Raw genomic sequence first — 83,709 nt, 5'->3', positions numbered from 1 at the left:
CATCTGGTTTTAGCCGCAGTGATTTTGTGTGTACTCATATCCCGAAAGTAATCTGTCGTCCTGAGCAAAGCGAAGGAGCTTATCACGCCTGATGTTCTTGCGTGATAAGGTCCTTCGCTTTGCTCAGGACGACAGAAATGAAGGGCACGGCTGATTGATGAAATAGTCTACTTCTTCACGGGTAGCTTGCGGGCTGGCGCTGGTTTGCTGGCGGGAGCAGCCGCACCTTCCGGTACTACCTGGCCGTTGCGGAAGGTCTTTTTGTCCTGCACCGTTTTGCCATCGGGCCCGAAGTAGCTCCACACTCCCGACTCCTTGCCGTTGCGGTAGAAGCCGGTGACTTCCGGAGTGCCGTCTTCGCGGAGCAGGCGGTAATTGCCGGTTTTGAGGCCCTTCACATAGGTGGTTTCTGCTTTTAGCTTGCCCGAAGGAAAAAACTCCTGCCCGAGGCCGGTGGGCTTGCCATTCTCATAGAGCAGCTTGCTGAGCACGGTGCCGGTGGGGGAGTAAGTGAGCATTTCGCCGGCCTGGCGGCCGTTCAGGTAGGTTTTCTGACTGGCTACCTGCTTGCCGCCGGCATGAAACGTGCGCCATACCCCCGTAGGCTGGCCGTTCTTGAACTGTTGCTCCTCGCGCACCGCACCATCTTCGAAGTAGCTCGTCACTTTCCGGTCGCGGGCCTGGTTGGCGTACTCGGTTTTCTGCTGCGGCTTGCCTGATTCGTAGAAATCATCCTGGGTGCCCGTGAGCACGCCCTGGCGGTAGGTCATCTTGCTTTTGAGCGCGCCGCTTTCGTAGTACGATTTGGCGGGGCCTTCGAGGTTGGAAGTGCCGCCCGCCATGCTGCGGGCCTGCTTGGTGAGGTCGTCGCCGAGCGGATTTTTCACGGCGCGTCCTGTGAAGGTCGAAGCCACGTAGTTGCCTTCGGTCTGGAGCTTGCCGGAGCGGTAGTAGCTGCGGTAGCTGCCCTTGCCCGACTTGTCGGCCAGTACTTCGGTTTCTACCTGGCCATTGTCATAGTAGGTTTTGTAGGGGCCGGCTAGCAAACCACGGCTGTAGGTAGCTTCGCTCTGGAGCTGGCCGTTTTCGTAGTACGTCTTCACCGGGCCGTTGGCCTGCCCGTTCTGGTAGGTGATTTCGACTTTGGTTTTGCCCGACGGGTACAGCTCTTTCACGGCGCCGGCCGGCTGACCGGCCGCGAGGGTGGTTTCCAGCTTCACCTCACCGTTGGGGTGGTAGTAGCGCAGGTTGCCGCTGGGCTGGTCGTTTTCGTAGGTGCCTTCCTGGGCCAGCTTACCGGAGTCGTAGTAGGTTTTGAAGGGGCCCTGGCGCACACCCTGCTGGTAGGTCACTTCCAGCCGGCGCTGCCCGTTCGGGTGAAACTCCACGTACGCTGAGTCGCGCTTGCCGCCCGCAAAACGGGTTTGGGCCTCCAACCGGCCGGAGCGGTAGAACCGTTTGTACGGGCCTTCCATCACCGTGTCGCCGGCCACCACGGCCGAGTAAACTTCACGCTTGCGGGTGTTGGTGGAGTCGTAGTAAGTAGTAAAGCGCCGCAGTTTCTGGGCCTGAGCCGAGGTGGCAGTCAGAAGCAGCAGGGCAAAAGCAATTCGTTTCATAGGCGCAAGAACGAGGGAAATGCCAAAGTAATTTCACGCAGGTCGGAAGGTCAATTAGGTGACCACCTGAAGCCGCCTGCAGAAGCAGCCCGGCGCGAAAAACAAAAGTCCTGCCGCAAAACTGCAGCAGGACTTTCAAAACTTCATTGGAAGCTACAGATTAGAGCTTTTCCAGCACAATGCTGCTGGCCCCGCCGCCACCGTTGCAGATGCCGGTTACACCGATTTTGCCGCCTTCATTTTCCAGCACGTTCAGCAGCGTCGTCACGATGCGCGCGCCGGAGGCTCCCAGCGGGTGGCCCAGGCTCACGGCCCCACCGTACACGTTCACCTTGGTGCCTTCCAGGTTCAGCAGCTTGTTGTTGGCCAGCGAAACCACTGAGAAAGCCTCATTGATTTCGTAGAAATCAACCTCTGAGGCTTCTACACCAGCGTTTTTCAACGCCTTCGGAATAGCCAACGAAGGTGTCGTGGTGAACCACTCAGGCGCCTGCTCGGCATCGGCGAAGCCACGGATACGGGCCAATGGCTTGATGCCCAACTCGTCGGCTTTTTCGCGGCTCATCAGCAGTACGGCGGCCGCGCCATCGTTCAGGGTGGAGGCGTTGGCGGCCGTTACGGAGCCCTCCTTGGTGAAGGCCGGCTTCAGTCCCGCAAACTTGCTGAAGTCTACTTTGGTGTACTCCTCGTCGTCGCTGACAACGGTTTCTTTGCCGCGCACGGTGATAGTAACCGGAATGATTTCGTCTTTCTTCTTGCCGGCTTTGGCAGCAGCGGCGCTCCGCTCGTAGCTCTGCTGGGCAAAGGCGTCCTGGTCCTGGCGGGTGATGCCGTAATGAGCAGCCGTGGCGTCGGCGGCGTTGCCCATGGCGTAGTCGTGATACGGGTCCCAGAGGCCGTCCTTCATCAGGCCGTCAATCATCTGGCCGTGGCCGTATTTAGCGCCGAAGCGGGCTTTGTCGAGGTAATATGGCACGTTCGACATGCTTTCCATGCCGCCGGCCAGAATCACATCGGCCTGTCCCAGCATAATGGCCTGGGCACCGAACATGATGGCCTTGGAGCCCGACGCGCATACTTTATTAACGGTCGTGCACTCCACGGTATCAGGCAAGCCGGCTTTCTTAGCGGCCTGGCGGGCCGGAGCCTGGCCCAAGTTGGCCGAAATAACGTTGCCCATAATCACCTGCTGCACCTCTTTTCCGTCAACGCCGGCTTTCTCCAGCGCACCTTTCAGAGCAATGGCTCCCAGCTCCGTAGCCGACAGAGAGGCCAGGCTGCCGCCAAATGAACCGATAGGCGTGCGTACCGCAGCGACAATTACTACTTCTTTGATTTGCATAAAACGCGGGGTGGGGAATTGGTTGGAATGTGTCGTAAAGGTAGCAACTATGGAGAATGAGGTAGGCTGGCTCGAAATATTCGGGTTTCAGGCAGTGCGAATAGCTGGCCTACAATGTCTACCAAGCTGGCTTGCCGGAATCAGGTTTGCTGGAACTGGAGCGTGGTAGCTGCTGAATGTACTGCTGCTCGGCAGCGCCCAGCGCTTCCAGCACCTGCCGGGCCTGGCCGCTGCTTAGGTTCATTTGCTGCAGGCGGGCGCGTTGCGTCTGTAGTTGCGCATCGTCGAGTGCTGCGGCCTCCGTGCCATCCTGCCGGCTGGCGCTATTGGCAGCTTCAGAGCCGTTAGATTGGCTGCTCAAGCCGCGCGTAGTGCCGGGCTCTGTGCCTTGGGCTACGTTTCGCTGGGCACCTTGTCCCGGCTGAAAATTGCCATTGGCGGTGCTTCCAGCCTGATCAGAAGGGCGGTTGGGGTCTTGTTGGCCCTGTTGGTCGGGGCGAGGTTGCGGCGCATTGCGCGGGTCTTGGCGCTGGCTGGGGTCGTTCAGTTGGCCCTTCTGATCCTGGCCGGCACGAGGCTGGGGCTGGCGAGACTGGCTTTGGTCGTTGTCGGGCTGACCGTCCGTGCTGGGTGGAGACGAGTCGGTGGCCGGTGGCGGTATATCGGGGTTTTGCTGCCGACGATTCAGATAGTCACTGAGAACCTCGTAGTTGTAGCGGGCAACCGAATTAGCCGGATTGGCTTGTAATGCCTGCCGCAGCAGGCTCAGTGCCTGCGCATAATCACCTTTGCGGGTTGCCAGCACCGCCAGCTGCTGCTGGGCTACGCTGCGCAGTGCGGCCGTGCGGCTGGTGAGCAGGCGCCCGTAAGCGGCCCGGGCTTCAGCGGGCATATTTGCCTGGATGCTGGCGTGTCCTAGGTTAAGTAACACTGCCTCGTCCTGGACACCGTACTGCTGTACTGCTGCTTTATATAAGCGGGCCGCTGCCACGAAGTCCTTTTTCCTATAAGCCTGCTCTGCTTCCAGTACCGCCTGGTTACGGTCGTGGATGCGGGTGAGGCTGCCCCAACCGCTGAGAATCGCCACTAATAAGACTGCCAGAAACCTCATAGCTTAATAACACGCACGGTCAGAAGTATATCCAGCGCCATGAGAAGTAGCGCCAGCGCCAGTGAGTATCGGTAGCGGTTGTCGGCTACCGATACGGTTCGGACTTGTTCCGTTTGGCCTTCCAACCGGTTCAGAGCATTCACTAGCAACGGAAACTCGTCTCGCCGGTCTGACAACTCGAAATAGCGGCCGCCGGTTTGTTCGGCTAGGCGTTGGAGTGGGGTAGGAGCCAGGCGAGTCACAGCATCACGCCCCCGCGCATCGCGCACATAGCCTCCTTTGGCACGAGGCAGGCGCGCGCCATCCAGCGTACCGACCCCGAGCGCAAAGAGCCGCACGCCGGAACGGGCCAGCACACGTAGTGTGGGCTCCAGGTTCTCCCCAAAATCTTCGCCGTCGCTCACCAAAACCAAAGCCGTGGCGCGTGGCGTGGCTGTTGGGGGAAGCTTTTCCAGTCGGCTCATCACCAGTTCCAGCGGCGGCGTCAGGTCGGTAGTGCCAGCCGGAACCAGGTTTGTTTGCAGCGTGCTCAGAAATAGTTGCAGGGCACTCTGGTCGTAGGTGAGAGGGCACTGCACGTAAGCTTCGCCGGCAAATACGATGAGGCCTATTCGGTCAGCCTGAAAGCGGCTGACCAGTGTTGCTAGTTCTGCCTTGGCTTTTTGCAGGCGGGTGGGGGCAATATCCGGCGCGTCCATGGAGCGCGAGAGGTCAACCAGCAGCCACACGTCCTTGCCCGTTGTGCGCACAGGGCGGCGGGTAAGGCCATAGGCCGGCCCCAGCAGTGCCATGCCCAGTAACCCGAAATAGAGCATCCGCAACACCAGCTTCAGGCTCAGGCGCCAGCCCTGCTGGCCCAGCGGAGCCGCCAGCCGGCGTGTGCGCAAAATAAATCCGAGGTACAGCGCAAAAAAAATACCGACTGCCAGACCCTCTTTCCACGTGATGGAATACGCCCAGTTCAGCACAGTAAAATGAAAGGCAACGAAATGAAAGTCATACAAGAAGCGGCTTGGGGCCCGCCCTGATTTCGGACAAAGATAGGTGCTTGGCTTCCTGTTTTGGCAGCCTTTACAGGGACCAAGGTGAAGATATTTTTTTTGAAAAAGGGTTGTTTATCCGTTCTCCTCGTATATTTGCGCACTCTTCAGCCGGAAGAGACCACCAAATGGAGAGGTGGGTGAGTGGCTTAAACCAGTAGTTTGCTAAACTGCCGTAGCTCTAAAGGTTACCGGGGGTTCGAATCCCCCCCTCTCCGCATTTCTTGGAAATGAGGAATTGAGAAGGTGCAAAGAAGAATTGCTTAAATTCTTTGTTCCGTACGCTCAGTTCCTCATTCTATTTTCGGGGTGTAGCGTAGCCCGGTATCGCGCCTGCTTTGGGAGCAGGAGGCCGCAGGTTCGAATCCTGCCACCCCGACTTATCAAATAGCCGTCAGCCCACCTTTGGGGCGGGCGGCTATTTGTTTTTGACCCCGTAGCTCAGCTGGATAGAGCAGCTGCCTTCTAAGCAGCCGGTCATGTGTTCGAATCACATCGGGGCCACGCTGAAAACGAGCCACTTAGCTTAAGTGCTGAGTGGCTTTTTTGTGGGCGAATTTTGTGGGCGACTCTTACAATAAGAAGCACTGCGTACTGAGTAAAGCGCCGAAAAATAATTGGCCTTCCAACCCGCACATTAAGTTATCAGATGGATAAAGCGGCAAGGCTCACACCACTCTGAAGCATCCAGAAGAGCAGCTACTGCCATGAACAGGTTGGAGGGCAGAAGGAGCTAGCAATGGGCCATTCTTTAGGCTGCCTGACTTGGCTACAACCCAACAAGCAGAATGGGCGTAGTGACTGATGTAGTTGCGCAACGTGACACACAGAATGAGCCTGTTGCAACTGCTTTTATCGAACTTCTGCTGCCTGTCAGTTGCCCGTAATGCGGGAAAGTCATTACATTGGGCAGCGAAAACTTTGGTTTCCCCTCCATATCACCCTAAACAACATTCAATTCACCATGAAAAAAACGCTACTCGGCCTTTCTTTCCTGCTTGGACTAGGTCTGCAAGGCTTTGGCCAAGGCACTCCAGCCATTACCTCTTTTACCCCTCAGAACTCCAACCTGGGTGCCAACTACCGTATCGTTGGTATTCAGGCTATTGATGCCAACACGGCTTGGGGCCTGTCGGGTTTGCCTGATGCTGCTGGAACCAGCATCGTGGCCAACACATACCTGCGCACCACCAATGGTGGAACCACTTGGCAGGGTGGCGTAATTGCCCCTAGCGGCTTTACGGGCTATGCTGCCGGCAACCTGTTTGCTTTGAACGCTACCACGGCTTGGTCGGCTATGTACAACGCTACCAGCGGCGGCGGCATTATTGTGAAAACCACGAACGGCGGTACTAACTGGACTGTGCAGACGGACCCAAGCACTACTGGTGCTTACCAGTTCTCGGCTCCGGACGGTTTCGCTAACTGGGTATACTTCTGGGATGCCAACAATGGTGTCTGCATGGGTGACCCGAACCGTACTGCTGCCAGCTCGGTGAAGTTCTTCGAGATGTATACTACTACCAACGGTGGTACTACCTGGACCCGCGTACCCCGCGCTTCCGGCCTGATCAGCAACGGCAGCGAATACGGTGTAACCAACCAGTACTCGGTAGTAGGCAACACTATTTGGTTCAGCACCCTCTACGACCCGGCCACGATTACTTCGCCAGCTCGTGTGTTTAAATCCACGGACCGAGGCCTCACTTGGACCAACAGCAACAGCAACATTCCGAACCGGGTTTCCGGTGTTGTGTTTGCTAGTGCCAACAACGGCCTGCTGTGGAATGCTGAAAACATCAGCACAACGACGAACGGTGGTACTACTTGGGCTACTCAGGCCTATTCTACTCCTTTCCGTGATTCTGACGTAACGGCTATTCCCGGTGGCAACACCTACGTAGCTGTTGGTCTGGATGCTCGCGTTGCTTCGCCAACGGCTGCCGATATCGGAACTTCGATCAGCCGCGACAATGGTGCTACCTGGACGACTATCGACAACCAGGCGCAATACCTGTCAGTTAGCTTTGCTTCGGGCACGGTAGGCTGGGCTGGTGGATTCACGGCTGCTGCCGGTGGCGGCGGTATCGGCAAGTACACGGGCGCCAATATCCTGTCGAACCGCAACGTAGAGCTGCAGAAGGCACTGGCTGTGTATCCTAACCCCAGCACCAACGGCATCTTCACGGTGCAGCTGGCCTCGGGTCTGAAATCGGGTGCTTCGGTACGCGTTTTCGACGTAGTAGGACGCCAGGTAACTTCGCAGACCCTGAACGCTACGGCTATTGCTGCCAAGTCGACGACTGTGGACCTGAGCAATGAGAAAGCCGGTATCTACACGCTGGAACTGCGCACCGAAGCCGGTGTAGCACAGCAGAAACTGGTAGTAGAATAATCTGCTCCTAACATTTCATAAAAAGGCCCTCATTCTGGCAGGATGAGGGCCTTTTTATGAAATATTCCCTCGGTCAACCAACCATCTACCAGCTACTGGCCTCTACAACACACGAACCTTAACCTTTTCCACTTTTCTGAATATGCACAAACACGTACTATTACTAGCAGGTCTTCTCGCGCTGGGTACAACCGCCAAAGCTCAGTGGGCAACTCAGCCTATTGCTTTCCCTAATACCTTGTCAACACCCTATTTCATCAAGGGAGTTGATGCCAATACCGTTTGGACTATTGGCTACGACCTTGATAATGGCAGTGGCACCAATTATGCTCGCAGCACCAACGGCGGTGTAACGTGGACGGCCGGCACCGTGACGGGCATAACGGCCACAACGGGTATTGTGACGTCGCTGACGGCCGTAGATGCCAATACTGCCTGGGTGACGGTACTTGGCGCCAGCGGCAGCCGCATCATGAAAACCACGAACGGTGGCACTACCTGGACGCAGCAGGGCACGGCTTTTTCGTCGCCTGACAGCTACCCCAACATGATCCACTTCTTCAATGCCAATGAAGGAGTAGCGCAGGGTGACCCGCTGACGGATGGAGGCTCGTTTGAAATGTACCGGACCACGGACGGCGGTACTACCTGGTCTCCGGTTACTACGCCTGCTTCGTTGAGCGGCGAATATGGTGCGGAAGCCCAGCCGGCTGCAGCCGGCAATAACATCTGGTTTGGTACGCTGGATGGCCGCGTTTACCACAGCACCGACAAAGGCGCTACGTGGACCGTAGCTGATGCGGCCCTGCCGGACGGTGTTTTTGCCCTAGCATTCCGCGACGCGCAAAACGGCCTGGCCAACAGCCTCGACCTGGACACGGGCGCAAGAGTTCTGAAACGCACCACGGATGGCGGCGCTACCTGGACTTCGGTGACGTATACCGGCCTCTTCCCGGGCTTCGGCCTCGATAACGTGCCCGGCACCCAGCAGTACATTGCTACCGGTTTCGACCTGGCTGGTACCGGCAATGCAACCGGCTCCTCTTACTCGCGCGACAACGGCCAGACCTGGGTAACGCTGGAAACGGCTATCAGCCACACGCGGGTTGATGCCGTGAGCCCCACGGCCATCTGGTCGGGAGCCATCGACGACAACACGTTTGGCGGCCTGGGCATGAACCGTCTCACTGCAACAACCCTCGGCACGAAGCCAGTGGCAGCCGAGCAGCTGGGCTTCAGCGTGTATCCCAACCCGAGTGCCGATGGCCGCTTCATGGTGGGCTCGAAGGTAGCCCGCACCGGCGTGCAGCTGCGCGTATCCGATGCCCTAGGCCGCGAAGTAACCCGCCGCACCTGGCAGGGCAGCACCACTACCCCATTCACCCTCGACCTGAGCCAGTACAAGGCAGGGGTCTACTCGCTGGAAATCCTATCGGAGGCTGGGACCAGCCACCAGAAGCTGGTGGTGCGCTAACCCCAGCGCGGTCCGCTATGTGGTGAGCTCCTTCGCGAGAGCAGACGCATGCGGAGCACTTTTGCCATTCCTGAATTATATATGAACACGAAACTACTCGTACTGGCCGGAGCGCTTACTCTTTTTGCCGGCTCCTCGCAGGCGCAGTGGGTGAACCAGCCGGTTGTTCTACCGGCTCCTACCGAAATTGTATTTCAGCTCTCCGCCGTGAATGCGTCAGCCGCCTGGGGTACCACGTTCGATACGAACAACGGAGAATACACCCAGCGGCTGATCCGCACCAGCAACAGCGGCCAGACCTGGAATGCGCTGACGGTGGGCGGTCTGACGGCCAATGATTACGTGACGTCGGTGCACGGGCTGGATGCTAACACGGCCTGGGTATCGGTGGGCTCCAACTTCGCGCCGGCCGGCGGCAAGCTCCTGAAAACCGCCGACGGTGGCCAGACCTGGACGGCCGCTTCGGGTGTGTTCGTGAGTACGGGCAGTCTGCCCCGGCAGGTGAAGTTTTCGGATGCCACGCACGGCATTGCGGTAGGGGAAGGCATCAACTCTACCAGCGCGTTTGAGGTGCTGACCACCAGCAATGGCGGCACCAGCTGGCAGCAGACCGTTGCCAGCAACATTCCCGCCCGCATTGTTGGCGAAGAAATCGTGTCTCCTTTTCCGGTGCTGCAGGTGCTGGGTACCCGGGCTTGGTTTGCTACGGATGAGGGGCGCGTGTTTCGTTCGTCTGACCGGGGACTGACGTGGAGCGTTTCTTCCACGGGACTAACCAGCTACATTGCCAATCTTGCCTTCCGCGACGCCAGCAACGGCCTGGTAATGGGCGAGAACGGAACGCTTGCCAGCACCAGCGACGGCGGCCAGACCTGGACCCGCATCACTCCCAGCGGGCCACTACACGCCGTGTCGATGGTGGCAGTGCCGGGCACCAATACTTACATATCGGCGGGACTTGATGGGGAGTTTGGCGGCTCCGGCTCGTCTTACTCCACCAACGACGGCCAGACCTGGACGGCCATTGAAAGCACCCGTAACCACGCGCTGATCAGCTTTGTCGGTCCCACGGTGGGCTGGTCGGGTAGCCTGGTGGTGGATGCCGTCGGCGACATCAGCAACAATGGGGTAAACCGTTACAATGGGCCGGCTCTCAGCACCAGCGCGGCGCTGGCCGCGGCGCTTGGGCTGCAGGTGTATCCCAACCCCTCCGCCGATGGCCGGTTCACGGTGGAGGCTCCGGGCCTGAAGTCAGCCAGCCGCATAAGCGTGCTGGATGCGTTGGGCCGCGTGGTTGTGTCGCAGCCGTGGAGTGCCGCCGCTATTGCCCCTGCTAGCTTGGATCTGAGCCGCCAGGCCCCCGGAGTATACGTGCTGGAGCTACCCGCGCCGCAAGGCATTATCCGCCCCCGGCTGGTGGTGCGCTAAGCGGCCGCAAGCCAGCGGAAGCACTCCGCCCGAAAGCCCTGTTTCGTAACCCGAGGCAGGGCTTTTTCGGGTGAAAACCTGCCTGTATTCGCTGGGGCGTATTCGGGGCTGGCGCTAGCAAAAACGGGATATTTTCGGTACTTTTGTAGGATAGCATCATAGCTGAACTTACGCCCGAAACATGAGCGAAACACAAGAGATAATCGGTGCCTCGGACTACTCCGCGGATAGCATACAGGTACTCGAAGGGCTCGAAGCGGTACGCAAGCGTCCTTCCATGTACATCGGCGATACTGGCGCCAAAGGCCTGCACCACTTGGTGTGGGAAGTAGTCGATAACTCCATTGACGAAGCTCTGGCCGGCCAGTGCGACCATATCGAGGTGAACATTCACCCCGGCAACGCCATTTCAGTGCAGGACAACGGCCGTGGTATCCCGGTCGGCATCAACCAGAAATTCGGCAAATCTGCCCTTGAAATTGCCCTGACCGTATTGCACGCCGGCGGCAAATTCGATAAGAACAGCTACAAGACCTCCGGCGGTCTGCACGGCGTGGGCGTGTCCTGCGTGAATGCCCTGAGTACCCACACGCACGTTACCGTTAAGCGCGACGGCCACGTCTACGAGCAGGAATACACCATTGGCGTGCCGCAGTACGATGTGCGTCAGATTGGCGACACCACGGAGCGTGGCACCCGCGTATGGTTTCAGCCCGACCCGACCATCTTCGATGAAACGCTGGAGTATTCCTACGAGCGGATTGCGACCCGTCTGCGGGAGTTGGCCTACCTCAACCGTGGCATCCGTATCATCCTCACCGACCTGCGCGATGGGGCGGCTGGCACCGAGGGAGAACCCCAACGCACCGAGTTCTACTCGGAAGGCGGCGTGGCCGAATACGTGCAGTACCTCGATAGCAGCCGCACCGTGCTCATGACCAAGCCCGTGTACGTGGCGACGGAGCGCGGCATTCCGGTGGAAGTGGCGTTTCAATACAACGACTCGTATCAGGAGCACATTTTCTCCTACGTCAACAACATCAACACCCACGAGGGGGGCACGCACGTGGCGGGCTTCCGCTCGGCCATCACGCGGGTGCTGAAAGGCTACGCCGAGAAATCGGGAGAGGTGGCCAAGGCCAAGATTGAGATTCAGGGCGACGACTTCCGCGAAGGCCTCACCGCCGTTATTTCGGTGAAAGTAGCCGAGCCGAAGTTTGAAGGTCAGACCAAAGGCAAGCTGGGCAACTCCGAAGTGAGTGGCGCCGTGAACCAGGTAGTGGGCGAGATTCTCAACCAGTACCTGGAGGAAAACCCTAAGGAAGCCCGTGTCATCGTCGAGAAGGTGATTCTGGCCGCCAAAGCCCGCGTGGCCGCCAAAAAGGCCCGCGAAATGGTACAGCGCAAGTCGGTGCTGGGTTCCAACTCGCTGCCCGGCAAACTTGCCGACTGCTCTGAGTCGGACCCCGCCATCTGCGAGCTGTATTTGGTGGAAGGAGACTCGGCTGGCGGCACCGCCAAGCAGGGCCGCAACCGCGCATTTCAGGCCATTCTGCCGTTGCGCGGCAAAATCCTGAACGTGGAGAAGGCGCAGGAGCACCGCATCTACGAAAACGAGGAAATCCGGAACATGATTACGGCCCTTGGGGTAAGCTTCGAAAAGAAAACAGACGAAGATGACGGCAGCAGCAGCCGCTCGCTGAACCTGGACAAGCTGCGCTACCACAAAATCATCATCATGACCGATGCTGATATCGATGGCTCGCACATCCGGACCCTGATCCTGACGTTCTTCTTCCGCTACATGCCGGAGCTGATTGAGAAAGGCTACATCTACATTGCGCTACCGCCACTGTATCTGGTGAAGCGTGGCAAAGAGGAGCGTTACTGCTGGACCGAGCAGGACCGCATAACCGCTCAGGAGGAGCTGGGCCGCGGCAAGCCCGAAACGGTGAACGTGCAGCGCTACAAAGGCCTGGGCGAAATGAACGCCGAGCAGCTCTGGACCACCACCATGCAGCCCGTCACCCGCTCCCTGAAGCGCGTGGATGTAGACTCCGGTGTGGAAGCCGACCACCTCTTCTCCATGCTGATGGGCGACGAAGTAGCCCCTCGCCGCGACTTCATCGAGAAAAACGCCAAGTACGCCAAGCTGGACGTGTAACGGCCTGAAAATAAAAAAGCCCGCTGAGTAAGCGGGCTTTTTTATTGCTGCCTGCCCGCCGGCAAACCACGTACAAGCAGCTACATTTAATTAAAAGCGCAATAGAAGGTCCGCTACGAGCGTGTATCTTGCCGTACTGCCCTCTGGATGCCTTTCTTCCGATATGAAACTCTTCAAGTCCGCCGACCTTATCCGCAAAAGCAAATACATCAGCCGTGACCTGAGCTGGCTGCGCTTCAACTACCGCGTACTCGACCAGGCCAAGGACACCGGCCGGCCGCTGTTTGACCGACTACGGTTTCTGAGCATCACGTCGTCGAACCTGGATGAGTTCTTCATGATTCGCGTCGGCTCGCTCTATAACTACCTCGACTACGGCAAGGAGCGGGTGGACTACTCGGGGCTGCGCGAGCTGCCGTTTCGGCGCAAGCTGCTCGACTTCGCCCACCGCTTCGTCAACGACCAGTCGATGACGTACCTGAACGAACTGAAGCCGCAGTTCGAGAAGAACGGCTTCAACATTCTGCGGATGGACGAGCTGACGGAGCTGGAGCTGAAAAAGGCCGACGGCTACTTCAAGAACACCATCTTTCCGCTGCTCACGCCGATGGTGTACGACTCGTACCACGGTTTCCCGCTGATGATGAACCAGATGCTTATTCTGGGCGTGGTGACGCGCACCGGTACCGGCGACCTGGAAACTGAGAAAGGGCAGGAGCGGCTCACGTTCGTGCAGATTCCGCAGAACCTGACGCGCTTCTTTGAACTCACGCGCAAGGAAAAGGTGCTGTTCGTGCCGATTGAGGAAATCGTGCGGGCCAACCTGCCCAAGCTGTTCCGCAACGTGGAAATCGAGTCGGCTGATTTGTTCCGCATCACGCGCAACGGCGACTTTACGCTGGAAGAGTCCGAGGACATTGATACCGACTTCATTAAGGAGCTGCAGCAGGGCCTGAAGACGCGCAAGCGCGGCCGCGTGGTGCGCCTGGAAGTGGAGCCCAACGCCTCGGCGCTGCTGATGTCTGTGCTCAAGGAGCGCTGGAAAATTGACAACGGCAACGTATTCGTTATCAACTCGCTGATTGACCTGAAGGGCCTGCTGCAGATTCTGAAGCACCCTAACTTCCGGGGTAAAACCTCGCGCCAGCCCGCCCCGATTGCGCCGCTCAGCCTGCCCGAAGGGGCTGACGAAAACCTGTTTGAGTACCTCAAGCACCATGATGTGCTGCTGCACCACCCCTACAACAGCATCGAGCCGATGGTGCGGCTGCTGGAGCAGGCGGCCGAAGACCCGCAGGTGCTGGGCATCAAGCAAACCATCTACCGCCTCGCCGATGATTCGCGCGTGACGGCGGCCCTGCTGAAAGCGGCCGAGAACGGCAAGCACGTATCGGTGCTGTTTGAAATCAAGGCCCGTTTTGATGAGGAGCGCAACATCCGGGAGGGCGCGCGGCTGGAAAAAGCCGGCTGCTTCGTCATCTATGGCGTGAGCAAGTACAAGACGCACACCAAGATGCTGATGGTCATCCGCAAGGAAGGTGAGAAGGTGACGCGCTACGTGCACATCGGCTCCGGCAACTACAACGAGCAGACCAGCAAGCTCTACACCGACGTGAGCCTGCTCACGACCAATGACGTGTATGGTCACGACGTGTCGGAATTCTTCAACGTCATCACCGGCCACTCGCAGCCCGACGACTACGAGTACCTGATTACGGCGCCCAAAGACATGCGCCAGCAGCTGGTGCACCTGATCCGGGAAGAAGCCCGCAACGCTAAAAAGGGTCTGCCGAGTGGCATTGTCATCAAAATCAACTCCCTGGAAGACAAGGAGGTGATTGACGAGTTATACAAAGCCTCGAAGGCCGGCGTGCCCATCCGCCTGATTGTGCGCGGCATCTGCTGCCTGCGGCCGGGCCGCCCCAACCTAAGCGAAAACATTGAAGTGCGCAGCGTGGTCGGCGACCTGCTGGAGCACTCGCGCCTGTTTTACTTCCACCAGACCGGGCAGCCGCGCCTCTACGCTGGCTCCGCCGACGTGATGGTGCGCTCCTTTGACCGGCGGATTGAGGCGCTGTTTCTGATTGTGAATCCGCAGCTCAAGCGCGAAGCCATTGGCATTCTGATGCTCAACCTGCTCGATAACCACAACAGCTACATGATGCGGGAAGATGGGGCTTACATCCGGCGCCAGCCGGCTCCGGACGAGGCAGTGGTAAACGTACACCGCGACTTTTATCGTCGGGATGAGGAACGCCTGACCGCTGCCACGCCCGAAGGAATGCTGGCGCTATTGCACCAGCAGGCGCCGAGCAGCGAGGGGAGTGCTACGGTCGTCGGTGATGAGCAGGCAGCTATAGAGGCCGCGGGCGAGACCTACGGTGGAGATGGTAACGGCACCTGCCTTGTCAACGATACGGCCCCCGGCGAGAATGCCGCTGAAGGAGCCGGCGCCCTGGAGGGGCAGGTCGTATACCCGGCGGCCATCGGAGAGGGAGACGAGGACCAGGTGAGCCTGCCGAACGTGTGAGGGCAGGTTGTAGGTAAGGCGAAAAGCCGCACCACCAGCGGCAGGATTGGGCGCGGGCTGGCTCAGCACCTGCTCATTGGCTGCCATCGGGCTGGTTTTCAGCGGCCGCGAGGCATCATACACGACCGTCACGTAAGTCGAATCCTGAGTGCCTACTTCATACACCGCGTAGCGGATAGTCGTGATGCCGGCCCGGCCGTTGGTCACGTAGTCACCGAGAAACGTGTTGTCGATGGCGCCAGCGGCTACCGTAATCGGGGAGGGAGCCGTTGTGACGCTGGGCGGGTAGCAGCCGGTGCCGAAGCAAAAGTTGTTTTCGGTACCGCTTACCTCACTGATAATCTGGCGCTGCAGACCCAGCTGCAGGCTACGCGTGTTGTTATTTGTGATGGTGAAGGTCGCCTGAAGAGGGCCCGCCTGCTGATAGCCGCCCAGAATGGTAATGCGGGGCGCACCACTCAGCACAACGTTCTGTAGGCGGCCTGCCTGGGCAAAACCGGCACTCAAAGCCAAGGCAACACAAGAAAGGTAGATTTTTTTCATGCAGATGGGTGAAAAGAACTGGGGGAAAGAAATTAGTTGAGTGAAACAAAGCCCTGAGTAGCAGATAGCAAATAGACAATACGTACTTAAAATAATACCGTTAGTTGGCAATTTATTAAAAAACTAAGCTAGTTTTAACCTCTGTATCCGAGGGAGATACTTTAAATATAGCCGGTGATTTAAGAACTTCGGTAGCCGGAACCGTCTCTCTCGCTTTTTTCTTCCTGTATGAAAAGACTATTACTCACGGCTGGTTTTGCGCTGGCAGTTGGGGTTGCGCCCGCCATGGCCCAGTATACGCAGGTTCCCTTTCTGAACGCCGGCCAAAATCCCGGAAGTCTCAACCTGGATACCGAATACCCGATAGACGGAGGGCTGGCACCGGGCTGGACCACCCTGTTCACCGGTACTTCGGCCACGTTTGCCACGCCCGCCTGGTCGCAGACGAATTCGGTGCCGTTTGCGTTTTTCTTCAATGGCCAACCCGCTTCCAGCTACAAAGTGTCGAGTAGTGGGGTGCTGACCTTCACGACCAGCGCCACGACCGTTCCGTCTTCTACCAATACCACCCTGCCCTCTGCCCAGATTCCCGATAAATCGGTGTGCGTGTGGGGTATTGGTGCCACTACCGGCGACTTTATCATCACGAAAACGTTCGGAACCGCTCCGAACCGCCAGCACTGGGTGCAGTTCAATTCGTTCAGCAAGCCCGGCAACCCGGCGCTGTTCACGTATTGGAGCATCGTGCTGGAAGAAACAACCAATAACATCTACATCGTGGACCAGCGCACCAATGCAACTACTGGTCTGGCCCTAACGGCAGGCGTGCAGGTGAATGCTACTACCGCGCTGCAAATAGCCGGCTCCCCAATACTGGAGTCGCGCACGACTGGCAGCCCGTCATTGCTCGACAACTCCTACTGGAGCTTTCTGAGCGCGCCGTTGAGCGCTGCTAAAGCGCAGGCCGGGCAGCCCTTTTTGCTGGCTCCAAACCCGGCCACTACCCGCACTTCACTGCGATTCTCTTTGGCCCGCCCCGAAACAGTACGGGTAGAACTCCTGGATGCGCTGGGGCGCGTTGTACCGGTAGCGACACCATCGGTGCAGGCCAGCGGGCAGCGCGAGGTATTCCTGAACCTAGCCGGGCAGGGCCCGGGGCTATACGTGGTGCGCCTTACTACTTCTGAAGGCAGTTCTACGCGCCGCCTGGTGGTAGAATAGCCTGGTCAGCCAGTTTCTGTTGCTATCCGGCTGCTCCTTTCGCCCCTGAGCAGCCGGATATTTTTTTGCCGGTAGTGCGCTTTGGTGCGCTCCAGCTACTTTGTTGGAGCTGATTGTCAGCTTACTTATAAAAAACCCTAGATTTGAGATACTAGCCTTTTAGTGGCCCTTTCGCGCAGTTGCATCCTTCCTCCACACATTCTTTCCAGTATGAAAAAACTCTACGTATTTGTTGCCTGTGCCACTCCGCTGCTGGGCTTATCTGCTACCGCGCTGGCGCAGTCGTCGCTGGATGCCAGCGTGTCGCGCGTGTATCTGCCGCAATACGCGGGGCCTGGGGCCATTCTGCTGGAAGGTGACCTGAGCAATGTGGGCACCGAGGCTATTCTGAGCTACAACATCAATTACCGGGTAAACAATGGCCCAATTACGTCGGAGGCGGTGCCGGGCACGGTGCCGGCTGGTGGGGTAGGAGCCTTTGCCTTGAGCCAGAGCTGGACGCCGCCCGGCCCGGGTACGTACCGCTTCAAATTCTGGCCTTCCAATGTGCGTAGCGCCAACGCCGGGCAGATGGATGGCAACCGCGCCAACGACACGCTGCGCCTAACTCTGCAGGTTGCCGCCCGCGTGGTGCCCCGTCAAGTGGTGGCCGAAGTATTCACGAGCAGCACCTGTCCGCCCTGCAACCCGGGCAATGCCCAGTTTGAGGCAGTGCGCTCTACTCGCCGCAACAAGATGGTGGTCGTAAAATACCAGCAGAACTATCCGCGCAACACTGCTTTTCCGGCCGGCGACCCTTACTATACCACCGAAACCGGCGCGCGGCACAACTTCTACGGCATTCAGGGTATTCCGGAAACGCACCTAAACGGCAACGGCTGGGTAGGCAACCCGCAGGTGATGAACGGCGGCACCGTGGACGCACTGGCGCAGGAAATTTCCGTGGCCGATGTGGATGTGGTGTACACCCTAAACGTAGCTACCCGCACGGTAACGGCTTCAGCCCGCATTAAGCCTTATGTAGATGTAGCAGCCAACGACTTAGTAGCGCACATGCTCATCACAGAGCGCCATACACGGCAGAACGTAGCCACCAACGGTGAAACCAGCTTCGTGGACGTGGTGAAGAAGATGATGCCCGACCAGAATGGCAGCGCGGTGCCAGCGCTGGCCACCAACCAATCCTGGAATCTGAATCAGACGTTTGCGTTTCCGGCTTCCACGCCCGGCAATGCCATCAGCCGGGTCGAAAACTTCGACAGCCTGCGGGTAGTGGTGTTTCTGCAGCGCCGTTCAAACAACGAGATTCTGCAGGGCGGCTATGCCCGCCTGAATGGCGTGCTGGGTACGCAGAAAGCGCAAAGCGGCCTGCCTTTTGATGTCGCGCCCAACCCCACTACCGGCCGCACCACGCTCTTCGTAAGCCTGGCCCGCGCCGAAACCGTGCAGGTGGAAGTGCTGGATGCCCTGGGCCGCCGGGTGCTGGCGCATACCTCGCCGATGCTGGGAAGTGGTGCCCAGCAGTTGCCACTGAACCTGACGGGCCAGGCCCCGGGTCTGTATACTGTGCGCCTCACCACCACCAATGGAGTCCGCACCCAGCAGTTGCTCGTTGAATAATCACAGCCAATCAGCATAGAACAAGGGCCCTGTTTCGTTACCTTCGAAACAGGGCCTACTCTATATCCACCCTTCACCACCCATGAAAGCACGTACTACTATTCTGGTCCTGAGCTGCCTTTTGGCCTTCACGGCACTATCTGCGCAGGCCCAGACGCCCAGCTCAGCGCAAGCCACTACGCCCAACGACACAGACCTGAAAACCCGCCGCCTGCCGGCAGTGCAGGTGCGCACGCTGGATGGGAAGCCCATCAGTACGGCCACGCTGCCGGGAGTAGGGCAGGGGAAGCCCGTCATTATTAGTTTCTGGGCTACCTGGTGCAAACCCTGCATTGCCGAGCTAACCAATATTTCGGAACAGTATGCCGATTGGCAGAAGGAAACCGGGGTGCAACTGGTGGCCGTGAGCATCGACGATGCCCGCAATGCTGCCAAGGTCAGCCCTTTCGTGCGGGGCCGGGGCTGGACATACCCCGTTTACCTCGACCAGAACCAGGATCTGAAGCGCGCCCTGAACGTGAACAATGTGCCGCATACCTTCCTGCTGGACGGCCAGGGCAATATCGTGTGGCAGCACAACGCCTATAACGAGGGCGACGAAGCGCATCTGCTGGAGCTGGTACGCAAGCTGAACAAGGGCGAAGCCGTGTCGCAGTAACCGGCACTCCCACAAAGCACAGGACGATTGATGAAACACTTTTACTTGCGGCCTGCCGTGTGGGCCGGCACCGGCCTAGGCTTGTTGCTGGGGCATGGTGCTGCCGCTCAGGGAACCGGCGATGCGCTGGAAGGTGCCCAACTGCACGGCGACTTCCAGACCGATATTCAAACCTACCGGCCCGACTCGCTCATCGGGGCGCCGGAAGTGCCGGAGAAACTGCGCTCCAATACCTTCGCCAACCTGATTCTGACAACCGGGAAATTCTCGGCCGGCGTGCGGTATGAAGCGTATCTGGCGCCTTTACAGGGCTTCGACCCCCGCTACCGGGGCAGTGGCATTCCGTACCGCTACGCCACCTATGATGGCGGCCGCCTCCAGGTGACGGTCGGCAATTTCTACGAACAGTTCGGCAACGGACTGATTTTCAGGGCATACGAGGAGCGCAACCTCGGCATCGACAATTCCATTGACGGCTTGCGGGTGCGCCTGCAGCCGGTGCCGGGCGTGCGCATCACCGGTATGCTAGGGCGCCAACGCTTTTTCTTCGATAAAAGCCCCGCAATTGTGCGTGGCGTCGATGCGGAAGTAACCTTGAACGACCTGCTGCCCGGCCTCGATTCTGCCGCTACGCGCATCACGGTGGGAGGGAGCTTCCTGAGCAAGTACCAGGCTGATGAGGACCCGCAACTGGTTTTGCCTGAAAACGTGGGAGCTGCTGCTGGCCGCGTGAGCGTGAACAACGGCGGATTCAACTTCGCCGCTGAGTACGCCCAGAAAGCCAACGACCCGTCCGTTGTAAACAATTTCATCTACCGCCCTGGCCGCTCCCTGTTGGTCACAACTTCCTATGCCCGCAATGGCATTGGGCTGGTGCTGGCCGCCAAGCGGGTAGATAACATGGACTTCCGGGCCGACCGTGCCGCCACCGGCAATGCGGCCGTGCTCAACTTTCTGCCGGCCCTCACCAAGCAGCACACCTACGCACTGGCGGCCAGCATCTACCCCTATGCCACGCAGCCGCTAGGGGAGATGAGCGGGCAGGCCGAACTGACATACCATATTCCCAAGAGCCCATTGGGAGGAGAATACGGGACGGATGTAAGCGTGAACTTTTCGGCTGTAAACGGTATTGACCGGCGCCTGCTCAACGACGACCTGACGGCCCGCCAAGGGTACGAGTCGGGCTTTCTGAAAGTGGGGGGCGCCGTGTACTACCGCGACTTTAACGTGGAGCTGCACCGGCGCTTCACCCCGAAATGGAAAGCCAATGCCATGTATGCGCGCTTTGTCTACAACAAAGACGTAGTGGAAAACCTGGGCACTGGCTACGGCATCGTCCGTAGCCACATTGGCGTGCTCGATGTGACGCACAAGTTTACGCCGCGCCACAGCCTGCGTGGCGAGCTGCAGGGACTGTTTACGCAGCAGGACAAGGGCTCATGGGCCATGGCCCTGCTGGAATACACCTATTCACCCCACTGGTTCCTGACCGTATTCGACCAGTATAACTATGGCAATTCGCATGAGGAGCAGCGCATTCACTACCTCACCGGGCAGGTTGGGTATGTGGGCGGCACCACGCGTATAGCTATGGGCTACGGCCGGCAGCGGGCTGGTATTGTGTGCGTAGGGGGCGTATGCCGCTACGTACCGGCCTCCAATGGCCTCGCTATTTCCATCACAAGCAGTTTCTAGCAGCGCATGTGTGCCTGCTCAGATGGGGCGGTGCCAATGCTGCCATCGGGTACCGCCGACCATGGCGGCAAATTCTTCGTAAATTCCGCAGCGTCAGGGTACTGGCTGCACGAGTATTGATAGTATGAAACACTCTTTCACTGTTGCGCTACTGCTGGGAGTAGCGGCTTCCGCTGGCCTGAGCCTGTTGCCGGGCTGCGACGTAATCGACCAGCCAGTACCACCACAGGCCACCTTATCGGCGGGGCAGCGCGACACGCTGGCCCTCGACTCGGCGGAAACGGCTCAGCCGGCTCCACTCCTTGTGCAGCGGGCTATGCTGGAAGACTTCACCGGCCAATATTGCGGCAACTGCCCGCGCGCCGGCGTGGTAGTAACGGCCCTCAAGCAGCAGCACGGCGAGCGGCTGGTCGTGCTGGAAGACCACGTAACCGACTATTTCGCCGGCCCTAAAGCCACCGAGCCTAAGTATCAGACCGATTTCCGGGTGCCGGTAGTGAGCCAGGAGCTGGATGATGCCTTCGGGCTGAGCCAGCTGGGCCTGCCGAAAGGAGCGGTTAGCCGTACGCCGCGCGCTGGCACCAGCAGCGCCGTGCTGGACTACGCCGACTGGGGCAACGCCGTGGCAACGCAGCTGGCCCAGACGCCGCAGCAGGAACTACGGCTTACCAAGCTGTATAACCCAGCCAGCCGCCGCCTGCGCCTCAAAGTGAATGCACGCTACCTCACGCCGCAGCCCGGCCGCACATTCCGGCTGGGTATCTATGTGAGCGAGGACAGCCTGCTGGGCTGGCAGAAGGACTACAGCCGCAACCCCGCCGATGTGCCAAACTATGCCCACCGCCATGTGCTACGCAGTGCTTTGCGAGGAACCTTTGGCCAAGTGCTTACGGCCAGTCCCACTACCGGCCAAAGCGTGGCTACCTACCTGACTTACGAACTGCCTACTCAGTGGCAGGATAAGCACTGCGCCATTGTGGCGTTCCTCTCCGATGACGCAACCAAGCAAGTAGTGCAGGTAGCGGAGGTGAAAATCAAATAGCGTACTCACCAGAAAGACCCGGCAGCATAAGCCTTAATAACAAAGAAGCCCCGACTGCGCGAGCAGCCGGGGCTTCTTCGTAGTAGCTATTCCACTTCCGTAGGGCGGCTTTGCACCGATGGCGTGGGCGTCATGCTTGAATGGTCGGCTTTGGGCCGTATTTCGTCGAAATGGTCTTCAAACAGTGTCTGAAGCATACCGTCTTTCAGGCCGATGTCTGGCACAATCATCTGGCTGATGTTGGCCCATTCCATGGCGGAAAGATAGATGTGGCCAGCCGGTACAATCACGTCGGCGCGGTCAGGGTTGAGCATGGCCACGTTCACCCGCTCATCCATGCTCATGCTGGTAAGGTGGTCGAGGACGGTGGCAATGCGACGGCGTGTAACGGGCTTGTCCAGCTGTGGCTGCGCCAGACTATAGAGCTTGTTGATGTTGCCGCCGGTACCAATGGCGCGCGTAACGTGGTAGCGGCGGGCATTTTCCGTGACCCATTCTTCCATGCGCTGCCACAGGCTGTTCTGGGCATCGGTGCTTTTCAGGCCGCTTTCTTCCTGCTGCATGCGCCGGATCGAGCCTATTTCAAACGACTGCGAGGCTACTTTGCGCCGGTCGTGGTAGATGTTGAACTCGGTGCTGCCACCACCCACGTCAATATGCAGGTAGTGCTTCTTGTCTTCAAGCAGGTGCTCGATTACCCGGTTGATGTAGGCTGCCTCATCCTGCCCGTCAATTACCTGCACCGTCATGCCCAGTTCCTGCTTAATCCGGGCCGCCACGGCCTCGCCATTGGTAGCGGTGCGCATGGCCGAGGTAGCGCAGATAAGGTAGTGGTTCGGGGCCACGTCGTGCACTTCCATCAGCAGACGCAGCGCGTGCAGAAACTTGATGAACTTCTCCTGTTTCTTCTCCGAGATAGTGCCTGTGGCGAATACATCTTCGCCCAGGCGCAGCGGATACCGCACATATTCCACCCGTTTCAGCCGATACCGGTCGCCGTAATGGAGCACTGCTGAAATCTGACAACGAACGGCGTTTGAGCCGATATCAATGGCGGCAAGCTTCAGCAGGGGATAATCCATGGGCAGCAGGGTTTACAGAGAAAGTGCAGCAAAGATAGCCGTTTGGCAAAAACCGCCTTCGACGGCCATTAATTAAGTATATCTAATTAATATCTAGTAAATTATATATGTTCAATCAATTCTCAACACATGCTCTCCGACCTAACCTTCCTAGACGCCCCGGCTCCGCTATGGCTGGTGGTGCTGTTCCTGAGTACGATGCTGGTAGCCATTGGCCTATTGCTGCATCTGTGTGACCGGGCAGGGTTGTGGCTGCTGCCGCCGGCCCTTCTCGTATTCTGGTGGCTGCTGCTCCAGGGGTGCTTGTCCTATATGGGCTTCTACATGAACCTGTATGCCCGGCCGCCGCGCCTGCTGCTATTCGGGGTTGGGCCACCCTTGCTGGCACTGGGGATACTGCTGTTCACAAGTTCCGGCCGACGCCTGCTCAACGCCTTTGATCTGGTGGACCTGACGCGCCTGAGCATTGTGCGCATTCCGGTGGAAATATGCCTCTATGGCTTGGCAATTCGGCATTTGGTTCCTGAACTCATGACCTTCGCCGACCGGAATCTGGACCTTGCGGCCGGCCTCACGGCGCCGCTGGCTGCTTACTGGTTCCGGACGAAGCTGATGGGCCGGCGTTTGCTGCTGATATGGCATGTGGGGGCTTTGGCGCTACTGCTGAACGTAGTGGTGCTAGCCGTTTTGAGCATGCCCACACCCTGGCAGCAGCTTAGCTTCGGGCAGCCGAATGTGGCAGTGCTCCATTGGCCATTTGTCTGGCTCCCTACCTTCATTGTGCCATTGGTGCTGTTCTCGCACGTAGCGGCGCTTCGGCAGTTGCTCGTGCCAGTTGTACATACCGCTGCCCCGCCCCAGAGCAGGGGAGGGCAATGGCATCTGGAGCAATGGTTTATTGATCAATCCGGAAACCGAGGCCGAACTGGATTAGGCCGCTTTCTTCGTCCGAGAGCTGATAGGAAACCGACAAGGCTAGCTGATCGGTGACGGGGGCTAGGTAGAAGCCGGCACCATAGCCATCATGCCAGCCCCCCGGCGAGCTGCCTTTGTAGTACACACGGCCTCGGTCGAAGAAGCCAAACAGCCCGTAGGAGAAGGGCAGGAAGTTGTTCTTGACCTGCCCCAGGGCCAGGCGCAGCTCCGAGTTGATGTAGAGGCTGGCGTCGCCGGTGAAGCGGTTGCGGACGTAACCGCGCAGGTTCTCGCGCTGGCCCAGGTAGGCGAATTTGTAGAACGGAATTTCGTCGTCGGGCCCGTAGGTTTTGGCACCGCCGCCCTTCAGCACCAGCGTTACGGGAAAAAGCAGCCGGGCCGTGCCATAGTATTCGGCAAAACCCTGCGAAAGCCCGAAGTTGCTCTTGTCGCGGTTCAGCTGGAAATAGGTGTCGTGCTGGGCGCGCAGCCGCACCCCCCGCCGCGCAAAGCGCTGCCGGTCGCGCAGGTCCAGGTCCAGCAGGGCATTCAAGCCCACCAGGCGCTGGAAGCTGGCATTAGGCACTCCGGTTTCAGGCAGCGGCGCGTTGCCCAGCAACTGGCCCAGGTAGCTGCCGTTGGCATAGTTGGAAGTGTAGTGCTCGTAACCGCCCCCCAGCCGCACCAGGCTGCGCTGAAAGAACACCCGTTCCGTAAATAGCCCCGCGGTGTACCCCTTGTAGCGGGCTTTGTAGAAATTATTGTCGTACAGGTCGTCGTTCTTGGTGGTGTTGTTGCCTAGACCAAAGAAGTTGTAGAACTGGAAGAAGTTGCCGTATTCGGTGCGGGCTCCAACATCCCAGAGGCCAATGGCATGCCGATGGCGCGACGCCAGACTTACCTGAAAATTGCCGTTGCCGGTGCCCTGTATATCAAAGCTGTACAGGTTTTTGTAGCCAGGCTTGCGGAAACCCTGCCGTACAAAATCCACTCCGGCACCTACGCCAAATCCGTCGCTGCTATTGAAAATGACAGTAGCACGCGGGGTATAGCCATTGTATTGGAAGGACTCCTGGTCGTAGCGGTTTACCTCGGGGTTGAGCGAGGTCCGGTTGTCCGACTCTGAACTCAGTTTGAGGTCCGTATCCGGCACATCATACACTTTGGTGAGGGTGCGCAGACCACTCACCCGCGAGTTGTCGGTAATTTTATCCTTGCCGTCGCCACCTATGATGCGCACCAGCACGCTGTTTTTGGCCGTGCCGGTTACCGTGAATACGTCCTTGCCATCGAGGCCGTAGAGGCTGATTTCCTGGGTTTCCTTGGGCTTGAACGTGCGGTCAAACAGCGGGGTGCCTTCCGGCGCATCACCGTCCTTGCCTTTGTCAAACATGCGTACCCGCACAGTGCCGTCGGCTTGGCGGTCTACCTGGAATACTTCGGCCTTGTTGGAGCCGACCACATCTACGCGCTGGGCCAGCAGTAGATAGTAGTCATCCAGCGCTCTGGGTAGCTCCTGAATCCGAGCTTTGAGCTTGCGGTTGAGGTCGTTGCCGGACAGTGGCGTTATTTCGGCGGGCAATTGAGCCGTTGCTTCGTCGATGGCAGCGGGTGTAATGCGGCTCTGCATGTAGTTGCCGATTTCCTGCCAGTTTTCCCGTGTCAGGCTTTGTAATAGGAACCGGTCAAGGTCTTTGGCAGGCCAGTTGAGGCTTTTCAGATCGTGAAATTCAGTCTGAAAATCTTCGATGCTGGGTATAGCCCATTCGCGGTTCGCCAGATAAGTCAGCAGACCGTTCCAAAGCGTAAACGACTGGTCCCGGTCACGCGGGATGGGCTTATAAACGGTGTTTTTCCCTTGCTTGTAACCCGCCCATTTCCAGTTGTCCTCGTGCTTGCCGAAGTCAGCCACCAGCATATCAAAGGCCCGGGCGCGCCCGAAAGCTTCTGCATCAATACGGTTGTCGTGGTCTTTGTAGAGCTGGCGGAAGAAGCTGAACGACCGGCGCACGTCATCGGCACCCCCAAAACCGGGTAGATTGGGCTTAGGGTCGCCGGGACGGTCTTCCAGGGTGCCCAGCAGCCCTGCATATTCCTGCCGGTACGCGCCCAGCGTGTTGTTGTCGGGTAGCACGAACAGGCGCGGGCGAGCATGCAGAATATCGGTCTTGTCGAGCATGGAGCTGATGACCAGCGCCGAATAGGGGTGGGCGGTGGGCGTGATGTCTCGCAGTACATCGGCGGCCACGGAGTTGCGCAGTTCCGGCGGCAGAATCTTGGTTACGTCCTTGTCTACGGATCGAAAAACGTATTCCGACGAATCGGCCGCAATCAGCTTGAGCGACGTAGTCTGGCGGCCGCCACCCCGCCCGAACACACGCAGGCCGCCTTTTTCGGTCGCCAAATTCAGCGTACGAACCTGCACGGGTTGGGTCCAGGAAGTGCGGTACCCTTCGCCCAGAAAAAACTTAGCGGAGCCGGACCCTGCATACTGCTTGCCAGCGGCCAAGGTTTGCGTAGGCTGAAACGGCGCATCCGGCTTGAGTTCAGCCACGCCTTTGGGTGCTGTTGGGCACTCGGGAATGAAGCTGTTTACCGGCACATTGGGTAGGCGTGGCTCCTGGCACGCCGACTGAAATAGCACGGCGTTGTACGCTTCTTTGGTAGTTGTGCCTGCCGCATCAAAAGCATAGAAATATGCCTTTACGGTGCCATCAGTGTAGTATTCGAGCTTAGAAAATCCTTCTTCGGATTTGCTGTACTGCGAAGTTCCTGCAGCTCCTACGTGCTGCTTTTCGGCAAAAGACCCGGATATGAGGTGGTAATTGTCTTCAAAGCGCGTAAGCTGCAGGCTGTAGTCGTGGGAAGCGGCATACACCGCTCCGGGGTGGTCTTTCAGGGTGCCCAGCAACTCCTTCCGAAACCCCTGATAGGCGGGATTAGCCAAGTCGCGCGGAGTGCCTACGTTCTGGCGGTAAGCGGCATACACGGAGCCAACTACCGGCGGCAACAAATGGCGGCTCAGTGGCTGCTTGCCACCATATACCCCGTTGCTGATAACGGGCTGGTGCCCTACCAGGAGCACATTGCGGCCTTTTGTGTCATCCAGGATATCCTGCAGCTGCTCCCGGAATTCCTGTTGTGTAAGTGTTTTACAGTCGGTATCGGGCGCTTCGGGCCGGTCGTAGGGGTGCGTGAACCATGGTGAGTTAAGCGCGACAAGGCGGACCGTCGGGGCTACGTCAATCACCTCAGGGCCAGGGCAGCCACCGGTTGGAGCAAAGGCATTCTGCCCTGGCAAGCGTTTTTCGATATACTCCTCCAGGCGGCGCACGCGCTTCAGACCATCAGGCCCGGAATTGGCCCAGTCCCGGTCGCCGGGTACAAAATACATTTTGCCATTCGGGAGGCCCTGCAGCAGCGCAATCAGCGCATCGGCACGAGTGGTTTCGTCGGCGCGGCTGGAATCCTGCTTCGTTCCGAGCCCATCATGCCCGACAATGTCGCCGAGGTGAACTACGGTAAATGGGCCAGACTGCTGCTCCAGCGTGCGGCGCAACGTCTGCAGACGAGCGGTAGGCAGGGCCGCAGTGGCCGTGTTTCCGAGTAGATAAACGGTATGAGCCGGGCCCGAAGTGGATTGCGCAAGCGCAGACTGCGCCATTGCCAGACCCAGGGAGGCCAGCAACAAACGACGGTAGAGTAAGTGCATAGGAGGAGTGCTAGACACCCACATACGCAGAATCAGAAAAGACGATTTAACCTAAATTTAATTTTACACTTTCCAGCTTTTCGTCGCGTGGAAGCAGAGGTGGTTCGGTCAGTTAGCACCCTGCAAATAGCCACTGCAACCAAGCAGGGCAGGCCTGCTCAGAGTGCTTCACTTTCAGGTACCTGTTACAGCCCATTTGCTCCGGAACTCCTGAATCTGGTAGAAGGTACTGGAATGGGCTGGAAGCTAAAAAAGCAGCAACCAGAATATGCAGGAACGGCTCAGGCGTTGCGTATAAGCTCGGCGGCTACGCGGGGCACACCAGTGCTGGCTGGTTCCAGCACGAAATGCAGATTCCGCCGGGCCGAGACGGGAGGCTGTTGCGGGTCAATGATGTAGATGGGACAGTTGCTGGGTACGTAGCTCACCAGCCCTGCCGCTGGATATACCTGCAGCGACGTGCCGATTACCAGAAAAACGTCTGCTTTGGCAGCTTCTTCCATGGCTTGCTCCATCATCGGTACTGCTTCGCCAAACCACACAATGTTAGGCCGCAGTTGGTGGCCCTGCTCGCACAGGTCGCCCAACTCAATTCGGTCGGAACTCATCGGATACACCAACTGGTCGAAATAGGAGCTCCGGGATTCAAACAGCTTACCGTGCAGATGTAGAACACGGCTGGAACCTGCCCGCTCGTGCAAATCATCAACGTTCTGCGTCACGACGACGACGTCGAACTCCTGCTCCAGGGCTGCCAGCGCAAGATGTCCGGCGTTAGGCTGAGCCGCCCGGGCTGCTGCGCGCCGCTGGTTGTAGAATTCGAGTACCAACTCGGGGTTGGCGGCCCAGCCCTCGGGAGTAGCTACTTCCTCAATCCGGTGGCCTTCCCATAGGCCGTCAGCACCCCGAAAGGTGGCCAGCCCGCTTTCGGCGCTGATGCCCGCTCCGGTAAGCGCCACAAGTTTCTTCTTCATATGCTGCAGTCGGTTGGGTTAAGAAATGCGCCGTTTACTTCTTACAAGTAAGTAAGGTCTCAGCAAAAGCCGAGCTTCAGAACCGCTTCAGCTCTTCCCGTGCAAAAGTCCACTCCGGCGTGCTGAAGCGGGCTTCCTGCGGATTTACGGCAAACCACGCCCCTAAGGTCGCGTCGCCCCAGACATTGCGGAGCACATGCATCTGCTGGGCTGGCATGTAGCTTTGGGCCAGGAGCACGTAGCGGCGCCCGGTGCCCAGCTGCTCGGCTACATCCAGCACCAGCACGGCGTGGCCCGGCGAGCCACCGCGAATCAATACGTCGCCGGGTTGCACATCTGCTAAGGGCACAGGGTTCAGCTCCCGGCTGAGGGAAAGGGTGCCGGCATACGTAAAAATCTGGTCGAGGTAACGGCGGAACACCGTGTGCGTTGGGCGCTCCGCCGGCCGGGGAGCGGGTAGCACCTCATCCCCACTCACCCGAAACCCTTTGCCACCGTACCAATCGGCAAAGGCAATGTCGTGGCCGCTGGTCAGATGAAAGTGTACCTGCGCCGGATCCTGCGCAAACAGATATTCTCCCCGCAGCCGGATTACGGCATCGGCACACTGCTGCAAATCCCGGCTTCCTACATCAATATTGAGCACGGCCGCATGTACGTTTTGCGGGTCTTTCAGCTGGCCATTGAAAAGCTTTACAGGCGTACCGGACGGCAGCAGTGGCAGGTACCGCAACCACTGGCCAAATGAGCCGGGGGTTACTGCTACGCGCGCACAACCACGTGGGGGCGCAAACCGGGAAGCCAGGTTTTGTTTCGGATTGTATGTCCCAGGAGCCAGCCAGGAATACCCTTTAGCCACGTCTGTAGGAGGAGCTGCGTCAGGGGGAGAAGTAGCGGGCGGCGCTAAAACTGAATCGGCGGGGGATGACTCCGTTTGGCCACAAGCCAATACTACGGACGCAAACACGGGGAGCAGAATACGGAATGACATAGAGCAGGAAGCCTCTGATAACACAAATGCCGCAACCGGCAGGGCTTCTATAACGACCTTCTGCTATATTCTTGCGTGCTGCTAGGTTGAAGCAAGAAAGAAATTTCTGCTATGCAGCAAATCCGTGAATAAACGCCATCAAAAAGGCCCGCCGGAATTACCGGCAGGCCTTTTTGATGGGGTGAAAAAACACGCTACTTCGATTTGGCAGTAGCTTTCTTCGCGGTAGTGCCAGCGGCTTTTTTAGCGGCTGGCTTCTTGGCAGCCGGCTTTTTAGCAGCAGCTTTCTTAGCGGGCTTGTCGGCGGCATCTTTAGGGTCAGCCGCCGGCGCTTTCTTGGCAAAACGGCCTCCTTTGGCCGGCTTGTCCGGAGTAGCGTCGGCCAGTTCCAGGCAACGCTCGAGTGTGAGGTCGGCGGGCTCTTCACCTTTCGGAATCTTCACGTTTTTCTTGCCCACCACGATGTAGGGGCCAAACCGCCCGTTCAGCACCTGCACATCCTCCCGGTCAGGAAACGCCTTAATAAGCCGCTCTGCATCCGTCTTGCGCTTGGCCTCAATCAGGTCGATTCCTTCCTGCGCCGTAATAGTATGCGGGTCCTGCTCCTTGGTAAGCGAGTAAAACTTGCTGTCGTGGCGGATGTAAGGGCCAAACCGGCCCAGTGCTGCCGTCATCGACTTATCCTCAAACTCGCCCACGATGCGCGGCAGCTTAAACAGCTCCAGTGCCTCTTCCAGCGTGATATTCTCGATAAACTGGCCCTTGCGCAAGCTTGCGTACACGGCCTTCTCATCCTCAGGCGCGCCTTCCTTGGGCTCAATCTGCACATACGGCCCGAAACGGCCGAGCCGGGCCGTCAGCTTCTGCCCGGTTTCCGGATGAACACCAATTTCCCGGTTGCTGCCGAGCGTATTACGCTCAATGTCCTTGCCGCGCTCCACCGTTTCGTGGAAGGTGCCATAGAAGCCGGCCAGCATGTCGGTCCACAGCTCCTCCCCATCGGCAATCCGGTCAAACTCGCCTTCCACTTTCGCCGTGAACTGGTAGTCCACAATCACCGGGAAGTGCTCCACCAGAAAGTCGTTGACTACCATGGCCGTATCCGTCGGGAACAGCTTGGCTTTGTCGGCGCCGTAGGTTTCCGTTTTTACCTCGGTTTTTACTTCGCTGCCGTCCAGCGTCAGGACATGGAATTTTCGCTCCTTGCCTTCACGGGTATCTTTCTCAACATAACCCCGCTTCTGGATAGTGCTGATGGTGGGGGCGTACGTGGAAGGCCGGCCGATGCCCATTTCCTCCAGCTTCTTCACCAGCGAAGCTTCCGTGTAGCGTGCGGCTGGGGCAGCATAGCGCTCCACGGCCCGCAACAGCTGTAGCGGCAACTGCTGGCCCACCGTGAGTGGCGGCAGCCCGCGGGAGAACGACGATTCCTGGCTGGCCTCATCGTCCTGGGTTTCTTCGTCCTTGCTCTCGGCATACGCTTTCAGAAAACCCTCAAACGTGATAACCTCCCCGGTAGCCGTGAGCATGGTGCCGGGCTGGGTGCTGATGCCAATGGTGGCTACCGTGCGCTCAATCTGGGCGTCCGCCATTTGCGAGGCCATAGCCCGCTTCCGGATCAGGTCGTAGAGGCGCTGCTCCTGCGAGTCGGAGCCGGCTTTTACCAGCGCAAAATCAGTAGGCCGAATGGCTTCGTGGGCTTCCTGCGCCGACGCCGATTTGGTTTTGTAAATCCGGGTCTGGGCGTATTCAGGGCCGTAAGCGCGGCTGATTTCTTCCTGAGCGGCCGTCAGTGCATCCTGCGAGAGGTTCACCGAGTCGGTACGCATGTAGGAGATTTTGCCGGCTTCATACAGCTTCTGGGCCACGCTCATGGTCTGCGCTACCGAGAAGCCCAGCTTGCGTGAGGCCTCTTGCTGTAGGGTAGAGGTAGTGAAGGGTGGCGCGGGACTGCGCTTGCCCGGCTTTTTCTCCAGGTTTTCAATGCGGTAGTCGGCACCCACGCAGCGGGCCAGGAACGCCTCCGCCTCTTCACGGGTCTTGTAGCGCGTCGGCAGGTCGGCCTCCAGCACGGCCCCTTTGCCGGCATCGAAGCGTGCCGTCACACGGTATGCCGACGATACTTTGAACTGGTTGATTTCCCGCTCCCGCTCTACTACCAGGCGCACAGCCACCGACTGCACGCGGCCTGCCGAAAGCCCGGTCTTTACTTTCTTCCACAGCACCGGGCTCAACTCAAAGCCCACCAGCCGGTCGAGCACGCGGCGGGCCTGCTGGGCATTCACCAAGTTCAGGTCAATTTCCCGCGGGTTTTCAATGGCCGCCAGGATGGCATTCTTCGTGATTTCGCGAAACACGATGCGGCGCGTCTTGCCGCCACCGGTCAGGTTAAGCGTTTCGGCCAGATGCCAGGAAATGGCTTCTCCCTCCCGGTCATCGTCACTCGCCAGCCACACCGTTTCGGCTTCCTTCGCCAGTTTCTTGAGCTGGTTGATGATTTCGCGCTTATCCGCCGACACCACATACGTCGGCTTGAAGCCATTGGCAATGTCGATGGCGTTATTATCCTTGGGCAGGTCACGGACGTGGCCGAAGGATGACTTAACGACGAAGTCCTTCCCCAGATAGCCTTCGATGGTTTTGGCTTTCGCGGGGGATTCGACGATGACTAGATTTTTGACCATGAGGGAAGCGTAGAGGCGGGAATGGGAGGCTGACAGTAGGCGGTTTCCTATAGAAAACGCGGCAGCGGGCAGGAAGTTGAATTTTGCCGCAAAGATGCTGGAATAATCCGGCAACCGGACGCCCTGCGCTATAATGCCGGAACCGGCCGCGGGGTTGGGGCGTGTGGGGGCAACAGCGAAATAACCGCAACTGGTTCACCGAAAGCAGATTCCACACTTTCTGCAGATCTTGAAGAATCATTCGCTTTGAACTAGGCGTATTCGCTACCTTTGCCTAGTTGGGCAGAGGCGGTTTTGCGTCTTCTGCACCTCCTTTGCCCTTCCCGCACGTCCCGCTACTCCTTGCTTTTTATGGCATCAGGTAAGACTTCTCCAACCACCCGTCGTTCGGCTGCCACCAATCCGGCCGATACTAGTTCCGCAGGCACTACTTCCGCCGCCGTCGTAAGCGCCAAGGGCAAAGCCTTGGATGTGGACGATGATACCGTCGGGGATATCACGCGCCGCAGCGGTAGTGCCAAAGGCTCGAACGTACGCAGCAGCGGAGCCCTGGAAAATGCCGACTACATCAACGAGCAGCTCAACCGGGTGCTCTACGCTCTCGACGCCTTTAAGAAGGGAGACGTATCGGTGCGCCTGACCAAGCAGAACAACGACATCTTCGCCGAAATAGCCGAAGCCTACAATTCCATGGTGGAAATGATTGGCGGGGTAGGCGGCGAGGTGTCGCGCATCTCGAAGGTAGCCGGGGTAGAAGGCAACCTGAAAGCCCGTGCTTCCGCCGACAACGCCGCCGGTTTCTGGCGCGACATGATCAACAACATCAACGGCCTCGTGGATAGCATTGCCGTGCCGGTGTTGGAAGTGGGCAAAGTGCTCAAGAACATCAGCAAAGGCAATCTGGACGAAACCTTCCAGATTCCGGTTTCCGGCGACTTCAAGGTGATGGCTGAAACCATCAACAAGACCATCGACAACCTCAACCTGTTCGCCGGCGAAGTAACCCGCGTGGCACAGGAAGTAGGCACCGAAGGCAAGCTCGGCGGCCAGGCCAGCGTACCGAACGTGGGCGGCATCTGGAAAGACCTGACGGACAACGTAAACTACATGGCCTCGAACCTGACTTCTCAGGTGCGGGATATTGCCAACGTGGCCACGGCCGTAGCCAAGGGCGACCTGACCCAGAAGATTACCGTTGATGTAAAGGGCGAGCTGCTGCAGTTGAAGCAGAACCTGAACCAGATGGTGGACTCGCTCAACCTGTTTGCCGGCGAAGTAACCCGCGTGGCGCAGGAAGTGGGCACCGAAGGTAAACTCGGCGGCCAGGCACTGGTGCCCAACGTATCGGGCATCTGGAAAGACCTGACCGACAACGTAAATAACATGGCCTCGAACCTGACCTTGCAGGTACGAGACATTGCCAACGTAGCTACCGCCGTAGCCAAAGGCGACTTGTCGCAGAAAATTACGGTAGACGTGAAAGGCGAGCTGCTGCAGTTGAAGCAGAACCTGAACCAGATGGTGGACTCGCTCAACCTGTTTGCCGGCGAAGTAACCCGTGTGGCGCAGGAAGTGGGCACCGAAGGCCGTCTGGGCGGCCAAGCCAGCGTTCCGAACGTGGCCGGCGTATGGAAGGAGCTGACCGACAACGTAAATAACATGGCCTCGAACCTGACCTTGCAGGTACGAGACATTGCCAACGTAGCTACCGCCGTAGCCAAAGGCGACTTGTCGCAGAAAATTACGGTAGACGTGAAAGGCGAGCTGCTGCAGTTGAAGCAGAACCTGAACCAGATGGTGGACTCGCTCAACCTGTTCGCCGGCGAAGTAACCCGCGTGGCACTGGAGGTAGGCACCGAAGGCAAGCTTGGCGGCCAGGCCGACGTACCGAACGTGGCCGGTGTGTGGAAGGAGCTGACCGACAACGTAAACTACATGGCCTCGAACCTGACCTTGCAGGTGCGAGACATTGCCAACGTAGCCACGGCCGTAGCCCGCGGTGACCTGAGCCAGAAGATGACCGTGGATGTAAAAGGAGAAATCCTGGAGCTGAAGAACATCCTCAACCAGATGGTGGACTCGCTCAACATCTTCGGCGACGAAGTAACCCGCGTGGCCCGCGAAGTAGGTACCGAAGGCAAGCTCGGCGGCCAAGCCAGCGTACCCCGCGTATCGGGTACCTGGAAAGACCTGACGGACAACGTAAACTACATGGCCTCGAACCTGACTTCTCAGGTACGGGACATTGCCAACGTAGCCAGCGCGGTAGCCAAAGGCGACCTGACCCAGAAGATGACGGTGGATGTGAAAGGCGAGATTCTCGACCTGAAAAACATCCTCAACCAGATGGTGGACTCGCTCAACATCTTCGCCGGCGAAGTAACCCGCGTGGCCCGCGAAGTAGGTACCGAGGGTATCCTGGGCGGCCAGGCATCGGTGCCGAATGTGAGCGGTACTTGGAAGGACCTCACTGACAACGTAAACACGATGGCCTCGAACCTGACCTCTCAGGTACGGGACATTGCCAACGTAGCTACGGCTGTAGCGAAAGGTGACTTGTCGCAGAAAGTGACTGTGAATGTGCGTGGTGAGCTGCTGCAGTTGAAGGAAAACCTCAACCAGATGGTGGACTCGCTCAACACCTTCGGCGACGAAGTAACCCGCGTGGCCCGCGAGGTAGGCACCGAGGGCAAGCTCGGCGGCCAGGCCGACGTACCGAACGTACGCGGCACCTGGAAAGACCTCACCGACAACGTAAACTTCATGGCCGCCTCGCTCACCAGCCAGGTGCGCGACATTGCCAACGTAACCACCGCCGTAGCCCGCGGCGACCTGAGCCAGAAGGTATCGGTAGATGTAAAAGGCGAGCTGCTCGACCTGAAAGACAACATCAACCGGATGGTGGACTCGCTCAACATCTTCGCCGGCGAAGTAACCCGCGTAGCGCAGGAAGTAGGCACCGAAGGTAAACTGGGTGGCCAGGCCGAAGTTCCGAACGTAACCGGCGTATGGAAGGACCTGACCGACAACGTAAACACGCTGGCGGCCAACCTCACCACACAGGTACGAGGCATTGTGAAGGTAGTAACCGGCGTATCGCAGGGTGACCTGACCCAGAAGCTGACGCTGGACGCCAAAGGCGAGGTAGCCGAGCTAGCCGACACCATCAACCGCATGGTGGACGACCTGAACCGACTGGCGCAGGAAGTAAGCCGCGTGGCCAAAGTGGCCGGTGTGGAAGGCAAGCTGACCGAACGCGCCACGGTAGGCGGCGTGAGCGGCTCGTGGAAGGAAATCGTGGATACGCTCAACGACCTGCTCGAATCCATTGCCTCGCCGGTACTGGAAGTGAGCCGCGTGGTACGGGCCATTTCTGAAGGCGACCTGACGCAGCAGGTTGAAATCCAGACGGCTGGCGACATCAAGTCGATGGCTGACGCGCTGAACCTCGCCGTGGATACGCTGAACGACCTGCTGGCGGAAATCAACGATTCGTCGCAGGTAGTGGGTACGTCGTCGGAAGAAATGGCGGCGAAAGGGCAGGAGATGAGCCGGGTAACGGTTGACGTGGCCCTGGCCATGCAGCAGATGGCCGAAGGCGCGCAGAACCAAGCCCTCAAGACCGACCAGGCTTTCAAGCTAATTGAAGAAATCATGCAGGCCACCAAGGAAACGGCCGGCAAAGCCGATATCGGTATTAAGGCAGCTATCCTGGGTGAGCAAACCTCGCAGCTCGGTCTGAAAACCGTAGCGGAAGTGGTAAAGAACATGGAGGAAATTTCGGCGGCGGCAGCCCAGACGGCTAAAACCATCGAAGTTCTTTCGGTTCGCTCCCAAGACATCAGCAAGTCGCTGGGCGTGATTACCGACATTGCCTCGCAAACCAACCTGCTGGCTCTGAACGCCGCCATCGAAGCGGCCCGCGCCGGGGAAGCCGGCCGCGGTTTCGCGGTAGTAGCCGAAGAAATCCGCAAGCTGGCCGAAGGCTCCCGCCGCTCCGCCTCGGAAATCGGGACGCTGGTAGACGACGTTAAGAAAGATACCACGTCGGCCGCAACCGCAATCAGCACCATGGAAGGCCGGGTACTGAAAGGCAAGAACGCTACCTTCGAGGCCAGCTCGGCCTTTAAGAACATTGCCACCAGCTCCGGCGAAACGCTCCGCACCTCCCGCGACATTCTGACGGCTACCGAGGTACAGAAAACGTCTATCGGCGACGTGGTGAAGTACGTGGAAGAAGTGGTAGCCATTGCCGAGCAGACGGCTTCGGGTACGCAGCAGGTAGCCGGCACGGCCAAGCAGCTCTCCACGTCCATGCACGAGCTGACCGTATCGAGCCAGCGCCTCACCGACATTGCCGACGACCTGCAGCTGGGCCTGTCCAACTTCCAGCTGATTGAGTATGTGGAGGATGAGCCAGAGCCGGAACCACTGCCAATGCGCCGGTCAATGCGCCAACAGCCAGCAGCTCCAGTTGCCTCCACTCCGTCTGAGCGAATGGTAGGACGGCGCGCTACAGCCGCTGCTCCCAACACTACTGCTCCAGCTCCGGGTGGGCGCCGTACTAACACGGCCAAACCAACGACGGTCCAGAAGCCAGCTGCCGCCCGCAAAGCAAAAGCCACTCCTGAAGCTACCAAGCCAGAGCGGCGGGTCCGGGCTACGGCCTCCACCGCTTCTGCTAACGGCAATGGCTCGACGCCAACCCCGGCCGCATCGGCTGAGAAGCCAGTGAAAAAGGCCAAGGCCAAAGCCAGTAAATAATTCCAGCAGCTAACCTCCGGAAGGGGCAGGGGCCGACAGCGGAACCCTGCCCTGAAACTGGAATACTCCCGTCGAATGCCTGACGCAGAACTGACCACCGACAAAAAAAATAAGCCGGACACCATCATTCAGTTGATTGTGTTCCGCCTGGGGGAGGAAGAGTATGGGCTGCGCATCGAGCAGGTGAAGGAAGTAACCGTGACGCCCGAAATTGCGCGGATGCCCAAAACCCCGCCTTTCGTGAAGGGCATTGCCAACCTGCGGGGCGACATCATTGCCATCATTGACCTGGAAGAACGGTTCCGGCTCCGGCCTGCTGACGAGGAGTTACCAACCGTTTCCTACACGCTGGCCATTGAAGCTAAGGACTACACCATCGGTATTGTAGTGCGCGAGGTGCCTCAGCCTCTTTCAGTTCCGGTTTCCAGCATTGAAAAAGCCCCAGAGTTCATCCAAGACATTAACATCAACGACAAGTACATTGAGGGAATTGTAAAAATAGATGGCCGCATCATCATTGTGCTGGATATGTTGAAGCTGCTCACTCCTAATGAGATAATGCAGTTACAGCCCCGGTAGCATCTTTGCTGGCTGCTACCCGTACAAGGTCCGGCTTTTGACCTTTTGCCTTCTTTTTCTCTCTGATTTTTGAATTGCCCCTATGAAAAACCGCATCCTCATCGTAGACGACTCCTTCTATATGCGCACGATGCTCAAGAATATGCTCACTGACGCCGGTTACGAGGTGGTAGGTGAGGCCGCTAATGGCCAGCAGGCGCTGGAAATGGCCGCTTCAGCCAAGCCCGACCTCATCACGCTGGACGTAATTCTGCCGGATAACACGGGCCTGGACGTGCTGAAAGGCATTCGCCAGAACGATCCGGACGTGAAAGTGGTCATGTGCAGCGCCGTTGGGCAGGAGGTAATCGTGAATGAAGCACTGGAAAGCGGCGCTTCGGCTTACATCGTGAAGCCATTTTCCGAGGAAAAAGTCCTGGAAATCGTAAGCGGCGCGCTGCAGACGGCAGAATAGCAGCCTCCTCTGGTTTTCTACTTCGTGCTGCCAGCGGGCTGATGCTCTGCTGCCTGTAGCACACAGGTATTCTCTATTTTCTCCGTGCCCGAACGTTCCCTTTCTTTCACCATTCTGCTCGGCAACCTGTCTACGGCTTTGCGGCTGGGGCTGACACGCCTGCTCCAGAGCCAGCCCGACCTAAAAGTGGTCAGTGCCGGCGCGACTGAGCTGCTGGCGGTAGCTCGGCGTCTGCGGCCGGGGTTGGTAATCGTGGGGGAAAGCCAGTTGCGGGATGTAGAGCAGCTTAGCCGCTACACGTCCATACCTGCGCTTCTGTACTGTGAGGGGCAGCCTTTACCTGGAATGCTGCGTGAGGCTGCCCATTGGGGAGTGTTCGACACCATCCGGCCCAATAGCGTGCCAGCGGAATGGAGTGCCGAGGTGCTGCGGAAAGTACGCCGGATTATTCCGCAGAAGTCTGCCAGAGCAGCAGCCAAGCTGGTAACGAAAAGCGCTATTCCGGGTATTTCGCGCGGACTGGTTATTATCGGGGGCTCTACCGGCGGCACTACGGCCGTTGAGCAGTTGGTGCGGGGCCTGCCGGCCTCATTAGCCTACTCTGTTCTGGTGGCGGTGCATCTGCCTGCTTCATTCCTCAATTCTTTCGTGGAGCGGTTGCGCCGGGCCACGTCATTGCCGGTAGTGGCAGGCTGGCCCGGCACCGTGCTGGAGCCCGGCCATATTGTAGTAGCTCCGGGTGGCCGCAACTTATTGGTGAAAGCTGCTACCAACAGTCCGTGGCAGGCATGGCAGACGGAGTACACGGCCGAACCCAGCCCGTCCGGTGATGAGCCATCGGTAGACCTGCTGATGCGTTCAGCAGCCCGCACTATCGGGAGCAACGTGCTGGGCGTAGTGCTGACCGGCCTCGGCCGCGACGGTACGCTGGGAGCACAGGCTATCCGGCAACATGGCGGAATGGTGCTGGTTCAGGATGAAGCCTCCTCCGCGCTGTTTTCTATGCCGCAGTCTGTGATTCAACACGGCTGGGCCAATGCAGTACTGCCGCTGGAGCAACTGGCCGCAGCCATAACGCGCCATACTTCCTTTTTTGCGCTGCCTGTACCAACCGCTCAGGCCGTTGGCTCATTTCCCGTTCGCTCCTTTCAGCTATGAAATCACGCGAACAGGAATACCGCGAAATGTACATGGCCGAGGCGCTGGAAGCCTACGATGCCATGAGCCGCCATATCAGCGAGTTGGAGCGTAATCCGCACGACTCGCAGGCGCTAAATGAGCTGTTTCGGCTCATGCACAATCTGAAATCCAACTCGCGGGCTATGGGCTATACTTCCATCGGGGAAGTGGCGCACCATATGGAAACCATTTTTGGGCTAATCCGAAGCAAGGAGCGCGAATTCAGTGGGAGTTTGGCAGCCGTCCTCTTTACCGGGGTGGACATGATAGGGGCCATGATTCGGGCTGTCGGAGACGACGAAGTAGTTCCTGACAGCAACGTGCTGCTCGACAATCTTGACCGGCTGGTACGTGGAGAAGAGCCCGTGCTGGAAGGCGAGCTGGCCGACGAAGAAGATGCCACCCGGAAGCTGGAGTTATCGGACCTCGTCTACATCCAGATCAAGAAACTCGACCATCTGCTCAACCTGGTAGGCGAATTAATAATTGACCGGGACCGTATCCTGACTCTGAGCCAGGAGATTGGCAATTCGGCTTTGCAAACCTCCGCCGCCCATTTGTTCCGCATCACCGACGAACTGCAGTATTCCGTAATGGATGCCCGGCTCGTAAATGTGGGATCCTTGCTGAACAAGTTTCCGCGGGTGGTCCGCGACGTGGCCAGCGCTGAGCAGAAGCAGGTGGAGCTTACCCTAAGCGGCCAGGATATTCAGATTGACCGCAACATCCTGCAGATTATCACCGATGCGCTGCTGCACCTCGTGCGCAATGCCGTTGCGCACGGCCTCGAAACCCCGGCGGAGCGCGAGAAAGCCGGGAAGCCCGCTCAGGGCCAGCTCACGCTGTCGGCCCAGACCGAGCGCGACGACGTCCTGATTCAGGTGACGGATGATGGACGGGGAATCGATGTGGAGAGTGTGCGCCGCAAAGCGGTGGAGCGCGGGCTGGTAGGCAAAGAGGCCGCCCGCCAACTCGACGACAAGGCTGTGCGGGCCTTCCTGTTCGAACCGGGCTTCTCGATGGCAAAAGAAGTAACCGAAATTTCGGGCCGTGGGGTAGGGCTGGACGTGGTAAAGCTGGCCATCGACTCGTTGGGTGGGCAATTGCGCGTCGACTCAGTCTTGGGCCAGGGCACCACGTTCACGCTGGTGCTGCCGACTTCCATTGCTGTGAAGGGGGCACTGCTTTTCGAGTTGGACGAACGTAGCTATGCCATTCCGCTGATGCACACTGACTCGGTAGTGTCGTTGTGGCCCGACGACCTGCATGTGGTGGGGGGGCTGCTGATGGCCGAAGTACAGGGCGAAAATGTGCCGGTTGTGAGCCTGCGCCGTCTGCTGCAAAATGGCGACGAGCCATTGCAACCGGCTACTCGTGCCGAGGTACAGGGCCGTCAGGACATCATCATCGTGAACTACAATAACCGTAAGCTGGGCCTGATTGTCGACCGGTTTCTGCGCCAGCAGAACATCGTCATCAAGCCAATGACCAAACCGCTTGACACCATTGAATTGTTCGGTGGAGTTACCTTGCTCGGAAGTGGGCAGGTGTGCCTCGTACTGGATGTTCCTGCTTTAACTCGACTGTTTCTAGCCCGACGGCTATGAAAATGCGTACTGCTGATTCCGGACTAGTTGTTTCCAGCGACCTTCGGCCAACTGATTGAAATATATGGACTTGCACATGACAGAACTGGAGCGAGACGTCGTCCGTGAAATTCTGAACATAGGACTGGCCCGCGCCGCCGATTCGTTTGCGGTAATTGCCCAGGAGAAAGTATTGCTGGAAGTTCCCAGCCTTGATCTGATGCCCGGCAACGGGATATTGGACATGGTGCGTGAAATTCAGCAGACCAACGTCGCTATTCAGTCCGACATCCGGGGTGAGTTTAATGGCACAACGCTGATGTTCTTCTCGGGGCAACATATCCAGCGTTTGTCGCGGGTATGCCTGCGGATGGATACCCCAGCGTCTACGGCTATTGACGAGATGCAGGAATCCTTGTTGCTGGAAATCAGCAACATCATCACGGGAGCCTTAGTCACGCAGTTGGCCAATATTCTGAAGGCAAAAATCTACGGCGCCCCCCCCACGGCACCGCGTGGCGACATTGCCAACTCGCTGCACAACTTGCTGGATGCTCAGCCCCAGGTCCAACCCCTGATATTCAGCGTCATTACGCAGTTTTCTGATAAGGAAAATTCAGTAGAGCTGCCGCTAATGCTGTTCTTTGACCGGCCGACTTTCGAGAAAATCCTCGAGATTATCCGGACGTATGACTTCTTCGGCGGTACTGCGAATTAGCTGCACCGATCTGTACTTTTCCTGATAACCACTCCTAAGTCCGGCTTACCGCTCTTATGGAGTGGTTATTTATTTTCGCACGTCTGTTTCCTTTTCCTACTACTTCTATGGCTAACACCACGTCCTCCAGCTTGGAGAAAAAATTAGCTGCTTTCGACCCCAATGCTCTGGGTGACACCCAGGGCGGCGTATATGGGTTGCCTTTCACGGTCGAAGAAGCGCAAGTCGTAATAGTGCCTGTGCCGTGGGAAGTGACCGTGTCGTACCGCGCCGGTACTGCTGAAGGTCCTGCGGCCATTCGTGACGCCTCGCTACAAGTCGATCTGTTCGACCCTGACCTGCCCGATGCCTGGCGCATGGGCTTGGCTATGGAGGAGCCCGATGAAAAAACGGCCGATGAAAGCCGGGAGCTTCGCCCTCTGGCCGAAGACTACATAGGCTGGCTAGAGGAAGGCGAGCCGGAAGAAAGTCACGCGAAGTTCTCGACGGCTCCTGTCCATATCAACCAGCGTGGAGAAGCGTTGGTAAAGTATCTGAAAAAGAAAACGGGGGCCTACCTCGACGCCGGCAAAGGCGTGGTCTTGCTCGGCGGTGACCACAGCACCCCGCTGGGCTATCTGCATGCCCTGGCCGAGCGTCATGAGGAATTCGGAATTCTGCAGATTGATGCCCATTGCGACCTGCGCCCTGCCTACGAGGGGTTCGAATTTTCGCACGCTTCTATCATGTACAACGCCCTGAAACTACCGCAGGTTAAAAAGCTGGTGCAGGTGGGCATCCGCGACCTGTGCCAGCAGGAAGCCGAAATGGTGGAGCAGAGCAAGGGCCGCATCACCATGTTCCACAACCGGTTCCTGAGCGACGAGCGGTTTGCCAAGAAGTCCTGGAAGAAGGTCTGCGGCAAAATCATTGCCCAGCTGCCGCAGAAAGTGTACCTGAGCTTTGATATTGATGGGTTGGACCCCAAACTGTGCCCCGGTACTGGTACGCCCGTACCCGGTGGTCTGGAGTTTGAAGAAGCACTCTACCTCATCCGCTCTGTGGTGCGTTCGGGCCGCACCATCATTGGCTGCGACCTGAACGAGGTGGCTCCCGGCGACACGGAATGGAATGCTATAGTGGGTGCCCGGCTGCTCTACAATATGGCCAACTGGATGGGAGTATCCCAGGGGCTTCTTCAGGACCGGGGCGCAGAAAAGTAACAGGCTGAGTGAAAGGACGAGTTTAGGAAAGAATTCGTGAAACCCTATCTTTCTGCGCGCTGGCCTCGTACACCGGCCAAAATCGTCCTCTGTTCCCTGTTTTCACACTTCAGCTACCTGCTCCTATGGTTGGTTTCATTGTTAAATTTCTGCTCTCTGCCATCATCACCTTTGTGCTGGCGAAATTCCTGCCTGGCTCCCATATCGACGGGTTTGGGGCGGCTATCATGCTGGTGATTGTGCTGGCAGTCCTGAATGCCATCCTCAAGCCTATTCTGAAACTGTTCGGTTTCCCGATTACGGTTCTGACGCTGGGCCTGTTTCTGCTGGTTATCAATGCGGTTATCGTCATGATTGCCGACTATCTGATTCCTGGCTTCAAGCTGGATGGATTCCTCTCGGCGCTGTTGTTTAGCGTCGTGCTTTCCGTCGTAACGTCCATCGTGGATATGGTTGTAGACTAAGCCTAAAGCGCTGCTACAGTATAGAAAAGGCCCGGCTCTCATCTGGAGAGCCGGGCCTTTTTGTGCAATAGAAACAGGTTTTAGAGGCGACGAATCTGAGCCCCCAGCGCGTTCAGACGCTTGTCGATGTACTGATAGCCGCGGTCAATCTGCTCCACGTTCTCAATCACGCTGCGGCCTTCGGCTGACAGCGCCGCAATCAGCAGCGCAACCCCCGCCCGAATATCAGGCGACGTCATGGTGATGCCGTGCAGCTGCTTCTGCTGGTCGAGGCCGATAACGGTGGCGCGGTGTGGGTCGCAGAGAATTACCTGGGCCCCCATATCGATGAGTTTATCGACGAAGAACAGACGCGACTCAAACATCTTCTGATGGATCAGCACCGTGCCTTTGGCCTGGGTGGCTACCACCAGCACAATGCTGAGCAGGTCAGGTGTGAAGCCCGGCCAGGTGTGGTCGGAAACCGTCAGAATGGAGCCGTCTAGGTACGTAGCAATTTCGTAGTGCTCCTGGGCGGGGATATGAATGTCGTCGCCGCGGAATTCCATCTGAATGCCCAGCTTGCGGAACGTATCCGGAATCAGGCCCAGCTCCGCAATCTGACAATCCTTAATGGTGATTTCCGAACCTGTCATGGCTGCCAGGCCGATAAAGGAGCCGATTTCAATCATGTCGGGCAGCATGCGGTGCTCAGTGCCGCCCAGCTCCGTAACACCCTCAATGGTCAGCAGGTTAGAGCCGATACCGTTGATTTTTGCACCCATGCGCACCAGCATTTTGCAGAGCTGCTGCAGATATGGCTCGCACGCGGCGTTGTAGATAGTAGTAGTGCCTTTCGCCAGCACGGCGGCCATCACAATATTGGCAGTGCCCGTCACGGAGGCTTCGTCCAGCATCATATAGGCGCCGGTCAGGCCATTTTCTGCCTTAATGCGGTAGAAGTCCAGGCCTTCCAGGGTGAGCTTGCCCCCGAGCTTCTCAAGGCCCAAAAAGTGGGTGTCCATCGGCCGGCGCCCGATTTTGTCGCCGCCGGGCTTGGGCAGTTGGCAGCGTCCGAAACGGGCCAGCATCGGGCCCAGAATCATGACGGACCCGCGAAGGGCCCGACCCTGTTCCACGAACTCCGGCGTATCGAGGTAGTCGAGGTTTACAGCATCAGCTTGGAACAGATACGTGTCTGAAGCTAGCTTCCCCACTTTCACGCCCATGTCGCGCAACAGCTCAATCAGCTTGTTGACGTCGCGGATGTCGGGAATATTGGAGATGGTAACCGGTTCAGAGGTCAGCAGAACCGCACACAGAATCTGGAGCGCTTCGTTTTTGGCGCCCTGGGGCACGATTTCACCTTTCAGCGGATGTCCGCCAAGTACTTCAAATGAGGCCATGAGAGAGGAGTTAGAAGTGGAGAGCTAAAAGGTCTGCCGGGCATTTGGTGCAGGCAGATCTGCTTCCTGCTTCTGTCTTCAAAAAATTACTGCGGAGGTTGTTGTGGTTCCTGACGGCCTTTTTTACCGCCCCGGCGCTGTTTATCGCGCCGGTTGCCATTGCCGCCACCGCTACGCCGGCCTTCGCGCTCCTGGCGGGGCTGTGGCACAATGAATGGCGTCGGGCGCCCGGCGGCTGCCGAAGCAGGTGCGGCTGCCATTTCGAACAGGCCCTGTGCCTCCACCTGCGCCGGATCCAGCGTGAGCTGGCCCCCCGAAAGGTCTTTCAGGTGCTTGAGAATGGTAGCGTCCTTGGCGTTTTCCTTGTTGTGAGAACGGTACAGGAATTTCATGGTGCGGCCGATGGTGATGGTGGCCTGCTCACGTTCCGTGGGGTCTTCCATCGTCAGCGCCTTCTCCACCATGAGTTCCACACCACGGCCATAGGCACGTAGTTTCAACGTTTTCTCGGGGTAGGGCAGAGGCTTTGGGTGCTGGTGCAGCTGGCTGAGTCCTTTCAACTCAAAAGGTGCGTCCACGTCCAGGTCCTCATCGGCCATTTCGTAGAGGTGGTTCCAGACTTTCTCCTGCGAGTTGGGCTGGTCGCGCAGGGTGGGCTGCAGCCGGAAAATGAGCTGCACAATCTGCGTGGCGCGGCGCGTACGTTCGGCCTTATCCTCGATGTCGCGCAGGCCCTGCACCAGTTGGAAGGTGCTTTGGCCGTACTCGCGTTGCAGGAGCTCGTGTTTATGTAAGATGGGAAGGGGCATTCAGAGAAGAGTTGGGCCGGCAGCGGCCGGCACTTGTGCAATAATTAGGATGGTTGGTGCGGACCGGACGAAAAGCAGCGGAAGCCTAGAAAAAGTGCCTGGCTGTGTTTCTCCGGCCGAAACCGCAAGCTGAGCGTTAGCCCAGTACGCGCAATTTCGCAAAACTCAGCAACAACGTCTTCTCGCCGACTTCTTCGAAATTGATAATGGCCTTGGTGGAGCCCGAAACGGTTTCCAGCTTGGTTACTTCGCCGAAGCCGAACTTCGGATGCTCCACGCGCTGCCCGGTTTGCAGGTTGCTGGTATCAGAAGGCTTAAAATCGGCGGGAGCTACGTATTTAGTGGCTGCTGTTTTACGCGGTGCGGCCGGAATGAGGTTGCTGCGCCGCTCAAATACATGTCCAAACGGCGACTCGCCCGGCCCGGCACGGTCGGGCCCCGGCCCCGCCGAATACTTGAAATCAACGTACTGCGGGTCGATTTCGTCGAGAAAACGGCTTTTCTCGCAGCTGCGCAGGTTGCCCCACTGATAGCGGGAGGTGGCGTAGCTGAGGGTTAGCTTCTTTTCGGCCCGCGTAATGGCCACGTAGAACAGGCGGCGCTCCTCCTCCAGGTCGGCCCGGGAGGTTATCATCATCTGGCTCGGGAAGAGGTTTTCCTCCATGCCTACGATGTAGACGTTGCGGAATTCCAGCCCCTTGGCCGAGTGAATGGTCATCATGGTCACCTGCTCGCCTTCGGCCTGCGCGTCTTTGGTGTCGGCGTCCGTTACCAGGGCAATGTCCTGCAGGAAGGCACCCAGCGTCTTTTCCTCGCGCTCCGGGTCTTCCACGAAGGCCTTAATACCGTTGAGCAGTTCCTGAATGTTCTCGTAGCGCGAGAGGCCCTCAATGCTTTTATCAGCATACAACTCCTCAATCATGCCCGAGTTCTTGGCAATGAACTTGGCCGCTTCAAACGCGTCGTCTTTCGCTGCTATAGCCGTGTAGGCCTTGATTTTCTCGGCGAAGTCTACAATCGGGTTGGCCGCGCGGGCCGGCAGAAACTGGTCGGCGTTGGCTACCACTTCCCAAATGGTGTGGTTAGCTTCCTCGGCCGCGCCGATGAGCTTGGCAATGGTCGTGTCGCCGATGCCGCGCTTGGGGTAGTTGATGACCCGGCGCAGGGCCTGCTCGTCGTTGGGGTTCACCGTGAGGCGCAGGTAGGCCACCAGATCCTTGATTTCCTTGCGCTGGTAGAAGCTCAGGCCGCCTACAATCTTGTACTTGATGTTGAGCTTGCGCAGGGATTCTTCCATGGCGCGGCTCTGGGCGTTGGTGCGGTACAGGATGGCAAAATCATCGTACGACAGATGCTGGTTCATCTTGTCCTCGTAGATGCTCTGGGCCACCAGCTTACCTTCCTCGTTGTCGGAGGCCGCCTTTAGCACTTCAATCAGCGGGCCTTCCTCGTTGTCGGAGAAAACGTCTTTGCGCAGCTGGGCCTGGTTGTTCTTGATGACGGAGTTGGCCGCCTTCACGATAATCTGGGTGGAGCGGTAGTTTTGCTCCAGCTTGAACACCTGCAGCTCCGGGTAGTCTTTCTCGAAGTTGAGAATGTTTTGAATATCAGCACCCCGAAAGGCGTAAATGCTTTGTGCGTCGTCGCCTACCACGCAGATGTTGCGCTCCTTGGCAGCCAGCTTGCGCGCAATCAGGTACTGCGAGTAGTTGGTGTCCTGGTACTCGTCTACCATCACAAACTTGAAGATGTTCTGATACTTGTTCAGCACATCCGGATGCTCCTTGAACAGCACGTTGGTCTGGTAGAGCAGGTCGTCGAAGTCCATAGCACCCGCCTTGAAGCAGCGGTTGGCGTACTGCTGGTAAATTACGCCCAGCTTGGGCCGCAGCGCCGCCTCATCATCCTGCCGGATTACGGGGTCGTTGAGGTACTGCTGCACCGAAATCAGCTTGTTCTTCGCCGACGAAATCCGGCCCAGCACCATGTTGGGCTTGTAGAGCTTGTCGTCCAACTCCAGCTCTTTCAGAATCTGCCCAATCAGGGTTTTGGAGTCCTGTGTGTCGTAGATGGTGAAGGAGCGGGGGTAGCCGATTTTGTCGGCCTCAGAGCGCAGGATGCGGGCAAAAATGCTGTGGAAGGTGCCCATCCACAGATTCTTGGCATTCGGGCCTACTACCTTCTCGATACGGGCGCGCATCTCACGGGCCGCCTTATTGGTGAAGGTGAGGGCCAGAATGTTGAACGGGTCGATGCCCTGCTCCAGCAGGTTGGCAATGCGGTAGGTGAGCACCCGGGTTTTGCCAGAGCCGGCACCTGCTATAATCATGCAAGGGCCTTCGATTTGCATCACGGCGGCCGCCTGCGAGGGGTTCAATAAAGAATGATAGTCCAGTCCCATTCGTCGTCAGTCAGAAACTAAGCTTTTTGGCTTGTTAGCAAAGGTACAGCATTCAGGGCGGGTGAGGAAACGGGGTTATCTTTGTAGCCACATTTCTCGAAGGCTCGTCCGTTGCCGCTTTAAGTCCCTGTGACTTGGCAACCTGAACGTGCCTGGGAGCTTCTGCCGCCTACCGCACCATGATTCAGATACAGAACACCCTTATTTCCGACGACGTTCGGGACAATTTCTTCGTGTGCAACCTCGAAGCCTGCAAAGGCGCCTGCTGCGTGGAAGGCGACCTGGGCGCGCCGCTGGAAGAAGCCGAGCTTCAGATTCTCGAAACCGAGTATGAAGCCATCAAGCCTTTCATCACCGAAGCGGGCCGCGAGGCCATTGCGCAGCAGGGCACGTACATCAAAGACTGGGAAGGCGACTACAGCACCACCACCATCAACGACCGGGAGTGCGCCTACGCCCTTTACGACGAGCGGGGCATCCTGAAATGCGGCATCGAGCAGGCCTATCTGGCCGGCGCTACAAGCTTCAAAAAGCCCATCAGCTGCCATTTGTACCCCATCCGCATCACCAAATACGACGGGTTCGAGGCGCTGAACTATGACCGGTGGGGCATCTGCAACCCAGCCTGTGCCAACGGGGCCAACCTGGGCGTGCGGGTCTACCAATTTCTCAAAGAGCCCCTCATCCGCAAGTACGGCGAGGACTGGTACGGCGAGCTGGTGCGCGAAATTGAGCACGGCGCCGCGCAGGTATAATCAGTAAGCCTGACGCAGGGAACAAAAAAAAAGACCAGCCTAGGGGCTGGTCTTTTTTTTAACTTAAATCAAGCGGAACGCCTACACAGTTGAGAAGTCGAAGGAAGATTCCAGGAATTTCGTGGTGAAGTTGCCTGCTTTGAAGTCCTCGTTGTCCATGAGGGCCAAGTGGAAGGGAATCGTGGTTTTCACGCCTTCCACCACAAACTCGCTCAGGGCGCGCTTCATCTTCACGATGCACTCCTCCCGGGTTTGGGCCACGGTGATGAGCTTGGCAATCATCGAGTCGTAGTTTGACGGAATCTGGTAGCCGGCATACACGTGCGTGTCTACGCGCACGCCGTGGCCGCCGGGGATGTGCAGCGTCGTGATTTTGCCTGGGGAGGGGCGGAAGTCCTTGGTCGGGTCTTCGGCGTTGATGCGGCACTCCATGGCGTGCATGCGGGGGTAGTAGTTGTCGCCCGAAATCGGGATGCCGGCCGCTACCTTGATCTGCTCCTTGATGAGGTCGTAGTTGATGATTTCCTCCGTCACGGGGTGCTCCACCTGAATCCGGGTGTTCATCTCCATGAAGTAGAAGTCGCGGTTTTTATCCACCAAGAACTCAATCGTGCCTACACCTTCGTAGCTGATGGCTGAGGCACCTGCAATGGCTGCCTTCCCCATCTTCTCACGGAGCTCATCGGTCATGAACGGCGAAGGAGCCTCTTCTACCAGCTTCTGGTGGCGGCGCTGAATCGAGCAGTCACGCTCCGACAGGTGGCACACCCGCCCGAACTGGTCACCACAGATCTGGATTTCGATGTGGCGGGGTTCTACTACAAATTTCTCCAGGTACACGCCGTCGTTGCCGAAAGCGGCTTTGGCTTCGGTGCGGGCATCGTTCCAGGCCTTCTCAAACTCGTCTTCGGAGTTGATGATGCGCATACCGCGCCCGCCGCCCCCGGCTGTAGCCTTGAGAATAACCGGATACTTGATTTTGGCGGCAATCTTCTTGCCCTGCTCCACCGAATCCAGCAGGCCCACGGAACCCGGAATGCAGGGTACGCCGGCCTTAATCATGGTAGCCTTGGCCGAAGCCTTGTCGCCCATCTGGTTGATCATCTCGGGCGAGGCCCCGATGAACTTGATGCCGTTTTCCTGGCAAACCCGAGAGAATTCCGCGTTTTCGCTCAGGAAACCGTAGCCCGGATGAATAGCGTCGGCATTGGTGATTTCGGCGGCGGCAATCAGCGTCGGGATGCTCAGGTAGCTCTGCGACGAGGGCGGCGGGCCGATGCATACAGCCTCATCGGCAAAGCGTACGTGCAGACTTTCCTTATCGGCAGTGGAGTACACCGCTACCGTCTTGATGCCCATTTCCTTGCAGGTACGAATGATACGTAGTGCAATTTCGCCCCGGTTGGCAATCAGTATTTTCTTAAACACAGCTCTAGGGTAGATGCGAGAAATAAGAGCTTAGAACTTAGAAGCGAGAGGCCTAGGGCCAACTCAGCAGTTCTAAGCTCTAAGCTCTTATTTCTCAGTTCCAAAATTACATCGGCTCAATCAGGAACAGCGGCTGGTCGTACTCCACGGGAGAAGCATTTTCGACCATGGCTTTCACTACGCGGCCACTTTGCTCGGCTTCAATTTCGTTGAAGAGCTTCATAGCTTCGATAATGCAGATTACCTGGCCTTTTTCTACCAGGTCACCCACCTGCACGAAGGCCGGCGAATCGGGGCTGTTGCTGCGGTAGAAGGTGCCAATCATCGGCGACTTCAGGGGGACGTAAGCATTGCCGGTGGCTTCGGCGGGGGCCGGAGCAGGAGCTGGTGCCGAAGCAGGGGCTGCAGCCGGAGCAGCAATCGGTGCGGCTGCCGGGGCAGCAGGAGCGGGCGCTGCTACTACACCACTGCTCACCACTTTCGTGCTGGGCTCGCGCTGAACCGAAATCTTGAATTCTTCGGTTTCGATGTTAACCTTGTTCAGTCCTGACTTCGCAATGAAGTCGATGAGTTCCTGGAGTTCTTTGGCTTTCATGGCAGAAGGCTTGAGGGGCTGCTTACTTGACTCTTTCGACATAGGAGTAGTCACTGGTCTTGATGCGGATTTTGGTATCGGTATCAATGAACAGAGGCACCTGAATTCGGGCACCGGTTTCCACGATGGCGGGCTTGAGGGTGTTGGTAGCGGTGTCGCCTTTCAGGCCGGGCTCCGTGTACGTTACCATCAGCTCTACCGTCGTCGGCAGTTCGGCCGTGAGGGGCTGCTCGGTTTCGGCATGAAACAGGATGGTGGCAACCTGCCCCTCCTTCATCAGGTCGGCGAAAGGCACCATGGCTTCCGGCAGCACTACCTGCTCAAACGACTCGTTGTCCATGAACGTGTAGCCGTAATCGTCTTTAAACAGGTATTGGTGCGGACGCTGCTCCACGCGGGCCGTTTCCACCTTTACGCCGGCGTTAAACGTGTTATCAAGTACACGGCCGGTTTTGATGTTGCGAAGCTTGGTCCGTACAAAGGCCGGGCCTTTGCCGGGTTTCACGTGCTGGAATTCGGTGATGACATGCAACTCGCCGTTGTAGTTGAGAACGAGCCCGTTGCGGAAATCTGCAGTAGTGGCCATGATGGGAATGGAGTGAGTGGTAAAAGCTCTGAACCAAAAAGCGGGACGTATCCTGCTACTCAGTTGGAAACGGGCCCAGAGCAGCTAGCCAGATGATGCGTACTTTTTAGTTCAAAAAGAAGTGCCGTCCCGGTAAGATGGCGGGGCGGCACGACGGGAGTGCAAGTATAGAGTATTTCCGTTTTCGCGCCGCTATGTTACGCGTTTTGCGGGTCAGGTTTGGGGTCATAAGCCCATTTTATGTACACCGAACCCCAGGTAAAGCCGCCGCCAAAGGCCGCCAGAATCAGGTTGTCGCCTTTGTGCAGCCGCGACTCGTAATCGGCGAGGCAGAGCGGAATGGTACCGTTGGTGGTGTTGCCGTAGCGCTGGATGTTGAGCATCACCTTTTCAGGCCCCACGCCCATGCGGTTGGCGGTAGCATCAATGATGCGCTTGTTGGCCTGGTGCGGTACCAGCCACGCCACATCGTCGTGGGTGAGGTGGTTTCGTTCCATCACCTGAGCGGCTACGTTGGCCATGTTGGTCACGGCAAACTTGAAGACGGTCGCGCCTTCCTGGTACACATAATGCTCCCGGTTGGCTACCGTTTCTGCTGAAGGCGGTCGGCGGCTGCCTCCCGCTTTCTGGTGCAGATACTGTTCGCCGTTGCCGTCGGAGCGCAGTACCTGGTCGAGCACGCCGAAGCCTTCCGTGTTTGGCTCCAGTAGCACGGCCCCGGCGCCATCCCCGAAGATGATGCAGTTGGCCCGGTCGGTGTAGTCGATGATAGACGACATTTTATCAGCCCCCACTACTATTACTTTGCGGTAGGTGCCGGTCTGGATGTACTGGGCGCCGGTAGCCAGCGCGAACAGAAAGCCCGAGCAGGCGGCCTGCATATCAAAGCTGAAGGCCTTGGTGGTGCCTACTGCCGCCGATACGATGTTGGCCGTAGCCGGAAACACCAGATCAGGAGTCGTAGTAGAGCAAATCAGCAGGTCAATTTCTTCGGCTTTGGTCCCAGTCTTTTCGAGCAGCTGCTGCACCGCCTTAATGGCCATCACGGAGGTGCCTTGGTTTTCGCCTTTCAGAATGCGGCGCTCCTTGATACCCGTGCGCGTCGTAATCCACTCGTCGGTAGTGTCAACCAGCGTCTCGAGTTCCTGATTCGTAAGCACATAGTCGGGCACATAAGCGCCCACTCCGGTGATGGCAGCGGTGATTTTCATTGAAGAAAAAACGGAAAGCGCGGCAAGAAAAAATCCGGCCGGAGCCGGACTTAGTCAATTATGACTTGAAGGTGTTTTTTATCTGGTCAGAAATGCCAGAATGCGCCATTTGGTAGCCCTGCAGCAGCATATTGCAGATAGCCAGCGGGGTGCTGACGCCATGCCCGATAATGGCGTTATCGTTGATGCCCAGAATAGGGGAGCCACCAATGGCTTCGTAGTTGAATTTGTCGAAGAAAGGGTCATGCAACTGCTTTTCAGCAATGATGTCGTAGACCGATTCTGCCATTTTCAGCATCACGTTACCCGTGTATCCGTCACAGACAATTACGTCGGCCTTGTCATTGAACAAGTCGCGGCCTTCGATATTGCCAATGAAGTGGATGTGCGGGTTTACTTTCAGCAGCTGATGAGCTGCCTGAGTAATAGTGGTGCCTTTTCCTTCTTCCTCGCCCAGGTTCATCAGGCCAACTTTAGGAGCCGTAATGCCCAGCACATGCTGCGCATACAACGACCCCAGCTCCCCGAACTGCTCCAGCATTTCCGGCTTGCACTCCGCATTGGCCCCTACATCAAGCAGAATGCCCATGCCACCGTGCAGCTTCGGAACGAAGTTGGCAATGGCCGGACGCATCACGCCAGGCACGGCCTTCACGCTGAACATGGCACCCACAAGCATAGCACCGGTGTTGCCGGCCGAGCAAAACGCTTCTACCTCGCCGGCGTGCAGCATCCGGTAGCCCACCGCAATGCTGGAGTCCTGCTTCTGCTGATAGGCTTTGGCAGGATGCTCCCCCATTTCAATGATCTGCGAAGCCGAAACCAGTTCCAGACCGGCAGCGTCTGCACCATGCTGCTCCAGCAGCGGGCGTACGGCAGCCTCCTGGCCGATGAGCACGATTTGCGCTTTGCCAACGAGCTTAGCGGCTGCCAGAATGGCGCCTTCCACTGCGGCCTGGGGCGCAAAATCGCCCCCCATAGCGTCCAGGGCTATTTTCATGTATGGGGTATCAAGAAGGAGTCGAGGGAGAGGAACCGGGCAGCGCAACCCCGGCTTCTCAGGCAATGAAAAGCCGGGGCAACTGGCAGCTAGCCGGAAGACGAAAACTATTCTTCGTCGTTGTCGGACGCAGCAGCGGCGGCAGCTACAGGAGCATAGTCCTTGATAGCTACTTTGCCGTGCAGGTACAGGTCGCCGTCTACCACATAAGCCTTGTGGCGCAGGTGCAGTTCGCCGGTCGTGGTGCAGATAGATACTGCTTTAGGGGTCAGTTTGTCGTGGGCGCGACGCTTGTTCCGCTTAGCGGAGGAGGTCCGGCGTTTAGGATGTGCCATGGCTGAAAAAAGGTATTAAAAGCAAAGAGAAAATGTACAGGCAAAAAAGTCGGGCGGGGCGCTAATTGAGGTTGCGCAGCGCGTTCCAGCGCGGGTCGGAGTCGTCGTCATCATCGTCGTCGCCTTCCTGGCGGGTTGTGAAGATGAGCTTAGTGGCGGCGTCCGGGTTTTCGTCGGGCTCATTCTGGAAGCGGGGGTGCAGCTTCTTCATGGGCAGCGCCAGCCCGATGTAGTCGAACAAGTGTTGGGCAAAGGGCAGTACCTGCGTATCAGCCGTAATCTGGAGCACGTTGTCGTCAAGCTCCATTTCCCGGTCGCCGTAGCGTACCAACAGCTGCTCATGCGCCTCTATTTCCTGGTCGTAGTCGTCGAGGCTACGGTCACAGATTTGGCGAACAGTGCCACGCAAGTCAACATCGAAGGTGAGGAGCCGGTCGGTTTTATGTAGCGTTACATCCGCATGCACGTTGCCGTCAGGAATCAGCTGCTGATCAAACTGCTCGAAAAAGGCCCGATCCAAGTCAAACGCAAAGTGATGCGTCTTATCGGCCAGCTTAGCAATGTTGATGTCGTATTGCGAGTCCTTCTTCACGGTCGGGTTAATAGCAGGGGGCAAAAGTAAAAAGATTTCCCCGTTTTGTAAAAGCAGAAAGCTGGATAAGCAAGTATCTACGCGTTTTTCAGGATGAAGTCTGACGGGATGCCCAGCCGCTCGTAGAGCCGCTTGGCCAGGTCGAGCGTCACGCGGCGCTTACCGCTCAGAATCTGCGATAAGCGGCCGGCCGGTACTTCCAGCAACTCGGCCAGATCCTTTTGCTTCAGCCGCATCTGCTGCCGCTTCAGCTCAATCATATCGGCCAGGGAAGTCGGCAGATTCGGAATCGGGAGTAGGCCCAGCTTACTTTCGTAGGTATCAAGCGCCATAATCAGCTCCCGCAACTCCGTTTCCAGGGTGGCGTTGCCTTCCACTCCGGCGGCTACCAATGCGTCGAGGCGGCGCAAAGCAGTGCGGTAATCGGAAGGAGTGAGAAGCGTCATAAGAGAACTCAAGGCAGACCGGAGGTGACCGATAAGAGTGCAAAGCTACGGCAGTTGTTTTAAAACAGCAAACAAAATTTCGATTCTGGAAAGAATGTTTCGGTTTTTGTATAGTAAAACAGCCAATGCCGGACCCGGTATTGGCTGTTTTGCTGCACGATAAAACCTGGCTATGCGGCTATTCGTGGCGGCCACCCCGAAGCGGCGGGCCCGGAATCAGGGGCTTGATGCCGGCCAGCAGCTGCCGCTGGCGTACCAATTCGCACGCCATGTACAAGGCCTCACGGAACGAGGTTTCGTCGGCTTTAAACTGGCCGGCTAGTCCGTAGGCCGTACCGTGGTCGGGGGAGGTGCGGATGACGGGCAGGCCAGCTGTGAAGTTGACGCCCCGCTCAAACGCCAGCGTCTTGAACGGAATCAGACCCTGGTCGTGATACAAGGATAAGGTGGCATCAAACTGCCGGTACTGGCCGGTGCCGAAATATCCATCGGCGGGATAGGGGCCATACACCAGGTGCCCGTCGTGGAGCAGCTGCTGAATAACGGGCGTCACGACAGATTGCTCCTCGGTGCCCAGCAGCCCGTTTTCGCCGGCGTGCGGGTTGAGGCCGAGTACCGCTACGCGCGGCTTCTCAATACCAAAATCCTGCTTCAAAGACTTGAGCAGAATTTGCAGCTTGGTCTTCAGCAGCTCTTTGGTCACGCGGCCGGGTACGTCCTTGAGCGGAATATGGCCGGTGGCAGTGGCCACACGCAGCTCGTCGCAGGCCAGCAGCATCAGGCTTTCCCTGGCCTCAAAAAAGCTGGTCAGAAACTCGGTGTGGCCGGGGTAGCGGAAGTCGTCGGCCTGGGTGTTTTCCTTGCTGATAGGAGCCGTAACGAGGGCATCGAGCAGGCCGGCTTTCAAGTCGCGGGCCGCAGCGAGCAGGCTCTGGCGGGCGGCCGTGCCGCTGGCCTGGCTGGGCTGGCCGGGCGTGAGGTGGAAATCGTCTTCCCAGCAGGTCACGGCGTTGTGCTTGCCGGGCGCAATATCGGCGGCTTCGCGCACCTGGCGGAATGTGAGTGGCTCGGCGTCGTTGGAACGCGGAAAATCGTCGAAAAGCACAGTGGCCGTACCGTACACTACTGGAGTGCAAAACTTGAGGAGCCGCGCGTCGAGGAAGGTTTTATAGATGATTTCCGGGCCAATGCCAGCTAGGTCGCCAACGGAAATACCGATGCGTGGGAGCATGGGAAGTAATTAAGTGAGGAAGGAGAGTGAAGGTCGACAGCTCAGTTCGGCTAAGCTTTGCCTTTCAGGAACTCATAGGTGAGGCGCACAGCAGTGCCGGTTCCCCCTTTGCCGCGGTAAGAGTCGGGCGCGGTGAGGAAAGCAGGAGCGGCAATGTCGAAATGCACCCACGGGTACCCATCAGTGAAGCGCTCCAGAAACTTACCGGCCGAAATAGCACCGGCTTCGGCCTTCCCAATGTTGTTGATATCGGCAATGTCGGACTTGATATGGTCGGCGTACTCGTCCCAGAGCGGAAATTCCACCAGCCGTTCGTGGGTGCGGTTGCCGGCTTTCTTCAGCTCGCTAAGCACCTCATCGTCGGCCGTGCCCATGCACACAATGCCTTCTTTGCCGATGGCGCGCGCGGCGGAGCCGGTGAGCGTGGCAAAGTCCAGCACCAACTCCGGGTCGTATTTTTTGGCGAAGGCCAGCGCGTCGCCGAGCAGCAGGCGGCCTTCGGCATCGGTGTTCATGACTTCCACCGTCAGGCCGCTGTACATCGTAATAACGTCGCCGGGAGCAAAGGCCAGGCCGCCGGGGCGGTTGTCGGTGGCAGGCACCAGCCCAATGACGTGCAGCGGCACCTGGTTTTTGGCCAGCGCGTAGAGCGTGCCCACCACGGCGGCGCCGCCGGCCATGTCACACTTCATCATGTCCATGCTGGCCGGAGTCGGCTTCAGGCTCAGGCCACCCGTATCGAACACCACGCCTTTGCCTACCAGAACGTAGGGCTTGGTATTGCGGGCACTCTCCGGCTTGTATTCCATGATGGTGAACGTAGGCGGCTCGGGGCTGCCCTGGTTCACGGCCAGCAGACCGCCCATGCGCAGGGCCTCAATCCGTACTAAGTCCAGAATTTCGGTATGGAAACCGGCCAGTTCGCCAGCTTCGGCCATGCGCTCCGCAAACTGGATGGCGTTGAGCTTATTGAGCGGCGCATTTACCAGGTCGCGGGCCAGGAACACGCCGTCGAGCACGTGAGCCAACTCCTGCACCTGCTCGGTGTTGATACCAGCGCAAACCAACGTGAGTTTCTGCAGCTCAGGTGCTTCCTTAGATTTTGCGTCAGTTTTGTAGCCTTCAAACTGATAGCTGGTCAGGGCCAGCCCTTCGGCGAGCGGCAGGGCGCCGGAGTCCGTGTTGGTCAGGTCGCAGATATACAGCTCGCGCACCTTGTCGGCTTTTAGCAGAGCATGTAGCTGGTGCCCGCTCTTGCGCAGCGCCTCCGCAGTCAGGTCTGGCGTTTTCTTATCGGCGGCCACTATATAATAGTGGTGGTGCGAATATTGGTTGACGCGAATCAGCTTGCTGTCGGCGGCCAGCTGGTCGGCTACGTACTGGCGGGCTGGCGCCGGCAGGTCGGCGGAGGCAGTAACAGGCAGTTCAGTGGTGCCGGTGGGCAGGATAAAAACGGTATCCGCCGTGGAAGGAAAATCGGCGGCGTAGGCAAGTTGGAGCGACATAAAGCAGAGTAACAGATTCTGAATGAAGCAAATGGAACGCCGCCGCCGGATTCAGCAGGCAGGGACGTACCTTTGAGCCCGTGAAGGTAGCCGACTTTTTATAGAAGTGCGGTATGCCGGAGCTGTTCTGCTCCGGGCTGCCTCAACTCTCAATTCCTCTGCCCGTGGACTCCGTTAAAGCAAAAAAACACCTAGGCCAGCACTTCCTGGCCGATTCCAATATTGCCCGCAAGATTGTAGAATCTCTGCGGCTGCCGGATGGCGTGGCGGAGGTGCTGGAAATCGGGCCGGGTATGGGCGTGCTCACCGGAACACTGCTGCAACACCCCGAATACCGTACGTCGGTAGTAGAAATTGACCGGGAATCGGTGGAATACTTAGGCCGGTACTTCCCGGCGCTGGAAGGCCGCATTCATTCCCATGACTTCCTGAAAATGGACCTCGGCAAGCTCTACGATGGCCAGCCCATCAGCATCATCGGCAACTTCCCCTACAACATCAGCAGCCAGATTTACTTTCAGGTGCTGGCCCACCGCCAGCAGGTGCGCGAGGTAGTGGGCATGATACAGAAGGAAGTAGCCGACCGGCTGGCCGAAGGGCCCGGCTCCAAAACCTACGGCATTCTGAGCGTGCTGCTGCAGGCGTATTACACTATCGACTACCTGTTCACGGTGCCTCCGCACGTGTTCAACCCGCCGCCCAAAGTGCAGTCGGCCGTGATACGCCTCACGCGCAATGCCACCGAAAAGCTGGCCTGCGACGAGGTCTTGTTTTTCAAAGTGGTGAAGCAGGCCTTTGCTACCCGGCGCAAAACCCTGCGCAATGCTTTAAAGCCCTTCGGTATGCCGCCCGAATCCACTGCGGATCCATTGTTCGACAAGCGTGCCGAGCAACTCAGTGTAGCCGATTTCGTGGGGCTGACGCAGTTGGTGGAGCGAGAGCGGCTGGACAACAAGTAGCTAACGGCAACGGATACTCGACCTTACCCTTATGTCCCTCTGCCTCGTCATCGACGAAATGCACCCCAGCCTGCCCGACCTGATGCAGGAAATCGGGGTGCAATTGCACTACCGCCCCGATCTGCGGGCGGCGGAAGTACCAGCCGCGCTGGCCGCGCACCCCTATGATGGCCTGATGGTGCGCTCCAAACTGCATGTGACAGCCGAATTGCTCCGGCATGGTCCGCAGTTGCGCTATGTGGCCCGCGCGGGTGCCGGCGTCGATAATATTGATGAAGCGGCTATGACTGCGGCCGGCGTCACGCTGCTGAATGCACCCGAGGGCAACCGCGACGCCGTAGGCGAGTATGCTGTGGGCCTGCTGCTGGCCCTGTTTCGGAACATCGTGCGGGCCGACCGGGAAGTGCGGGCAGGCGAGTGGCGCCGGGAGGCCAACCGGGGCGAGGAAATCGGGGGCAAAATCATTGGGTTGCTGGGCTACGGGCACATGAGCCGCGCGTTTGCCAGACGCCTCAGCGCCTTTGGCTGCACCGTGCTGGCCCACGACCAAGACCCGGCCGTAGTGGCCGACCAGTATGCCACGTTGGTCAGCTTGTCGGAACTGCAGGAGCGGGCTGAGGTACTGAGCCTGCATATTCCGTACTCGGCTGCCAATCATCATTATGCGAATGAAGAGTTGCTGCTGGGCTTCCGGAACCCTATCTGGCTGCTCAATACAGCCCGTGGCGAAGTGCTCGACCATGCGGCACTAGTGCAGGGGCTACAGAGTGGCCATCTGCGTGGTGCGGCGCTCGATGTGCTGGAAAACGAGAAACTAGCCGCTCTGACACCGGAACAGCAGGCCCGTTTTACGTATTTGGCAACGGCTCCTAACGTAGTCCTCTCGCCGCATGTGGGAGGCTGGAGTTTTCAGTCGTATCAGCGCATAAATGAGGTGCTGGCACAGAAGATTGGGGCATTTCTGCGGCATGAGGCAGATGCTCTAACCATCAGGTAGTGCGTAGCTTGGCCTAAATAAGGCCTTTGTCTGCTGCGCGCTACCTTTCAGTGTGGCTGGCATCATTCGCGGCAGGTTCGTATATTTGTCGTAAACCTGTGTTGGAGAACGGTCGGCTACGCCGGCCGTTCTCCTTGTTTTTTAGCTTACCACCAACCATCATGGCCACCATCAACTATTACACTGCCGAAGGCCTGCAAAAACTCAAGGACGAACTGCAGGATCTGAAAATCCGCGGCCGGGCCGAAGCAGCCGAAGCGCTGCGCGAAGCCCGTGATAAAGGCGACCTGAGCGAAAACGCGGAGTATGACGCGGCGAAGGAAGCACAGGGCCTGCTGGAGCTGAAAATTTCCAAACTAGAGGAAGTGGTGGGCAACGCCCGCATCCTCGATGAGTCGGGCCTGGACCTCACCAAAGTGCTTATTATGAGCAAGGTGAAACTCAAGAACCTGAAAAACAATATGGTGCTCGATTACACGCTGGTAGCGGAAGAAGAGGCCAACCTAGCCGCCGGCAAAATCTCCGTGAAGTCGCCTATCGGTAAGGGTTTGCTGGGCAAGTCGGCTGGCGATACCGCAGAAATTACGGTGCCGGCTGGTAAGCTGCAGTTTGAGATACTGGAAATCAGCCGCTAACACCATACGGCACAAGTAAATAGCTGAGCATTTCGGCATCAGAATAGAAAAGGGCGGAGCCAATGGCTTCGCCCTTTTCTATTTTGCCGCGTACTTTGGCGCAGCAGCATGTGTGCTTGCTGTGCTCGTTCAGTCATCCTGTAACTCTCTACCGCATGCCTTCCATTTTCTCGCGTATCGTTTCGGGCGAGCTGCCCGCCTACAAAGTAGCCGAGGATGAGCATCATCTGGCATTTCTTGATATTACGCCGCTGGTGGAAGGCCATACGCTTGTAATTCCGAAACGCGAAGTCGACTACATTTTCGATTTGCCGGCGGCTGAGCTAGCAGCGCTGCATCTGTTTGCACAGCGCGTAGCCAAAGGTGTGCTGGCGGCCGTGCCGTGCAAACGCATTGGGGTTGCCGTCATCGGACTGGAGGTGCCTCACGCGCACATTCATCTGATTCCGATGAATAAAGTAGCCGATATGAACTTTGCCAATCCTAAAATCAAGGTGGCCGAAGACCGGATGCAGAAATTGGCCGCCGCCATCAGTGCCCAGGTACCTGCCGATACTGCCAGCCGTGGCGCCGCTCCTGACTTAAAGGCTACTAAAGGTGCCCGCGAAACCGAAGAAGCCAACGAGCCGGCAGCCTCCGGCACCCCTGACACGGCAGCTGACCAGTTGCAGCAGCTGACCAAGGGCCTCGTGTACATGAGCGAATCGGATGCAGCGCTGGAGCCGGTGAGCTACAACGCCCCGGCCGGCACCCTCACCGATGCTGCGCTACTGAAAGCAGTAGGAGCAGATGCTGGCAGCAAAGTAGAAACCCAGGAGCTGACGCTGTTTCTGCGCAACCACACCGCCGACGATGGTGTACTCGGCGACCCTGCATTGGCCAACCGCTTCAAGGCGCTGCAGATGTACCTGAAGCAGGAGCTGCAGGACGTGAAAGTGTACCGCGTGGGCACTGGCCCGCAGGTGCAGGCGTATGCGCTGGGCCGCACGGAGAGCGGCAAGCTGGCCGGCTTCAAGACAGTCCTGACCGAAACCTAAGCTGGCCGGTGAGCCAAACGTCTGAACACGAATGAGGAGAATAAATCGGGTCGTTATAAACGGCAAAGGACTGCGGCTACTTCTGCTGGCTGTGCTACATACTTGCCTAGCTACGGCCCAGCCTACGCCCAAACCAATCAGGAAGCTCCGAAAGGCTTTAAATACCGTTGATACGGCTTCTTTCAAGTCGCACGTGCAGTATCTGGCTGATGATAAGCTGCGGGGGCGGCAGCCGGGCATGCCGGGCTACCAGATGGCAATAGACTACGTGGTGGCCCAACTGCAGCAGCGCGGCGTGCAGCCAGCTGGCGAGAAGGGTACGTTTCTGCAAACGGTGCGGCTGCGGCGGGCTTTTACCGAAGTGAGTTCATCGTTGCGCCTGACTCCGCCTACGGGTCCAGCGGCTCCGCTCACATACGGCCAAGACTTTACCTTCTATCCCAATCCCAAGCAGACGGAAACAGCGGTAGAGGCAGGGCTTGTTTTCGCCGGATTCGGTATCAGTGCCCCGGAGCTCGGCTACGATGACTATGCCGGGCTGGATGTGAAAGGCAAGGTTGTAGTGGTGACGCGGCAGGAGCCTACTCGCTTTGCGGACGCGGTGCGCCTCTATACTACTGACCTGCTCACGGTGCTGCAGACCGCGCAGCGTAAGGGAGCCGTGGGGGTGCTGTGGGCCAGCGTGAAACCAGCCGCGAAGCCACCGGAGCCGCTCCGGGGCCTGGTGAGCGTGCTGGACTCGGCCGGGAACGTGGCCGTATCGAGAAGCTACGTGGGGGGCGGGCTGCAACTGGCCGGCTCCATCAGCGCGGCTACCCTGCAGCGGCTGTTTGTGGGCGCTGCTCAGGATACCGGCCGCGTTTTGGGTGCTTTGCGCGCCGGCCAGCCGGCATCGGTAGCCTTGCTGCCACGGCTGCAGGCTAGGCAGCGGAGCCGCTACCAGGATATGGTTAGCTACAACGTGGCAGGCAAAATAGCGGGCACTGACCCGCAGCTGCGCAATGAGTACGTGGTGCATACGGCCCACCTCGACCATCTGGGCGTGGGCGTACCCCTTGCCGGGGACTCCATCTACAACGGTGCCCACGACAATGCTACGGGCGTGGCCACGCTGCTCGAAATAGCGGGCATCTATCAGCACCTGAAGCCGAAACACCAGCCCAAACGCTCGGTGCTGATTACGCTCGTGACGGGCGAGGAACTGGGTTTGCTGGGCTCGGCGTACTTTGCCCGCAACCCCACGGTGCCAAAAGAGCAACTTGTAGCCAACGTCAATACGGATATGCCCACGATTATTGCGCCGCTGCTTTCGGTGGTGCCGCTGGGAGCTGAAAACTCTTCGTTGGCGGCTCCGGTAGCGCAGGCGGCCCAAGCGTTGAGCCTCACGGTAGAAGCCGACCCGGAACCAGCCCAGAACCGTTTCATCCGCTCCGACCAGTACAGCTTCGTGACTCAGGGCATTCCGGCGCTGCACATCAAATACGGCAACAAAACCGCTGATGGCCGCAACAACCTCAGTGAGTTGGTGCAGAAGTGGCGCGCCATCACCTACCACAAGCCCCAGGACGATATCAACGGACAGTTTGACTTTGAGGCCGGCAGGAAATATGCGCAGCTCAACTTTCTGATTGGCTATCTGGTAGCCGCTGAGGCCAAACGCCCCACCTGGAATCCGGGCAATTTTTTCGGGGAGCGGTTCAGCAAAACCGCAAGCCCGGAGTAGCCCGGCTAGCTGGATTGATTGTCAGTCGGATTTGCGGAGCGAAGTGTGGAGGCGGTTTTCGCGCTCAAATACCCGCATCAGCACAATGAAGTAGGAGAGCAGCAGCGGGCCAATGACCAGGCCCAGGATGCCGAAAATATCGACGCCCAGAATCACGCCGGCCAGCGTGACGAGCGGGTGAATGTCGCCGATGCGGCGGGCCAGCACGATGCGCAGCAGATTGTCGATGTTCATGATGACAATGACACCGACCAGCAGAATGCCTACGCCCTGGCCGGTATGGTCCTGCGTGAACTTGAGGATGGCGGCCGGCCCCCACACGAGCGGCGTGCCCAGCACCGGAATGAAGGCCATAAAAAACGCTACCATCCCCCAGAACAGCGCATCGGGAACCTGAAAAATCCAGAGGGTGAGGCCCGTGAGAATGGCCTGCACCAGCGAGATGAGGGCCTGGCCCAGCACGTTGGCATTGACGTTGTTTTTGAGCGAGTCGCCCAGTTCGTGCAGAGTGTCGGGGCGGAAGGGCAGATAGCGGCGCAACCCGCGCAGAAAGCCTTCTTCCTGCGCAAACATGAAGTAAAGCGTGAACAGCATCAGCCCGATAACCACCGTGAAATGCAGCAGGCTGCTGGCGACGGAAGGCAGCCGCTGACTGAGCCAGCCCACGCCCTGCCGTACCAGCGTCTGCACATTCTGCTCGGCCGTAAACGTAATGCCGATTTTGCGCTCAATGGCGTGGAGTACCGCCATAATCTGGCTGATATCGGTGTTGGTGGCATAGTAGCGGATGCGGTTGAACAGCATCAGGCTAAGTGCTGTGAAGGGCAGGATGATAACCACCAGCGCAAACACCAGCAGCCCCACCGTGACGACCTGCCGGTTCCAGCCGCGCTGGTGCACCAAAGCCGCAAACCAAGGCCGTAGCACCACATACAGAATGCCCGCCCCCAGAAACCCGGTGATGTAGCTTCCCAGCCCAAACAGCACCATGCCCGCCAGTAGCAGCAGGCACACCACAAGCAGCACCCGCTGCTGGCGTGACGTATAGACGGAGTCGGACATGGCAAGCAGGAGTAAGGGAAGCAGGAGGGTAAAGATATTGTTATCCTAGGCTTCCCGCAGATTCCTCACATTATCTAGCCGCTTACTCCGCTGGGCTACTTCTCTACAGCTTAGCGCGGCTGGCCAGCGCGGCAATGCACAGACCCAGCATAGCAATAATTGAAAACGACACCCGCAAACTAGTGAAGCCAGCCACAATGCCAATCAGGGGCGGGCCGAATAGGAACCCGAGAAATCCTACCGTAGACACGGCGGCCAGCGCTAAGCTTGGGGGCATCTGGGTAGAGCGGCCAGCTGCACCATACACCAGCGGCACCACCGACGACACGCCAAAGCCTACCAGTAGGAAACCCAGAATAGCCGTAGGAAGTGCTGGCAAAGCCACGGCCAGCAGCAGCCCGGCTGCCGTGAGCAAGCCGCTGATTTCCAGCGTGCGGCGCAAGCCGAATCGGTGCGCAAACCAGTCGGCTATGAAGCGGCCGCCGGCCATGGTGCACATAAAGGCCGTGTAGCCGGCCCCAATCCAGGCCTTTTCGGCGTGCACCACTTTGCGGAAGTACACCCCGCTCCAGTCGAACATGGCGCCCTCACAGATCATGGAGCAGAACGCCAGCACGCCCAGCAGCAACAACGATTTGTCGGGTAGCACGAACAGGGGGGCATCGGCAGAGCCGGTACCGGCGTCGCGGGGGCGAATGGAGGTGCTGCTCAGGACTACGCCGGCCACTACTACCGCACCCACCAGAATGAAATGCGCCAGCGGCGGCACCCCGTTGCCAATCATGAGCGTGCCCAGTGCCGCGCCTGCAAAGCCGGCCAGACTCCAAAGGCCGTGGAAAGAGGCCATAATGGACTTGCGGTGCAGCATTTCTACGCCCACCGCCTGGGTATTGACAGCAATGTTGGAGAGGTTGGACACGAAGCCGAACAAGACCAGCCCCGCCACCAGCGGCACCACCGACGTAGCCAGCCCCAGCGCCACCAGCCCCAGCGCATAGCCCACAATGCCGCCCAGCACCACCCGGCGGCTGCCCAGCCGTGCCACCAGCCAGCCTGCCACCGGCAACGAGGCCAATGACCCAACTGGAGCCGCCAGGAGCAGCAGCCCCAGTCGGGCCTCCGAAATGCCTAGCTGCTGCTGAATAGTAGGAATGCGAGAGGCCCAGGTAGCAAAGGTGAGGCCCATCAGAAAAAACAACACCCCCACGGCAGCCCGGTAAATCTGGCGGGGCGGGCGGGACTCTAATGCAGGAAGACGAAGCGTAAGCATAAGCGGAAAATCAGAGGTGGAAACGCTGCTGCCGGCCACAAAAAAGCCCAGCATACCCGTTGGCGGGCATAGTGGGCGGGAGTGGAGAGGGAGAGCAGCAAGGCCGAAGCCGGAACAAAGATACTGCGGAATAGGGGAGTGCGCCCGAAGCCGGACGGTGGCTGCCAGCTCCAGGGCCGGCCGGGTGGCCGCCGCAGGGGCAGAGTTACGGCAAATGCCGTTTCTTGCGCCAATAGTTCCGGTAGTGGCGGAGCATTTCTACATCATCTTTCCTATACCACTTACCACTTTCAGATTCTCGGCTATGAAATACTGCCTGATTGTACTGCTGTTTTGCCTGGGCATGTTGCCGGCGTGGGCGCTCCGGCCCAGCCGCGACTATGCCTACACGCCCGACTCGCTGGGCCTGCCGTACCGCACAGTCACGATTGAAACGCCCGACCATGCCCGGCTGCACAGCTGGGTGATTGAGCCCCAACAGGGGCCAGACCAGCACACGACCATCGTGGTGGCCGAAGGCGACGCCGGCAACATGGGGCAACTGCTGTTTCATGCCCGGATGCTGGCCAGCGTGGGCTACCGGGTGCTGCTCTTTGATTACCGTGGCTTTGGGCACAGCTCCGACTTTGCCATCGACCAGCAGCGGCTCTATTACCCTGAGTTTGCTACTGATCTGCGGGCAGTGCTGCGCTATGCCCGGCAGCAGTACCCGAAGGCGCGTACCGGCATCTTTGGCTTCTCGATGGGGACGCTCATGGCCACGCACGTAGCGGCCACCGACAAGCCCGATTTCCTGATCGGGGAGGGCTACGTAGCCGACCCGGCGGCCCTGGTAGCGGCTATCAGGCAGGCGAAGAACAAAATAGTGACGCTGCCGACCGAGGCGGCCATTTATCCGCAGCTGCTCCCGAAGATCAAGTGCCCGATGCTGCTGGTGGCCGGCACGCAGGATAGCAATACGCCGCTGGCCGACTCTACCCGCATTGTGCAGGCCGCGCGCCGCCACCAGCGCCGGGAGCTGCTGACGTTCGAGGGAGCCCACGGCGGCGGCCTGATGGCCCTGACCTCAGCGCCCGGAGACTACGGCGACCTGTATACGGCGGCCGTGCAGCGGTTCCTGCGCAGATAGCACGCGCTGCCGCCCCAGGACATGCTGAGGCGGCAGCGCGTGTTTTTCTACCGTATGGGGCCCGTGTCGGCGGATTTTTGCAGGCGGGTCTGGACGGCCAGGGGCAGCTTGCTGAGCAGGTCGAGGCCGGTGGCGGCTTCCAGCGCATCCACGCTTACGCGGTAGCGGCTCCAGTCGGGGCTCACGGATTGGTCGTTGGGCGTGTCGATGGCGATGATGCGGGCCTGACCGGCGGCAATGCGCTGCAGGTCGTTGGTGCCTTCGGGTAGTAGCACGAGCAGCTTCCAGACGCGGGCCGGTACGGTCACGCGGCCCTGGTCGATGGTGGTTTTGAGGCCGTTGAGGCCGGTGCCCCCTTTGCCGTAGCAACCCATCACCACGTATACTTCCTGGCCGCGCTGCACCTGGCCGCGGGTCCATTCTTCGAGGCCCGACCAGGTGCGCTGGTTGTTGTTGGCGGCCTGCGGAATCATGTTGGTCATCAGGAACGTGGCCGAGTTGTCGTCGAGGTCGGTGGTGCGGTCGGCGCTGGGGCAGTTGTGGCCTTTGTCGAAGCCGGAGCCGGTGTAGCTGTTGCGGCTCACCTGGTAGAATGGCCGGGGCAGGGCCGGGTCGGGGCGGAAGTCGTCCTGGCGCGGGGCCGAGCCCATCCAGGCGCGGTTCAGGTGCCAGCTTACCCAGGTAGGCGTGCCGCGCTGGGCGTTGTAGCCGATGGTGAACTGAGGCTTTACCAGCAGGTAATTGGTCGGATTATTTACGTCGGCGGTGGCGCCGCTGGGATTGCCGAGGGCCATGTTGTCGTCGCGGCTCGTGACGACAGCGTCGGCCTGGGCAGTGGTGGCAGGCGGCAGCGAGGTGCCGGGCTGCGAGGAAGTGGGCGCGGTGGCTACGCTGCCGCCCGCTACGGCTGCACCTCTGGCGGCTTCCAGCGCAATGTCATCGATGTTGAGGCGGGTGGCGGCGCCGTCGGTTTTGCGGATTTCGAGGCGCAGGGGCGTGGTGGTGGCGCCGGCCTGGAAGGTGGTGCTGAGCAGGCGCGGGCCCTGCACGCGTACCGGCTGCCCGATGCGGCGGTAGGTGCGGCCGCCATCTACGCTGCCCCACAGCTCCCAGGTGCCAGCCGCATCCTGCCCGTACATGGCGCTGCTCACCCGAATGGTGCGCACCCCGGCCGGGGCATCGAACTGCATGCGGAGCCGGCCTTGGCCGCGCAGGCGGGCGGCCCGAGCGCCATGCTTGTGGTCCTGCTCCGACGTGCCAATCAGCGCATCCTCCAGCAGCCAGCGGCCGGTGCCTAGGGCCTCTTCGGCGGCGGTGTAAGCGCCTTTGCTGCCGGCCTCGAAGGTTTCGGGGAAGGCGGCGGGGGCTTGTGACACGCTACGGCTGCCCGACTCTACTGGAATGGCCGGCGGGCCCTCGGGCAGCGGCGGGCGAGTATTCTCGACGGGTGCCTGCGAGCAGGCCAGCAGCGGGAGCAGAAGCAGGGGAATGAAGCGCATAGCAGCGAAACAGGGCAGTGGGAAAATAGGTAGCGGCGCAAAGCTTGGCCCGCAGCCGGGCCAAGACCGGCCGCGAGGATATGACTCGCAAATGGGCCTGAAAACTACATTAAACCTTTTATTTCCCTTTTCGAAGCTGAAAAAACATGCTGCCGGCACACCAGCGAGACTCCTCGGGCTTGCCGGGAATGACGGGCGGATTTACTTCTGCTTGATTTTTAGCTTGGTGGTGCCGGTGGGGGCTTTGGCCTGCTGCATCTGGGCGGCCAGGGGCAGGCTGCTCATGGCCAGGATGGTCTGGTCGTCGGAGAGGGAGGCGCAGGAGAGGGCCACCAGCGTGCCCTGCCACTTGCAGCTGAAGCCTTCTAAGTGGCCGGGGCCGTAGAGGGACTCGAAAGTGGGGCGCACCTTTTGCGCGTCGGTGGCGCCTTTGACGATGATGGTAACGGCCGCGAACTGGCCCCGGAAAAACTTGTAGTGAATGCGCGCCGCCGTGAAACTCCCGACGTGAAGCTGCTCCCCCAGGCGCTCATAGATTTTCTCGTCGCCTTTGTCCTGTACCAGCTTCAGATTCAGGGCCTCGGTGAGCGGCGAGCCGAAGGTGAGGCCCCGGAAGCCATTGGCGAGGTCGAGCCGGGTGACGGACTGGGCGTGGGTGGCGAGGGTGAGCAGCAGCAGCAGGGGCAGCAGGAGTAGTTGGTAAAGAAAACGCATGGAAAAGCAGGAAAGCAGAAGGGAAGCAAAGTGACCGTGGCCGGCTGCCGGGTGCAAACGTGAGGCCAGAAGCGGTAGTGTATACGGCCTTCAGCTAGTATAACCGGAGACCAGCTGCGCACTGATGGAAATAATGCGGATATGGGTGGAAATGGAATTCGTATAGGTGGAAACGGCGTGGGCACAGATAAAAATGCTGAGCGCATAGGTTAAAATGGTATTGGCATGGGTGGAAATGCACTGTGTATGGGTGGAAATGACGCGGGCACGGGTGGAAGTGACGCGAGCACGGGTGGAAGTGACGCGAGCATGGATGGAAATGACGCGGGGTACCAAACCCCGTCCTTGCCCGCTACCTTGCCGCTTCATTCCTGCCTCACGATATGCCCCAGCACTACTCCTTGAAAACCATTCTGGCCGTGGCTTCGCTGGCCGTGGCGGTCGGCCTTACGGGCTGCGGCGACTCCAAGAGCCGCAAACTGGCTGACGCCGATGCCCAGCCCGATGCCGTGTTTGAGCGGTACAAAACCCGCTTCATCGATTCGCTGTGGTACTACAACCCCGAGTGGGCCAGCAGCCAGGGCTACCACCGCTACGACTCGCTGCTGGTAGTGCCCACCGAAGGGCGGCGCCGCACGGAGGCCAAGATGCTGAAGCGTCGCGGCACCGAGCTGGCCGATTTTAAAGTGGAGGAGCTGTCGGTGAACAACCAGACCGACTGGCGGCTGCTGCAGAACTACGTGCAGAGCAGCCGCTTCTACGCCGATACGCTGCGCGACTGGCAGTGGAACCCGGCCAGCTACAACCTGGGCGCCTCGGTGGGCGAAATCCTGAACGGCCGCTACTGGCCCCTCGACCGGCGCCTGCGGGCCATTAGCCACAAGATTTCCCACGCGCCGGATTTCTACGCCGCCGCCGAAGCCAACCTTAGCACCCCGACCAAAGAGCACACCGAGCTGGCTATTCAGCAGAACCAGGGCGGGCTGGAGGTGCTGGGCAAGGCGCTGCAGGACTCCATTGCGCGCTCGGGCCTGACGGCGCGGGAGAAGGAGGAGTTTGCCAACCGGCTGGCTACCACGCGGCTCAGCATCAGCAACTACATCCGGTTCCTGAAAACGGAGGTGCTGCCGGCCGGTAAGTTCCGCAGCTTCCGGCTGGGTGAGGACCTGTTCAGCCGCAAGTTCTCTTACGACATTCAGTCCACGTACAGCGCCGAGCAAGTGTATGAGAAGGCACTGGCCCACAAGCAGGAACTGCTGCAGGACATGAAGCGGCGCACGGCGCGGCTGTGGCCTAAGTATTTCTCGGCGCAACCGATGCCCGCTGACTCGCTGGCGGCCGTGCAGCAGATGATCAGTAAGCTGTCGGAGCAGCACGCCACGCAGGCGGGCTTCGTGGAGGCCGTGAAAGCGCAGATTCCGACGCTGGTGCAGTTCGTGAACGACAAGAAGCTGCTCACCCAGGACCCCACCAAGCCGCTGGTGGTGCGCGAAACGCCGTTGTACATGCGCGGCAGCGGGGCGGGCGCCAGCATTTCGGCCCCCGGCCCCTACGACAAGGCCGCCAACACCTATTACAATGTGGAGCCCCTCACAGGACAGCCTGCTGCCCAGGCCGAAAGCTACCTGCGCGAGTACAACCAGTACACGCTCCAAATTCTGAACATTCACGAGGCCATTCCGGGGCACTACACGCAACTCGTGTATGCCAACCGCAGCCCTTCGCTCATCAAGTCCATCTTCGGCAACGGGGCCATGATTGAGGGATGGGCCGTGTATGCCGAGCGCATGATGCTGGAAAGCGGCTATGGTGGCAACTCCGACGAAATCTGGTTGATGTGGGACAAGTGGAACATGCGCGTGACGCTGAACGCCATCCTCGACCATGAGGTGCACGTGAACAACGCCTCCGAAGCCACCGTGGTAGCCCTGCTCCGTCGCGACGGGTTTCAGGAGGAAGCCGAAGCCCGCAACAAGTGGCGCCGCGCCACGCTCAGCCAGGTGCAGCTCAGCAGCTACTTCACGGGCTACACCGAAATCTACGACCTGCGCCAGGAGCTCAAAAAGAACCAGGGTAGTGCCTTCGACCTCAAATCGTTTAATGAGCAGTTTCTGAGCTATGGCAGCGCCCCGGTGAAGTATATCCGGGAGATGATGCTCAAGAAATAGCCGCCTGTAGCAACAATAGCAGAAAAGCCTGCCGGGAGTGGAATTCCTAGGCAGGCTTTTTTGTCTGCGTTGCCAGCAGTGCCATCCATCCTATGTATATTGGAGGGTTAGGGCCTGCAGTTTCAAGCGGCAACTACGCCCATTTCCTTCTAGTGTATGAAAGTTGCTGACCGCCAGCAGGTGCGTGATGTGTATGACGACGAGCTTCGCCAGCTCACGCATGAGCACATGAAAGTATTTGCCAAGTTCACCTCCACCAATTGCGAAATATGCGAGCTGCTTGCGCCGCCTTTCGTCAAGTTTGCCGATGAGGAAGAGTTCAAACCTATCCTGTTCGTACGCCTGGATTCAGATGAAAACCCCGTGGCTAAGAAGATCATGCAGGAAAAGGTGGCGCCTTTCTTTGTGTCGTATTGCCAGGGCCGGCTGCTGGAATGTGATATGCTGACCACGGAAGCCGAGGTGCTGGACATGCTGGGGCGGCTGCTGGCGTACCGGCCGGTAAGCTCCTGAGCCGGGCGCATCCATAAGAAGCTGTCTGACGGTAGCAGTGCGCCTCTACACCGTGCTGATGTCTTCTGAAAGTAACCCAACCAGCTTCCAGGAGCGTTGTGGGGCACCCGGTTTCAGGTGCTCTCTGGCTGATGATGTGCTACCGGCGGCCGGCAGGAGCCGCCCAACACCCGTCTTGCGTGGCTATGCTGCGGAAGGCGGGCTTTTTTATGAACTTGCGCCCCGCTATTGGCCGGCTGGCGGCTTGGCCGGAGGCGTACTTACTAAAACGGTTTCCTGGTGTTCTTTCTGCTCTCCAAGCTCCTCGATTTTGTGCTGCTGCCGGTTCTGTGGCTACTGGTGCTGCTGGGGGCGGCCCTGCTCACGCGCCGTCCGGGCCGGCAGCGCCGGTTGCTGCTGCTCACACTGGTGCTGCTGGTGCTGGGCACCAACAACGCACTGGTAAACGAGGCGCTATTGGCGTGGGAACTTCCGCCAGTGGGCCTGCGTGAGCTGCCGCGCCATGCCGACGCAGCTATACTGCTTACCGGCATCACCAATACAGGTAAGTCGCCGCACGACCGGGTGTATCTGCACGATGGGGCCGACCGGCTGACGAATGCGCTGTGGCTGTGGCGAGCCGGGCGGGTGCGCTATATTCTGGTGTCGGGTGGCTCGGGGGCAGTGCTTCGGAAAGCGCACACCGAAGCCGCCGACCTCATCACGCTGCTCCATCTGGCTGGCGTCCCCGATTCGGTACTTATTCGGGAAGACAAGAGCCGTAACACCCGCGAAAACGCTCTGTTCACGCAACGTATCGTGCAGGCGCGCCCCGAATTGGATACGTTACTGTTGGTGACTTCCGCTTTTCACCAGCGCCGCGCTCTGGGCTGCTTCGCCCGGGTGGGCCTGCAGCCGCAGCCCTTTCCGGCCGGCTTCTTTAGCTCCAACCGTGCCGCCAGCCCCGACTATTGGCTGGTACCTTCCTCCGATGCACTGGACCGCTGGAGCCTGCTGCTGCACGAAATCAGCGGGTATGCGGTGTATAAGGTGCTGGGGTATTTATAAGGTGAGTGGACTGCAAGGGTAAGTAGGAACGTCATGCTGAGCTTGCCGAAGCATCTCTACCGCAGTGCTATCCTATCTGATTTGCTCCGGTAGAGATGCTTCGGCAAGCTCAGCATGACGTTCTTTGGGCCTGATCGGCCTACTCCACCTTCTTCTTCGGGGCCGGCTTCTCGTCCTTGGCTATCCAGATGGATTTCTGATTCACGAACTCCCGAATACCCAAGTACGACAGTTCCCGTCCGTAACCCGACTTCTTGACGCCCCCAAACGGCATTTCCGGCGACGACTTCACCATGCTGTTTACGAACACGGCCCCAGCCTCCACACGGCGCGCCAGTTCCTCGCCGCGCTGCACATCACGCGTCCACACGGAGCCGCCCAGCCCGAAGCGGGAGTCATTGGCGAGGCGTACAGCATCGTCGGCGTCTTTGGCTTCCAGAATTAAGGCTACAGGCCCGAATAGCTCCTCGGAGTAGGCCCGTTGGCCGGGCTTGATGTTACTCAGAATCATAGGCCGAAATAGAGCGGTACCAGGCTTGCTCTGGCCGCCGTGCAGTTCCACTTTGGCACCCTGCGCCACCGAATCAGTCACCTGTTCAGTCAGCTCGTCGGCCAGGTCGGGGCGGGCCAGGGGGCCATACTGCGTATCTTCCGAAAGCGGGTCGCCGGGGCGGTAAGCCAGCAGGTGCGTTTTCATCTTCGAAATGAACTCGCGCAACACTGGTTTCTCCACGATGAATCGTTTGGCCGCAATACAGCTCTGCCCGGCATTAATCATGCGGGCCTGTGCGGCGGTTTTGGCCGCTACTTCCAAGTCGGCGTCAGCCAGCACAATGAATGCATCGGAGCCACCCAGCTCCAGCACAGTCTTCTTAATGTAGCGGCCGGCCGTGGCAGCAACTTGCGCCCCAGCTGGCTCTGAGCCGGTCAACGTCACGGCCCGCACCCGGTCGTCGGCAATGAGCTGCTCTACCATTTCCGAACCGATGAGCAGCGTCCGGAACGTGGCCGGCGGAAAGCCGGCGTCATGGAAAATCTTTTCCAGCGCTAAGGCACACTGCGGCACATTCGAGGCGTGCTTGAGCAGCCCTACATTGCCCGCCATTAGGGCAGGGGCGGCAAAGCGTACTACCTGCCAAAATGGGAAGTTCCAGGGCATTACGGCCAGCACCACTCCAATGGGCTCATGGCTGATGAAGCTGCGCTGGGCGTCGGTTTTGATTTCGTCGTCGGCCAGAAATTCCTCGGCGTGGTCGGCGTAGTAGTCGCAGCAGAGGGCGCATTTCACGGCTTCAGCACGGCCATCGGCTATGGGCTTCCCCATCTCCAAGGCCATCAGGCGGGCTAGCTCATCCTGCCGCTCGCGCAGCAGCTCGGCGGCACGGTGCATAAGGCGGGTGCGTTCCTTAGAGGAAGTGGTGCGCCACGTAGCCGCAGCCCGGTGGCTCTGGCTCAAAATCTGTTCAGTTTTAGTCCAGGAGAATGCCCGGAAGCGGCGCTCGACGCGGCCAGTGTAGGGGTTGACGGATTCTATAGGCATACGAGCAGTAAAGCGGTGAGCCGCAGAGCGCGACGGTAGATAGGGAAGGGCCTTTCGTTGTGGCAGGTGAGCAGGGCTAGCAAGCAGCGTAGGAGCTGGCTCGCTCTATTCATCCTTGGGTGCAACATAGAGCAAAACGCAACCGTAGCAGACAGGTTACGAACCAGACCACCGATTTAAGCGGAATTTAATGTTGGGGGAGAGCGAACAATTGCTCACGTAGTGTACTTTCGTTTGTCGGCGGGTTCTGTACCAGTGCTCACCCGTACCATATCCCATTGCCCGTGACCATACCCCCCCCCGAAGCAATGCCCCCTGTGTCCGATGGAGAAGACCTGCTGGTGCAGCGTCTGCGCGACCGGGACGAGGCAGCCATGACCCTTTTCTACGACCGGTACTCGGCGGCGCTGTACGGCGTCATCATGCGCATCGTCAAGAAAGAAGAAGAGGCCGAAGACGTGCTCCAGGAGGGCATGGTCAAAATTTGGAACTCGTTTTCTTCCTACGATGCCAGCAAAGGCCGGCTATTTACGTGGGTAATGAATGTGTGTCGGAATTTAGCCATCGACAGAATCCGCTCCAGACAGTACCGCGTAGGTACTCGTACCCAGCCGCTTGAGGACAGCGCCGCAGTACGTGAGCCCGCATCGCCCACGTTCCGGCCCGAGCACATCGGCCTGCAGGAAATGACAAAGAAACTTTCCCCTGACCAGCAGCAGGTCGTTGATATGCTGTATTTCGGAGGCTACACGCAAAGTGAGGTGGCCGACGAATTGAACTTGCCCCTTGGTACGGTGAAAACCCGCGCCCGGGCGGCTATCAAAGTACTTTCCAAACTGATTCGATAGCCGTGGATATTCAGCAATATATCGAATCTGGAATCCTGGAAGAATACGCTTTGGGCGTGCTTCCGGAAGCGGACCGGGCGGAAGTGGAGCGCATAGCCGCCACTTATCCCGAAATCCGACACGAACTGAACTCCATAGTCGGCGGCCTTGATACCTATGCCGAAGCCCATTCTCTGACGCCTCCTTCGGGGATGCGGGAGCGGGTGCTGGCTGGCTGGCAGCAAGCTATCCGGGCCGAGCAGCCGGCCGCTACAGCTCCGGTTGCGCCGGTTGCAGAAGCGCCCTATACCGCTCCACAGGCCGCGGCTCCAGTTGCCGAGCCAGTAGTTCGCCCTATTGGCAGTGCGCCGCAAACGCCTTCGTATGAGGAGGCACCCCGTCGTGGCTTCGGCTGGCTGATGGCCGCCTCCGTGGCGTTGCTGCTCAGCTTGGCTGGTAACTACATTCTCTACAACCGCTGGCAGAACACGGAAACGGCCTTGTTTGCCGCCCAGAACGACCAGGCGCGCTTCGCGGCAGCGCAGCAGGCATCTCAGAAGCAGCTGAGCAGCCAGGGCAGAGAACTGGCCGTGCTACGCGACGTGCAGTTTCAGAGCGTGACGCTGGCCGGTACGCCGGCTGCCCCTTCGGCCAAAGCGCGGGTTCTTTACAACCCAGCCACCAAGGCCGTGTATGTGGATGTGCATAGCCTGCCGGCCCCGCCGGCTGGCAAGCAGTATCAGCTCTGGGCTCTCGACAATGGCAAGCCCGTGGATGCCGGCGTTCTGGCCGCCACTACTGCCGCCGGCGACAGTCTGCAGCAGATGAAGGACATCACCAGCGCCCAGGCCTTTGCCATGACCGTAGAGGATGCGGGCGGCAGTGCTTCGCCTACGCTTTCCACGATGACCGTGCTGGGCAAAATGCTGTAGCCAACTGCTACGCAAAGAGGAGCGGGGAGAAGCAAGCTTCTTCCCGCTCCCTTTTTGTTGGGCTGTTTCCGGCGAATTGGTAGTAACTAGTGGGACGTATTTACTTTTTCCTTCATTGAGCCCGTGCACGGAACAATTTTTACGTTGCTCAAGCGCTACGTCCAGACGCAATACGACCACAGCACTTGGGTTCGGCTGACCGAATCCGTGGGCCTCAGCGCTGCGGATTTCGACCACAAAAGCGTATACCCCGACGAGCAGATGTACGCGCTGGTTGGGAAGGCGGCCGAAATGACGGGCATCCCGGCCAGCGAGCTGCAGCAGAAGTTTGGCGAGTATCTCGTGCCCGACCTGATGTATATGTACCAGAAGCTGCTGCAACCCGAGTGGACTACGCTCGATATGCTGGAGCACACGGAGAATACGATGCATCGGAAGGTCAGGCAGGAGCACGCTGAGAACACGCCGCCCGTACTGGAGGTCACTCGTCTTTCCGAAGACGAACTGGAAATCAAGTATGTGTCGGAGCGGCGCATGGGGGCTTTGGCAGTCGGTATCGTGCGCGGTGTGGCCGCCTACTACGACGAAGCCGACCGGATAGTAATAGACCCCGAAACCAGCGAAGATGGCCAGCGGGTATATATCCGGGTGCGGCGTCTGGCCGCCGTCGAATAACAGTCTGAACCACCTTTTCTTCTCCTGCGCCAGATGGCTGGCGCACAGCCCAGCTTCTTTGCCACATGGAAAAGTCAACTTACTACAACCCCGCCGACCTGGCCAAATTTGGGAACATCACGGAATGGCAGGCGGAGATGGGCAACAAATTCTTCTCCTATTACGGCGAAGTATTCAAGGAAGGCGCCCTCTCGGAACGCGAAAAGGCGCTGATTGCGCTGGCCGTGGCCCATGCCGTGCAGTGCCCGTACTGCATTGATGCCTATACCACCGACTCGCTGCAGAAAGGCGCCGACGAAGCCCAGATGATGGAGGCCGTGCACGTGGCCGCTGCCATAAAAGGAGGTGCCGTGCTGGTACATGGTGTTCAGATGATGAACAAGGCCAAGGAACTGTCGATGTAGGTTGTGTGGCAGGCAGCTACAGTGCCTGCCTGCCGGGCCTCCGGTGGCGAGCCGAAGGGCACCAAAACCGGCCAACTGCTTCTGCTATCGGGATTGAAGTGAATACACCTGCTTTTCTTAAACGAATCGGGCTGGCCTTGTCCGCTTTCTGGCTGCTGGCGTCCAGTGCCTGCGGGCGCTCCGCCGACGATGAACGCCCAAGTTCGGCGTATGCGCAACTGCTCCGGACCTTGTACCGGGGCACCGTGCCACTCGTGCAGCCGACGCAGCTGGCAGCCACGCTGCACAGCAACCCCTCTTCCGTGCTGCTGCTCGATACCCGTACGCCGGCCGAATACCGCGTCAGTCACCTGCAGGGCGCCCGCTTCGTCGATTTCAACACGTTTGAGCAGGCCGAATTTGCGGAGCTGCCCCGCGACCGGACCGTGGTGGTATATTGCTCGGTCGGCTACCGGAGTGAGCGGGTAGGGGAGCGGCTGAAAGCGCTGGGCTTCCGGGACGTACGCAACCTGTACGGCGGTATTTTTCAGTGGGTGAATGACGGCCATCCGGTGTACAACCGGCAGGGGCTTACGCAGGATGTACATCCCTATTCCGCGCTATGGAGTACCTGGCTGACCAAAGGCCGAAAGGTATACCAGTAGCCAGCCCAGTACCGGCGCAACGCCCTCTGGAGCATATCGGGACATATACCAAGCTGAAGAATACGATGACGTCTCACTTGCTCATTTTTGCCCGGCATCCGGAGCTGGGTCGGGTAAAGACCCGGCTGGCGGCGGCTATTGGTCCGGAAGCCGCCCTGGCCGTCTACCGTGAGCTGCTGGCCCACACCCGTGCCGCTACCGAACAGTTGCAGGTGCATAAAACCGTATGGCTGGCGGAGCCACCCGCCACGCCCTCAGCCACGCCCGACCTGTGGGCCGGCTATGAGCAGCAGTTGCAACTGCCCGGCGACCTGGGCACTAAAATGCAGATGGCTTTTTCGCATGCCTTTGCCAACGGGGCTAGGGCCGCCATCATCATCGGCACTGATTGCCCGGGCCTCACGGCCGCGTTGGTGCAGGAGGCATTTGTGGCATTGGCCACGCACGAGGTAGTTATAGGACCGGCTGAAGATGGCGGGTATTATCTGCTGGGTATGAAAGAAGTATGCACGGATTTGTTTTTGAGAAAAAGCTGGAGCACCAACTCTGTTCTGCCGCACACACTGGCTGACGCCGACCGGCTGGGGCTGCAGGTGAAACAGCTTCCTATGCTGCGCGACGTAGACGATGCCACGGATCTGGCCGCGTGGCGAGCGGCCACGGAAAGGTAGTTTGTCAGGAGACTGACGAGTTTCGGCGTATTATTGGGGGCTACATCCGACCTTTCACCATGCCTGCCACCGTTGAACGCCTCCTGCTGGGATGCTGCCTGGCCATGCAGCTGACTGCATGCTCAACCCAAGGTTCTGAACCGGAACGCCCGGACCTGTCTGATCTGCCTGCCGCGCCGCCTGTTGCCCTGCGTCGGCTGGCCCCGCAGTTCAACCCACAATGGGCCATGGATAAGCTGTGGGAAGATGGCCTGGCAGAAGTGGCCGTGTATGACGCTGAACGGGTAATCTACGACCGGGTGCGCCGCTTCGAGTACGTGCAGCTGACCGTGAAGGAAGAGTTTAACCAGCAGTACCAGGTCAAGACCGACGACTACCAGCGGACGGACCTGTATCCGGTGATGAAAGTGAACCAGTTCTGCCGGATTCCTACTGAGCAGTACCCGTACCATTTCCTGACGTCCCTGTTTTTCCGGCGCGAAAGTCCCACCAGTCTGTCCAAGCTGACCACCTCGTCGCAGGAATGGTGCGGCAATACGTTCAAGGCGTTTCTGGATGATGGACTGCAGTACGTGGAAACCTACAACTCCTACTGGGACGGGCAGGGAGCCGGCCAGCGCAAGCTCCGCCGCGACATTCTGTTTGAGGATGCGCTGCCGTACACCCTTCGCAGCCTGCGCTTCGGTGATACGCTGGCCTTTCGGGCGAGCATCTGTGAGCTGCAGCAAACCAGCAAAGCCGCTGCTCCGACTATTTACGAGTCCGAAATAAGCGTTCAGCCGGCATCTGCCGCCGATACGCAGGAGGCCGCCTGGCAAGTGCGTGTACGTTTGGCCGAAGGCAAGGAAAGCACCTACTGGTTTGCGCGGAAATACCCCAATGTGCTGCTTCGCCAGGCTACCTGGGACGGCCGCAACCTGCGCCTGCGCAAGCTCAGCCGCTATGCCTACTGGAACCGTGTAGCGCCGGATACCGCGCAGGCTCCGCTCTAAAGGGCGTCGGGGACAACTGTGGCCGGGGCGCTGCGGCGCCAGTCCCGAAAAAGCGCGGCCAGTAGCCCCGTATATTCCAGCGTCAGCAGCCACGGGTTTTCGGTGTAAGCCGCAGTATGGTAGGCCGCGTATGACAGTACCACCAGCCCCGACCACACCAGCAGGTAGCGGTAGTTGGTGAACAGGCTCAGGGCAAGCAGGGGCGTCAGGTACCACGGATGCACTACGGTGGCCAGCAGGTAATAGGCCGTGAGCAGCACCAGCAGCGTACGGGGCAGAGAAGCCCAGGCCGGGCGCTTTTCGCTCAGCATCAACCCCCCGATAATGGCTACGAACGTAAGCGCCAGTGCCGGGCCGATGCGGGCTATCTGGTTGTAGCCTGTGAGCCAGTAGCCGGCGGCCCGCAGCAGGTAGTAGAGGCTGGCATTGAACTCGAAGCTGCGGAAATACAGGTCCAGGCTACGGCTGATGTTGCGCACCAGCTCCGCCGACACGAAGGGCAGAAACAACAGAACGACTACCAGGCCGACAGCTGCCGAAAACGCCAGAAAACGCCGTGCGCCGAGCCGCCGTGCCAGCAGCGGCAGCACCAGCAGCGGCAGCAGCTTCGTGCCGATGGCCAGCCCCAGCGCCCCTGCGGCCCAGCCCCGGTTGCCGCGCAGCAGCAGCACCAGGGCCAGCAGCAGAAACGCTATTACCAGGGCTTCGAAGTGCAGATTGCCGGTCAGCTCTACGATGACGAGCGGGTTGAGCAGGTACCACAGGGCGCGCTCCGGCGGCAGCCCAAACCGGCGCAGCAGCGCCAGCAGCAGCCCGGCCGTAGCCGCTTCGGCCAGCAGCAGCACCAGCCGCATGAGCAGCACCGCACCCCGCTCACTGGCTGGAAAGAGCCCCGAGGCCAGCCCAAACACTGCCTGGCACACCGGCGGATATACCGAATAGTAGTGCGGGGAGTTGAGCTTCGGATAAAGCGTTTCCAGCTGCTGACTGTACGGCGCAAGTTGCCAGATTGCTGCGGTGGTACTAGGGGAAATTTCCGCAACTGCTACCAGCTCATCGGGCCGGTACTGGAACGGGTTGACGCCCGAGGACACAAGCAGCCCGTCCCAGCGGAAGCGGTGGTAGTCGTCGGAGAAGGCGGGCAGGGCCGGCAGCCACAGCAGCCGCAGCAGCAGTGCCGCCAGCAGCCCCGAGCGTAGCGGCAGCTTCGTTTTTAGCAGAAACCAGTACAGCCCGAACGCCACCGCAAACAGCCCGGCCAGCTGCCCGAATTCTGTGCGGGGAGTAGCGTATGCCAGCCCGGCGTACACCGCCCCCAACAGCAGCAAGGCCAGCAGGTGCGCAATCCGGCGAAAAGGAGCTGACTGAGACAGAAGCATCGGAGCCGGTTTACTTCCGATGCCGGACGGAATACATAAAAATCAGGCCGTAGCCTACCGTCAGCATCAGGTGGAAGGGAATCAGGCCCCAGTCGCCGAAGTACAGGCCGGCCCCGATACCGAAGGCGAAGTACAGCGCGAGCAGGCCTTCGGTGAGCGTGAGGCCATCGAGCAGGTCGCCGGTGCGGTAGCGGCGGCCCTGCCAGCGGCCCTGGCGCCGCACCAGCCCCAGCTTGGGCGTCCGGATAAAGGCCGACTGCTGCCCGCTATAGCCCAGCAGCACGGCCCGTGCGTTGTGCAGCGTCAGCCCCATGGATACCGACAGAAACAGCAAAAACTGCGGCACAAAGCGCCACACCGGCGCCGTGGGCTTATCGAGCCGCCAGGCCGTGAAGTAGTAGTAGATAAGCGGTACGAAAGCCAACAGAAACACCGAGGCCACCCGTAGTAGCGGCTTCAGCTCCGGCAGGTCGGCGCGCACAAATACCAGCGGCACACTTACCAGCGCCATCAGCAGAATGGCCACGAACACCGTGCTGTTGAGCAGATGGAACGTAGCGTGCAGCTTGGTGGCCAGGGTTTCGGAGGAGCGCAGCACGTTGCGCAGGTGCTTGCGGGCGGTTTCGGCCGCGCCCTTGGTCCAGCGGAACTGCTGCGACTTCAGGGCGTCGAGGGTGGCGGGTAGCTCGGCGGGTGCCACCACATGCGGCAGGTAGTGAAAGCGCCAGCCCCGCAGCTGGGCGCGGTAGCTCAGGTCCAGGTCTTCGGTGAGCGTGTCGGTGTGCCAGCCGCCGGCGTCCTCGATGCAGGTGCGCCGCCATACGCCACCCGTCCCGTTGAAATTGATGAAGTGCCCGCCCGCCGTGCGTCCTACCTGCTCCACATGAAAGTGCGCGTTCAGCCCGAAGGCCTGTAGCTCAGTCAGCAGCGAATACTCCTCGTTCAGATGGCCCCAGCGCGTCTGCACCACACCCAACCCGGCCTCCTGAAAATACGGCACGGTGCGCAGCAGAAAGTCCGGCTCCGGCACAAAGTCGGCGTCAAAAATGGCAATCAGCTCCCCATCCGTCTGCTCCAGCCCGTAGCGTAGCGCGCCGGCTTTGTAGCCCTGCCGGTCGGGCCGGCGCACCTGGTCGATGCGCAGCCCTTGGGCCCGGTAGTGCGCCACGCGGGCCGCCACTAGGGCCACGGTTTCGTCGGTCGAATCGTCGAGAACCTGCAGGTGCAGCCGGTTGAGGGGATAGTTGAGCGCAGCGCAGGCATCAATCAGACGCTCAGCCACAAATACTTCGTTATACAGTGGCATCTGCACTGTCACGCGGGGCCAGACGGCGGGCGGCGCAGGCTCGGGCGGCAGGCCACGCCGGTAAGCCTGCCGGGCCAGCCGCGTCAGCTGAAACTGCGTCAGGCTGAAGCCCAGCACGAAGGCCAGACACAGCCCGTAGAGTATCAGCAGCGTGAGTTCTAGAAAGAGCATTCAGGAGCGGGAGAAGAGGCCGGGCCACCGCCGGCAGCGCCGGGGCCAGCGAAGTCAGAGGAAGGCAACCGGGATGGGGCGACGAAGGTAAGCAACAGCGCCGGTGCCGGCACCGCTTGAAGCCAAACTACAGATAGCGGAAGATGGTCCACAGAATCTTATAGCCTGCTCCCAGGGTGCCGCGCACCGTGCCCGAAACCTTGCTGGTCCCGATGCGGCGGCGGTAGCGCACCGGCACTTCGGTGTTGCGCAGCTTCAGCTTGGCGGCCTTGAGCTGCATTTCCACCGTCCAGCCGTAGGTGGTGTCGGCCATGCCAATACGTTGCAGCGCCTCCCGCCGGATTGCCCGGAACGGACCCAGGTCGGTGAAGTGCGCGCCGTAGAGGCGCCGCAGCAGGGAAGTGGCCAGCCAGTTGCCGAAGATTTGCTGGGGCATCATGGAGCCGGTTTCGCGCTGGCCCAGGGCGCGGGAGCCAATGACCATATCGGCCTCGCCGCGCAGAATGGGGGCCAGCAGCAGCGGCATTTCTTCGGGGTAGTCGGAATGGTCGCCATCCAGAAACACGATGATGTCGGCCTGTTCGGCGGCGGGCCGGGCGAAGCTGTGCGCCATGCCGGCCAGGCAGGCGTGGCCGTAGCCGGGGCGGGTTTCGCGCAGCACCGTGGCGCCAGCTGCCCGCGCTACGTCGCCGGTACGGTCCGTGGAATTATTATCCACCACAATGACTTCGCGCACCAGGCCGGCCGGAATTTCGGCCAGCACTTTGGCAATGGACTGCTCCTCGTTGAAAGCAGGAATAATTACGTCAATCAGCATGGCAGGAGCGGCACGCAGCCGCCCACGTTGGAGGGCAGAGAAATACTACAAACCACAAAGATGCACAGTTGCGCCGGGTTGCCGATGAAGGGCGAGTACTTGTTGCTGTTTTCTGAGTGCACCCCAATGCTGACTTCCTCTGTCAGGAAAAGTAGCTACATCGGAGCCGGCCTTGGTGATGCAGGCGACTGGCGTAAAACCTATCTTTGGGGTATTCACCAGACGAATTATGGGAGCATTATTGACGGATATGCTGCAGCGGGCCCAGCGCAGCCGGCGTATTGTGGCGCTGCAGTCGGGCAGTACAATGTTTTTGGGCTACGTGCTCAGCTTCAATCCCGAGATATTGTTGCTCCGCTCCATCACGCGGCAGGGCCTGCTTACCGGCGTGCGCACTATCAGCCTCGACTCGGTGTCGAAGGTGCATTTCGATGATAAGTATATGCGGCTGATCGAGTTCAAGGAACACAACCCAGAAACCGTGTATAGCTTGCCTGCCGCGCCCGATGGACTTGATGCTCAGTATCTGACAATACCGCTGCTGTTGCAGCGGGCGCAGGAAGCGCGGCAACTGGTGCTGCTTGAAACCCACGGCGAGCATGACATTTACGGCTATGTTGTGCGTCTGACAGAGGATGAGCTGCTGGTAGAGGTGTATACTCAATATGGTGAAGCCGACGGCCACACAGTGCTGGGCCTTGAGGAGATACGGACAGTGGTTTGGAGCGACGAGGACACCCGCACCATTGAGTTGCTGCTGAAGCAGAGTGCGGCGGGCAACGGCGGCTGATTAGGGCTCCTTTTTTATCTGGGAAGAAAGTATGCCTGCGTTCTGAGGGCAGCCTCAAGGGCGCGCCGGAAGCAATACAACTGCTCTTGGTGTATAGCTACAGCTGCCCTGTTTCGCGTATTGGTCGGGTCATCAATGCTTGTTCTATGTCCCGCTTATTTCTGCTGCTACTAACCCTGCTGCTGGTTCGTACCGGTTTCGCTCAAACCGCGCCTACCTCGCTAAATGCCACCCTCGACGGCTACGAATACCCGTTTCCGGTGCGGCAGCTTCCTCTGAAGCTGGAAGGCCAGACGCTGCGCATGGCGTACATGGACGTGCCGGCCACCGCCAAAACCAA

Annotated in this window: 68 protein-coding genes and 3 tRNA genes (1 of these 71 cut by a window edge); 41 read left to right on the top strand and 30 right to left on the bottom strand. The window is 58.9% G+C overall.

What is annotated here, in order from left to right:
- Positions 1-167: 167 nt before the first annotated feature.
- From IC231_RS18680 to IC231_RS18665, 4 genes are all read right to left on the bottom strand, one after another.
- Positions 168-1,619, bottom strand: a complete 1,452-nt coding sequence (locus tag IC231_RS18680; RefSeq protein ID WP_190785975.1) for a toxin-antitoxin system YwqK family antitoxin — start codon at positions 1,617-1,619, stop codon at positions 168-170.
- A gap of 160 nt (positions 1,620-1,779) precedes the next feature.
- A complete protein-coding gene (locus tag IC231_RS18675) occupies positions 1,780-2,961 on the bottom strand; it encodes an acetyl-CoA C-acyltransferase (protein ID WP_190785974.1) in 1,182 nt (393 codons plus the stop codon).
- A gap of 118 nt (positions 2,962-3,079) precedes the next feature.
- Positions 3,080-4,048: a tetratricopeptide repeat protein gene (locus IC231_RS18670; protein WP_190785973.1), complete on the bottom strand. Its 969-nt coding sequence runs from the start codon at positions 4,046-4,048 to the stop codon at positions 3,080-3,082.
- Between the two features lie 20 nt (positions 4,049-4,068).
- Positions 4,069-4,959, bottom strand: a complete 891-nt coding sequence (locus IC231_RS18665; RefSeq protein WP_190785972.1) for a VWA domain-containing protein — start codon at positions 4,957-4,959, stop codon at positions 4,069-4,071.
- A gap of 283 nt (positions 4,960-5,242) precedes the next feature.
- Here IC231_RS18665 and IC231_RS18660 point away from each other — a divergent pair.
- The 13 genes from IC231_RS18660 (at position 5,243) to IC231_RS18595 (ending at position 21,885) form a co-directional block, all read left to right on the top strand.
- Positions 5,243-5,330 (top strand) — tRNA-Ser (locus IC231_RS18660).
- Between the two features lie 87 nt (positions 5,331-5,417).
- Positions 5,418-5,491: transfer RNA gene (locus IC231_RS18655), tRNA-Pro, on the top strand.
- 51 nt (positions 5,492-5,542) lie between these two features.
- Positions 5,543-5,616: transfer RNA gene (locus IC231_RS18650), tRNA-Arg, on the top strand.
- A gap of 460 nt (positions 5,617-6,076) precedes the next feature.
- Positions 6,077-7,507, top strand: a complete 1,431-nt coding sequence (locus IC231_RS18645; protein WP_190785971.1) for a T9SS type A sorting domain-containing protein — start codon at positions 6,077-6,079, stop codon at positions 7,505-7,507.
- A 238-nt stretch (positions 7,508-7,745) separates the two neighbouring features.
- Positions 7,746-8,981, top strand: a complete 1,236-nt coding sequence (locus IC231_RS18640) for a T9SS type A sorting domain-containing protein (RefSeq protein WP_190785970.1) — start codon at positions 7,746-7,748, stop codon at positions 8,979-8,981.
- A gap of 81 nt (positions 8,982-9,062) precedes the next feature.
- On the top strand, positions 9,063-10,409 hold the full coding sequence (locus IC231_RS18635) for a T9SS type A sorting domain-containing protein (RefSeq protein ID WP_190785969.1): 1,347 nt from the start codon (positions 9,063-9,065) through the stop codon (positions 10,407-10,409).
- A gap of 181 nt (positions 10,410-10,590) precedes the next feature.
- Positions 10,591-12,573, top strand: coding sequence for a DNA topoisomerase (ATP-hydrolyzing) subunit B (gene gyrB, locus IC231_RS18630; protein WP_190785968.1), 1,983 nt, complete (start codon positions 10,591-10,593; stop codon positions 12,571-12,573).
- Positions 12,574-12,736: 163 nt separating this feature from the next.
- Positions 12,737-15,103 (top strand): polyphosphate kinase 1, encoded by a 2,367-nt coding sequence (gene ppk1 / locus IC231_RS18625; RefSeq protein ID WP_211539187.1) that lies wholly within the window; start codon positions 12,737-12,739, stop codon positions 15,101-15,103.
- A gap of 771 nt (positions 15,104-15,874) precedes the next feature.
- Positions 15,875-16,867 carry a T9SS type A sorting domain-containing protein gene (locus IC231_RS18615; protein ID WP_190785966.1) on the top strand — a complete coding sequence of 331 codons (993 nt, stop codon included), beginning with the start codon at positions 15,875-15,877 and terminating at the stop codon, positions 16,865-16,867.
- A 210-nt stretch (positions 16,868-17,077) separates the two neighbouring features.
- Positions 17,078-18,487: a T9SS type A sorting domain-containing protein gene (locus IC231_RS18610; protein WP_190785965.1), complete on the top strand. Its 1,410-nt coding sequence runs from the start codon at positions 17,078-17,080 to the stop codon at positions 18,485-18,487.
- An 82-nt stretch (positions 18,488-18,569) separates the two neighbouring features.
- Positions 18,570-19,145, top strand: coding sequence for a TlpA family protein disulfide reductase (locus tag IC231_RS18605; RefSeq protein ID WP_190785964.1), 576 nt, complete (start codon positions 18,570-18,572; stop codon positions 19,143-19,145).
- Between the two features lie 30 nt (positions 19,146-19,175).
- Positions 19,176-20,843: a DUF6029 family protein gene (locus IC231_RS18600; protein ID WP_190785963.1), complete on the top strand. Its 1,668-nt coding sequence runs from the start codon at positions 19,176-19,178 to the stop codon at positions 20,841-20,843.
- Between the two features lie 124 nt (positions 20,844-20,967).
- Positions 20,968-21,885, top strand: a complete 918-nt coding sequence (locus tag IC231_RS18595; protein ID WP_190785962.1) for an Omp28-related outer membrane protein — start codon at positions 20,968-20,970, stop codon at positions 21,883-21,885.
- An 86-nt stretch (positions 21,886-21,971) separates the two neighbouring features.
- Here IC231_RS18595 and IC231_RS18590 read toward each other — a convergent pair whose 3' ends face one another.
- Positions 21,972-22,967 (bottom strand): Ppx/GppA phosphatase family protein, encoded by a 996-nt coding sequence (locus IC231_RS18590; RefSeq protein ID WP_190785961.1) that lies wholly within the window; start codon positions 22,965-22,967, stop codon positions 21,972-21,974.
- Between the two features lie 129 nt (positions 22,968-23,096).
- Here IC231_RS18590 and IC231_RS18585 point away from each other — a divergent pair, with 129 nt between their 5' ends.
- The gene (locus IC231_RS18585; protein WP_190785960.1) at positions 23,097-23,957 is read left to right on the top strand and encodes a hypothetical protein; all 861 of its coding nucleotides are present in this window, start codon (positions 23,097-23,099) and stop codon (positions 23,955-23,957) included.
- Here IC231_RS18585 and IC231_RS18580 read toward each other — a convergent pair.
- From IC231_RS18580 to topA, 4 genes are all read right to left on the bottom strand, one after another.
- Entirely contained in the window at positions 23,863-27,594 is a 3,732-nt protein-coding gene (locus IC231_RS18580) for an outer membrane protein assembly factor (protein ID WP_190785959.1), read from the bottom strand. The genes IC231_RS18585 and IC231_RS18580 overlap by 95 nt on opposite strands.
- Positions 27,595-27,875: 281 nt before the next feature.
- Entirely contained in the window at positions 27,876-28,568 is a 693-nt protein-coding gene (locus IC231_RS18575) for an SIR2 family NAD-dependent protein deacylase (protein WP_190785958.1), read from the bottom strand.
- 76 nt (positions 28,569-28,644) lie between these two features.
- The gene (locus tag IC231_RS18570) at positions 28,645-29,559 is read right to left on the bottom strand and encodes a DUF4846 domain-containing protein (protein WP_223831465.1); all 915 of its coding nucleotides are present in this window, start codon (positions 29,557-29,559) and stop codon (positions 28,645-28,647) included.
- A gap of 194 nt (positions 29,560-29,753) precedes the next feature.
- Complete coding sequence (gene topA, locus IC231_RS18565) at positions 29,754-32,243, bottom strand: type I DNA topoisomerase (RefSeq protein ID WP_190785956.1); 2,490 nt, start codon at positions 32,241-32,243, stop codon at positions 29,754-29,756.
- Positions 32,244-32,594: 351 nt separating this feature from the next.
- Between topA and IC231_RS18560 the strand changes: the two genes are divergently transcribed.
- The 8 genes from IC231_RS18560 to IC231_RS18525 all read left to right on the top strand — a co-directional run bounded on the left by IC231_RS18560 (position 32,595) and on the right by IC231_RS18525 (position 43,189).
- Positions 32,595-37,007 carry a methyl-accepting chemotaxis protein gene (locus tag IC231_RS18560; protein WP_190785955.1) on the top strand — a complete coding sequence of 1,471 codons (4,413 nt, stop codon included), beginning with the start codon at positions 32,595-32,597 and terminating at the stop codon, positions 37,005-37,007.
- A 75-nt stretch (positions 37,008-37,082) separates the two neighbouring features.
- The gene (locus tag IC231_RS18555; protein ID WP_190785954.1) at positions 37,083-37,586 is read left to right on the top strand and encodes a chemotaxis protein CheW; all 504 of its coding nucleotides are present in this window, start codon (positions 37,083-37,085) and stop codon (positions 37,584-37,586) included.
- A gap of 82 nt (positions 37,587-37,668) precedes the next feature.
- Positions 37,669-38,040 carry a response regulator gene (locus IC231_RS18550; protein ID WP_185886567.1) on the top strand — a complete coding sequence of 124 codons (372 nt, stop codon included), beginning with the start codon at positions 37,669-37,671 and terminating at the stop codon, positions 38,038-38,040.
- An 84-nt stretch (positions 38,041-38,124) separates the two neighbouring features.
- Complete coding sequence (locus IC231_RS18545) at positions 38,125-39,198, top strand: chemotaxis protein CheB (protein WP_190785953.1); 1,074 nt, start codon at positions 38,125-38,127, stop codon at positions 39,196-39,198.
- Positions 39,195-40,826, top strand: coding sequence for a chemotaxis protein CheA (locus IC231_RS18540; RefSeq protein ID WP_190785952.1), 1,632 nt, complete (start codon positions 39,195-39,197; stop codon positions 40,824-40,826). Before IC231_RS18545 ends, IC231_RS18540 begins: the two co-directional genes overlap by 4 nt.
- A 64-nt stretch (positions 40,827-40,890) precedes the next feature.
- A complete protein-coding gene (locus tag IC231_RS18535) occupies positions 40,891-41,523 on the top strand; it encodes a chemotaxis protein CheC (RefSeq protein ID WP_211539185.1) in 633 nt (210 codons plus the stop codon).
- Between the two features lie 107 nt (positions 41,524-41,630).
- Positions 41,631-42,725 carry an agmatinase family protein gene (locus tag IC231_RS18530; protein WP_185886560.1) on the top strand — a complete coding sequence of 365 codons (1,095 nt, stop codon included), beginning with the start codon at positions 41,631-41,633 and terminating at the stop codon, positions 42,723-42,725.
- A 125-nt stretch (positions 42,726-42,850) separates the two neighbouring features.
- The gene (locus tag IC231_RS18525) at positions 42,851-43,189 is read left to right on the top strand and encodes a phage holin family protein (RefSeq protein WP_185886558.1); all 339 of its coding nucleotides are present in this window, start codon (positions 42,851-42,853) and stop codon (positions 43,187-43,189) included.
- Positions 43,190-43,269: 80 nt separating this feature from the next.
- On the opposite strand, the gene murA is transcribed toward IC231_RS18525, so the two are convergent.
- From murA to IC231_RS18510, 3 genes are all read right to left on the bottom strand, one after another.
- Complete coding sequence (gene murA, locus IC231_RS18520) at positions 43,270-44,574, bottom strand: UDP-N-acetylglucosamine 1-carboxyvinyltransferase (protein ID WP_185886556.1); 1,305 nt, start codon at positions 44,572-44,574, stop codon at positions 43,270-43,272.
- A gap of 86 nt (positions 44,575-44,660) precedes the next feature.
- Complete coding sequence (locus tag IC231_RS18515) at positions 44,661-45,383, bottom strand: DUF4290 domain-containing protein (protein WP_190785951.1); 723 nt, start codon at positions 45,381-45,383, stop codon at positions 44,661-44,663.
- A gap of 136 nt (positions 45,384-45,519) precedes the next feature.
- Positions 45,520-47,778, bottom strand: coding sequence for an ATP-dependent helicase (locus IC231_RS18510; protein ID WP_190786009.1), 2,259 nt, complete (start codon positions 47,776-47,778; stop codon positions 45,520-45,522).
- Between the two features lie 185 nt (positions 47,779-47,963).
- On the opposite strand from IC231_RS18510, the gene IC231_RS18505 reads away from it, so the two are divergent.
- The gene (locus IC231_RS18505; protein WP_190785950.1) at positions 47,964-48,539 is read left to right on the top strand and encodes a DUF3109 family protein; all 576 of its coding nucleotides are present in this window, start codon (positions 47,964-47,966) and stop codon (positions 48,537-48,539) included.
- Between the two features lie 81 nt (positions 48,540-48,620).
- Here IC231_RS18505 and accC read toward each other — a convergent pair whose 3' ends face one another.
- The 10 genes from accC to IC231_RS18455 form a co-directional block, all read right to left on the bottom strand.
- Positions 48,621-49,967 (bottom strand): acetyl-CoA carboxylase biotin carboxylase subunit, encoded by a 1,347-nt coding sequence (gene accC, locus IC231_RS18500; RefSeq protein ID WP_190785949.1) that lies wholly within the window; start codon positions 49,965-49,967, stop codon positions 48,621-48,623.
- Positions 49,968-50,073: 106 nt separating this feature from the next.
- Entirely contained in the window at positions 50,074-50,562 is a 489-nt protein-coding gene (gene accB / locus IC231_RS18495; RefSeq protein WP_190785948.1) for an acetyl-CoA carboxylase biotin carboxyl carrier protein, read from the bottom strand.
- 22 nt (positions 50,563-50,584) lie between these two features.
- Positions 50,585-51,148 carry an elongation factor P gene (efp, locus tag IC231_RS18490; RefSeq protein WP_190785947.1) on the bottom strand — a complete coding sequence of 188 codons (564 nt, stop codon included), beginning with the start codon at positions 51,146-51,148 and terminating at the stop codon, positions 50,585-50,587.
- A 197-nt stretch (positions 51,149-51,345) separates the two neighbouring features.
- Positions 51,346-52,359, bottom strand: a complete 1,014-nt coding sequence (locus tag IC231_RS18485; protein ID WP_190785946.1) for a beta-ketoacyl-ACP synthase III — start codon at positions 52,357-52,359, stop codon at positions 51,346-51,348.
- Positions 52,360-52,417: 58 nt separating this feature from the next.
- Positions 52,418-53,359 carry a phosphate acyltransferase PlsX gene (plsX, locus tag IC231_RS18480; protein WP_190785945.1) on the bottom strand — a complete coding sequence of 314 codons (942 nt, stop codon included), beginning with the start codon at positions 53,357-53,359 and terminating at the stop codon, positions 52,418-52,420.
- A gap of 107 nt (positions 53,360-53,466) precedes the next feature.
- The gene (gene rpmF, locus IC231_RS18475; protein ID WP_185886537.1) at positions 53,467-53,694 is read right to left on the bottom strand and encodes a 50S ribosomal protein L32; all 228 of its coding nucleotides are present in this window, start codon (positions 53,692-53,694) and stop codon (positions 53,467-53,469) included.
- Between the two features lie 61 nt (positions 53,695-53,755).
- Positions 53,756-54,310: a YceD family protein gene (locus IC231_RS18470; protein WP_211539182.1), complete on the bottom strand. Its 555-nt coding sequence runs from the start codon at positions 54,308-54,310 to the stop codon at positions 53,756-53,758.
- Positions 54,311-54,363: 53 nt separating this feature from the next.
- Positions 54,364-54,732, bottom strand: coding sequence for a helix-turn-helix domain-containing protein (locus IC231_RS18465; protein ID WP_190785944.1), 369 nt, complete (start codon positions 54,730-54,732; stop codon positions 54,364-54,366).
- A 178-nt stretch (positions 54,733-54,910) separates the two neighbouring features.
- Positions 54,911-55,963 (bottom strand): 4-hydroxythreonine-4-phosphate dehydrogenase PdxA, encoded by a 1,053-nt coding sequence (pdxA, locus tag IC231_RS18460; protein WP_190785943.1) that lies wholly within the window; start codon positions 55,961-55,963, stop codon positions 54,911-54,913.
- 50 nt (positions 55,964-56,013) lie between these two features.
- Complete coding sequence (locus IC231_RS18455) at positions 56,014-57,468, bottom strand: leucyl aminopeptidase family protein (protein WP_190785942.1); 1,455 nt, start codon at positions 57,466-57,468, stop codon at positions 56,014-56,016.
- A gap of 164 nt (positions 57,469-57,632) precedes the next feature.
- Here IC231_RS18455 and rsmA point away from each other — a divergent pair, with 164 nt between their 5' ends.
- The 5 genes from rsmA to IC231_RS18430 all read left to right on the top strand — a co-directional run bounded on the left by rsmA (position 57,633) and on the right by IC231_RS18430 (position 62,819).
- A complete protein-coding gene (gene rsmA / locus IC231_RS18450) occupies positions 57,633-58,427 on the top strand; it encodes a 16S rRNA (adenine(1518)-N(6)/adenine(1519)-N(6))-dimethyltransferase RsmA (RefSeq protein WP_190785941.1) in 795 nt (264 codons plus the stop codon).
- 31 nt (positions 58,428-58,458) lie between these two features.
- Positions 58,459-59,424, top strand: coding sequence for an NAD(P)-dependent oxidoreductase (locus IC231_RS18445; RefSeq protein ID WP_190785940.1), 966 nt, complete (start codon positions 58,459-58,461; stop codon positions 59,422-59,424).
- A 161-nt stretch (positions 59,425-59,585) separates the two neighbouring features.
- Complete coding sequence (gene greA / locus IC231_RS18440) at positions 59,586-60,059, top strand: transcription elongation factor GreA (protein WP_073281869.1); 474 nt, start codon at positions 59,586-59,588, stop codon at positions 60,057-60,059.
- Between the two features lie 155 nt (positions 60,060-60,214).
- The gene (locus tag IC231_RS20395; RefSeq protein ID WP_190785939.1) at positions 60,215-61,096 is read left to right on the top strand and encodes a nuclease A inhibitor family protein; all 882 of its coding nucleotides are present in this window, start codon (positions 60,215-60,217) and stop codon (positions 61,094-61,096) included.
- A 91-nt stretch (positions 61,097-61,187) separates the two neighbouring features.
- Positions 61,188-62,819: a M28 family peptidase gene (locus tag IC231_RS18430; RefSeq protein ID WP_211539181.1), complete on the top strand. Its 1,632-nt coding sequence runs from the start codon at positions 61,188-61,190 to the stop codon at positions 62,817-62,819.
- Between the two features lie 21 nt (positions 62,820-62,840).
- On the opposite strand, the gene IC231_RS18425 is transcribed toward IC231_RS18430, so the two are convergent.
- Positions 62,841-63,881, bottom strand: coding sequence for an AI-2E family transporter (locus IC231_RS18425; protein WP_190785937.1), 1,041 nt, complete (start codon positions 63,879-63,881; stop codon positions 62,841-62,843).
- 103 nt (positions 63,882-63,984) lie between these two features.
- Positions 63,985-65,151, bottom strand: a complete 1,167-nt coding sequence (locus IC231_RS18420; RefSeq protein ID WP_190785936.1) for an MFS transporter — start codon at positions 65,149-65,151, stop codon at positions 63,985-63,987.
- Between the two features lie 304 nt (positions 65,152-65,455).
- Here IC231_RS18420 and IC231_RS18415 point away from each other — a divergent pair, with 304 nt between their 5' ends.
- Positions 65,456-66,280 carry an alpha/beta hydrolase gene (locus IC231_RS18415; RefSeq protein WP_190785935.1) on the top strand — a complete coding sequence of 275 codons (825 nt, stop codon included), beginning with the start codon at positions 65,456-65,458 and terminating at the stop codon, positions 66,278-66,280.
- A gap of 47 nt (positions 66,281-66,327) precedes the next feature.
- Here the strand turns inward: IC231_RS18415 and IC231_RS18410 are convergent, their stop codons facing one another.
- Entirely contained in the window at positions 66,328-67,779 is a 1,452-nt protein-coding gene (locus tag IC231_RS18410; RefSeq protein WP_190785934.1) for a DNA/RNA non-specific endonuclease, read from the bottom strand.
- Positions 67,780-67,980: 201 nt separating this feature from the next.
- Positions 67,981-68,493, bottom strand: a complete 513-nt coding sequence (locus IC231_RS18405; protein WP_190785933.1) for a hypothetical protein — start codon at positions 68,491-68,493, stop codon at positions 67,981-67,983.
- A 383-nt stretch (positions 68,494-68,876) separates the two neighbouring features.
- On the opposite strand from IC231_RS18405, the gene IC231_RS18400 reads away from it, so the two are divergent.
- The 3 genes from IC231_RS18400 to IC231_RS18390 all read left to right on the top strand — a co-directional run bounded on the left by IC231_RS18400 (position 68,877) and on the right by IC231_RS18390 (position 72,221).
- Positions 68,877-70,661 carry a DUF885 domain-containing protein gene (locus tag IC231_RS18400; protein WP_190785932.1) on the top strand — a complete coding sequence of 595 codons (1,785 nt, stop codon included), beginning with the start codon at positions 68,877-68,879 and terminating at the stop codon, positions 70,659-70,661.
- A gap of 156 nt (positions 70,662-70,817) precedes the next feature.
- Positions 70,818-71,174 carry a thioredoxin family protein gene (locus tag IC231_RS18395; protein ID WP_190785931.1) on the top strand — a complete coding sequence of 119 codons (357 nt, stop codon included), beginning with the start codon at positions 70,818-70,820 and terminating at the stop codon, positions 71,172-71,174.
- Positions 71,175-71,453: 279 nt separating this feature from the next.
- Positions 71,454-72,221, top strand: a complete 768-nt coding sequence (locus tag IC231_RS18390; RefSeq protein ID WP_190785930.1) for a YdcF family protein — start codon at positions 71,454-71,456, stop codon at positions 72,219-72,221.
- 139 nt (positions 72,222-72,360) lie between these two features.
- Here the strand turns inward: IC231_RS18390 and IC231_RS18385 are convergent, their stop codons facing one another.
- On the bottom strand, positions 72,361-73,761 hold the full coding sequence (locus tag IC231_RS18385) for an NAD-dependent succinate-semialdehyde dehydrogenase (protein ID WP_190785929.1): 1,401 nt from the start codon (positions 73,759-73,761) through the stop codon (positions 72,361-72,363).
- Between the two features lie 284 nt (positions 73,762-74,045).
- Here IC231_RS18385 and IC231_RS18380 point away from each other — a divergent pair, with 284 nt between their 5' ends.
- The 7 genes from IC231_RS18380 (at position 74,046) to IC231_RS18350 (ending at position 78,906) form a co-directional block, all read left to right on the top strand.
- Positions 74,046-74,609, top strand: a complete 564-nt coding sequence (locus IC231_RS18380) for an RNA polymerase sigma factor (RefSeq protein ID WP_211539180.1) — start codon at positions 74,046-74,048, stop codon at positions 74,607-74,609.
- 2 nt (positions 74,610-74,611) lie between these two features.
- Positions 74,612-75,520: an anti-sigma factor gene (locus tag IC231_RS18375; RefSeq protein ID WP_190785928.1), complete on the top strand. Its 909-nt coding sequence runs from the start codon at positions 74,612-74,614 to the stop codon at positions 75,518-75,520.
- A gap of 123 nt (positions 75,521-75,643) precedes the next feature.
- On the top strand, positions 75,644-76,195 hold the full coding sequence (locus IC231_RS18370) for a heme NO-binding domain-containing protein (protein WP_190785927.1): 552 nt from the start codon (positions 75,644-75,646) through the stop codon (positions 76,193-76,195).
- A gap of 65 nt (positions 76,196-76,260) precedes the next feature.
- Positions 76,261-76,599, top strand: coding sequence for an arsenosugar biosynthesis-associated peroxidase-like protein (locus IC231_RS18365; protein ID WP_185886495.1), 339 nt, complete (start codon positions 76,261-76,263; stop codon positions 76,597-76,599).
- A 98-nt stretch (positions 76,600-76,697) separates the two neighbouring features.
- Positions 76,698-77,243, top strand: coding sequence for a rhodanese-like domain-containing protein (locus IC231_RS18360; RefSeq protein WP_211539179.1), 546 nt, complete (start codon positions 76,698-76,700; stop codon positions 77,241-77,243).
- Positions 77,244-77,308: 65 nt separating this feature from the next.
- Positions 77,309-77,914 (top strand): TIGR04282 family arsenosugar biosynthesis glycosyltransferase, encoded by a 606-nt coding sequence (locus IC231_RS18355; RefSeq protein WP_190785926.1) that lies wholly within the window; start codon positions 77,309-77,311, stop codon positions 77,912-77,914.
- Between the two features lie 59 nt (positions 77,915-77,973).
- Positions 77,974-78,906 (top strand): hypothetical protein, encoded by a 933-nt coding sequence (locus tag IC231_RS18350; protein WP_190785925.1) that lies wholly within the window; start codon positions 77,974-77,976, stop codon positions 78,904-78,906.
- On the opposite strand, the gene IC231_RS18345 is transcribed toward IC231_RS18350, so the two are convergent.
- The 3 genes from IC231_RS18345 to IC231_RS18335 form a co-directional block, all read right to left on the bottom strand.
- Positions 78,903-80,285, bottom strand: a complete 1,383-nt coding sequence (locus tag IC231_RS18345) for a glycosyltransferase 87 family protein (protein WP_190785924.1) — start codon at positions 80,283-80,285, stop codon at positions 78,903-78,905. The genes IC231_RS18350 and IC231_RS18345 overlap by 4 nt on opposite strands.
- 10 nt (positions 80,286-80,295) lie before the next feature.
- Positions 80,296-81,762, bottom strand: coding sequence for a cellulose synthase family protein (locus tag IC231_RS18340; protein WP_190785923.1), 1,467 nt, complete (start codon positions 81,760-81,762; stop codon positions 80,296-80,298).
- Positions 81,763-81,889: 127 nt separating this feature from the next.
- A complete protein-coding gene (locus IC231_RS18335) occupies positions 81,890-82,579 on the bottom strand; it encodes a glycosyltransferase family 2 protein (RefSeq protein WP_190785922.1) in 690 nt (229 codons plus the stop codon).
- A 229-nt stretch (positions 82,580-82,808) separates the two neighbouring features.
- Between IC231_RS18335 and IC231_RS18330 the strand changes: the two genes are divergently transcribed.
- Together IC231_RS18330 and IC231_RS18325 are read left to right on the top strand one after the other, a co-directional pair.
- Entirely contained in the window at positions 82,809-83,369 is a 561-nt protein-coding gene (locus tag IC231_RS18330; RefSeq protein ID WP_190785921.1) for a hypothetical protein, read from the top strand.
- A gap of 146 nt (positions 83,370-83,515) precedes the next feature.
- On the top strand, positions 83,516-83,709 hold the 5' end (the start) of the coding sequence (locus IC231_RS18325; RefSeq protein ID WP_190785920.1) for an alpha/beta fold hydrolase. It continues 799 nt past the right edge of the window; 194 of the gene's 993 nt are visible here — the first part of the coding sequence; the start codon lies at positions 83,516-83,518; its stop codon lies beyond the right edge, outside the window.

It is taken from the genome of Hymenobacter duratus, assembly GCF_014698995.1.
Taxonomy (GTDB): domain Bacteria; phylum Bacteroidota; class Bacteroidia; order Cytophagales; family Hymenobacteraceae; genus Hymenobacter; species Hymenobacter duratus.
Note: the sequence above shows the minus strand (reverse complement) of the source record. Positions and strands in the feature narration are given on the sequence as shown.

Coding starts and splice junctions, on each gene's coding strand:
- IC231_RS18680 (WP_190785975.1), bottom strand. CDS start 1,619: ATGAAACGAATTGCTTTTGCCCTGCTGCTTCTGACTGCCACCTCGGCT.
- IC231_RS18675 (WP_190785974.1), bottom strand. CDS start 2,961: ATGCAAATCAAAGAAGTAGTAATTGTCGCTGCGGTACGCACGCCTATC.
- IC231_RS18645 (WP_190785971.1), top strand. CDS start 6,077: ATGAAAAAAACGCTACTCGGCCTTTCTTTCCTGCTTGGACTAGGTCTG.
- IC231_RS18635 (WP_190785969.1), top strand. CDS start 9,063: ATGAACACGAAACTACTCGTACTGGCCGGAGCGCTTACTCTTTTTGCC.
- gyrB (WP_190785968.1), top strand. CDS start 10,591: ATGAGCGAAACACAAGAGATAATCGGTGCCTCGGACTACTCCGCGGAT.
- ppk1 (WP_211539187.1), top strand. CDS start 12,737: ATGAAACTCTTCAAGTCCGCCGACCTTATCCGCAAAAGCAAATACATC.
- IC231_RS18615 (WP_190785966.1), top strand. CDS start 15,875: ATGAAAAGACTATTACTCACGGCTGGTTTTGCGCTGGCAGTTGGGGTT.
- IC231_RS18610 (WP_190785965.1), top strand. CDS start 17,078: ATGAAAAAACTCTACGTATTTGTTGCCTGTGCCACTCCGCTGCTGGGC.
- IC231_RS18605 (WP_190785964.1), top strand. CDS start 18,570: ATGAAAGCACGTACTACTATTCTGGTCCTGAGCTGCCTTTTGGCCTTC.
- IC231_RS18600 (WP_190785963.1), top strand. CDS start 19,176: ATGAAACACTTTTACTTGCGGCCTGCCGTGTGGGCCGGCACCGGCCTA.
- IC231_RS18595 (WP_190785962.1), top strand. CDS start 20,968: ATGAAACACTCTTTCACTGTTGCGCTACTGCTGGGAGTAGCGGCTTCC.
- IC231_RS18590 (WP_190785961.1), bottom strand. CDS start 22,967: ATGGATTATCCCCTGCTGAAGCTTGCCGCCATTGATATCGGCTCAAAC.
- IC231_RS18585 (WP_190785960.1), top strand. CDS start 23,097: ATGCTCTCCGACCTAACCTTCCTAGACGCCCCGGCTCCGCTATGGCTG.
- IC231_RS18580 (WP_190785959.1), bottom strand. CDS start 27,594: ATGCACTTACTCTACCGTCGTTTGTTGCTGGCCTCCCTGGGTCTGGCA.
- IC231_RS18575 (WP_190785958.1), bottom strand. CDS start 28,568: ATGAAGAAGAAACTTGTGGCGCTTACCGGAGCGGGCATCAGCGCCGAA.
- IC231_RS18570 (WP_223831465.1), bottom strand. CDS start 29,559: ATGTCATTCCGTATTCTGCTCCCCGTGTTTGCGTCCGTAGTATTGGCT.
- topA (WP_190785956.1), bottom strand. CDS start 32,243: ATGGTCAAAAATCTAGTCATCGTCGAATCCCCCGCGAAAGCCAAAACC.
- IC231_RS18560 (WP_190785955.1), top strand. CDS start 32,595: ATGGCATCAGGTAAGACTTCTCCAACCACCCGTCGTTCGGCTGCCACC.
- IC231_RS18555 (WP_190785954.1), top strand. CDS start 37,083: ATGCCTGACGCAGAACTGACCACCGACAAAAAAAATAAGCCGGACACC.
- IC231_RS18550 (WP_185886567.1), top strand. CDS start 37,669: ATGAAAAACCGCATCCTCATCGTAGACGACTCCTTCTATATGCGCACG.
- IC231_RS18540 (WP_190785952.1), top strand. CDS start 39,195: ATGAAATCACGCGAACAGGAATACCGCGAAATGTACATGGCCGAGGCG.
- IC231_RS18535 (WP_211539185.1), top strand. CDS start 40,891: ATGGACTTGCACATGACAGAACTGGAGCGAGACGTCGTCCGTGAAATT.
- IC231_RS18530 (WP_185886560.1), top strand. CDS start 41,631: ATGGCTAACACCACGTCCTCCAGCTTGGAGAAAAAATTAGCTGCTTTC.
- IC231_RS18525 (WP_185886558.1), top strand. CDS start 42,851: ATGGTTGGTTTCATTGTTAAATTTCTGCTCTCTGCCATCATCACCTTT.
- murA (WP_185886556.1), bottom strand. CDS start 44,574: ATGGCCTCATTTGAAGTACTTGGCGGACATCCGCTGAAAGGTGAAATC.
- IC231_RS18515 (WP_190785951.1), bottom strand. CDS start 45,383: ATGCCCCTTCCCATCTTACATAAACACGAGCTCCTGCAACGCGAGTAC.
- IC231_RS18505 (WP_190785950.1), top strand. CDS start 47,964: ATGATTCAGATACAGAACACCCTTATTTCCGACGACGTTCGGGACAAT.
- accB (WP_190785948.1), bottom strand. CDS start 50,562: ATGAAAGCCAAAGAACTCCAGGAACTCATCGACTTCATTGCGAAGTCA.
- efp (WP_190785947.1), bottom strand. CDS start 51,148: ATGGCCACTACTGCAGATTTCCGCAACGGGCTCGTTCTCAACTACAAC.
- IC231_RS18485 (WP_190785946.1), bottom strand. CDS start 52,359: ATGAAAATCACCGCTGCCATCACCGGAGTGGGCGCTTATGTGCCCGAC.
- plsX (WP_190785945.1), bottom strand. CDS start 53,359: ATGAAAATAGCCCTGGACGCTATGGGGGGCGATTTTGCGCCCCAGGCC.
- rpmF (WP_185886537.1), bottom strand. CDS start 53,694: ATGGCACATCCTAAACGCCGGACCTCCTCCGCTAAGCGGAACAAGCGT.
- IC231_RS18465 (WP_190785944.1), bottom strand. CDS start 54,732: ATGACGCTTCTCACTCCTTCCGATTACCGCACTGCTTTGCGCCGCCTC.
- pdxA (WP_190785943.1), bottom strand. CDS start 55,963: ATGCTCCCACGCATCGGTATTTCCGTTGGCGACCTAGCTGGCATTGGC.
- IC231_RS18455 (WP_190785942.1), bottom strand. CDS start 57,468: ATGTCGCTCCAACTTGCCTACGCCGCCGATTTTCCTTCCACGGCGGAT.
- IC231_RS18445 (WP_190785940.1), top strand. CDS start 58,459: ATGTCCCTCTGCCTCGTCATCGACGAAATGCACCCCAGCCTGCCCGAC.
- greA (WP_073281869.1), top strand. CDS start 59,586: ATGGCCACCATCAACTATTACACTGCCGAAGGCCTGCAAAAACTCAAG.
- IC231_RS20395 (WP_190785939.1), top strand. CDS start 60,215: ATGCCTTCCATTTTCTCGCGTATCGTTTCGGGCGAGCTGCCCGCCTAC.
- IC231_RS18425 (WP_190785937.1), bottom strand. CDS start 63,881: ATGTCCGACTCCGTCTATACGTCACGCCAGCAGCGGGTGCTGCTTGTG.
- IC231_RS18420 (WP_190785936.1), bottom strand. CDS start 65,151: ATGCTTACGCTTCGTCTTCCTGCATTAGAGTCCCGCCCGCCCCGCCAG.
- IC231_RS18415 (WP_190785935.1), top strand. CDS start 65,456: ATGAAATACTGCCTGATTGTACTGCTGTTTTGCCTGGGCATGTTGCCG.
- IC231_RS18410 (WP_190785934.1), bottom strand. CDS start 67,779: ATGCGCTTCATTCCCCTGCTTCTGCTCCCGCTGCTGGCCTGCTCGCAG.
- IC231_RS18405 (WP_190785933.1), bottom strand. CDS start 68,493: ATGCGTTTTCTTTACCAACTACTCCTGCTGCCCCTGCTGCTGCTGCTC.
- IC231_RS18400 (WP_190785932.1), top strand. CDS start 68,877: ATGCCCCAGCACTACTCCTTGAAAACCATTCTGGCCGTGGCTTCGCTG.
- IC231_RS18395 (WP_190785931.1), top strand. CDS start 70,818: ATGAAAGTTGCTGACCGCCAGCAGGTGCGTGATGTGTATGACGACGAG.
- IC231_RS18385 (WP_190785929.1), bottom strand. CDS start 73,761: ATGCCTATAGAATCCGTCAACCCCTACACTGGCCGCGTCGAGCGCCGC.
- IC231_RS18365 (WP_185886495.1), top strand. CDS start 76,261: ATGGAAAAGTCAACTTACTACAACCCCGCCGACCTGGCCAAATTTGGG.
- IC231_RS18355 (WP_190785926.1), top strand. CDS start 77,309: ATGACGTCTCACTTGCTCATTTTTGCCCGGCATCCGGAGCTGGGTCGG.
- IC231_RS18350 (WP_190785925.1), top strand. CDS start 77,974: ATGCCTGCCACCGTTGAACGCCTCCTGCTGGGATGCTGCCTGGCCATG.
- IC231_RS18345 (WP_190785924.1), bottom strand. CDS start 80,285: ATGCTTCTGTCTCAGTCAGCTCCTTTTCGCCGGATTGCGCACCTGCTG.
- IC231_RS18340 (WP_190785923.1), bottom strand. CDS start 81,762: ATGCTCTTTCTAGAACTCACGCTGCTGATACTCTACGGGCTGTGTCTG.
- IC231_RS18335 (WP_190785922.1), bottom strand. CDS start 82,579: ATGCTGATTGACGTAATTATTCCTGCTTTCAACGAGGAGCAGTCCATT.
- IC231_RS18330 (WP_190785921.1), top strand. CDS start 82,809: ATGGGAGCATTATTGACGGATATGCTGCAGCGGGCCCAGCGCAGCCGG.